Raw genomic sequence first — 115,343 nt, 5'->3', positions numbered from 1 at the left:
CTATTTCTGTTTTACACACTCTCATCTGAGTGAGAACGGCGCGCTGGAGCACGATGCTCGACACAAGCGCTGAATGGACTATCCGGGCGAGCCTCCGGATTTGCAAAGGTTGGGCCTTTCGATGGTACGTCTTTGTGCAGTGATGCTGGTTTGCTTGCTCGACAGCCTGATTGCGGTTCACGCTCAGGCTGATGACGTCTGGAGCGCGGGCTATCACGAGCTGAGTTTCCCCGACCCTCTGGATTCACAGCCGGTGCAGGCCATCGCTTTTTACCCGTCAACCGCCAGCGAGCAGTGGAGCACCCTGCACGGCTATCGCGTCGAGGCCGGCGAAGATGCGCCGATTGCAATGGGCCGGTTCCCGTTGCTGCTGCTGTCCCATGGCAATACCGGTACACCGCTGGCGTTGCATGACCTGGCCACATCATTGGCGCGCCAGGGGTTTGTGGTGGTTGCTGTGGTTCATCCTGGCGACAATGATCGTGATCACAGTCGGCTGGGCAGCCTGAGTAACCTGTATGGTCGCCCGCTGCAGATTTCCGAAGCGATCAGCACGGCCTTGCTCGACCCTATGCTGGCCCCTTATCTCAATGCTCGTCAGGTGGGCGTGATCGGCTATTCGGCCGGTGGCGAAACTGCGCTTATTCTTGCGGGCGCGCAGCCTGATCTACAGCGTCTGCGCCAGTATTGCCTCGAGCGTCCCACAGACCGTGACGCCTGCAAGACTCAAGGGGAGCTGGTCGCCGATCGCGATGACCTGCATGCCCAGGCTGACCCCAGGGTCGGTGCGCTGATGCTGATGGCCCCGTTGAGCCTGATGTTCGGCCGTCACACGCTTGGCGACGTGCATGTGCCGGTGCTGATGTATGCCGGGGATGACGACCAGTTGCTGGCCATCGACCGCAATGCCGAAGCGCTGGCGCGCAAACTGCCGCAGGCACCGGACTATAAGTTGTTGGCGGGGGCAGGGCACTTTGTCTTTATGGCACCGTGCAGTGACGAACAGCGTTCGAGCGCACCGTTACTGTGCAACGACCCTGACGGAGTGGACCGCGAAGACATTCACCGCAACCTGAGCGCAGAAGCTGTGCGCTTCTTCAGCACGGCGCTCAATTCTGCCGACCCTGACCATTCAGGTATGCAGACAGCGCATCACGAATAAGCGCTTTTCAGGCGTTCAGCGAACTCAGAAAGTCGCCAAACCCGCCTCTGGCTTTTGAGTCCAGGCGGGTACTGGTCGTGACCCGCGGGCGGCAGCTCCAGGCGATCCGCGCGCCGATAAGCTCCAGCTGGCGAACCAGATGCACGTCTTCGTGACAGGCCAGTGCCGGAAACCCGCCTGCACTGATATAGGCAATTGAGCTCACGCCCAGGTTGGCACCATGAATGTGCCGATGGCCGTCCCGGTGCTGGTAATGCTTGAGGTAAGCCGCCTGCGCAGCCGCGGAGATATCCTTGTTCCAATCGCCGGGCATGACGGTCCCGCATACCGCATCGGCATCCAGTGCCAGTTGCTCGGCAAGCCAGTCATTCGCCACGGTGCTGTCGCCATCGGTGCAGGCCAGCCAGCGCGCACCTCGGTCGAGAAGAAACGCTGCTCCTTCGGCGCGTGCCTGCCCGACGTTGCGGGCCGAGACCTCAAGGACCATCACCCCGTGCGCTCGCGCGATGTCTGCCGAGCTGTCGGTGCAACTGTCGAGAACCACCAGCACCTCTACTCGCTCACCCTTGAGATCCGGGTGTTCAGCCGCCTGCTTTATCGTTTCGAGGCACAAATCGAGTAGCTGCTCTTCATTGTGCACCGGGATCAGAATGCCGATCATCGGAGAATTCCTGTTCTGCTACGGAGGTTCCATCACGACTCCACAGGTCCAGCAGAAAATCCTGTTCGTGATGACTGAAAAGGCGGTGCATGGCCAAGCGTTCGGCAAGGATATCGTGTACAGCCTGCGCGTTCAGCGGGCAGCCCTCGATATCAGGACGCCAGTGACAGGCGAGCAACTGGCCGTCAGGTGAAAGCGAGGATAGAACGCAGTCGATCAGGCGGTGCAGGTCATCGACGTCGAGGTAGTAACCCAGTTCGCTGAAGACGATCAGATCAAATTGTCCCTGCGGCCATTGCTGTGGCAAACGGGCCTGCAACACGCGCACATGGGGCAGGCCTGCCAGACGCTTGCGTGCCAGATCCACCGCCAGGTTTGACGTGTCGCAGCACACCAGTGCGTCACAGCGCCCGGCAAGGTCGGCACTGAGTTCGCCATTGGCACAGCCAGGCTCGAATACCGAGCGATAGTGTTCACGGGGCAGCGCGGCCAGTGTCAGCGCACGCTTGCGCCGCTCATACCAGCGTTGCTTGAACGCCCACGGGTCATCGTTGTTGCGAAACAGTTCATCGAAATAGCCGTCTTCGACGCTCATACAAACACCAGTTCAAACGGTTGCAGCAGTCTTTCCAGAACAACGGCTGGCAGAACGGGCGCAAGACTGATGGCCGGGTCACCCTGCAATTGGCTGACGAACGCCTGAGCGGCATTGCGTTTACGAGCAAGGGTCGCCGGGTCCAGCAGCAACTTACGTGCGCGGTCCCATGGCAGACGCTCATCTTCAGGGTCAGCCCAGTGCCAGGCCCAGACTGGTATTTCGCAAAGCTGCGCCCCGGTAGACGCACAGGCTCTTGCACTGGCGCGGCCAACGGCTTCGTGGTCGCCATGACCATCTTCTGCCCATGTGGCGAACACCACGTCGGCAGGGCCCAGATGACGTTCAAGAAACTCTGTCAGCTGATCTTCGGATTCGGCCACAGCCCCATCCTGCAAGCCGCAGCGCAGCCACTCAAGACGCTCGAGGGGAATATCGAGACGATTCAAGGCTTCGGCGCTTTCCCGGGGCCGGGTTGCAGACAGTCGCTCGACAGGCCATAGCGTGGAGCCCGGATGGCTGGCGGTGCCGTCAGTGACCGAGATCAACAGCAGATTGCGTTCCAGTTGCGCTAACTGGCTCATCAAGCCGCCGCATGCCAGCACTTCATCGTCCGGGTGCGGGGCTATGATGACTGCCCTGCAATTGTTCGGCACCAGCAGGTCTGCGGTAATCGCCGGCACGCTGCGCAGCTTGCCGGAGGCGTTCCAGGCAGCCAGAGGCGTACCCTGGCCAGACTCGTCGTCGCTGACTACAAAGCCTTCGCTCATGATAGATACGCTCTCATAGTGACCACGTGCGTACAGCTGGCAGCCGTTTACCCGTCAATTGACCCAGAGCAGCAAGGTCTTGCTCGGCATGACTTTGACGCAGAAAAACCGGCAGGTCGGTGATCAGTCGAGCGAAGTGCGGGTCCTTGCAGTAAGGACCGGCACCTACCGCGCGGCCCACATGCTGAATGACCAGCTCCGCAGCTTGCTCGACGTAGGCACGGCAACGTCTGGCAAGCACCTCGGCATTTTCAGCCGGGGCCTGATCCAGATGCGCAGCGGCGGCACGCAGTACATCGATTGCTGCGTGCAGCGCGACATCCACAGCACCCAGGTGCGCAAGAGCGTGCGGCTCTTCGCGTTTGCCGACCTGTGCCAGCAAGCGCTGAGCAATGGCACGCGAAGCACCATACCAACAGGCCGCGATGCCGATGCCGCCCTGCCAGAAGCCGGGCCGTTCCAGGTAGCCGCCCGGCGCTCCGATCGCTTGCCCGGCAGCGTCCTCAAAGACCACTTCGACGCTCCCGGTAGCGCCCATGCCCACTGCGCGCCAGCCATCACTGGTCATATGCACGCCGGGCTGGTCGAGACGCACCGCCACCAGTTGCTGGCGATGCTCTTCATCCCATGTGGTGATCAATGCATGGCTCAAGGCCGTAGCCCCGGAACACCACGCTTTTCGGCCATTCAAACGAAGTGAATCGCCAGTACCGCTGATATTCACCCGTGCCTGCGGCGGCTCTGCCGCCCACATGCCCCAGGTGCTGAATTGTTCGGGGGGCGGGGCACCCAGTTCCGCCATGATCGCCAAGGCGTCGGTATGCCCCTCGTACAACTTGCACAACCCCAGGTCGTGGCCTGCAATGCAGGCCAGCGCCCGCCAGCGCTCAAGTGTCTGACCGCTGGCAGGCAGGGGGAGCTGATCCAGACCTTCGTTGACCAATGCCTGCAAGCACTCGCCCAGCGCACGCGTATCGGCATAACCGTGCTTGCGCCAGTCGAGAAACTCACTCAAGGCATCAATCATTGCTGGTCTTCGCGCTTCAGTTCGAACAGCAGCAGCGAGCGCGGTGTGACGGTATATTGCGAACCGAACGCAAAGTGCTCCTTGCTGCGTGCATCATCCTGATTGGTGTCGATCAGGCACTCGTAATGGGTGCCTTCAGGCACTTCCGGCAGGGTGAAGTTGACCCCGTCGTGGTGCGCGTTGACGACCAGCAGCAGCGTGGCGTCGGCACCTGGACGACGGATACCGGTTTCCTGTGCGCGACCATCCATCAACATGCCCAGGCAACGGCCATTGGCATCGTGCCATTGCTCGACACTCATCTCGTTGCCATCCGGCGCAAGCCAGGTCACGTCCTTGACGCCGATTTCTTCGTTGTAATCGCCCACCAGGAAGCGGCTGCGACGCAGGATCGGGTAGGTCTGACGGAGCTTGATCACGCGGGTCACGAACTTGAGCAGCGCTGCGCCGTCCTCGTCCAGATCCCAGTTGATCCAGCCAATTTCGCTGTCCTGACAGTAGGCATTGTTATTGCCGTGCTGTGTACGGGCGAACTCGTCACCGGCGACGATCATCGGCGTACCTTGTGCCAGCAGCAAAGTAGCGAAGAAGTTACGCATCTGACGCAGACGCAGGGTGTTGATTTCCGGGTCTTCGGTCGGGCCTTCAACGCCGTGGTTCCAGGACAGGTTGTTGTTGCTGCCGTCCTGGTTGTTCTCGTCGTTGGCTTCGTTGTGCTTGTCGTTGTACGACACCAGGTCGTGCAGCGTGAAGCCGTCGTGCGCGGTGATGAAGTTCACCGAGGCCTGTGGACGCCGACCGCGCTGGTTGAACATGTTGCCGGAAGCAGTCATGCGTGCCGCGAAGTCTGCCAGTTGGCCTTCGTCGCCTTTCCAGAAAGCACGTACGGTGTCACGGAACTTGTCGTTCCACTCCATCCAGCCCGGCGGGAAGCCGCCGACCTGATAGCCACCAGGGCCACAGTCCCAAGGCTCGGCGACCAGTTTGACCTGACGCAGCACCGGGTCCTGACGGCAAGCGACGAGGAAGCTGTGGCGTTCGTCGAAACCGTCGTGGTAGCGACCCAGAATGGTTGCCAGGTCGAAGCGGAACCCGTCGACGTGCATTTCCGAAGCCCAGTAACGCAGGGAGTCAGTAACCATCTGCAGTACACACGGGTGGCTCAGGTCGAGGGTGTTGCCGGTGCCCGAGTCGTTGATGTAATAGCGCTTGTCGTCCGGCATCAGTCTGTAATAGGAGGCGTTGTCGATGCCGCGCATGGACAGGGTAGGGCCTAGCTCGTTGCCTTCGGCCGTGTGGTTATAGACCACATCAAGAATGACCTCCAGCCCGGCATGATGCAGGTGCGCAACCATTTCCTTGAATTCGGCAATCTTGCCGCTCGCCAGATAACGCGGGTCTGGCGCAAAGAACGCAATACTGTTGTAACCCCAGTAGTTGGTCATTCCTTTTTGCAGCAGATGCTGGTCGTTGACGAAGGCGTGGATCGGCAGCAGCTCGACGGAGGTCACACCCAGCTTGCGGATGTGGTCGACAACGGGAGCTGATCCCAGACCGGCAAACGTGCCGCGCAGCTCTTCGGCAACTTCCGGGTGGCGCATGGTGATGCCGCGCACGTGGGTTTCATAAAAAATGGTCTTGTCCCAAGGCGTACCGACGCGCTGATCGCGGCCCCAGGTGTAAGCCTCGTCGATCACCTTGCTCTTCGGTACAAAGGGCGCGCTGTCACGTTCATCGAAGCTCAGGTCGCCGTCAGGATGACCAATGGTGTAACCGAACAATGCTTCAGACCACTTCAATTCGCCGACCAGTTGCTTGGCATACGGGTCGATCAACAGTTTGTTGTGGTTGAAGCGATGACCGTTTTTAGGGTCATAAGGGCCGTAGACGCGATAGCCATAGATCAGGCCCGGGTGTGCATCGGGCAGGTAGCCGTGATACGTCTCATCGGTGTATTCCGGAAGTTCGATGCGTTCCAGTTCGATTTCACCGGTCGAGTCAAACAGACACAACTCTACTTTGGTTGCGTTGGCCGAAAACAGGGCAAAGTTGACACCCAGGCCGTCCCAGCTAGCGCCGAGAGGAAAGGGAAGTCCTTCACGAATGCGAGACGGGGTGCTGCCTGGATTGTCTTGCGGGGCTGAATTATCTTCTGCCGTTGTAGTGGACTTCGTATTCATGATGACTTCCTGACGTCGAATGATTTTCTGAGCGGCCAAGGCCGCTATCGAAGCCACAAAGGCTTCAATATTGACGATAAAGTATGGGGGTGTAGCAGGCCTCATCTCCGATCAGAGTGCGACCTGCAACAATGGACTGGCGCCCGGCCAGAAGAGTTTCAAGAATTCGACGGTTTGCGTGGCTTCTTGGCAGCAGGCTTGGCTGGGGCATCAGTTGGCGCAGCGGCAGCCGGCTTTGCTTTGGGAGCAGGCTTGGGAGCCGCTTTGGCCGCTGGCTTGGGCTTGGTTTCAGCTGCGGGCTTGGCCGCTGGCTTTGCTGCGGGTGCTGACTTCGCCACAGGTTTGGCCGCGCCCTTGGCAGGCGCCTTGGCGCTGTCTACTTCAGGCAGCTTGGGCTTGCTCGACTTGCGCACGCTGGACTTGTTCGGTGCCAGGGCCTCGGCTTCTGCAAGCTTGCGCGCCATTTCCCAATGACGCTCGTCGTGTCCAGAGGGCTTACCCTCGGACTCCCAGATCTGGTAAGCAAAATCGCGAATTCTTTTTTCGTCGGCACTCATCTTGAGACTCCCAGCTATTACATAGTTTGAATAAGCAAATTGACGGAAAATCTTTCAAGCGCTGCACTGAGCGGTATCTCCCGAACGTGTGTTGTGACACCGTCGGAAAAGAGTCCTTTCCAGTCAGATCCAGAGTCGGCAAACGGAAGCATAATCCGTGTGTCGCCCCAATTGGCAGCATTAATCAATGGAGTTTGCGCAGTACCCAATAGTTCACTGCTTGTGCGTGGGACTACGATGATAGCGCGCACTCCTTGTGTCTCCCGGGCAAAAGCCATCACGTGCTCGGCGTGGCTACCCTTTATTTCCAGAGGCTGATAACGCCCCTCGCTGAACAGCGTTGGATGCTCGGCACGCAGGTTCAAAACCTTCGCAATCAGCGCCTGTTTGATGCGGCCATCCTGCCAGTTATCGAGCAGGTCGGCAGCGCTTGCATCTTCTGCCAGCGCTTTCTGTCGGGCTGCATAATCAACCGGTCGCCGGTTGTCCGGATCCACCAGGCTGAAATCCCAGAACTCGGTGCCCTGATACAAATCGGGAACACCGGGTACGCTCAAGCGTAGCAAGGTTTGCGCCAGACTGTTGAGTGCTCCGGCGGTCGCGATACGATTGGCCGTTGCGCTCAGGGACTGACGCAACGCCAGCGCTTCAGGGGCCAACAGCAAGCGTTCAAGAAATTCACGGCAAGCCGTTTCGTAAGGCTGATTCGGTGCGCTCCAGCTGCTTTGCAGCTTGGCTTCGCGCAGGGCTTTTTCCTGCCACTGCACCATGCGTTGCGCGTATGCCTTGTGAGCGTCTTCGCCCTCCAGGCTCAGCGGCCAACTGCCCAGCAGCGCTTGATAAAGCATCAGCTCGTCACCCGCACTGATGGCCGGCTCTTCGCCTTTCAGCGGCACCGCCAGTTGTCTCCAGCGTTCTACCTGTTCGGCGTACCACGGCGCACATTCACTCAAGACAGCAAGGCGTGTACGTGTGTCCTCGCCACGCTTGTGATCGTGCGTTGCAGTGGTCAGCAGGTTATCGGGGAATTTCTCCAGACGCTCCAGGCAGACCTTATGGAAGTCGTCCACCGGCGCACTGAAATGCTGCGGATGAAAGCCTACGTCGTTGCGCGACAGCAACACTGCTGAGCGATAGAACGAGGTGTCCTCAACCGACTTGGCGGCAACCGGGGAGGTCAGTTGCTGGAATCGTACACACGCGTTCTTGTACAGCTTGCGCAACGGTCCGCGTGGCAGTTTTCGCCACGCTTCGCCACCCAGCCAGCGTGCCAGATAATCCAGCACTGGCCAGTCGCCTTCGTTCAAAGTGGTGCGCGCGCCGTCCATTGCCTGCTGGAAATACTTGTCGTCCTGCGCCGAGCGGCCGCATACCGAGATATAGGTACGATAAATCGGAAAATTGACGATCAGCGCGAGCAGGGCACGGCGAATGGCACCCAGTGTGAGGTCACGACTCATCAGGTCGCTGCGTGCAACTTGCAGCAACGACTGCGCGACGTTCTCGAAATCGCCCGCCAGCGTGCCGTGCAGGACCAGATCCCGGGCAACCAGCACTTCCTGATCGAAGTCGGCGGTACGTTCTGTCAGTCGACTCCACAGCTCTCCAAGTGGCTCCTCACCCTTGGGGTCGTGTTGCAATAGCGAGACCTGATTCATGAACTCGTAGCCGGTCGTACCGTCCACGCTCCAGTCTTCACGCAACGGCTCATCCGGCCCCAGAATTTTCTCGACGAAAATAGGCAGGTGATCAATTTGCGCTTCGGCAGGACGCAGCTTGAGCAGACTTTTTACCCGGCGATGCAGCTTGCGGCCGTAACCACGCGGGTTGGCGAGCCCGTCAATATGGTCGATCCGCAACCCATCAACCAGGCCGTCGGCAATCAGCTGGAATATCTTGCCGTGGGTGGCCTCAAATACCTGCGGCCGTTCGACACGCAAACCGCCCAGTTCGTTGATGTCGAAGAAGCGCCGCCAATTGATGTCATCACCGGCAGTGCGCCAGCTGGCCAGACGATAGTGCTGACGTTCCAGCAGTTGATGCAGACGCTGAAAGCCTTCCGGCTTGCTGGAGTCGAAGTGCGCAAGGATCTGCTCGATGCCTTTGAGCACCTGCGGATCTTTCGCCAGCTCGGCCAGCTCGGTTCTGGCCTGACGTGCACGTTCGTAGGCTTGCGGGTATTGAGCAAGCGCAGTGAAGCGCTGGCCCATTTCCTTCAATTGCGGGTGTTCGACTGACTGAAGCAATGAATCATAGGTCAGCGGGCAGATCGGGAAATGATGCTGGTAGTGCTCGATGTAAAACGAGCCGTGCTCGGCGTCGAAGCGCAGCGGGATTTCCCCGGCCTGCAGGACAGTGCCGTAATCGCTGCTCAGAAAGGGCAGCAGCAACTGGCCTTCCAGCAACGGGTCTGGTGAATTCCACTGAATATCGAAGAACTCGGCGTACGGGCTGCGACGACCCCATTCCAGCAGGTCCAGCCACCAGGGGTTGTCTGCACCACCAACGGCCATGTGGTTGGAGACGATGTCGAGAATCAGCCCCATGCCATGTTCGCGCAAGGCCGACACCAGACGCAGCAGGGCAGGCTCGCCCCCCAGTTCCGGATTGATGACGGTCGGGTCGACGACGTCGTAACCATGCATCGAGCCAGCACGCGCTTTGAGCAGCGGCGAGGCATAGACATGGCTGATCCCCAGACTGGCGAAGTAGGGCACCAGTGGCACCGCGTCGTCGAGCGTGAAATCTTTATGAAATTGCAAACGCTGGGTAGCGCGCAAAGGCTGTAATGGACGGGTCATTGGTCACGCTCCGCAGCTTGCAGCCGGGATTGGGAGAGCAATTCCAGTCGTCGAGCAGCATTCGGGTTATCAAGCAAGGAGGCTGCATCGCCGGGTAGGCGCCTGCGCCAGTTCGGGTGGCTGTCAATGGTGCCGGGCAGGTTGGCCTGCTCCTCGACACCCAGCGCATCTTCCATCGGCAGCAGCACCAGCGGAGCGCGCGTATGACCCAGATAACGGATGCCCGCGTCGATGATCTGTTCCGGGTCTTCACTGTCTGACGGCAGGCTTTCGACGTTCTGGCTCAGGGCCCGGCGCAGGCTTGCATATTCGCGCCCACGTTCTTCACGCCACTGCGATTCATGTTGCTCGTCGATGTGACCCAGTCGTGCATTCCACTCGATGTCCAGCTCGCTGAGCCAGCCTGCCAGTGTCGGCAAATCGTGGGTGCTGGTGGTAGCCAGTGCCTGGTCCGACCAATCAAGAATGGGTTTGAACTGACCGTTATTCTGTTCGAACAGCAGCACGCGCATGCCCAGAATCGCCCGGGCGCTGAGTTTGTCGCTAAGGCCTTCAGGCACAGTGCCAAGGTCTTCACCGAGCACGATCGCCTTGTGCCGCCAGGATTCCAGACTCAGCAGGCGCAGCATGTCATCCAGAGGGAAATTCAGATAAGCGCCTTCGCTGGGCGGCGATCCATGCGGAATGACCCATAGCCGTTGCAGGCCCATGACATGATCGATACGCAAGCCGCCAGCATGGGCGAAATTGGCACGCAGCATTTCGATGAACGCGCGAAACCCGTTACGTTTGAGGCCGTCCGGTGAAAAGGCCGAAATCCCCCAGCTCTGTCCGGCGCGGTTGAGAATGTCGGGTGGTGCGCCAACGGTCAGGGCCGACAGCAACTCGTCCTGACGACTCCAGGCCTGACTTCCGGCACCATCGGCACCCACAGCCAGGTCAGCGATCAGGCCGATGCGCATGCCACTGCTGCGTGCTGCAGACTGCGCGCGCTCCAGGCCGCGGGCGATAAGCCATTGAGCGAATGCATGAAAACTGATCTGCTCGCTGTGCGCTTCGGCAAATGCTGCAACGGCTTCACTGCGAGGGTCTTTGAACTCGTTCGGCCATTCATGCCAGTTGTTGCCGATATTCAATGTTTCGGATTCGGCACACAGCGCTTCGAAGCGGCAGTGATTCTCCAGGGCCTCGCCACCGCTGTGGCGGAAGCTGTTGAAGTCTTCGTGCAAGGGGTGATCACCCACACTGAACCCTTCATACAGCTTGTGCAGCGCTTTCCACTTGGCTTGGGCAGCAGCAGGCCAGTCAATCAACTGCTGTGCTTCCAGTTGCTTCATTTCGTCGCCGACGCGCGCATCTTCTATCGCCTGACGCCATGCATGTTCACCCAGAATGGCACCGGGCGATGCGCACAGGCTGTTGAGAAACAGCCGGCTGGAAGGCGAATAAGGGCTGTAACGGTGTGGATCATTGGCGAACATTGCATGGATCGGGCTAATGCCCAGCGCATCGGCGCCGCGCTCTCCTGCAGCGCGAACAACCTTCTCCAGTGCTTCAGTATCGCCAAAACCGCCATCGCCCTCGCGGCGCAGGCTGTAGAGCTGAGCAGTCAAACCCCAGCCGTGTGGCTTCGGCGCATCGGTGGCCATTGCCATGCTGAAACAGGTTTTCGGGGCGACAGCAATGGTCAGATGTTGACCGGCAATTTCCAGCTGTTGATAGCCGGGCGGTGCCAGCGCTGGAAGTTCGCCGGACGCGGTGAGCCTGGCGTCCAGCGATGAACCGTCTTCGAGGTGCAGCGTGAATGGCGTTTGCGGCGCGAACCACTCGGACAGATCCAGATTACTGTCCGTGTCGACCGTCAGCAGCGGCGGGGCGCTTTTGCCGTGGCTGGCGTTTTGCAGGCTTAACAGGCTGGCATCGATGGCCTCGCCGTTTTCAGCAGGGTAGCCCAGCGCTTCCAGAACCTTGCGCAGTACATCAGGGCTGACAGTCTGCGGCCGAGCGTTGGCATCGACCCAATGCACCGATAGCCCTGCCTCGGTCGCAAGCCTCTCCAATTGCTCATTGTTCATCCTGTTCCTCCAGAACATCACTTGCTGTCAGGCTGACAATGGCCGTGTAAGGATTGAGGATGGCCTGCGGGGAAAGTTCGGACGATTTTGCCGCGCTGGAGAATATCTGCCGGGCATTTTTCTGCGCCGGGGCATCGACAGCCTGTTCGCTGAGGTTCAGGTCGATGCGCAGCTCGCTGCCATCGCCCAGCGCCCAGCGTGCACTGACGGCCTTGTCGCCGAGAATATCGGTTTTCAGGAAGCGCGCCCCGGGCAGGCGCGGCATGATTTCCTTATGCCGCAAAGCCAGCAACTGTGTATAGAAGTCGACCCAGCTGCGGTGATCCAGGCCTTTGTCGGTCTCCAGATCAATGGCGGAAAACGCCGGACGCGATGCCTCGAATGTCTTGAGGTCGTTCGGGTCGGGAATGTGCTCGCGCTTTTCCGGGTCGGCGAATGCGGCAAAGTCGGCAAACTCCTTGCGACGTCCTTCGCGCACTGCATCGGCCAGTTCGCCATGGTGGCTGGTGAAGAACAGAAACGGTTCGCTGGCCGCCCACTCATCACCCATGAACATCAGCGGAATCGTCGGCGAAAGCAGCAACAGGGCGGTTGCGGCCTTCAGCGCAGCAGGCGTGCACAGCTGCGGCAAACGTTCACCGAGTGCGCGGTTGCCGATCTGGTCATGGTTCTGCAGAAACAACACAAAGGCAGTTGGCGCAAGGTGGCCGCTGGGCTCGCCTCGCGTGTGTCCATGCCGCGTCTGTTCGCCCTGATAGACAAACCCTTCGCTGAGCAGGCGCGCAAGCTTTTGCGTAGGCTCCTGAGCGAAGTCGGAATAATAGGCGTCGGTTTCACCCGTCAGCAGTACATGCAGAGTGTTGTGCCCGTCGTCGTCCCATTGTGCATCGAAGCCTTTCTCCAGAAGACCGGCCTGGTTGAACTCGTTCTCAAGGTTCAGCCACACGTGCCTGCCGGGCTCGATCTGGCCGCGTACGCGAGTTGCGAATTCTGGCAGGAACGTTTCATCGCGAATGGCATGCACAGCGTCCATGCGCAAGCCGTCGATGCGGTATTCCAGCAGCCACATCAGCGCATTGTCGACGAAGAAGTCGCGCACCTGCGGGCGGCGAAAATCAATGGCATCGCCCCACGGGGTATGCAGATCGCTGCGGAAAAAATCCTTGGCGTAACTTCCCAGGTAGTTGCCGTCCGGGCCGAAGTGGTTGTACACCACGTCCAGTATCACCATCAGGCCAAGACCGTGAGCTGTATCGATCAGGTGCTTGAGCTCTTCCGGAGTGCCATAGGAAGATTGCGGGGCGTAGTGCAGAACGCCGTCGTAGCCCCAGTTGCGATCACCGGGAAACTGCGCAAGCGGCATCAGCTCGATCGCGGTAATACCCATTTGCGCAAGGCGCGGCAGGTGTTTTTCCACCGCAGCATAGCCGCCCATCGCACCTACGTGCAGCTCATAGATCACCGCCTCATGCCACGGCCGACCTTGCCATGAGGTGTTTTGCCATGAATAGGCCAGAGGGTCCACTACGAAGCTTTGAGAATGAACATCGTCGTCCTGCGCGCGAGAGGCGGGGTCAGGCACTTCCAGTTCATGGTCGATTTTGAAGCGGTATCGAGTGCCCGCTTCGCAGCGGGCCTCAAGGACGAACCAGCCGTCCGGCTGGGGCAGCATGGCCAGTGACTGAACACCCTGGCCATCCTGGAGTTCGACATTTACGTAGTTGGCATCCGGTGCCCAGAGGGCAAACCGGGTGTGTTCGGGGTCTAGCAAGACGGCGCCGTGGCGCCAGTTATCGTCTGTACGCAGTGGCATCCATTGATCCTTAAACTAGTAGTTGCTGGAAATGCTCACGTTTTTCTTCAACAGGTCGCGGTAGAGATCTGCGTAGGGCTCTACTGCCTGATGCCAGTTGAAGGGAGCAGCCATTGCACGGCAGCGCATGGCGTTGAGCAGCTCACGGTGGGCGAATACCTGAAACGTGCGGTTCAGGGCTTCGGTGTAGCTTTCGATGGTTGATTCTTTGAACAGGAAGCCGGTCACGCCGTCCTCGATTGTGTCCGCCAGGCCGCCGGTGTTGCGTGCGACAGGCAGGGAGCCGAAGCGTTGCGCGTACATCTGGCTCAGACCGCAGGGTTCATAGCGCGATGGCATCAACAGAAAATCGCTGCCGGCGAACATGCGTCGTGCGTCGGTTTCATTGAAGCCGATACGCACACCAATGCGCCCCGGGAAGCGTGCGGCCAGCTCGCGCATGGCATCTTCTTCCTCAGGCTCGCCGCGACCGATAATTGCGATTTGTCCGCCGTTGTTGACGATGTGCTCGGCAACCCCGATGGTCAGGTCCAGGCCTTTTTGATACACAAGGCGCGAAACCACTGCATACAGGGGCCCGGTCGAGGCATCCAGCTCAAACAGCTCACGCACATAGTCGGCGTTGATTTCCTTGCGCGTCCATTCGTTGGGCGCAAAGTGGCAGATCAGGTGTTCGTCGGTCGCTGCATCCCAGCTTTCGTCGATTCCGTTAGGAATGCCGCTGAGCTGACCCTTGTTAGCCTTGCTCTGCAGAAAACCTTCCAGGCCGCAACCAAACTCTGGCGTGGTGATTTCCCGAGCATAGGTGGCACTCACGGTCGTAATGTGGCTCGCGAAGGCCATGCCTGCCTTGATGAAGGACAGCTTGCCGTAGAACTCCATGCCTTCCGGGGTGATCGCTTCATCTGGAATGCCCAGTTCACGACTCGAAGCGGTACTCACGGTCCCCTGATAGGCCAGATTGTGAATAGTAAAGATGCTTGGCGTGGACTGCCCGCGCCAGCGCATGTAGGCAGGCGCCAGGCCGGCAGGCCAGTCATGGGCATGGACCAGCTCGGGGCACCATTGGCTTTTCACTTCGCCAGCCGCAAATTCGGCAGCCGCGAGCCCCAGACGGGCAAAACGAATATGGTTATCGGACCAGTCGCGGCCATCGCTGTCGGCGTAAGGCGTGCCTTCACGCTCGTAAAGCTCAGGGCAGATCAACACATAGATCACAAGGCCATCTTTCATGTCCATGCGACCCACCTTGCAAGGTGGCAGTGCAGCATGCCCGCCCAGCTGGCTGATGATATGGATCGGGTTTCCGCTGTTGATGACCTGCGGATAACCTGGAATAAGAACCCGCACGTCATGCAGGTGGCGCATTGCTCGTGGCAATGCGGCGGATACGTCGCCCAGCCCACCGGTTTTCACCAGGTCGGCCAATTCCGAGGTCACGAACAACACTTTGCGTCTGCTGACCTGAGACATGGTCGGCGTAGGCTGAATTGTCGAGGTTGGTAATTGCAGCAAAGGAACGCTCTTGGTAGAGAAGACTGGCAGATGAGTCAGCTCGCCGACAGGCTGGTTAAAACTCTCTCCCTTCTGGGTTTTGACAGCGGCGCTAATCATCGATTTTTCCCCTTAAAACAGTCTTGGTGCATCACTTGATTTTTATTGGCCATTTCCTATGGCCGGGTACACATACGTGCACTACGCAAGATCAATACCCGTTTGGACCATGCGTAGTGACAAAGCCGCGTGATGTCGCCATTACCGGATGTCAGCCAATAGCATAGATGCTCCATTCACCTGACCGGGGCGTTTTGGAGAAGTTTCGACTTTTTTCTGCGCGAATGTCTGGCAAGGGCTTTGAAGCCGCGCCTGTCGGGACGCTGCAAGGGCCAGCCCGGCAGTCGTTGCGCTTTTTTATGGGTTAAATTCGAGTCCCGAGCGCGCATGACCGGTCGTCGGATCGTTCGACAATCGAGGTCATGCGTTTCTTTTTTATCGAAAAAAACGGGTGAGTGGAGGTGCTCATGAGCCCCATCGGTGCGTCGCGCCTTTTCTGGGTGCGTCTGGCGGTCAATCTATGGGCGTGGCGAGAAAATTCCTACATCCGCGCTGGAACATTTTGCAGCGAGGCAGGATAGAATCGGGCTGGACGCTCTAGTCACAGAGCTGGCTTGAAATAACGCGCTGGCCTGAAAGAGTTACCCTTTGACTGATTTTACAGAATCACTTTTATTGAATTGACGAGGATGGAAATGGAAGCCCCCGAGGTATTGGTACTGCAAGCGAGTTACACGAATCCCGTGCACGCTGATGCAATTGGATTTGTGCTGAACGAATATTCGATGGATGTCATGGGCACAGGTCGGCCACTGTCGAGCGATGCGCGTCAGCAGTTGGCTATCGAGCTGGCCAAACGTCCCTACGCTTTCAGTGTGCTGGCGTTCATTTCCGGAGAGCCGGTAGGTCTGGTCAATTGCTTTGAGGGTTTTTCAACCTTTGCCTGTCGTCCGCTGGTCAATATTCACGACGTTGCGGTCGTCGCTCAATACCGCGGTATGGGCATCAGCCAGAAAATGTTGCTCAAGGTGGAAGAGATTGCACGCCAGCGAGGTTGCTGCAAACTGACACTTGAGGTTCTGGAGGGCAATGAGGTAGCTCAAGGTGCCTACAGGAAGCTCGGTTTCGACAATTACCAGTTGAGCCCTGAAATGGGGCGTGCCATGTTCTGGCAGAAGGCGCTATAAAGTACGCAGCAGGTTTGTGTGCAGCCGTGTCGGGTGCAAGGGAAAACTGTTCAGCAGAATCGGACAGGGAAGGGGCGTAGACTGTGAGAGCAGATCAAGTGGGCAAGCCAGAATATCGGGCTTGCCCTGAAGCGTTTTAAGGGGTGATGCAATGGCAGTCAGGCTTGAAGCATCTTGCCGGGTGCAGACAAGTGGGGTTGCTGCAGCATCGAGCTCAAATGAGCGACCTTTTTCTGCAACTGCTCGCGCTCTTCTTTCAATGCGCGCAATTCGTCGCGACGGATCGTGACATACAGGGTTTGTGGTGCAAGTGCTGGTAGTACAGTGCCCATTGCTCACCTCGCAAATGGCGGATTCAACCTCAGAAAGGTCCGTGGCAATGACTTTCAATCCATGAGCGCCGCTGCTTACCCTCTCTATCGGCACCGATTTTGATTTCTTTTGCATGATTTTGGAACTTTTTTATTTTTAATTGTCGCGAATGTTTATTAATCGCGACAAAATGCACCACAGGAGGGCGTAAACGCCTTCATCTTCTCGCAAGGGAACCGACGTTCCGCCTCGCTTGACTAACCAGCATGCTCGCAGCCTGTCGATGCGCTGGACAGCAAGTGCGGCACCTTTTTACGATTTAAGGAGCACCTTCATGCAACTTGGGATTATTGGACTGGGCCGCATGGGCGGCAACATCGCACGCCGCTTGATGTTGAACGGCCACACGACGGTCGTGTATGACCGCGATGAGGCATCACGCAACGCCCTGGCCAATGACGGTTCGGTTGCAGTCGCAGGCCTGAAGGAAATGGTCGATGCGCTCGACAAGCCCCGCGCCATCTGGGTAATGCTTCCGGCAGGTGCGCCGACCGAAGAGACCATTCAGACCCTCAGCCAGTTGCTTGACGCCGATGATGTGATCATCGACGGCGGTAATACCTTCTACAAGGATGACATTCGGCGCGCTCAGGAGCTCACCGAAAAAGGCTTGCACTACGTCGATGTCGGTACGTCGGGCGGGGTATGGGGGCTTGAGCGCGGCTATTGCATGATGATTGGAGGCGAGGCTGCTGTTGTCGAGCGCCTGGATCCGCTGTTCGCGACACTGGCTCCCGGCCTTGGCTCGATCGAGCGCACTCGTGACCGCAAATCGACCGACGACCGCGCCGAGCGCGGTTATATCCACTCCGGCCCTGCCGGTTCCGGCCATTTCGTGAAGATGATCCACAACGGTATCGAGTACGGAATGATGCAGGCCTTCGCCGAAGGCTTCGATCTTCTCAAACAGAAAAATTCTGAACACCTGCCACCTGAACAGCGTTTTGACCTCAACACGGCGGACATTGCCGAAGTCTGGCGTCGTGGCAGTGTGGTGTCGTCCTGGCTGCTGGACCTGACCGCCGATGCGCTGGCCACCGACCCGCACCTGGATGCTTTCTCCGGTTCGGTTGCCGACAGTGGCGAAGGGCGCTGGACGATTGAAGCTGCCATCGAGCAGGCGGTTCCGGTTCCTGTACTGTCCAGCGCCCTGTTTGCGCGTTTCCGTTCTCGCCAGACAAGTTCGTACGCGGACAAGATGCTGTCCGCCATGCGCTTCGGATTTGGTGGCCACAAGGAACCCAAGTAATGGGCCTGTCGCGTGGCAGCGCCGAGCAAAAAGCCGAAGTGGCTCCCCCCACGACCCTGTTTCTGTTTGGTGCCCATGGAGATCTGGTCAAGCGCCTGCTGATGCCGGCACTTTACAACCTGTCACGCGACGGTCTGGTGGATGAAGGGCTGCACATCGTCGGCGTTGATCACAATGCGATCAGCGATGCCGACTTTGCGAAAAAGCTCGAGAACTTCATTCGCGATGAAGCCGCCGGCAAGGTTGCCGGTGGCGGCAAGGACCCACTCGATCCTGCGCTGTGGAGCAAGCTGGCCGAGCGCATCAGTTATGTGCAGGGTGATTTCCTCGACGACTCCACCTATCAGGACATCGCCAGCAAGATCGAGAGCACCGGCACCGCGAACGCGGTGTTCTATCTGGCTACTGCGCCGCGATTTTTCAGTGAGGTCGCCCAGCGGCTGGGTTCGTCAGGTTTGTTGCAGGAAACCGAAGATGGCTTCCGTCGTGTCGTGATCGAAAAGCCCTTCGGCTCCGATCTGGCCAGTGCGGTCGAGCTCAATGGCTGTTTGCTCAAGGTCATGAGCGAGAAGCAGATCTACCGGATCGACCACTACCTGGGCAAGGAAACGGTGCAGAACATTCTGGTCAGCCGTTTCTCCAATGGCCTGTTCGAATCGTTCTGGAACAACCACTACATCGACCACGTACAGATCACGGCGGCGGAGACCGTAGGCGTCGAAACCCGTGGCAGCTTTTACGAACACACCGGTGCATTGCGCGACATGGTGCCCAATCACCTGTTCCAGTTGCTGGCTATGGTTGCCATGGAGCCGCCGGCCGCTTTCGGTGCCGATGCTGTTCGCGGCGAGAAAGCCAAGGTGGTTGGAGCGATCCGGCCCTGGAGTCAGGAGGAAGCTCTGGCCAACTCGGTACGTGGCCAATATGCGAAAGGCGCGATGGGGGACAAGGAGGTTGTCGGCTATCGTCAGGAAGATCGCGTGGCGCCCGACAGCACAACCGAAACCTATGTCGCGCTCAAGGTCATGGTCGACAACTGGCGTTGGGTCGGGGTGCCGTTCTACCTGCGCACCGGCAAGCGCATGAGTGCTCGCAGCACGGAAATCGCTATCTGCTTCAAGCCCGCGCCGTATGCGCAGTTTCGCGACACCGAAGTTGACCGCCTCAAGCCCAACTACCTGAGGATTCAGATCCAGCCCAACGAAGGCATGTGGTTCGATCTGTTTGCCAAGCGCCCTGGTCCGGAACTGAAAATGGAAGATATCGCGCTGGGCTTCGCCTACAAGGATTTCTTCGAGATGCAGCCCTCCACAGGTTACGAAACCCTTATCTATGACTGCCTGACCGGTGATCAGACGCTCTTCCAAAGGGCGGACAACATCGAGAACGGCTGGCGTGCCGTGCAGCCGTTCCTCGACGCCTGGGCTGCGCAACCGGAAGTGCAGCTTTACGAAGCTGGCAAGGATGGCCCGCAAGCGGGTGAAGATCTGCTGAGCCGTGATGGCCGCGAATGGAGAGAATTGAATGTCTGAACTGCCCGTACAGTTCCTGTTGTCCGACATCGACGGCACGTTACTGCGCCGTGATCACAGCCTTAGCCAAGCCAATATCGACGCCATCAAGCGCCTGCGTGATGCTGGCGTTCACTTCACGCTGGCCAGCAGTCGCCCGCCCAGGGCCATGCGCCAGGTGATCGAAGCGCTGGGTGTGGATTTGCCCACCGTGGCGTTCAATGGCGGCACCATCACTCATCCCGACGGTAGCCTGCTGGTGGCTCATCGCATTGACCCGCGCGCAGTAAAGATATGTCTGGATTTGTTTGTCGGCCAGAACGTTGCCACTTGGGTGTTTGCCGACGATCAGTGGCTGTTGCTCGATCCTGACGCCGATTACGTCGATCATGAGCTCGATGCGCTAGGTTACCGCTATGTTCAGGTCGAGAGTTTCGAGCCGTACCTGGATCGCGTCGACAAGATCGTCGCGGCCAGTGCTGATTTCGACTTGCTCAAAACCCTTGAAGCGCAGCTCAATCCGGAGATCGAAGGGCTCGCGCTGGCAGCACGTTCGCAAAAATACTACCTGGATGTGACCGCGCTGGAGGCCAACAAGGGTGCCGCTCTGGTCGCGTTGGCGGACTATCTGGGAGTCGACCTTTCTCGCACTGCGGCCATAGGCGACGGCGGCAACGACGTGGCGATGTTCCACAAGGCCGGCTTGTCGATTGCAATGGGGCAGGGCGAGCAGACAGTCAAGGGACAGGCTGATCATGTTACAGATAGCAATGAGCAGGACGGCGTTGCCGTCGCCATCGAGCGTTACATTCTTCCGGCTTGATCGAGCGGTTTGCGCACGCTGACGAATCATCATCACGACGGGCATTTCTGAATGGCGGCACTGATCGAAGACTACGCATTGCTGGGCAACTGTCAGACGGCGGCGCTCGTCGCCCGAGATGGTTCGCTGGACTGGTTGTGTTTCCCCCGCTTCGACTCGACGGCCTGTTTCGCCGCTCTATTGGGTAGCGATGAGCATGGCCGCTGGAAGATTGCGCCGACTGCCGAGGTTATCGCTGTCGAGCGCCGTTACCGCGACGGCACCCTGATTCTTGAAACTGTTTTCGAAACCCGTGACGGTCGCGCCATGCTGATCGATTTCATGCCCATGAAGACGACTGGTCATGTGGTGCGTATCGTGGTCGGGCTGTCCGGGCGCGTCGAGTTCGGTGTGGACCTCGCCATTCGCTTCGATTACGGCAGCAGTGTGCCCTGGGTCGAGCGCAAGGACGAACATACGCTGACTGCCGTGGCCGGGCCGGAAATGCTCGTACTGCGCAGTCCTGTGGCCTTGCACCCGCAGGATCATCACACCGCCAGCCATTTTCATGTCGGTGAGGGCGAGCGCAAGGTTTTCACGCTCGCTTATCAGGCGTCTTTCGAGCCGCTGGCTGCGCAGATTGATGCCGATCAGGCGCTGGAGGTTACGGCCGCCTATTGGCGGGAGTTTTCTGATCGCTGTCCTGACGTCGGGCCGTGGACGGCTCAGGTAAAGCGCTCGCTGATCACCCTCAAAGCCATGACCTATGCTCCTACCGGTGGCATTGTTGCCGCCGTGACCACTTCATTGCCCGAGCAGTTGGGTGGCGAGCGCAATTGGGACTACCGCTATTGCTGGCTGCGTGATGCCACCATGACCCTTCTGGCGTTCATGAATCTGGGTTATTTCGAGGAGGCGACCGCCTGGCGAGACTGGCTGTTACGCTCGGTTGCCGGTAACCCGGAACAGATACAGATCATGTACGGCGTGGGCGGTGAGCGACGTTTGCAAGAGTACGAACTGCCGTGGCTGAGTGGTTACGAGAACTCGCTGCCGGTGCGGGTCGGCAACGGCGCAGCGACTCAGGTGCAACTGGATGTTTATGGCGAGGTTGCCGATGCCATGATCCAGGCGCTGAGAGGCGGCATGCCGCAGCATCCGCGCAGTGTGGCGATCTCCAAGGTGGTCATGCCCTATCTGGAAAAGATCTGGCACCTGCCGGATGCTGGTATCTGGGAGATTCGTTCCGAACCGCGTCACTTCACCCATTCAAAAGTCATGGCGTGGGTGGCCTTTGACCGAAACGCCACTCAGATCGCCAAGGCTGCCGAAAACGATGAGGATCGTGCGTTAGCGAGTCACTACCGGCGTGTAGCTGACGAGATCCATGCTGATGTCTGTCGCAACGGTTTCGATGCTGATCTTGGCAGTTTCGTGCAGACGTATGGCTCGAAAGAAGTCGACGCCAGTCTGCTGCAAATTGTGTTGACCGGTTTTCTTGCGCCGGAAGATCCTCGTGTCACCGGTACTGTCGCGCAAATAGAGCGCACGCTGATGCAGGATGGCCTGTTGCTGCGTTACGACAACGAGCGCAGTGTTGATGGTGTCGCCGGCCGCGAAGGGACGTTTCTGGTGTGTTCGTTCTGGCTGGCTGACGCGTACGTGCTGCTGGGTCGGGCTGATGACGCTGCACGGCTGTTCGAGAGGCTGTGTGATCTGTGCAACGACGTCGGCCTGCTGGCGGAGCAATACGATCCGAAAGATGGCCGCATGCTGGGCAATTTCCCTCAGGCGTTTAGCCACATCGGCATCATCAACACCGCATTGAATCTGCACCGGGCCGTGTGCCCCGCACTGGCGCGTACGTCGGGCGAGCTGGAAGGCGCATGATCAGTCGTCGCGGCCAGCCTTGCGAAAGGTCAGGTTGATCCGCTGTTCGCCGAGCAGAGGGTGCTCGGCCTGTTTGACGGGCAGGATGCCGTGGAAGCGCAACCGGTCCTCGCCGCCCCAGACCACTACGTCGCCATGAAACAGTGAGATGCGTTGGGTCTTGTCGCTACGCCGCAGGCCCCCGAACTGGAAGATGGCCGGAATACCCAGCGATACCGATACCACTGGCCAGCGGTGGTCGTGTTCGTTTCTGTCCTGATGCAGAGACATCTTCGCCCCGGGGATGTAACGATTGATCAGGCAGGCGTCAGGCACGAACCCGGCATAACCTGCTGCGAGCGCGGCGTCCTGAGCCAGTTGCATGAAGGCATCCGGCATCGCCGGCCAGGCCTGTCCTGTTTGGGGGTCGGTTGCGGTGTATCGATAACCATGACGGTCGGTTATCCAGCCCAGTTGTCCGCAACTGCTCAGCGCTGCAGACATTCTCAAGCCACTGGGGGTCTGCATGTGCCTGAATGGAGAAAGGGCCAGTGTCGCCTCAAGAGAGTCCAGCAGTTGTGGCATGACAGGCAGCGCAAAGCCTCTGAGCAGCCATGACCCAGGCCCGATCAGCTCATTGCTTGCAGGCTGGGCCGTCTGGTCGGCAAACATATCCAGGTTGGCGGGCGTTTCACCTTTGCGTTGCATGGTCGGGTCGAGCTCCCGCGGGTATCAGAGCGCCTTGCTGACCTTCACGTCGGTGATCTGATCGTCGCTCTGGCCGTGCATTTTTTTCAAGGCAGCTTCGGCTTCTTTGGTTGATGCCGATTGCAGTTGGGCGAACTCGAAGCGGCGTTCGCCATTGAGCTTGTAGCTGACAGCAAATTTGGTGGTGCGCGGGGCTGGGTTGTTCACGGTGACTCCTTGCATCATCCCAGGCGTGAGGTTGAGCGCCGGACAATCTTGATCTTGTGAGTGAAGGGCGGTTTGCGGCCTGCATTGGTATCTATCTTGCGGCCTGCGGTATCGATGGTGATGTTCCAGAAACCGGTGCTCGGCGCGGCGATCTTGGCCGGAAACGTGTCAAATGCACCGCCATGATAGGTGTGTCGACCGCCATTTTTGAAGCTGCGAAAATTCGCATCGTTCATCAGACGAATATTGCAGGTCTGCGAGCACTCGATAACGACCAGGTCGTCCTCGTTGAGATGCTCACGCTGGTGTACGAATTTCATGACGCGCTCCGAATGGGGGTTTTTCTGAAAAATCAAAACGATAGCATGTGATGCCCGCAATTTGACGTCGGTGGACACTAATTTGCCGTGTTTCTCGCAAATATTGCCTCAGTCGGGATTTAATTGCGCGTCAGCTTGTCGTAGGACCTTTATTTGGAGGCTTTGTATGAAACTGGCTGTAGTAGTCCTGGCTCTGGCAATGACTGGCTGTGCCACAGTAAATGACATCGAACATACACCCCCCACCATGAACGTGATGTCGGGCAAGAACCCCAAGGAGTATGCCGATTGCTTCGTTGGCAAGATCGCCAGCAGTCGCAAGCCGCCGCTTATCGAGCCTCGCCATGATGGCTTGCGCGTAATTGTGGCGCAAAAGCTCAGCAAATCGCCTGCGGCAGTCGTCGATGTCGAGAGCCGCTCGGGCGGCAGTACGATCAAGGTCTATGAACGACTCGCCAACGTGCCGATCCGCTTCAGGGATGTTCAAAACGCTGCCGAAGCGTGCATTTCAGGTTGATCGCTCAGGCGGGCTCAGCAGGCCCTGTCCGCTTCGGGCAGGGCGGCAGGCTTGATTACTTGCAGACTACCAGCACGCTACGGCTCTTGTAGTTTCCTACGTCCACACCCAGTGTCTTGTCGCTTTCCGCAGGCTGCGGAGTGCCGTCCGTGCCGACAATTTCATAACCTGTGCCCGCGCAGGACGCGTCCGCTTTTTCGTAGCAGCTTGCCCAGGACATCGCCTCGCCGGAGCAGTCGATGCTCAAGCCCTGTTTGCCGTTTTTCAGGTAAGTGTTGGAGGCGGTTGCGCAGCCGGTCAGGCCCAGAGCAGCAATAATGGACAGTAGGGAGAGGATTCTGATCATGTTTTTCGCTTCAGGATAAGGTCAGAGAATTGACAAATGCGAACGTTGGACTGGTAATGGGTGCCATCGTTCCGCCATGTTTTTCATCATAAATAGCTCGTCGTTAGCTGGCCACTGTTGAAGTTCTTTTGGAGCAGAGCATAAATGCTTCGGTCGTCGAAAACGCGTGCACAGCACTGTTGCGGCGGGCTTTGGCGGCGGCTGGAGTGTGGTCCAGTCTGTAATTGGCTGCAGGCAATATCCAGGAAGTGCGGAACTATCTGCCTGAGGATTCCTCTATCATGGCATCAGACGGCCAAAGGCGGGGCATTGTAAGGTGACCGCCTCCTGATTAGACTGCGCCGTTAACACCAACAGCCCTTACCAAGGACTTTTATGATCAAGAAATGCTTGTTCCCAGCAGCCGGTTACGGCACTCGCTTCCTGCCAGCGACCAAGGCCATGCCCAAGGAAATGCTGCCGGTGGTCAACAAGCCACTGATCCAATACGGTGTTGAGGAAGCCCTCGCGGCTGGCCTGACCGAAATTTCCATCGTGACCGGTCGTGGCAAGCGTGCTCTTGAAGATCACTTTGATATCAGCTATGAGCTTGAGCATCAGATCAAGGGTACGGACAAGGAAAAGTACCTGGTTGGTATTCGCAAACTGATCGACGAGTGCAGCTTTTCCTACACTCGCCAGACTGAAATGAAAGGTCTGGGTCATGCCATTCTCAGCGGTCGTCCGCTGATTGGTAATGAGGCTTTTGCCGTGGTTCTGGCTGATGACCTGTGCGTCAACCCTGAGGGTGATGGCGTGCTGGCGCAGATGGTCAAACTGCACAAGCATTATGGCTGCTCGATCATTGCCATTCAGGAAGTCGATCCGCAGGAAACCAACAAGTACGGCGTGATCGCCGGTGAAGAAATCAAGCCGGGCCTGTTCCGCGTGACCAACATGGTTGAAAAGCCAAAGCCTGAAGATGCGCCGTCCAACCTGGCGATCATCGGCCGCTACATCCTGACTCCGGACATTTTCGAGAAGATCGAACAGACCGAGCCAGGCAAAGGGGGGGAGATCCAGATCACCGACGCCCTGATGAAGCAGGCTGCAGAAGGCAACGTACTGGCCTACAAGTTCAAGGGTGAGCGTTTTGACTGCGGTGGTGCCGAAGGGTACATCCAGGCCACCAACTTCTGCTTCGAGCATTTTTACAAAACCGGCAAAGCGCATTGATTTTCGATTGATGATGCTCGGGACAAGGCCACCTTCGGGTGGCTTTGTCATTTCTGACTGGCCGCCAAGCGGTTATGCTGTGCTTCTGCCAAGGAGATATCGATGGCCTTTGATTTTGATCTGTTTGTAATTGGCGCCGGTTCCGGTGGCGTCAGGGCGGCACGTTTTGCTGCTGGTTTCGGTGCGAAGGTTGCCGTGGCTGAAAGCCGTTATCTGGGGGGGACCTGCGTCAACGTGGGGTGCGTGCCCAAAAAACTGTTGGTTTACGGAGCGCATTTTTCCGAAGATTTCGATCATGCCAAGGGCTTTGGCTGGTCGCTGGGTGAAGCCGAATTCGATTGGGCAACGCTGATCGCCAACAAGGATCGTGAGATCAATCGCCTCAATGGCATCTATCGCAAGTTGCTTGTCGACAGCGGCGTGACGCTGCTTGAAGGGCACGCAAAATTGACCGGTCCGCAACAGGTCGAAATCAACGGCCAGACCTACAGTGCCGAGCGCATTCTGATTGCCACCGGTGGCTGGCCACAGGTTCCTGACGTACCAGGGCGCGAGCACGCGATCACCTCCAACGAGGCGTTCTACCTCAAAACGTTGCCCAAGCGGGTCGTCGTTGTGGGTGGCGGCTACATCGCGGTGGAGTTCGCCTCGATTTTCAACGGGCTCGGCGCCGACACCACGCTGGTCTACCGTCGCGAGCTGTTTTTGCGTGGCTTTGATGGCGGCGTTCGCACCCATCTTCATGAGGAGCTGCTCAAGCGTCATATGACGATTTGCTTCAATAGCGATATCGAGCGCATCGACAAACAGGCCGACGGCAGCCTTTTGCTGTCCATGAAAGGCGGCGGCACGCTCGAGACTGATTGTGTGTTCTACGCCACTGGCCGTCGGCCGATGCTCGACAACCTCGGGCTGGACAGTGTTGACGTCAAACTTGATGAGCATGGCTATATCAAGGTTGATGAGCTCTATCAGAGCAGCGAGCCTTCCATCCTGGCTATCGGCGATGTCATCGGTGGTGTGCAGCTGACTCCGGTTGCGCTGGCTGAAGGCATGGCCGTTGCGCGTCGTCTGTTCAAGCCGGAGCAGTATCGCCCGGTAGACTACAATCACATTCCAACGGCGGTTTTCAGTCTGCCGAACATCGGTACAGTCGGGCTGACCGAAGAGGATGCGATCGAGGCTGGTCATGATGTGCAGGTGTTCGAAAGCCGTTTTCGGCCGATGAAGCTGACCCTGACTGACGATCAGGAACGCACCTTGATGAAACTGGTTGTGGATGCGAAAACCGACCGCGTACTGGGCTGCCACATGGTTGGGCCGGATGCAGGCGAAATCGTCCAGAGCCTTGCAATTGCCATCAAGGCTGGCGCGACCAAACAGGTGTTCGATGACACCATCGGCGTGCACCCGACTGCTGCAGAAGAGTTTGTAACCATGCGCACGCCTGTCAAACGCTAACGTCAGGCAGCGCAATACCCGGAGGTCAGGAAGAGCTCCGGGACAAGGCTTGAAAAGGACGGATCCCGACGTGAACAGAGAAAAATCATCGGCCGGAATGCGCCTGCATCTGGCCGGGCAGGATCGTGAAGTCGCGCTGCACATTGATGCATTACGTGAAAGCGAGCATCAGTTCAGAACCCTGGCTGACAACATGAGTCAGCTGGCCTGGACTGCAAGTCCTCGCGGGCAGGCCCATTGGTATAACGAGCGCTGGTACGCATACACCGGGACGTCGCTCGAGGCGATGACGGCTCTGGGCTGGCGTTCGGTCCTGCATCCCGAGCATCGTGAGCGTGTGCTGGCGCATTTGCAGTACTGCTTTTCAACGGGCTCGATCTGGGAAGACACCTTTCCACTGCGCGGCAAGGACGGTGCCTTCAGCTGGTTTCTGTCGCGTGCACTGCCCATGCGCGATGTGCAGGGCCACATCACTCACTGGCTGGGCACTCACACCGATATTACGGCTCAGGTCAACGCTGAAGAGGCGTTGCGCGAACTCAATGAAAGTCTCGAGTTACGCGTTGCCGAGCGCACTCGCGAGCTGGCAACCGCCAATGAATTGTTGCAGGCCGAAATCGTCGAGCGAGCAATGGCTGAAGAGGTCTTGCGCCATGCGCAAAAAATGGACGCAATTGGCCAGTTGACGGGCGGCATCGCCCACGACTTCAACAATGTGCTTTCCGGCGTAATGGGTGCCCTGGACATGATCCGGATCCGCGTGGCGGCAGGCCGGGTGGAGGAAGTTGATCGTTATCTGGACGCTGCGACCAGTTCCGCAAATCGTGCGGCTGCGTTGACCCGGAGGCTGCTGACATTTGCTCGTCGTCAGTCGCTGAATGTCACGGCAGTGGATATCAATCATATGGTCCGGTCTATGGAAGAGCTGCTGCGAGGTACGGTCGGCGCTCGCGCGCAATTGCGCATCGAGCTGGAGGAGGGGTTGAATTGCGTGCGTACGGATGAGCATCAACTGGAAAATGCCTTGTTGAATCTGGTGATCAACGCGCGTGACGCTGTTGCGGTCGGAGGGGCGCTCCGGGTGCGCAGCCAGCGGTTAACACTTGCCGCTCAGAAAGACGGGCTGGCACCTGGTGATTATGTGCGGCTCAGCGTAGAAGATAATGGCTGTGGAATGGCTCAAGACGTCATCGACCGGGCGTTCGACCCGTTTTTCACCACCAAGCCCGTAGGGCAGGGAACGGGGCTGGGTTTGTCCATGGTCTACGGTTTCATCAAGCAGGCGGGCGGGCATGTGCAGATAAAAAGCCAGGAAGGTCAGGGCACTCAGGTTCATCTGCTCTTGTCTTGCGCAGTAATGGCTGCCTGAGCGTTGCTTCTCATGCCTTGCCTTTTGGCTTTTTTCCAGTGGTCGTGGGTTTATCAGGCTGGCTGAGGCCGTTCTGCAGGTTTTCCAGTGCTGCTTCCTTCTTGGTCAGCAGCAGTTCCAGCATCCGGTTCTGCTGCCGTAGCTCTGTCATGGTCCGCTGGAGCGTGGTGCTTTCTTCCATCAGGCTGCGTAACCGTTCTTCCAGCAGCGCGCATTGAGTGCGGGCGTGATGCTGTTGTTCTGCCAGAGCGGCAGCCTGGGTAGTGGCCTGGTTCAGCAGGTCTTTTCGTTCGTGCAGTTCACGCAGGGTGCTGCGGTTCTCGGCCAGTAATCTCTCGTTGTCACGATTCAGCTGTGTGATGTCTTCCTGGCGCATGGCGATGCTTTGCTGCGCCTGTCGAAGTTCCATTTGCAGTTGCTGAACCTGACCTTCGTGGCGTTGCTGTTCCTGCTCGCGCTGCTCTCTGATCGAGTTGCGATAGTGTTCCAGCGCTTCACGGGCGTGCTGATGTTTTTCTTCAAGCGAGTGGATCTGGCCGTCCTTGTCGTGCAGGCGCGACTCCAGGTCCTGGTTGGCCTGAAGCAGTCTGGCGTGCTCGGTCTGTTCGGTTTGCAGGGCATTTTGCGTGCGAAGCAGGGCGGCAGCCTGCTGTTCCAGAGCCTCGTGACGTTGCTGCGCATGTTCCTGCAGTTCGCTGATCTGTTGCTGAGCCGTCGCCAATTGTTGCTGCAGGGTGGCGCGATCGGCCTGATACGTGTTGCAGGCCTGATCAATGCGTTCCTGAGCCTGCTCCTGAAGACGCTGGGCAAGATGAGCTACCAGGCCGCTCAATTCCTCATTGATGTCCGGCGCTGGCGCATGCGTGGCGTCGAGTTCCTTGATATACCGGTGAATCGTGGTTTTCGATCCGGTATTACCCATTTCGATACGTACAGCATCAATACTGGGGTTTTCACCTCTGGACAGCAGGGAAGCCCTTGCCTTCTGCACCAACGCCTTGTTTACGCCGCCCCGAGCCATGTGTTCCCCTAAGATTTCGTACTGTGGTATGTATCCTGTAATTACATACTATATTATTCGAAATTATTTGCCATTTTTTGAATTAATTAACCCGTGATATTGGCGTATTATCCCGTGTCAGGCGTTGTCAGTTCATTTTTCGGCGCTTTCTCCGGTACACCGTGCAGGCTTGAACCATGAATGACGTTGATCGCTATATCGATGCCGCAACCCGTGACAACACGCGCCGCAGTTATCGGGCGGCCATCGAGCATTTCGAAGTGACGTGGGGCGGGTTTCTGCCGGCGACCAGCGAAAGCGTGGCGCGTTACCTGGCCAGTCATGCCGGAAATTTATCGGTCAACACCTTGAAACTGCGCCTGTCAGCGCTGGCGCAATGGCATGTCAGTCAGGGGTTTGCCGATCCCACCAAGGCGCCCATGGTGCGTAAGGTCATCAAGGGCATTCGTGCATTGCACCCGGCACAAGAGAAGCAGGCCGAGCCTTTGCAGTTGCAGGACCTGGAGAAAGTCATTGCCTGGCTGGAGAGCGAGATACGTGATGCAGAAACGCAACACGATCAGCCGCGCCTATTGCGTTGTCGTCGGGATTCGGCGCTGATTCTGCTGGGGTTCTGGCGCGGCTTTCGCAGCGACGAGCTGTGTCGCCTGCAAGTGCAGGACGTCAAGGCCATCGCCCACTCGGGCATCAGCCTTTATCTGCCGCGCAGCAAGGGTGATCGCGATAACCTGGGCAGAACGTATCAGACCCCCGCCTTGCAGCGGCTGTGCCCGGTGCAGGCTTATATAGAGTGGATCAATTGCGCTGCGCTGGTGCGCGGTCCGGTGTTTCGGGCGGTGGATCGATGGGGTAATCTTGGCGAGGAGGGGCTGCACGCCAACAGCGTTATCCCGTTGCTGCGTCAGGCTCTCCAGCGTGCAGGCATTGCCGCCGAGCACTACACCAGTCACTCGCTGCGCCGCGGCTTCGCCAGTTGGGCGCACAGCAATGGCTGGGACCTCAAGTCACTGATGTCTTATGTAGGCTGGAGGGACATCAAGTCGGCGATGCGCTACATTGACGCCGCGCCGTTCCCGGGCAACCTGGAGACAGGGAACGGGTCGAAGGTTTCTTCTATCGATAAGCTGCCTTCATAGTGAAAAGCAATCAGTGACATCAGGTTTGCCAATGAGCGATTGTCACTGATCATGCGTAAGCTTCACTCCATCGAATTAACAACCCATCCAACCCATCAGGAGATATACCGATGCCTATCATCAACAGCCAAGTAAAACCGTTCAAGGCTACCGCGTTCAAGAACGGCGCTTTCGTTGACGTTTCGGACGCCGACTTCAAAGGCAAGTGGTCTGTCGTATTCTTCTACCCGGCCGACTTCACCTTCGTTTGCCCGACCGAGCTGGAAGACCTGGCTGACAACTACGAAGAGTTCAAGAAGCTGGGCGTCGAGATCTACAGCGTTTCGACCGACACCCACTTCGCCCACGCTGCATGGCACAACACTTCGCCTGCAATCGGCAAGATCCAGTACACCATGATCGGTGACCCGACCCTGACTATCTCGCGCAACTTCGACGTGCTGATCGAAGAAGCCGGTCTGGCAGATCGCGGTACGTTCGTGATCAACCCTGAAGGTCAGATCAAAATCGTCGAGCTGAACGACGGCGGTGTTGGCCGTGACGCTTCCGAGCTGCTGCGCAAGATCAAGGCTGCTCAGTACGTTGCCGCTCACCCGGGCGAAGTCTGCCCAGCCAAGTGGAAAGAAGGCGAAGCTACTCTGGCTCCGTCCCTGGACCTGGTTGGCAAGATCTGAGTCGCATGAATCGGCTGGGGGCGTTGAGCTCTTGAGCAAGTAAACCGCATCGCCCCAAAAAACGCCCGGGCGGTAATCGCCTGGGCGTTGTTATTTCTACCCTTTGTAAACAGGAAGCCGCCACATGTTGGACGCCAATCTTAAAGCCCAGTTGAAATCCTATCTGGAGCGGGTTACTCGCCCCATCGAGATCGTCGCGTCCCTTGATGACGGCGCGAAGTCTCAGGAAATGCTCGCACTGCTCAATGATGTGATCAGTGTCTCCAAGGACGTCACCCTGAATGACAGCGGCACCGACGCGCGTACTCCGTCGTTCTCGCTGAGCAGCCCTGGCCACGATATCAGCCTGCGTTTCGCCGGTATCCCCATGGGCCACGAGTTCACCTCGCTGGTCCTGGCGCTGCTGCAAGTTGGCGGCTACCCACCCAAGGTCAGTGCGGAAACCATCGAACAGGTTCGCGCTCTTCAAGGCGAATTCCATTTCGAAACCTATTTCTCGCAGTCCTGCCAGAACTGCCCGGACGTTGTCCAGGCATTGAACCTGATGGCAGTATTGAACCCTGGCATCAAGCACGTCGCTATCGACGGTGCACTGTTCCAGGACGAAGTCACCGATCGCAAGATCATGTCGGTACCCAGCATCTATCTGAATGGCGAGCTGTTCGGTCAGGGCCGCATGGGCCTGGAAGAGATTCTGGCCAAGATCGACACCGGCGCCGGTGCGCGTCAGGCGGAAAAACTCAACGCCAAGCAGGCTTTCGATGTGCTGGTCGTCGGCGGTGGTCCTGCTGGCTCGGCGGCGGCAGTCTACGCTGCACGTAAAGGCATCCGCACAGGTGTTGCTGCCGAGCGTTTCGGCGGGCAGGTGCTCGATACCATGGCCATCGAGAACTTCATCTCGGTGCAACATACCGAGGGGCCGAAGCTGGCCGTGGCGCTTGAAGAGCACGTCAAGCAGTACGAAGTCGACATCATGAACCTGCAGCGTGCCGACAAGCTGATTCCTGGCGCAGCCGGCGAGTTGCACGAAGTGAAGTTTGCCAGCGGTGCCAGCCTCAAGGCCAAGACGCTGATCCTTGCCACTGGCGCACGCTGGAGGGAGATGAACGTGCCGGGTGAGCAGCAGTACCGTAACAAGGGTGTGGCTTATTGCCCGCACTGTGACGGTCCTTTGTTCAAAGGCAAGCGCGTCGCTGTCATCGGTGGCGGTAACTCGGGTGTCGAGGCTGCAATCGACCTCGCAGGTATCGTGTCTCACGTGACTCTACTGGAGTTCGACGTGCAATTGCGTGCCGACGCGGTGCTGCAGCGCAAATTGCACAGTCTGCCGAACGTGACCGTGATCACCAGTGCGCAAACCACTGAAGTGACAGGTGATGAGCAGAAGGTCAACGGCCTGCGCTACAAGAACCGCACCACAGGCGAAGAGATCAACGTACCGCTCGAAGGTATCTTCGTGCAGATCGGCCTGCTGCCCAACAGTGAGTGGCTCAAAGGTGCCATCGAGTTGTCGCCGCGCGGTGAGATCGTGGTCGATCCTCGCGGTGAAACCTCGGTGCCAGGCATCTTCGCTGCTGGTGACGTGACGGTTGCACCGTACAAGCAGATCATCATCGCCCTGGGCGAAGGTGCCAAGGCCTCCCTGAGCGCCTTTGACCACCTGATCCGTACTTCCGCCCCGGCCTGATCGGAGAGCGGTAAACGAAAAGCCCCGTGAGCGATCACGGGGCTTTTTGCTTTCTACGCGGATCGCCGCTCCTTGCCGAAGCGATCACCGGCAGTCTCAGAGCGGCGTTGGCTGGATGATCTCTACCCAGTAGCCGTCCGGGTCCTTGATAAAGGCCAGGCTGTTCATGCGGCCATCGGACAAGCGCTTCTGAAAGTCGACGCCCAGGCTTTCAAAACGCTCGCAGGCGACTTTCACATCCGGCACCGACACGCAGATATGGCCAAAGCCGCGCGGGTCGCTGTTACCGTTATGGTAAGAGGCTGTGGCATCGCTTTCAGTACCGTGGTTATGGGTCAGCTCCAGAATGCCGGGGATCGATTTCATCCACTCGTTGCGGGCTTTGTCGTCTTCCGGAATCTGCGCCTTGTCCACCAGCGCGAGGAAGTAGAGGCTGAATTCGGCTTCCGGGAAGTCACGCTTTTCAACCAGGCTGAAGCCGAGCACGCGGGTGTAGAAATCCAGCGATTTGGTGATGTCCTTGACGCGCAGCATGGTGTGATTGAACACAAACTGACGGGTAGCCGCTTCAGGGTCGGCGGTAACGCCCGGTAGTGTGTTGAGTTCGTGCAAGCTCATCAATGTGTCTCCAACAGAATATACAAATAATGCCAAATGATACGGGGCAGGGCGGGCAGTGCCAAACCCTCGCTCGGATAACGTCGCTTCGGTCTTGCTCGATGCCGACAACAGGCTCAGAATTTCCGGTCACCTGTTCTGGCGACCTGACCATGATCCTTTCGCAATACCGATGCTCCTTGCCAGGCCTGTGCCTGCTCCTGCTGCTGGGCACTGCACAGACTCATGCCGCCGATGCGATGATCATCTGGCCCGCAGGCTGGGAGGTCGAGTCGCTGCCGACCGAGTCGGGCAAGCCCGTGCAACCGTCCGTGCAAGTCAGACAGCGCGCGGTGAAAAACGATCAAAGTGGAAACCCGCTGATGGTCATGGAGCTGACCCAGACACGCCTGACGCCCGGACATGAGGTCAATGTCCAGGGCGTACTGCTGGAGATGCGCAAGTCGGTTCAGGTCAATTTTGCCCGCAGCGGCCTGCAGAGCGTCTGCACGCATGTGCGTGAGAGCCGGCTCAGCGTCGTGCCGGCACTGGAAACCACCTGCACCATCACCCAGAACGGCGTGCATGTGTTGACCCAGACGCTGGTAGCGGCTGCCAGTAAAGAAATGGCCTGGTCGTTGTCCTACGCGGGATCAGCAGATGGATACACGGCCAACAAGGACGAGGCGTTGCGTATCCGCGAGAGCCTGCGACTGGACGATGCGCAGTGATACCTGCTTTTTCACAGGCAAAAAGAAGCCCGCCGAGGCGGGCATGGGGCGCTATTCCTTTAGCGGTCTTCATCATCCGAGAATCCATGTGAAAAAAGTGTGAAGCTGCGCGGTGTCGGTCATCCGCCGATTTTCGATGCGGCGAAGCACGCAGTAACAAATTGTCTTATCGCTCATTACACCGAATAAACCGAATAATTACTCTACACATTTCAGCAAGTGTTCAGGTTTGTAACTGCGTGCTGAATCGAATAATCGATGAATTTTTATTGGCGTCATTATTTCAACGGTATTAATGCCTGACGCGCTGGAAGTACATGTACCGAGCAGTTCACTTAATCATGTGTATGAATGTCATGGGCGGGCAGGCAGTCAACTGTGTATGGGCGTTTGATCAGGCAGATGCAGTGTGCAGGTGCTCAGTTGACGTACGGGTAGATAAAAAAAGCCCCGCAAGTGCAGGGCTTCAATTGACAAAGTTTCAATCAGGCGCGAAGCCACGAATCAACAGTGTCTACACCGTACTGCTCTTTCCACGCCTTGAGACCGCGGTGGTTACCACCCTTGGTTTCAATCAGCTCGCCGGTATGCGGGTTCTGGTAAACCTTGACCACGCGTGCACGACGGCGCTTTGGCCCGGCTGGTGCGACCAGCGACGTAGCGCTTGAAGGATCAAGGATTGCGATGATGTCACGCAGGCTTTTGCCGTAGGTGCCCATCAGGTCCTGGAGCTTTTGCTCGAACTCGATTTCCTTCTTCAACCCGGCGTCATTCTTCAAGGATTCCAGCTGTGCCAGCTGTTCTTGAAGGGCTTTCTCTGCTGCTCGAAACTCGGCAAGTCTGGACAAGTAATACACTCCAACAATGTAATGGCTGTTGTCAGCCCTATAAAGCGATGAGACAAAACTGATTGACCGATTCGCTCACTCGATGCTGCCCTGTACCTGCGGTTTCTATGCTGAAACATGGCCTTTGCGGCTTGTCATTGCGCAGACAGAGGATAGTTATAACTCAGTAGCCCGCAAATGATGCACCTTTTTTTTCAGTTAGAAAATAGCCTTTTTCAAATTCGTTAAATAGTCGTGGTGGAGAATGTTGGATATAGGCAATGAAGCCTGCGTTATCAGGCGAGCTGTTGTGTAAGTTATTTCCGACATTAGTCGCTGATGGAAAACGTGCCATGCGACACTGGACGGCTTAAAAGGAGAAACATCTGACAGACATGGGGGCTGGCAGATGCGGAAAGAGTAGAAATGTCTGAAGGCAGCGGATGAAAGGGCGTGTAGCCGCATCAAAGATGGCCCTTGGCCTGCCTTTTTTTGCCTTTCTGACCCTACAGTCCCTGTTGCAGCACCGGGTCGTCGGGGTTCTGCTGCTCGAGCTCCGCCAGCAGAATCTGCACGTTTTGCAACTGACCGTTTTCTTTCCAGTATTGAATCAGCAGCACTCTGGCCTTGCGGTTCGCAGGCTGGCTCTGAACAATCTGCGTCAACTGCCTCTGCGCCGCCTCAAGCTCGTGCAACGAATGCAGGGCAACCGCCAGGTCATAGCGATAGTCGGTGTTATCAGGTGCCAGCTCTGTAGCCTTCGCCAGGCTGAGCACGGCAAATTCTGCCTGCCCGTGGTTAAGCAGCCACATGCCCAGTGCGTGCTGGAGCATGGACGAACCGGGGTTATGTTCCAGCAACTGGGCGAAAAGGCTGCGTGCCTGCTCAGCCTGGCCCTTGCGGTCCAGCAGCTCAATGTGCGCCAGCGCTGCTTCAATATTGCCCGTGTCCAGGGCTGTGGCCCTCTGTAGCGCGGCGACTGCCGGCTCCAGGTCGCCGGTCTGCAGGTACAGTCTGGCCAGTTGCAACTGGTTTTGTGCGCTTTGCGGCTGGCTCTTCAGCGACTCCTGAAACGCCTCGGCACTTTGCTGCAGCACGGCAAAGTACAGCCCCAGTTCATCTGGTGACAGGCCGAGCAGGGCACTGGTGGCGCGGAATCTGACGGATTGTTCGTCGTCGTCCAGCAATGGGCCCAGCAGCAGGCTGCGCTGGCTGTTGGAGACCAGTCTGACGCTGACATCGATAGCCGCTTCGCGCACCTGTGCGGATCGGTCACCCAGCGCGGCATCGAGCAATTTGAGGGCCTGAGGGCTGGGGTAGTCGCTCAATTCGGCGAGCAGGTTGATGCGCTGCTCGTCAGACAGGTCGGTTCGTGCCAGTTGTTGGTACAGCACGCGTGCAGCGCCGGGCTTGCCGTCGTGCGCCTGTTCCAGTGCCTGAGCGTAGGTGTGGCTCAACCTGGCGGGAACGGTCTGAACGGGCAGGCGCCACCACCAGAAGGCCAGTGATAGCGCCAGCATCGCCGCAGCCGCTGCGCCGATCAGCCAGCGATGTCGAGTAGTGGGTTGAGGCGATAACCCCTTGGTAGAAAGTCTGGGCATATCGATTTCCAATGCTTGACGGGTTGCAGCTTCGGGGAGTGGGTGGCAGCTGTCAAACGGCAATCATGATGCCGTCGGCTTACGGACAAAAAAAGCCCCGCGTCCTGAATGGGCGCGGGGCGGGTTTACGGCCTGTTCGGCGTATCAGGCCTGAGGTTGCCAGCCGCCACCCAGTGCCTTGTAAATGGCCACGATGCCACGGTACAGCTCGATTTCTGCCTGCGCCTGAGAGTCTTCAGCGGCCAGACGCTCGCGCTCGGCATCCAGCAGGACCAGGAAGTCCGCTGTGCCTTCGCGGTACTGCACTGAAGCCAGCCTGGCTGCGGAGCGACTCGCATCGCTTTGGCGCATCAGCGAGACCAGCCGTTGCTGGCGTTTGTCATAATCGCTGAAAGCGTTCTCCGACTCTTCCAGGGCCAGCAATACCTGCTGCTCATAGTTGGCCAGCGCGCCCTCGGCATCGGCATCGGCGCTGCGAATCTGCGCCCGGACGCTGCCCAGATCGAAAGCCGCCCAGGTGATGCTGGGGCCGAGTGACCAGGCTTTGGCCGCTGACGAACCGATCTGCGACCCACGGCCAGCGGTAAAGCCCAGAAAGCCGCTCAGACTGACCCGCGGAAACAGGTCGGCGGTCGCCACGCCGATGCGTGCGGTCGAGGCGGCCAGTTGGCGTTCGGCGGCGCGGATGTCGGGCCGATTGCGCAGCACCTGTGTCGGATCGCCAATCGGCAGAGCCTTGGCGATAGCAGGCAGTTTGCTCGGGCTCAGGTCGACGCTGAGGTTTTCCGGGCGCTCGCCCAGCAACGTGGCGATACGATTGCGTTGGCGAACCTGTTCGGCCTGCAACTGCGGCACGGTCGCTTCAACGGCTGCCAGTCGTGCCTCGGCACGCACCACGTCCAGTTCATTGCCCACGCCGGCATCACGCAACTGGGTGGTCACGTCCTGAGAGCTCTGCTGGTTTTTCAGGTTGTCGCGGGCAATGGCTTCACGCAGCTGTGCGCCGCGTAGCTGCCCGTAGGCGTCGACCACCTCGGCAATCAGAGTCACCTGAAGCTGATACAGGTTGGCCTCGGCGGCGTCCTGATCGGCATTGCTGGCTTCCAGTTGGCGCTGAATACGTCCGAACAGGTCGACCTCCCAGGCCATGTCCAGGCCAAGGTCATACCGCTCGCTATTGACGCGCCGCTCAGTAACACCAGGTTGCTGACCCTTGCCCAGGTCACTGCTGGCCCGGCTGGTGATCACCGGCATGGCGTCGTTGGCAACGTCATCGCGAATCGCCCGTGCAGCTTTCAGGCGGGCAAAGGCAACACGCAGATCGCGGTTGCCGTCCAGCGACCGGGCCACCAGTTTATTGAGGGTAGGGTCCTCAAACTGCTGCCACCAGACGGTGTCCACTTTGCTGCGGTCATAGTTGCCCTGGGCTGCGGACGCCAGTTGTGCTGGCGCCGTAACCGGTGCCTTGTAGTCCGGGCCGACGGCGCAGGCCGCCAGCGCCATGACCAGCAGGCTCGGGAGGAAAAGTTTGAACGCGCTCATCAATGCATCTCCGCAGGCAGGTTTTGCAGTCTTTGTGCCTTGGCGGCCTTGCGGGCCTCCTGGCGTTCGACGTAATTACGGATAAGCACGTAGAACACCGGCGTCAGCAGCAGGCCGAAGAACGTGACCCCCAGCATCCCGGAGAACACGGCGACCCCCATGGCATGGCGCATTTCTGCACCTGCACCGCTGGAAAGCACCAGTGGCACAACCCCCATGATGAACGCGAAGGACGTCATCAGAATCGGACGCAGGCGCAGTCGGCATGCTTCCAGGACAGCATCCAGCGGGCTCATGCCCTCGGCCTGTTTGTCCTTGGCGAACTCGACGATCAGAATCGCGTTCTTGCACGCCAGGCCCACCAGTACGATCAGCCCGATCTGGGTGAAGATGTTGTTATCGCTACCGGCAATCATCACCCCGGCAATCGCCGAAAGCAGGGTCATTGGTACGATCAGGATCACCGCCAGTGGCAGGCTCCAGCTTTCGTACTGAGCCGCCAGTACCAAAAATGCCAGCAGAACACACAGCGGGAAGACGAACAGCGCCGTGTTGCCCGAAAGAATCTGTTGGTACGTAAGGTCAGTCCACTCGTAAACCATGCCGTTGGGCAGCTCTTCACGCAGCAGTTTCTCGACCGCCGCTTGAGCCTGACCAGAGCTGAAGCCCGGACCGGCAGCACCGTTGATTTCTGCCGTTATGAAGCCGTTGTAGTGCATTACGCGGTCGGGACCTGCGGTGTCACTGACTTTTACGAAGGTTGCCAGCGGGATCATTTCCCCCAGATTGTTGCGCACCTTGAGCTGACCGATCTGGTCGGCATCCTGACGGAACTGCTGCTCTGCCTGGACATTGACCTGATACGTGCGGCCAAAACGGTTGAAGTCGTTGGCATACAGCGAGCCCAGATAAACCTGCAGGGTGTCAAAGATGTCGCTGACCGCAACGCCATGCGTCTTGGCCTTCTCGCGGTCGATGGCGGCATCCACCTGCGGCACGTTCACGGTATAGCTGGTGAACAACCCGGCCAGTTCCGGCACGCTACGGCTCTTGGCAATGATGTTCTGGGTTTCCTTGTACAACTCGTCGTAACCCAGGTTGCCACGGTCCTCTATCTGCAGGCGGAAACCGCCGATGGTGCCCAGCCCCTGTACCGGAGGTGGCGGGAAGATCGCCATGTACGCTTCCTGGATCGACGCGAACTGGCCGTTCAGGGCGCCGGCAATGGCGTTGGCTGACAGACTGGGGTCCTTGCGCTCCTCAAACGGTTTGAGGGCGACGAATACCACACCGTTGTTCGGGCTGTTGGTAAAGCCGTTGATCGACAGGCCGGGGAAGGCAATCGCGTTTTCCACGCCCGGCTGTTTAAGTGCCAGCTCGGACATGCGCTTGATGACGTCTTCGGTACGGTCGAGGCTGGCAGCGTCCGGCAGCTGGGCAAAGGCCACCAGGTATTGCTTGTCCTGGCTGGGTACAAAACCGGTCGGCGTGCTGGCGAAACCCAGCCAGGTCAGGACCATCAGGCCTGCATACACCAACAGTGCGATACCACTGCTGCGAATAACCCGGGCGACGGTGCCGACGTAGCCATGGCTGGCTTTTTCGAAGAAACGGTTGAACGGGCGGAACAGCCAGCCGCCAAGGATTCTGTCGAGGAAGCGCGAGAAACGATCCTTGGGCGCATCGTGGCCTTTGAGCAGTACCGCGGCCAGCGCAGGCGACAGGGTCAGCGAGTTGAAGGCCGAAATCACTGTCGAGATGGCGATGGTCAGTGCGAACTGCTTGTAGAACTGCCCGGTCAGGCCGGAAATGAACGCTGCCGGTACGAACACCGCACATAGCACCAGTGCAGTGGCGATGATCGGCCCGGTCACTTCGGCCATGGCCTTGTGCGTGGCCTGGACCGGTTCAAGCCCCAGCTCGATGTTTCGTTCGACGTTCTCCACCACCACGATGGCGTCGTCGACCACGATACCGATCGCCAGTACCAAACCGAACAAGGACAGCGCGTTCAGCGAGAAACCGAACATGTGCATGACCGCAAAGGTGCCGATCAGCGAGACCGGAACGGCCACCAGCGGAATGATCGAAGCGCGCCAGGTCTGCAGGAATAGTATCACCACCAGCACGACCAGGATCAGTGCTTCAAACAGGGTGTGAATCACCGCTTCGATGGAGCCGCGCACGAAGATCGTCGGGTCATAGACGATGCTGTAGTCCATGCCTTCCGGGAAGCTCTTTTTCAGCTCGGCCATTCTGGCCCGTACATCGTTGGAGATGTCGATGGCGTTGGAGCCGGGCCGCTGGAAAATAGGGATGGCCACGGCGGGCTGGTTGTTCAGCAGCGAGCGCAGCGCATACTGGCTGGAGCCCAGCTCGATGCGTGCAACGTCCTTCAGACGAGTGATTTCGCCATCAGCGCCTGCACGAACCACAACGTTTTCGAACTCCTCCTCGGTGACCAGACGGCCCTGGGTGTTGATCGACATCTGAAAACTGGTGGCATTCGGCGAGGGCGGGGAGCCCAGCTGACCTGCTGCAACCTGACGGTTCTGCTCGCGAATCGCATTGACCACATCGGTGGCGGTCAGGTTGCGTGAGGCCGTCTTGTTCGGGTCCAGCCAGACCCGCAGCGAATAGTCGCCCATACCGAACAGTTGCACGTCTCCGACACCACCCAGTCGCGCGAGCTCATCCTTGATGTTGAGCACGGCGTAGTTGGACAGGTACAGCATGTCGTAGCGCTGGTCCGGCGAGGTCAGGTGCACAACCATGGTCAGGTCGGGGGAGGCCTTGTCCACGGTGATGCCGATGCGTGTCACTTCTTCCGGCAGCTTGGGCTCGGTACGCGTCACACGGTTCTGCACCTGCACCTGCGCGTTGTCCAGTTCAGTGCCCAGCGCAAAGGTGATGGTCAGGGTCAGCTTGCCGTCGGCAGTGGCCTGGGACGACATATAGAGCATGCCTTCCACACCGGTGATGGCCTGTTCCAGTGGCGAGGCTACGGTTTCGCCGATCACCTTGGGGTTGGCGCCGGGAAAGTTGGCGCGCACGACTACCGTTGGCGGCACCACTTCCGGGTATTCACTGATCGGCAACTGGAACAGTGAGATAGCACCGGCGATCAGGATCAGCAGCGACAGCACTGCGGCAAAGATCGGCCGGGAAATAAAGAATTTGGAGAAGTTCATCGGACAAGTCCCTTAGCCGCGCGGCGCAGTGGCGCTGGCGATTTTGACGGCCGCTTTGGGCGCCACTTGTGGCAGGTTGCTGGCTTCGAGGGCCTGGCGTTGTTTGAGCAATGCTGCGAGGGTGTCGGCACTGGCCATCGGTGTCACTTCAGGGTCCACAGGCTGGCCGGGACGCACGCGCTGCAAGCCTTTGACGACGATGGTGTCGTCCTTGCCCAGACCGTTACGGACAATGCGCAGGCCTTCGATTTTCGGGCCCAGCTCGACAGCCCGATAGGCAGGCTTGTTGTCCTTGTCCATGACCAGCACAAACTTCTTGCCCAGGTCGGTGCCCACTGCTTCGTCATTGATCAGCACCGCTGAGTAAGTGCCGCTGCCCACCAGTTTCAGACGGGCATACAGGCCGGGGGTGAAATCCCCGTCGGCGTTATCGAACACCGCACGACCGCGAATGGTGCCGGTCTTGGGGTTGACCTGGTTGTCGACAAAGTTCATCTGGCCCAGGTGCGGGTTGCCGGTTTCATTGGACAGGCCCAGGTACACCGGAGTGGTCTGGCCGCGCTGGCCTTTGCGGGCCAGCTCGGTGTACTTGAGGAACACGCGTTCGTCAGCGTCGAAGTAGGCGTAGACCTTGTCGGTGGAGACCACGCTGGTCAGCGCGGTGACATCTGCAGTCACAATGTTGCCAGCAGTGATTTCTGCGCGACTGACACGACCTGTAATCGGTGCGGTAACACGGGTAAAACTGAGGTTCAGTCGAGCCAGATCCAGCTGCGCCTGAATGGCCGCGACACCGGCCTTGGCTTCCTGCGCCGAGGTGGTGCGCGAGTCGGCCAGCTCGGCGGAAATCGCGTTGTTGGTACGCAGACGCTCGCCGCGCTGGGCTTCATTGTCACTGCGCAGTGCGACGGCACGGGCCTGTTGCAGTTGTGCCTCAAGACGACGAACTTCGGACTGGAACGGACGCGGGTCAATCTGGAACAGCAGGTCGCCTTTCTTGACCAGCGAACCGTCGGTGAACGCTACCTGATCGATCTGACCAGACACCCTTGGGCGAACCTCGACGGTTTCCGGCGCTTCAAGACGACCCGTGAATTCATCCCATTCGTTGATCGGCTGCTCCAGCACCTTGGCCACGCTGACCTTGGCTGCGCCAGGCGCACTGGTGGCTTCCGGCGCGCGGCCGCAAGCACTGATAACGATAAGGGCGAGGGCGGTGAGGGGGTAGCGCAGATGGCTGAGTGTCTGGTGCATGGGAAGTTCCGCCGATAGTAAGGAATGGGCGGATTCTGTTGCGCACAGGGTGTTATTAACGAATCGAATAAACCGAAGGTTACTATCACTGGCAATGATGAGTACCCATAGGTCTTCGAAAACCTGCCTCCGGGTGACCCGCAAGGTGGATGGTGGCCAGGCATTCGGGGCTGAGAATGCTCCCCTTATGGCGAGCCAAAAAGCTCATGTCATATTGCTATCTCTTCGATCAATCTTTGCAATCGCCGCCGCTATCAAGTTGTCCAGCGAACAGTCGATCCTTGAGTATTACGATAAATCCCGAGGAAAAGTTTGATGAAGTCGACATGGCTGGACAATTTGAAGGTCAGCAAAAAGCTGAGTATAGGCTTCGGTCTGATACTACTGGGCGTGCTGACGGTCACCGCGATCGGCTACCTCAGCACCAACCTGCTGATCGAGCGGCTGGGCAAGGCAGCCAAAGTTTCTGAAGTAAAGGCCGATGCGCTAAGCCTCAGGATCGCTGCGCAGGCCTATACTGCCAAGCCTGACGCGAGCAATTCGCAGGGCTACACGGTCGCTTTGGACAACCTGGGCAAGACCATCGAGGACGGCCTGAAGCTTCTGACTGTTCCGGCCAATGCCGATATTCTCAGAGGTATTCGCGATCAGGTGGGTGGCTTGAAACAAACGTTCAGCCAGTTGGTCGATAATAATCGGCAAATTGATCAGGCCATGCAGCCGTTGATCACCATTTCCGAGCAGGTGAGCGGAAGCTTCGAGACACTCCTGCAAAAGACCTTCGACGACGTTTCCCGCTCGCTGGATCAAAGCGGTATCGACCAGGTAAAGATTGCCGGCGACCTGCGCAATGGCATGACCAGTTTTCGCCTGGTGTTTCGCCGTTATATCAGTATCCCGACCGCTGAAAACAGGCAGATCACCTTCGATGCTGCCGACTCACTGATCGCTAAGGTGAGCAGTGCGCGCAACCAATTGCCGAACAAGGCCGGCCCGGCAGTGGATGAGGCGCTCAGGGCACTGCAACAGTACAAATCGTTGATGGTCTCCATCTCGCAGCTGATGCAACAGAACGATCAGATTCGCGACAGCCTTCGCCAGCAGTCAATGGACATCGTCACAAGTACCGAAAAGCTGATGGCGGGCCAGGTGGTCAGTGCCAATAAAGAAAAAGACAGCGCGGTCACCCAGTTGCTCATGGTGGCGGTGATCGTATTGCTGCTGGGCATCTTCGCGGCGATCCTGATTACCCGTCAGATTACTCGTCCGCTCGATTCCACGGTGATCGCTGCGCGTCGAATTGCCGACGGCGATCTGACCAATGACCTCAGCACCACTCGCCAGGATGAGCTGGGCCTGCTGCAAAACACCATGCACCAGATGACCGTATCGTTGCGCACCCTGATTGGCGGTATCAGTAATGGTGTGACACAGATCGCCACGGCGGCCGAGGAGCTTTCAGCCGTCAGCGAGCAGACCAGCGCGGGCGTCACTCAGCAGAAACTGGAAGTCGATCAGGTAGCGACCGCCATGAATCAGATGGCGTCTACCGTTCAGGAAGTGGCGCAGAACACTGAAGATGCATCGCAGGCCGCCAGACAGGCCAGTGATCGTGCTGCTCATGGCAGCAGCGTGGTGCAACACGCCACGCGTGAAATCAGCCAGCTTGCCGGTGAAGTGGGGCAACTGGGCGAGGCCATGCAGCGCCTGATACAGGACAGTGACAAAATTGGCGGTGTAATCGATGTGATCAAGGCGGTCGCAGAACAAACCAACCTGCTGGCCCTCAACGCGGCGATCGAAGCCGCACGTGCGGGTGAGCAAGGGCGCGGCTTTGCCGTAGTGGCCGATGAGGTGCGCTCGCTGGCTCAGCGTACACAGTCATCCACGACTGAAATCGAGGCGCTGATAAAGTCCTTGCAGGATGGCACCGGCGCGGCATCGGAGCTGATGAATGCCAGCCGTCAACGTACCGAAGGCACAGTGGCGCTGGCGCGGCAGGCCGAAGAATCGCTGCTTGAAATCACTCATTCGATTGGGACCATCGAACAGATGAGCCAACAGATTTCTGCTGCCGCTGAAGAGCAGAGCGCCGTCACCGACGAAATCAATCGCAGTGTCATCAGCGTACGGGACATCGCCGATCAGTCGGCCACGGCCACTGAGCAGAGCGCGGCGTCTACCGTGGAACTGGCGCGCCTGGGCAGCAACCTGCAGGACATGGTTGCGCGCTTCCGGATCTGATTGCCGCCACTTTCAAAAAGTCGCGAGGCCCAAAAGTCTCATCCTGTAAAAAGAGCGGCGCTGGCAATCAGCGCTGCTCCACCCTCTGCAAAAACCTTCGGGTTCGCTCGTTTTGCGGATTCAGCAGAATTTCGCCCGGGGTGCCGTCTGCCACGATGCGGCCTCCCTCCATGAACAGCACCCGGTCAGCAATGTCCTGAGCGAATTTCATCTCGTGGGTCACCAGTAACATAGTCATCTGAAACTCCTGGGCAATCGAGCGAATCACCGCTAGTACCTCGCCGACCAGCTCAGGGTCGAGCGCCGAGGTGACTTCATCGAACAACATGACCTGCGGGCGCATAGCCAGCGCTCTGGCAATCGCTACACGTTGTTGCTGACCACCGGAAAGCTGGCTCGGGTAGGCATCGGCCTTGTGAGCGAGCCCGACCAGCCCAAGGTATTGATGCGCGCGCTCAAGGGCCTCTTCGCGAGGCAGTCTGAGTACCCGTAACGGCGCTTCGGTGACATTTTCCTGAACAGTGAGGTGTGGGAACAGGTTGAACTGCTGGAACACCATGCCTACACGATGTTCCACCGGAGCCTTGCGCGCGCCGGGCCAGTGCCATCGGGATTTGCGCGCGGGCACTGTTTCGCCTGCGACTTCTATGCTGCCTTGCTGATAGTTTTCCAGCCCCTTGATGAGGCGCAATACCGTTGATTTACCCGAGCCACTGGGGCCGATCAAGGCGACTTTCTGACCTTGAGGAATGCTCAGGTCCAGACGGTCGATGATCCGGTTGCGGCCGAAGTCCTTGACCACGTGTTTGAGCTGTATCTGCGCAGTGGTGACGGGTAGGATTGCGGTGTGTGCGAGATCAGACATGGCTGCGCCTTTCCAGGTATTTGAACAGCAACGAGGTCGGCACACTGATCGCCAGAAACATCAGCGCCATCACTGTGTACGGTTCGTTGTAACGATAGGTCATGCCGGCGATCTGCTTGGCAGCCTGAAACAGTTCAGGGATGGTAATCACCGCCAGAAGCGGCGTTTCCTTGAACATGCCGATCAGGTAATTGCCGAGCACCGGCAGCATGGGTTTCAACGCCTGCGGCAGGATAATGCGCCGCCAGGTGTCGCCACGGCTGAAGTCCAGCGCGCGTGCGGCTTCCCATTGCCCGGCAGGGATGTCATCGATGGCACCGCGATACGCTTCGGCAATGTAGGCCGCGTAATAGCAGCCAAGACCTATCACACCGGTGGTGATCGCCGGGAAGGTGATGCCCGCCAGCGGCAGCGCGAAGAACAGCACATACAACTGGACCATCAACGGCGTATTACGGAAAAAGCTCAGGTAGCCTTTGCTCAGGCGATGCACGATGGTTATCTGCGAGCGCAGTGTCAGGGCCAGGATCAGACCGAGCAAAACCGCGAGCAGGAACCCCAGCACCACGACCTGCACGGTCACCAGCAAGCCCTGAAACAGCTCCGGCAGAATCGACCAGGCGAATGCGATATCAAACTCCATCGTTCATCCCCTGGCCGTGCGCCACGCGGTGGCGTGCTGCTCATAACGCTTGACCAGCCAGCTCAACGGCCAGGCCATCACGAAGTAGCAGACCAGCACGATGCTCCAGATCAGCGTTTGCTGGCCCAGCGTGGTTATCAATTGACTGCCGGTAAAGGTCAGGTCGGTGAGGGTAATGAGGGAAACCAGTGAGGTGGTTTTCAGCAGCTCGACCAATTGGTTGCCCATCGGCGGGATCATGAACGGCAGGGCCTGCGGCAGAATGATTCGCCGAAACGCGCTTATCGGCCCGAAATCCAGCGCACGCACAGCGTCACGTTGACCCTGGCTGACGTTGATCAGTGCCGAGCGAATGATTTCCGCGCCATACGCCGAGAACGTCAGGCCCAGCCCCAGCACACCGGTGGTCATGGGGGACAGGCGGATGCCGAACAGCGGCAGAATGAAGAACAGATAAAACAGCAGCACCAATGCCGAGATGCCACGCAGTACCTCGACATACACCGTGGCGAACCAGCGTAACGCCCTGAATGGCGACAGGCGCATCAGGGCGATTACAAACGAGAGCACCAGCACCAGCAGTTCGGCAAGCACAGTGATCTGCAGGGTGATCCAGGCGCCGTGGGCCAGTTGTCTGGCAATGAAACCTGCGGTTTCCAGTGTTGCAGCATCAACAGGCATGGCCTTACTCGTGTGGGTCAGGGCCGTTTACTGCGCGCCCTTGCGGGACGGGGCAGATCATGGGTTGCAGCGTTGGGCTGCGGTGATGGCCGGGTCAGCCAGTTCGTTTTCGGTGTAGCCGTACTTCTGCAGGATTTTCAGCAGCTCGCCCGACGCCCGGAGTTTGGCCAGTTGTTCGTTGAAAGCCTGTTCGAAGGCCGGATCGTTTTTTGGCAGGCCGTAGGCGTGGTAATTCCAGCCCGGTTTGCCACTGGCGTCCGGAATCTGCTCGAAAGGCAAGGCGCGCTCGATGTCCGGACTGTTGGCTTTCTTGATCAGACTGATGACTTCGGCATCCGGGAAATACACCACGTCCACGCGACCCGCCTGCAAGGCGGCCAATGCCTCGGTGTCCTTGTCGAACAACACCACGTTGCCGTTGGCGATACCGCTGTCTTTGGCTTCCTGAACCTGATTGCTGCCAGGTTGAGTGGCCAGGCGCACCTTGGCGTTGCTGGCGACGTCCTTGAGGCTGTGCAGGTTCAGCGGGTTGCCGGTTTTGACAATGAACGCACCGCCGGATCGCGTCACCGGGTTGGAGAACGCGATGACCTTGCAGCGATTCGGATTGATGAACAGGCCTGCACCGATCAAGTCGAAACGACCTGCTGCCAGACCCGGCACCAGCGAACCGAAGTCAGTGATGGGCGTCTCGATCTGCTTGATGCCCAGCGGTTCAAGGATTGCACGCAGTATCTCGACGTTGGCCCCGGTCGCTTTGCCATCGGTGCCGATGTAGGCATAGGGCTGTTCGTTGGCGATGCCAGCGGTCAAGCCGTCAGTGCGGCCTTTTTCCAGCAGTCCGGCCAGGGCGGGAAACGAAATAACGGCATTCAGCAACAGCGCTGAACCCATCAGGGCTGGGAACGACAGGGGGTTGATGCCTTTCATTGCGAGTGCTCGAAGTAGGGGGGATAGGGGCTTCTTGCTGATGCGGCCTGAACATGCGAGTCAGGTGCGCAAGTTGGCCTGGTATTGCCTGCATCCTGCTTCGGCAACGTTTGGTGCATAAGATGAAACTCTATAGCTATTAAAAAGATAATTTAAATATCGATAAGGAATATGCATATACGCAGTCGCCGACGCCATGGACTCCAAACGTCGTGCGACCAATTGATGTAAACCCAGGTATTTGTCAGTGCATCCCTGTTTGTAACTCCAGACGCCGGCCAGGTATCGCAGCAATCAACTCCTGGGTGTAAGCCGCTTCAGGTCTGGCAAAAACATCCTCGGCCAGACCCTGCTCGACGGTCTTGCCATGCTTGAGCACCAGTACCTGGTGGGCAACGCTGGCGACGACTGCCAGGTCGTGGGAAACCAGCACGTAGGCGATGCCGGATTCGGATTGCAGTTCGACCAGCAAGTCGAGAATCTGCGCCTGCACCGACACGTCCAGTGCCGAAACCGGCTCATCGAGCAGCAGCAGATCGGGTTGCAGGGCCAGCGCTCTGGCAATTGCTACGCGCTGACGCTGGCCACCGGAAAGCTCGCGGGGCAGCCGGTCCAAGTACGCTACGGGCAAGTGCACTCGCTCGATCAACTGGCGTGCGGCCTGTTCCAGTTCGCGGCCTTTGAGCAGGCCGAACGAGACCAGTGGTTCGACGATGCTCTCAAATAGCGTGAAGCGTGGATCAAGGGCCGCGAACGGGTTTTGCTGGACCAGCTGGATGCGTCGCCGTAGCGGTCTGAACTCGCGCCAGCCCAGGTCGGTGACATCCTGGCCGTCCAGCAAAACTCGCCCGTGCGTGGGTTTTTCCAGGCCCAGCGCAATGCGCAGTGCAGTACTTTTGCCAGAGCCGGACTCGCCGACGATGGCCAGCGTCTGGCCCGGATACACCTTGAAGTTGACGTCCTGCAGCGCCTGGAAGTCGGCGTCCTCGTCTTTCACGCAGGGCAGACGATAGGTCTTGCCGATGTTGCTCAGGGTCAGCAGAGGTGTGTCGCTGCTCGCGACCGGGCGTACTGTTGCCGGGCTCTTGCGCTGGCCGAAAGCCGGTGCTGCCGCGATCAGTGCGCGCGTATAGGTATGGCGAGGCGTGATGAGTATCTGTTGCGGCGGGCCTTGTTCGACCAGCTCGCCCTTGTTCATCACCAGCACACGGTCAGCACGATCGGCAGCCACGCCGAGATCGTGGGTAATGATCAGCAGGGAAATGCCGCGCTCGGCCACCAGGCGTTGCAGGTGATCAAGGATTTTGCGCTGCACTGTCACGTCCAGAGCGCTGGTGGGCTCATCGGCGATGATCAGGCGAGGATTGCCCGCCAACGCGATGGCGATCAGCACGCGCTGGCGCATGCCACCGGATAGCTCGTGCGGGTACTGGCGGGCGCGCAATACCGGCTTGTCCAGACCGACCTGTTGCAGCAACTGCAGCACATCGGCATCCACCGCCGGGTAACGTCGGCCATTGGCCTGAATCAGTGCTTCGGCAATTTGCCGGCCGATGCGCAGGGTAGGGTTGAGGCCGACCATCGGGTCTTGCGGCACCAGACCGATCACGCTGCCGCGAACCCGACGTTTTTCTCGCTCGGAAGCTTGGCTCAGGTCGTGACCATCGACGTGCAGCTCGCCGCCTGTGATGGTCGCGTTGTCTGGCAACAGGCCGAGTATGGCGTTGGCCAGGGTCGACTTGCCGGACCCGGATTCACCGACAATTGCCACGGTTTCACCCCTGGCCACCTGAAACGAGACGCCGCGTACGGCCTGGTTGGTCTGGCCGTCGAAACGGTAGGCGACACCCAGATGACGAATGTCGATCAGTTGAGCGGTATCGGTCATCGTTGAGTCTCTTCCAGAGTGCGGGCGATGTGATTGAAGCTGAACACTACGCCAACCACGAACAGGCCCGGCAGCAGCGACACCCAGGGTGCGGTCATCAGGAAGTGACGACCGTTGGCGATCAGCGTGCCCCATTCGGCAGCCGGTGGTTCGGCACCGAAGCCGAGGAAGCTCAGCCCCGCGGTCGCCAGAATCGCTGCACCGAAATCCAGTGTGGCAAGCACTGCCACTGGGCCCCAGGCGTTAGGCAGAATGTGGCGCAGCAGGGTTCGGGTCCAGCTGGCACCGCCCAGACGCGCCGCTTCGACGTAAGGCAGGGTCTTGACGCGTAGCACTTCGGCGCGGGTTGTGCGGGCGAAGCCGGGAATGATCCCTACACCCACCGCGATGGCCACCGGAATGGTGCCGAAACCGATGGCGGTGACAATCGCCAGCGCCAGTAACAGGCCGGGCAGGGCCAGCAATACATCGATCAGGCGCATGATCACCGCATCTATGCGCCCGCCTGCAAAACCGGAAATCACCCCCAGGCTCAGGCCTCCGGCCATGGCGATGCCCACCGCCAGCAATGCGGCCTGTACCGACAGGCTCGATCCGTGTACCACGCGAGTGTAGAGATCACGGCCCAGTTCGTCGGTACCGAACCAGTGCGCTGCATTTGGCGCGGTGAGCTTGTCGCTGGGCGAGGTGGCGTAAGGTGCGTAGCTGCTCAGCAGGTTGGGTGCCAGCGCCGCCAGCAACGCAAAGGCGACCATTGCCACTGCAAGCAGAAACCCCGGGCGGCGCAGCAGGGGCTTGGCGGCCTCCACGGCGCGACTCAGGCTGCTGCGTCGCCGCCACTGCGCGGCAGGTGCGTTTTTGCCGGGAAGGTTTTGAGCGGAATCAACAAGGCGGGTCAGGCGCGCAAGGCGGTTGTCGAAGATAGTCATGGCGTCAGGAGACCTTTGGCGTGTGGGCGATGCGCGGATCCAGCGCGGGGTACAACAGATCAACGATCAGATTGACCACGACGAAAGCCGCTGCCGAGACTGCAACGATGGCCAGCACCACCGGAATGTCCTGGCGCAGCACGGCCTCCTGGGCAAGACGACCGACTCCGGAGCGGGCGAAAATGGTCTCCACCAGCACGGCACCGGACACTGTGTTGCCCACTTGCAGACCGATCAGCGTCAAAAGCGGTAAAGCAGCGTTCTTGAACGCATGGCGGGCCTGAACCTGGGCGCGCGTGAGGCCCTTGGCGTAGGCGGTAATGATGTAAGGCTCTTTCCAGACGCCCTGAAAGCCGCGTTGCAAAACCTGCGCGTACACCGCAGCGCTGGGGATCGCCAGTGTGACAGCGGGCAATATCAAGCTGGAGAAGCCCTGATTGCCGGTCGCTGGAAACCAGCCAAGGCTGAATGCGAACAGCTGAATGAACAACAGGCCCATCCAGAACACCGGTACTGAGAAGCCCAGCGACGGCAGCCGGGACAAGGCGACCTTCAACGGCTGCCAGCGCACGTAGGCGGTGAGATAAGCCAGCCCGACGCCACCGATCAGCGACAGAACAATGGCCAGCCCCGCCAGGCTCAGGGTTTGCGGCAAACGTTCGACCAGCAGTTCCGAAACCGGACGATTGAGTGTCAGCGAATTGCCGAAGTCACCCTGAACAGCGCCCCACAGCAGATCGACATATTGCTCGAAGACGCCTCGGTCCAGCCCGTAATAGAGCTTGGCTTGAGCAAGGTCCTGCGCGGACAGGGAGTCGATTTCGACACCTGAGGCGCTGAGCATGATCGACAGGGTATCGCCGGGCAGCAGATACAGAATGAAATAGGTGATGCTGTAGGCACCCCAGAGTACCAGCAGCGCCTGGGCGATCCGGCTGAGGATATAACGGCTCATGGCGTGACGATCTCGATGTCGTTGAACAGCGCAAAGCCTTCCGCCGTCCAGTGGAAGTTACGCACGTTTTTCGCCGTGGCGGCTTGCCAGACCCGCTCGTAGACCGGGAATGCCGAACCTTCATCGATCAGCAGGTCCTGCAGGTCGCCATAGGCTTTTGCGCGTTGTTCGCTGCGCGTGGCGGTCAGCCCGGCGTCAAACAGTTCCAGGGCTTTGGCCAGTGTTTGCGGTGCGTAAAGATTGGTCGCCAATGTCGAGCTGTTGGCGCTGCGCGGGTCGATGATGGTCTGCAGGATGATCGGGTCGGCGCGGGTCATGTAGGTGGACGTCAGGTCATAATTGCCTGCCGCATTGGCAGCTGCCCATTCGGCGGTGGTAACCACGTTGAGCTTGAGCTCGATACCCACTTTGCGCAGCTGATCCTGAATCAGCACATCACCAGCGGTTTCAGCGGGGGACAGGTTGTAGGCCAGCTTCAGTCGTTTGCCGTCCTTGTACCGATAGCCGTCGGCGTTCTTCTGCCAGCCAGCTTCGTCGAGCAAGCGCTCTGCACCCTGAGGATCATAGGCCAGTTTGTCGGATTGATTTTTGTAAAACGGCGTGGTGACGTCGTAGATACCCGACACCACCGGAAATTGCGGGTTGTAGACAGTGGCGGCGTAGGTCTTGCGGTCGATGGCCTTTTGCAGGGCCAGACGCACATTGCGGTCAGCGAGGATGCGATTGCCGCGCGTGTTGGGGTACATGTTCAGGGCCGGCCCTGGCAGCGAGCGGCTCTGGATGGTCGCGCCCCTGGATTTGAACAGGTTCAGGTCCACTTCGGAGAACGGGTTGCGTGGCCAGAGGATATCGACCTGGCCCTGAACGAACTGGCCATTGCGCACGCTCTCTTCCGGAACGTAACTGACCTCGACCGCATCCAGATGCGCCTCGCCCTTGTTCTGCGCATTGGCCGATGGCCAGGCATAGCCCTTGCGTTTGATCAGGCGCAAACCGCTTTCAGGTGTGTAGCGCTCCAGCACGAATGGCCCGGTGCCAATGATCGCGCCCAACGAACGCTCCTTGACGCTGAGTGCGTAGGACTCTGGAGCAAGAATGGCGAGATTGGTGGTGGAGGTGGCTTGCAGAAAGCCCGCATTTGGCGTGGCCAGCACCAGTTTTACAGTGAAATCGTCCACGACTTCGGCGTGGTCGTAACCCTTCAGGTAGGTCGCGCCAAAGGTTGCAGGTAATTGCGCGGCAAACGCTTTATTGCTGTCGTAGGCGGTTTTTACGGCCTGTGCGTCGAAGCGCGTGCCATTGCTGAACGTCACATCCTTGCGCAAGTGGAAGGTGTACTCCAGCGCGTTTTCACTGACGTCCCAGCGCTCTGCCAGCCAGGGAATGATAATGCCGGTCTGTGGGTCCTGATCGGTCAGCGACTCGGCGACATTACGCAGCACCACGCGGTGCTCCAGCCAGTACACCTGGAACGGATCAAGGCTGACCAGCGTGGTGTTGTCTCTGAAGAAAGCGACTTTAAGCGTCTTGCTTGCCAGGCCTTCCTGGCCAGAGGGCGAGCAGCCGAGCAGGGTGAGGGCAGTAATGGCGGCGAATAACAGGCGTGCAAGAAGAGGGCGCACGGTCATCGCGCTGTCCTCCGATATACGAATCCGTGGGTGAAAGTCGAGGGTTGAGTGCGATGCATGGAAAAGTCCTCTTCAAGTCGAGCGCAGCGATCCGGCTGGTTTTAAGACCGTATGCTTATGGAAAGAGGCTGTAAAAGTATTTTTTCTTCTAAGCTAATATAGGTTTTTATGATTTATTTGATAATTTATTATGCTTTATAGGTATTTTGTGGTGCTTGGCTAATGTCTGCGGTGTAGGTTCGCAGCGATTCCAGGGAGAAGCGGGGTGGAACCTGTTCTTTCCTGATCGCCACCCATTGCTGATTTTGCGGGTGAGTCAGCCCGCAGCCAGAAAACCGCGGAGGATCAGCATATGGTGGGTATCAATAGAGCGGGGCCATCGGGCGCTTATATTACCGGGCACACAGACCCCGAGCCTGCATCAGGGCGCGCACGCGAATCCAGCAGCGGTGCCAGCTCTTCGAACAGTCCGCAGGTGCCGCCGCCCCCTTCAGAGGCTTCCGCTTCGCAGGCGCGAGATCGGCGTGAGAGGCTTTTGCGGTCCAGACCGCTGTCGCGCGAAACCAGGGAGTGGCTGGAGCAGGGCATGCCGCCAACGGCGGAGGCTGAAGTGCGTAGCAGACCGCATGGGTCTGCCGATGCCGCAGCACCGCATGCACCTGCCGAGACAAGACCCAGGCCCCTGCACGCAGGTGTGATCGCACACGCCAATAGCATCGTTCAGCAATTGGTCAGCGCGGGCGCTGATCTTGCCCATACTCGTACCACGCTGCGCAATATCATGAGAGGTGAAGAGATGGCTCTTTCTAGAGCCGAACAGAGTATTTTGCGCGAGCATTTCCCTAACATGATTGCGACTGGAATCAACCCCCATTCACAGCTCGCTATCGAGCTCCGTCATGCGCTCCGTAGAGCGGATCGCCAACAGGCAGCGTCAACTCCAGCAAGGACAGCGACGCGGCCCCCGGCGGCCCGCCCCCCTACGCAATCATCATCGAGTAGCAGCCAGCGTTCATTATTTGGGCGGTTCGCCCGGCTGATGACGCCTGATCAGGGACGTTCGTCAAACGCATCGACCTCTCAGACACCGGTAGACAGAAGCCCGCCACGCGTCAATCAGGTACCCATACGCCCCGACAGGGCTGCGATGCGTAATCGTGGCAATAACCAGGCCGCCGCAGCCTTGCAGGGATTGGTTCAACAAGGGGTCAATCTGGAAGACCTTCGCACGGCGCTTGAAAGACATCTATTGCGGCACCAACCGATCCCCTTGGATATAGCGTACGCGTTGCAGAGCGTGGGCATTCCCCCAAGTGTTGACACGGCTGAGAGCCTTGTGGAAAGCCCGCTGATGGATTTGAGTGTTGCGCTGCACCGCGTGCTTGGGCCACGTCCCGTTAGTGCTCCGCCTCGCCCAGCCGTTCCGATGCATCCTCCAGCTGCCTCCAGGCGACCAGATGGCGCGCGTTCCAGCGCATTGCGGGTAATTCCGGAGCGGGAGGATTATGAAAATAATGTGGCTTACGGAATGCGCTTGCTTAACCTGAACCCGGGGGTTGGAGTAAGGAGGGTTGTTGCAGCCTTTATAACCGATCCGGCGGACCGGCCGGCAGTTGTGGACGATATCCGCGCAGCCCGGGACCCTATAACCTCACAATTCAATCAACTGCGTACGGTCTCCAAGGCCGTTGTTGAATCCCAAAATCCGCCCTTCAGGGACGCGGAACACCATCACCCGGACGATGCGACCCATTGCCTTTTTGGTGAACCATTGTCGCTGGAAAATTCTCGTCAGCAGGTGATCGGCCTGGCGGGGAATCCGACGGACACGTCGGAGCTTTACAGTCAGCAGGGAAATAAGGACCTGGTGTTCATTGATATGAAAAAACTTGCCCAATTCCTCGCAGGCAAGCCTGAGCATCCGATGAACAGACAACCGCTTGACGCCAGAACCATCGCTAACTACGCGTTTAGAATCGTGCCCTGATCACGCAGCCCCTGTAGGTCTGATTGCAGTGGATGGTTTGCGAACCGGCTTGATGCCGGTTCGTTCGTTTACAAGGTGGCTCCCGCCGCGCCTGCCTTGCTCTTGAGCGCTGCTTCAAGGCGGTCAATGAACAGGCGCACCCTGTGAGGAACGCGCTGGCGTGTTGGCAACACAGCCGTGACAGACAGCTGTTCGGGCATGGCATCTTCGAAGTCCACCTGCTGAAGGCTGCCTTCGTTGATTTCCTGTCGGACATCCCAATAGGTCAGCATGGCCAGTCCCATACCTTGTTTACATGCCGTGCGCACGGCCTCGACGCTGTTGGCAGAGAAGGGACCCTGCGCGCGAATGGTGACGGGCTCGCCGTTTTTTGTGAACGACCACCAGGGCATTGCGTGCAAGGCAATGCACGGGTGGTGTCTGAGTTCGTCCAGTAGCGCTGGTTTGCCGTGCCTCGCCAGGTAGTCTGGGCTTGCACACACCACCCGTGGGTTGGGCGCCAGCGACCTGGCCACCAGTGCCGAGTCGCGTATCGTGGCAATCCGGATGGCGACATCGATTCCCAGTCCGGCGATGTCGACAATGCTGTCCGACAGCGTCAGGTCGATACTCAGTGCCGGGTTTTCCAGCATCAATGCGGGCAGCAGCGGCATGATGACTGTCTGACCAAACACACTCGGTGCCGTGACCCGCAAAACGCCGTTGGCAGAGCCTGCATCAGCCTTCAGCGTGGTGCGAGCTGTCTCGCTTGCTTCCAGCATGGTTTTGGCATGAGGCAGAAAAACTTCGCCTTCCGCCGTCAGCGATACCGAGCGGGTTGTACGGTGAACCAGCCTCACGCTCAGGTCGTTTTCCAGCGCTGCCAAACGTCTGGAAACCGCCATGGGAGATAACCCGAGTCGACGGGCCGCTTCGGACAGGCTCCTGCTGGATGCAATGGCCGCAAATACCTCTATGTCAGAAATTTGCACAGGTTCTATCCATTTCCGTTAAAGCGCCTTATCTGAACGGCTGGGTTCCAATGGGCTGCAACAGCACTTACCGTCATGCAGGTTATGTCAGCTGCTGCGGGCAATTCGCAGGCGATCTGCACAGTGAGGGTTTGAAGTATGAGCGAGATAAACAAACACGTTACAGCCCCGTTCGACATGGGTCATCTGAAACTGAAGAACAGGTTTGCGGTAGCACCCATGACACGCGTGAGCGCGGACGAGCAGGGCAATGCAACGCAGAACATGACGTGCTATTACGAGCGGTTCGCCAAGGGTGGTTTTGGCCTGATCATCACCGAGGGCAGCTATACAGATCGCAGTTCTTCCCAAGGCTACCGCTTCCAGCCCGGGCTCACCGATGACGAGCAGGCTCAGGCATGGCGTGCCACGACCAATGCTGTGCACCGGCATGGCAGTGTCATGATTGCGCAGCTCATGCACGCAGGCGCACTCAGCCAGGCCAATCGCTTCGTCAGCGAGTCGGCGGGTCCTTCGGCCATTCGTCCCAAGGGCGAACAGATGGCGTTCTATTACGGCGCGGGCAGCTACCGGATTCCGCGAGCCATGAGCGACAAGGATATCGCCGAGGCCATCGACGGGTTCGCCCGTGCCACGCAGCTGGCTTTGGGCACTGCGGGCTTTGACGGTGTCGAGATTCACGGCGCAAATGGTTATTTGCTGGACCAGTTTCTGACCGACTACAGCAATCAGCGTACCGATCAATGGGGAGGTGATGTTCAGCAGCGCCTGCGCCTGACGCTCGATGTCATTGCCGAAGTGAAAAAAATGGCCGGGCAGGCACCGGTGGGTGTGCGCCTTTCACAGGGCAAGGTCAACGACTTCCAACATAAATGGGCGGGAGGAGAGCGCGATGCCGAGATTATTTTCGGTACGCTGGCAGATGCCGGAGTCGATTACATTCATGTGACGGAACACGAAGCATGGCAACCTGCTTTTGCACAGGGTGGCGCCAGTCTGGTCAAACTGGCCCGTCGCTACGCGCCCGATGTTGCGCTGATCGCTAATGGCGGCCTGCACGACCCGGAAAAAGCCGACAAGGTGCTTCATCAGGGGGCGGACATCATCGCGGTGGGCAAGGGCGCGCTGGCCAATCCGGACCTGCCACAGCTGTTGCGTCAGGGCGAGCCACTCCGCGACTTCGATCCAGCCATTCTCGGGCCGATTGCCAACATCAAGGACAGCGAGCTGGCATTCAACGGGATGAATTGAACAGGTTTTCATAGGTGGGCTCGCTTCCGGTTCCAATCCTGCATTACCTTTGACTCTATCCTCCCTGGGGGGATAGAGTGCCGGTCTGAATTGTCCAGGCCAGAGCTCAAGCCATGAGTGAACACGACCACCCCCACGGCCATACGCACCAGTCCCACATAGCTGTTATCAAGCGCCTGAAACGGGCCGACGGCCATTTGCGCAGCATCATCACCATGATCGAAGAAGGGCGCGAGTGTGTGGATATCGCCCAGCAGCTGCACGCGGTCGAGAAAGCGGTGTGCCAGGCCAAGCGAACGTTGATTCAGGATCATATCGATCACTGCCTTGAAGACACGCTCGGTTCACTCGCCAAGGGCGAGCGGGCACCGCTGGAAGCCTTCAAGCAAATCACCAAATACCTCTAGGTCTCACATGCCCAACTTCGTCGAGCTGTTGCAGCAAGGGGGTTCGCACGCCTAGCTGTATTTCCCCAGTGCCATTCTGCTGGGAGCATTGCACGGGTTGGAGCCCGGGCATTCAAAAACCATGATGGCGGCGTTCATTGTGGCCATTCGTGGCTCTGTGAAACAGGCCGTGATGCTCGGCGTCGGCGCTACCGTTTCGCACACCGCCGTCGTCTGGCTGGTGGCAATCGGCGGGATGTATCTGGGCCAGATCCTGATGTTCGGCTTGACCGGGGGGCTTATCCCTTGCCCGGCAGCCATCACCGTGTTGCTGCTGTGCCTGCAGGTGAAGCAGGTCACTCTGGGTGCGATGATGGTGATCTGTTTCTGCCTGGGTCTCGCCGTCACGCTGGTCACCGTTGGCGCTGCCGCCGCCATCGGTGCGCGAAAAGCCTCGAATCGTTTCCCCTGGCTCAGTGCAGCCGCTCGACGCGCACCTTACCTGTCCAGCGTCCTGATTATTTGTGTTGGGATGTATGCAGGGGGCAACGGCTGGATCAGCCTGCATTCGTGAGCTGGCCTAATGCTTGAGCATGGCAGCTATCACAAAAATAATTTGTGCATCTCTAAAATATATATTGATTTTTATTGGTATCGCCCGGCCTTAGCATGAGTGGAACTTGAATAAGTCGCCGGACAGCGAGCACGCTGTCAGGCTCACACGCCACCAAGAGCTGCAATCGGAGTCCTGATGAGTCTTTCTCCTTTCCACCTTGCAATTCCGGTTTATGACCTGGCCGCGACACGTGCCTTCTACGGTGAAGTGTTCGGTCTTTCCGAAGGGCGCTCCAGCGATCAGTGGGTCGACTTCGATTTCTACGGGCACCAGTTGGTGATTCATGAACACCCGAAAACCGCCTCTCAAGAGAGCGTGCACAGCAACCCGGTAGACGGTCACGACGTTCCGGTTCCGCACTTCGGCATCATTCTGGAATGGGCTCAGTGGGAAGCTCTGGCCGAGCGCTTGAAATCCTTCGGCACCGAGTTCGTCATCGAACCCTACATTCGATTCAAGGGGCAGGTGGGTGAGCAGGCCACCATGTTCCTGTTCGATCCCTGCGGTAATGCGCTTGAGTTCAAGGCGTTCAAGGACATGAGTCAGCTGTTCGCAAAATAGTAAAAAGCCTGGCGCACACTATGTTGCGCCAGGCCTGCTAGAGCGGGCGCAGCGCTAACGAGCCAGAGCGTGTTCGTTGATCAGTTGGACCAGCGCGGTTACCGGTTCGGTCAGGCTGCGGCGAGCGCGATGTACCAGCCCGATATCGCGATGGAACGTATGCTCTTTCAAGTCGATAGAGCGCACACCGGCGTGCCATCTCTGCAGGGTTGCCGTTTCCGGAACCAATGCGACGCCGACGCCGTTGGCGACCAGTTTCATAATCGCATCCAGTTCATCGAGCTCGCAGACTTCGCGCAGCGAGACATGGGTCTGGCGCAGGAACCTATCGACCTGTCGGCCACCAAATGACGATCGATCGTAACGAATGAATGGATGAGCCGAAATCAGTTCGGCCCAGTCATCCCCCTGCATGTCAGCTGGCACGATAAGGCGATAAGGTTCACGGACCAGCGTTGCCCAGCGCAAGTCGCTTTGCAGTGAGAACGGCGGGCGGATGATCGCTGCCATGTCGATCTCGCCAGCGTCCACCTGATTGACCAGGTCCATGGACAGGCCGGGAATGACGCGCGTCCTGCACGCGGAGAATTGCTGATGAAACCGAGCCAGCGCTTCCGGCAGAAAGGAGCGTTGTACAGAGGCAATTGCGCCGATGGTCACCAGCACGCTCGCGGGTAGCCCTACTGTCGTAGTGCCGAGGCTGCTGAACTGGCGCACCAGATCCTGACCTTGTAACAACACCTGCTGCCCCATGCGGTTGAGCTGGGCTGAACGTCCTTTTCGGTCGAACAGCTCGACGCCCAGTTCAGCTTCAAGGCGCTGCATCTGCGCACTGACAGCGGCCTGGGTGAGCCCGATCTTGCTGCCCGCCGCAGCGAACGTGCCTTCTCTCGCCACGGCGATAAACGTTTTCAGTTCTTTGATCATGGGCAAAGAATAATTGTATTTTTGCAAAAAATGCATTTGTTTATTTTGTTGTTGGCGGGTTGTCGCCGCTTCAGCGTCATAGGCGCCCGGGCGCTGCCTCAGACAAAAGGTACTCTTTCATGGAACCAGGCAACGGCCTGGTTTTTGAATGCTTCGGCGGGCGGCGTTAACGGGTAGCGCTGATCGTAGGCCAGTACGATGCGCTGGGTGGGCAGCGTTTCGCGTATAGGGCGACACACCAAGGGCTGACCGTCGTAGCTGCGATCGCCGAAGGGCCTGGTATAGGTCAGAGAAACACCGAATCCGTTGGCGACGAGGCTGCGCTGAAACTCGAAGCTGTGGGTGCGCTGGAAGCTTTGAGGCGACAGTCCATGCATGTTGAACAGGTCCAGCACGTGCTGCCAGCTGTGGACCTGATCAGTAACTACCAGATTGCCTTCACTGAGTGCGTGCAGACTGACATCGGGCTCGTTTGCCAATGGGTGATCAGCCGCCAGCAGGGCATGGGCAGTCAATTGACGCAACTCGATACACGCCATGTTTGCCGGCAGCCCCAGGTCGTAGGTCAGCGCCAGCTCCAGAGTACCTTCGGCGAGGCGCTTGCCCAGATAGTCAAAGCCGCCTTCGCGCATGTCGACCCTCACTCGCGGATGTTCCTGTTGCAGGCGCCTGAGGATCTGCGGCAGGCAATAGGGTGCCAGGTCCTCGTAACAACCCAGTACCAGCTCTCCGGAAAAGTCGTTGTTGTCGCTGCCGATGTCTGAAAACGTCCGGGCTTCGGCCAGAACCCGCCTGGCCTGGGCCATCACTGTGCGCCCGAAAGGCGTAAGCGATACGCCCAGTCCGCGTTGACGAACAAACAGCGGCTGACCAAAAAGCTGCTCGAGGTCGGTAATCGCCGTTGAAATTGACGGTTGGGAAACATGTAGCTCTTCGGCCGCCAACGTGAGATTGCCGTGTTTGGCGGCAGCGAGCGCATAACGGAGTTGTCGCAGACTGAACTTCATAAGAATTTCTTGGGTGATAAATCAATACATATTATTTTATCTTCGCTGAGTGTCATGAAATATTTGCCCTTGCCCACATTTATTCTTCTCCGAGGGAGTTTCAGGTCATGACACAACATTCGTTTGCCCTCACGACAGAAGACATTGAGGCCTTTCAGCGCGATGGCGCAATTTGCCTGCGCGGCGTTTTCCGCGACTGGATCGGCACCATTGCCGACGGAATCGAGCGCAACCTCGCCGAGCCGGGTGCTTACGCCAGCCGTTACGTCGAGAAGGATGACAAACCGGGCGGCTTTTTCGACGACTATTGCAACTGGCAGCGGATTCCAGAGTTTCGCGCCATGGTCGAGGATTCACCGGCAGCGTCTGTCGCGGCTGCCGTGATGCGCTCCAGATCGGCACAGTTTTTTCATGATCATGTTCTGGTCAAGGAACCCGGCGCGCAGAAGGCCACGCCATGGCACCAGGACATCCCTTACTATTTTGTCGAAGGTAGCCAGAACGTGAGCTTCTGGATCCCCGTGGACCCGGTGCGCGAGTCGACGCTGCGGCTGCTTGCCGGCTCACACCGTTGGGAGAAGGGCATAAAACCGGTGCACTGGGCCGATCAAAGCGATTTCTACAAAGATGCTGGCGAGTACCGCGACGCGCCGGATCCAGATACTGATACCGAGCAAGGCCTGCAGGTACTGGAGTGGGAGATGCAGCCGGGCGACGCGGTGCTGTTCGATTTCCGTACCGTGCATGGTGCTAGAGGCAATGCGTCGGCTCAGCGCCGTCGTGTCTTGTCGCTGCGCTGGCTTGGCGACGATATACGTTACTTCGAGCGTCCAGGACGGACCTCTCCACCGTATCCAGGGCATGCGATGCAGACCGGTCAGAGACTGCGCGAAGATTGGTTCCCGACGATACATCAAGGAGCTTGAGTTTCATGTAGATGAAACAGGTTCGCCACTGATGTGACGAGCATTTGCACTGCCATAGCCCTGTTCACTGTGTTGGAGCGTGCGATTGTGAAGATCAGAAAAAACCTTACCGCCACACTGATTGCTCTCGGGCTGTTTGCCGGCAGTGCTGCAAGCCAGGCCGCCGGTTGGTGCGAGTCGGGTAAACCGGTCAAATTTGCCGGGCTCAATTGGGAAAGCGGCATGTTGCTCACCGACATACTGCAGATATTGCTCAAGGACGGCTATGGCTGTGCGATCGATACATTGCCAGGCAACTCCATCACCATGGAAAGCGCCTTGAGCAATAACGACATTCAGGTACTGGCGGAGGAGTGGATTGGGCGAAGCGAGGTCTGGAACAAGGCGGCCGCCAGTGGGAAGGTAGTTGGTGTGGGGGCACCGATTATCGGGGCCACCGAAGGTTGGTATGTGCCACGTTATCTGGTCGAAGGCGATGCCAAACGCAACCTCAAGCCCAAGGCTCCCGATCTGAAGAAGATCGCCGACCTGACCCAGTACGTGGCGCTCTTCAAGGACCCGGAAGAACCGGACAAAGGCCGTTTCTACAATTGCCCGGCGGGTTGGACCTGCGAGTTGGAAAACAGCGAGATGCTTAAAAGCTATGGCCTGGAAGCCAGTTATACCAACTTCCGCCCGGGTACAGGCCCGGCGTTGGATGCTGCCGTTTTGTCGAGCTACAAGCGGGGCGAGCCCATTCTTTTCTACTACTGGTCGCCGACGCCGTTAATGGGACAAGTCGATCTGTTGAAGCTGGAAGAAAAGCCGGGCGTCGATAAGAAAATCAGCATTCAGGTAGGGCTTTCCAATGTCTTTCACGAGCAGGCACCGGAATTGGTAGCCGTTCTGGAAAAGGTCAATCTGCCGATCGACCTGTTAAACCAGAACCTGGCCCGCATGAGCAAGGAGCGTATCGATTCACCCAAGCTGGCGAAGATATTCTTCAAGGAGCACCCGGAAATCTGGCACACCTGGGTCAGTGACGCTGCTGCCAAAAAGATCGAAGCAACGCTTTAAGGCAAGAAAGGGCATGGATGCCCTTTCTCTTATCGCCGCTGGAGTGCTTGCGTACGCCACCAGCGACCTGGCCGGGCTATTGGTCAGTCTGCCTAATCGATGATATCGGCCACACCCTGATCCTCCCCGAGAAACCCGCCGCTCTGGTGATGCCACAGCCGCGCATAGGTGCCGTTCTTGCCGAGCAGTTCGGCATGGGTGCCTTGTTCGATGATGCGACCGTCGTCCATGACAATGAGCCGGTCCATCGCTGCGATGGTAGACAGGCGATGGGCGATGGCGATCACGGTCTTGCCTTTCATCATTTCATCGAGGCTTTCCTGGATAGCCACTTCGACTTCCGAGTCCAGCGCGCTGGTGGCCTCGTCCAGTAGCAGGATCGGCGCGTTCTTGAGCATCACCCGGGCAATCGCGACACGTTGACGCTGACCACCCGACAGTTTGATGCCACGCTCACCCACCAGGGTGTCGTAGCCGCTATTGCCCTGCTTGTCGCTCAGTTGGCTGATGAACCCATCGGCCTGGGCGCTGGCCGCGGCGCTGTGGATTTGCGCGTCAGTCGCGTCGGGACGGCCATAGGCGATGTTGTCGCGGATGGAACGGTGCAGCAGGGATGTGTCCTGAGTGACCATGCCGATGGCGCTACGCAGGCTGTCCTGGGTGACGTGCGCAATATTTTGCCCGTCGATGCTGATTGCTCCTTCATCTACGTCATAGAAGCGCAACAGCAGGTTGATGAGTGTGGACTTACCGGCACCGGAGCGACCCACCAGGCCGATTTTTTCACCCGGCCGAATGGTCAGGTTCAGGGCATCGAGCACCTGGCGTTCGCCGTTGTAATTGAAACTCACATTGTCAAAGGTTACCGCACCACCCGTGGTGACCAGGGCGGCTGCATCCGGCGCATCCTGAACCTTGGGGCCGCGGGTCAAGGTTTCCATACCGTCCTGTACAGTGCCAATGTTCTCGAACAGCGAGGTCATTTGCCACATGATCCAGTGCGACATGCCATTGACGCGCAACGCCATGGCGGTAATCGCCGCTACGGCACCGGTGCCGACCTGACCCTGGTGCCACAGCCACAGTGCATAACCACCTGCACCTATGATCAACGCGACCACCAACACCTGATTGACGATCTCGAACTGGCTGACCAGACGCATCTGGCGAAAGCCGGTCAGCTTGAAGTCTTCCATCGCAGCGCGTGCGAAGTGCGCTTCACGTTTGGAGTGGGAGAACAGCTTTACCGTGGTGATGTTGGTGTAGGCGTCCGAGATACGCCCGGTCATCGATGAGCGCGCGTTAGCCTGCTCCTGTCCGACTTTGCCCAGGCGGGGCACGAAATACAGCATGGCCAGACCGAACAGGGCGATCCAGGCAATGAAAGGCAGCATCAGCTTCAGGTCGAAGCCGCCGGCCAATGCAATGATCGCGATAAAGTACACCCCGATTCCGGGCGCGATTTCGATGAGTGTGAACAGCACCTCACGCACCGACAGTGCCGTCTGCATCACCTTGGTGGTGACACGGCCAGAGAACTCATCGGAGAAAAAAGAAAGGCTTTGGCGCAACATCAACCGATGGAAATCCCAGCGCAGCCGCAATGGCAGGTTGATCGCCAATACCTGGTGCTGGACCATCGTACGCAACGCGACCAGCCCGATGCTGGCCAGCAATACCAGGCCGATGCCCCACAGCACGCTGCTTTCCTGCATGGCCGTATCGTCGCCGGCCTTCCAGGCCGACAGCAGGTCCACGACCTGCCCGAGAAAAGAAAACAGCCAGGCTTCGTAAATCGATACGCCGGCACTCAGTAGCGCAAGCGCCAGGATGTAGCCACGTGCTCCCCGTGTGCAGGCCCAGAGAAACCGCACCAGGCCGTCAGGAGGCGGCGGCACTTCGTCGGGCGGGAAGGGGTCGAGCCATTTTTCAAACGCGCGAAGCATGGTGGTCTCCGAAAGGATTTGGTGAAGATTCTGGCATTGGACGCCTATGCGCAATGCATCAAGGCGTTGCAGGGAATGCAGATGAGTCTGGACCTGCGGGTCATTGGTCGTCGGTAACACTACGCAGACTATCCCACAGGCCCATCATTTGAGTGACTGCGGCATCCAGTGTGGCATGTGGAACATCGTCGCGAGCCAGTGTAGACAAGCCCAGAAGAAAACTGTCGAACGCAGCAGCGAGAGCCTCCGGTATCACCGTCGCGGGCAATTCCCCTGTAGCAACGGCGCGGTGGATGCAGGCAACGATACCCGCACGATTCAGGTTCCTGGCTTTTGCGAGCGGTGCGGAAATCGCCTTGCTCTCTTCCGAGCACGTGCTCATAAGGCCTAACGCCACCAGGCAACCCTTGGGATGATCGGGCTCGCACTGCATTTTTGCGGACCGGCGAAGGGTGAGTTCAATCGCTTCCCTGGGCGGCAGAGTGTTGTCAAACAGGCTGTCGGTAACCCGACCGTGGGTGGCGAGATAGCGCTCCATCACCTCATTGAACAGTGCCTGTTTCGAGCCAAAAGCGGCGTAAAAGCTTGGTGCGGTAATGCCTCCGCCTATGTTCGCCTTCAATTGGCTCAGGGATGTCGCATCGTATCCATGCTCCCAGAACAAATGCAGCGCCTGAGTGATTGCCACGTCACGGTCAAACGTGCGCGGACGTCCCATCTGTGCCATGCCGGGTCTCCTCCAGAATTATTTAAATACTAGTCGATACATAAGTCGTTGACCACCTGGGGTGTTCTGTCTATATTTGTATCGATCAGTATATTAGTGGGGAGATTCGAATGACGACAGGCGAGAAACAGAGCGAAAAACTTCCGCTCGGGGCATTGCTGGCTTTGGCGATGACAGGGTTCATTTGCATCGTGACCGAGACGTTGCCTGCGGGTTTGCTGCCCGAAATCGGCAGTGGCCTGGGAGTCTCGGCATCGTTTGCAGGGCAAATGGTGACTGTTTACGCGTTGGGCTCACTGCTGGCAGCCATTCCGCTGACCATCGCTACGCAAAGCTGGCGCCGCCGAACAGTCTTGTTGCTGACGATTGTCGGCTTCCTGGTGTTCAATTCCGTCACTGCGCTGTCTTCCAGCTACTGGCTGACCCTGATCGCGAGGTTTTTCGCTGGCGTCTCTGCGGGGCTGGCCTGGAGCCTTATCGCGGGTTACGCACGACGTATGGTCGTTCCCCAATTGCAGGGCCGCGCGCTGGCGATCGCAATGGTGGGAACGCCCATCGCGTTGTCATTGGGCGTGCCTCTGGGAACCTGGCTGGGCGGATTGATGGGCTGGCGCATGGCATTCGGATTGATGTCCGCAATGACCCTGCTGTTGATCGTCTGGGTGCTGATCAAAGTGCCGGACTATCCTGGCCAGTCCGCGTCAAGGCGCATGGCATTGCGTCAGGTCTTTTTCACCCCGGGCGTGCGCTCGGTACTGGGAGTGGTCTTCACCTGGATGCTGGCTCACAACATTCTTTATACCTACGTCGCGCCGTTTGTTTCCGAGGCCGGGTTGGCGAGGGACGTCGATTTGGTATTGCTGGCATTCGGTGTCGCCGCGCTGGCGGGCATCTGGGTAACGGGACGGCTGGTTGATCGTCATTTACGCAAGACGGTGTTGGCCAGCCTCGCGAGCTTCGCGGCGGTTTCGGTGTTCCTGGGTGTGTTTTCTGGCTCGGCCCTGGCCATCTATGCAGGCGTATTTATCTGGGGTCTGACCTTTGGCGGTGCCGCTACGCTTCTGCAAACCGCGCTCGCCGACTCGGCAGGCGAGGGCGCTGACGTGGCGCTTTCGATGAATGTCGTCGTCTGGAACAGCGCTATTGCGGGCGGTGGGTTACTGGGCGGTGTGTTGCTTGGACATTGGGGCGTGGGTGTATTTCCCTGGGTCTTGTTTGTGTTGTCAGTGCTGAGCCTGATTATTGCGCTACGGGCGCGGGTTCATGGTTTTGCGCGAGGCGATCGGCTTCTGGAGTAAATCGGTGCCAGTGGCTGGAGGCAACCACTGGACTTGCTTTTCGCTCAACAGACGGCGGTCGGCCAGGCGACCGCGATGGCGTGATCGGGTCACCGGCCGATCATTCATCAGGCGATGCTGTAAGCGTTGAATGCCTTGCCCTGTTGCAGCGCGGTGACGATGTTTTTACGGGTCACCGGCAGCTCGCTGCCTTCATTGTCGACGAAGGTTGTTTCCTGCAGTTCGGCGGTATCGCCTTCACCGACAAAGGTGAAGCCAAGAAACTCGAGGGCTTCGCGGTCGACATTAAGGTTGGAACGCGGGGTGCGCAACGGCAGGCTGACGCTCTGGCCATCCTTGCTGATGGTGTAGACCTCGGCTTCCTTGCGGGCACGCGTTGTCTTGCTCTTGGCGGTAGTGGGGTTGCTGATCGCCTGATGCGTCTGGTTCAGCACCTTGAGCGCCAAGCCGTAGACCAGTTCCTGAAATGCCGGGTCATTCTTGTAGCTGGACAGAATACGGCTGATCGGGAACTGCGTGCCAAGATCGGCCAGTGCTGCGCTGTCTGCCGCTTCGGCATCCTTGAGGCGTTTCAGTTGGCCCATCAGTTCGTAGGCTTTGTCGTCATCGTGCTCATCCTGCGCCAGACGAATGGCGGCACGCAGCTCACGGATTTCTTCGCTTTCCTTGGCGGTCTGGAACGCATCAAGCACCATCTCGCTGATGGTCTTGGCCTGCGGCACGTGCTGGGAAAGACCAATTGCGCTTTCGTATTCCAGCTTGGAGGAGGTCAGGGCTTCGTTGGTCTGGGAATCAGGCATTGAATTTCACTATTTCAGGTTTGAGGCATTTCAGGTTTGAGGCGCGAAAGGCTCAGGGCGTTTCGGGGGGCGTAATTTAGTGGAGCAACGCGAGGATGTCACGGACCATTAGCCAGGAGGTCCAGTCAGCACCTCGGCTTTAACCGAAGACAAGCAAGAAGTGAAGGCACTGGCCAGACCCGCTATCAGGGTACGAAAGATGCATAGAGCGTTCAAAAGTCAATTTGATGACGCACCCATGAAGCATGTTTACCGTTCCTCGGTCAGGCTCGCGCCTTCCATGCTCACCAAAGCACTGATTGGCTTTATTGCCCTGGTGTGTGTATCGCTGGTTTTGGCTACAGCCTGGCAGATGAACCAGTCCAGGCGTGAGCGTGTCGCTACCGCCACAATTACGGTTTCAAACATCGTTCTTGCTGCCGAGCAGCAAGCTCAGGATACGGTACGACAGGCTGATAATACGTTGCGTGATCTGGTGGAACGCGTGGAGCACGATGGGGTAGAAGGGCCTCAGCAAGCTCGACTGGCGAAGCGAATGGCTCAGGACGTGTTGAACGTCAACGGCATTCAGGGGCTTTTTATCTACGATGCCCAAGGCAACTGGGTCGCCAACTCTTTTTCTCAAGGTATACAGGTAAAAAACAACAGCGACCGCGCGTACTTCGTCTATCACCGCGACAACGCCGACGAGTCCATCCACATCGGTTCCATCATTGAGAGCCGCAGCACGGGAGACCGGGTCATCCCGATCAGCCGACGTATCAATACTGCGGATGGCACATTTGCAGGTGTGGCTCTGGCGACTGTGCCCGTTGCCTATTTTCAATCATTCTTCAAACGCATGGATGTGGACGACAAGGGCGTTATTTTCCTCGCGCTGAACAATGGCGACCTGCTGGCTCGACGACCGACGCTGGCAGCATTGATGACCACCAATATCGCCAAAGGTGATCTGTTCACTCGCTATTTGCCATACAGCGACAGCGGCACCGCTGTGTTCAAGTCTGTAGTGGATGGCGTGGAAAGAATTTATGCCTATCGGCGGGTGTCCGGATTGCCCATCGTCGCCGCCGCTGGTGTGTCCTACGAGCATGTATTCGCCCCTTGGTGGGCTTATGCATATCGATCCATGGCGCTGGTCGGCATGATCAGTTTGACCCTGGTTTTACTCGGCATCTTGTTATACAGGCAAATCCGGCACCTGATCACTGCGGAAAATGAGTTGAGTATCGCCAGAGCCGACCTCGAGATCATCGCCAGGACCGACAGTTTGACGCATCTGGCCAATCGGCGTTGTTTCGACGCTACCTTTCAACTGGAGTGGGAACGAGCTTCCCGAGATAACTCATCCATCGCCCTTATTTTGTTGGATATTGACTGGTTCAAACAATACAACGACTGCTACGGCCATCTGCGGGGCGACGACTGCCTAAGCCAGGTAGCGGGGCTTATCGGAAGCGGTATCAAGCGGCCTGGCGACCTGGCCGCACGATATGGCGGAGAAGAGTTTGTGATTCTGTTGCCTGGCACAGATTTAACGGGTGCTTTAAGCGTTGCCGAAGAGGTCAGGTTATCCATTGAAAACGCACTGATAGAGCACTCCGCCAGCCCGCTGGGGAACGTAACAATCAGCTCGGGCGTGGTGGCGATCAACGCACTCGAGAAGGAGGGTTACACAGCGGCCCTGAGGGAAGCAGATCGACTTCTTTACTGCGCCAAAACCAGAGGTCGCAACTGCGTCGAGGGGCGGTCGATGGCCCATTCCACACGAAAGCAGTTCATAGGCCAGCCCGTTCTGGATTCAGGCCACTGCTGAGTTGAGGTCTTGTAAAGTCGTGACCGCTTTCTACCATCCAAAGGGCCTTTCGACGACGAGCTTAAAGTTTCCAGATTTGGGTCGATAGCCTTTTTAATATGTCAGCCATCATTGAAAAGCAGGAATCTCGCATGCGCCTCCGAAACCTCAATTTAGCTCCACGAGCTACCTTGTTTTTCGCGTCAATCATCGTATTGGTATTCGTGCTGGGGGTATTTGCAGTCCTGCAAATGGGCAAGCTCAGAGACGCCGAGAAAGACGTCGAACTCAATTGGATGGCCAGCATCCGCCAAACGTCGTTGATGAACACCACGACCCTTCGCCTGAGGCTCGAAACGCAGCGAGGCCTTGCTGACCCTCAATCCATTCAAAAGAATATTGAAAGCTTCGCTGGCTACCGTAAGGCATTCACCGAAGCGGTGGCGAACTATGAGCCCCTCATCGCCGATGAAAAGGAGCGCTCGCTTTATATTCCGGTAAAAAACAGTGCCGATGCCTATTCCAAGCAACTGGATATTCTTGAGCCATTGATGAGACAGGGTGATATCGCGGCTGCGGTCAGCCTGGTGAGTACCAGCATCCGTCCAATGACGAACACGATGGAGGTGCAGATCAAAGACCTCACCAACTTTAACAACGAAGGCGCTGCACGGGCCGGGCAAACTGCGACGGATCTCTATGAAAACGGCCTGTGGCTTGTTGTAGGCCTTATAGCGGGTGTCGTTATCTTGACGGTCGGTTTGGCATTACTGCTGACGAAAAGTATTACCTCCCCGATTAACGACGCGCTGTCTGTCGCTGAGCGCATCGCGGCCAGTGACCTCTCCAAGGAGGTCTTGGTAAGCGGGACTGATGAAGCGGGGAGACTGTTGAAAGCGCTCGCGCAGATGCAGGCAAACCTGCGAAACACCATCATGCAGATATCCGATTCCTCTAATCAGTTGGCGTCTGCGTCTGAAGAGATGACGGCGGTTACCGAGGAGTCGAGTCGCGGCCTTGTTTCCCAGAACGATGAAGTCAATCAGGCAGCAACAGCGGTCACAGAAATGAGCGCTGCTGTTGATGAGGTCGCTCGTAATGCCGAGTCAGCTTCCGAAGAGTCAAAACGTACCCAAGGCTATACCGAGGTAGGTTTGGCGCGGGTGGCTCAGACGTTAAAGTCAATTGAAAAGCTGAACGGTAACGTTGAAAACACGAGCGAGCAGATTCAAGGGTTGTCAGACCGTGCTCAGAGCATCACCAAGGTTGTCGAGGTAATCAGGGCCATTGCAGAGCAAACCAACCTGTTGGCGTTGAACGCCGCCATCGAAGCCGCACGGGCGGGCGAGCAAGGCCGTGGATTTGCGGTGGTGGCTGACGAAGTAAGGGCTTTAGCCCATCGCACCCAGGTGTCTACTCAAGAAATCGAGCAGATGATTGCTGCCATCCAGAGCGATTCTGACCTGGCCGTGAAGGCGATGAATACGAGCAGAGACCTTGCGACCGAATCACTTGGCGTTGCCCAGGAGGCCAGTACCTCGCTGGATCAAATATCAACGGCCATCATTCAAATCAATGAACGCAACCTCATGATCGCGACCGCTTCTGAAGAACAGTCTCACGTCGCTCGAGAGGTGGACCGAAATCTGGTCAGCATTCGTGAGCTTGCGACACAGAGTGCTGCGGGAGCCGCGCAAACCGCGAGTGCGTGCGGTGAAATGTCGAAGCTGGCGGTTAATCTGAATCAGTTGGTTAATCGGTTTGTTGTGTGAGAACGGTTTTGGGGGCTGTATCCAGTTCCGGCATGAACGTCTTGAGGCGTGGGTCTTCCACCGCAGGGCTTGATTGCTTGATCAAGTTACAGCCGCCCGTGTGTGCAGTGAGGTAAAGCATGCCCTCAGATGTGCCCCCAATGTAGAAATCCACTGGAGGTGGATGGAGCTCTATGGTTTGTGGAAACGCAGAAATGATCAGCTGAACGGCCTGCCTGCCGACCCCTACAGAATATCGGGATCGCCGAAGAACATTTTGACTGGGTCCTAGCGCAGTATTTTCAGGTCGGAAAAACTAAACTATGCCCCCAGTTGTGCCCCACGTAGCGCGGGATATACGGGCGATCGAGATTTACGATCTCTAAGGCAAGCAATGCGCCCAGCCAAGAAACACCTGCTTGCGCACCACCGCGAACTCAAAAAACGCATCAGCGAGAACACCCCCAACGCAGCTTTGAAGCGAATGGATTACGAGAGTCTTATAACTGGCTACGGCATCCGCGGAACCATTTCGATAGAACTGAAAGAGATCGGCTACCCCAAGATCTGGGTAGATGCGCAGTTGTTCCCATGCTGATCCGAATAAGGTGGGTTCGGCCTATAACCATGCCAAATATCTTGAGGACGAAGAAGGCCAAGTCAATCTAGTCGTCAAGCTCTGTCCGGGGGTGATGTCGCCGAGGTCGCGATACAGTGAGCATGAGGAAAACCATAGTCATGCGTGGTCGTCCCTGGTTTTAACGGGTTGTGCGAAAACGTCGGCAAGCGCACACCGAGGACGGCGCACTAAAGCCTATCAAATGGTGTGACAGAGGAAGCGGCATGGACACACGTATCCAGCCCTCTACATAAATTGATTGCTCGACATCAAATCACCGTACTGGAAGTGCCTCCCAGTGGATTAATATGGATGCTATCTGGAACAGGCGCACGCAGTTTCGATGTTGGAAGGAGATTTCTGGTCGCAACTTGGCTCCTGGCCTTATCGGCAGCCAACGTATGTCCGCCCGAGATGCGAAAATAGACTGATCGCCCAATGAAGGGCTCGTTCGGCGGAAATTGTCCGCCAGGGACATGACGATGGACAGTAAGACAGAAGCAGCAACGCCCGACTCGACCATGGATGCATCGATTTTCCAGAGCACGCTCCCCAACGCCGAGAAGCTTGAGCAGGCGCGTACACAGTTGCTTGACCTCTCAGCGCGAAATCGACTCCTTAATATGCCGCGATCGAGCCGTACCTCGGCGATAGCGATCGTTGATGAGAAGACATCCGAGGTCTATCGCCTCCTCGTTCGGGAGGGAAAGGCGTTTACCTTCCTGGCCGGCAAGGCGGCGACTGATGAGTCCGATGACGATTCGGCAGCCGACGACACAAAGCCGGCCATTGAGTCCGATGAAATCGACCAGCTTGCCCAACCCGACGACAGCGTCGACGAGAGGGGCGTACTCACCCGTCACAGCGACACAAGGCTCCAGACTCGGCTCACGGGCACGGGTCTGCAAAAACACCTGCTCGAGCTGTACCTGAATTCAAAGACGCTCGAAGAAGAACAGGGCGTGAACGTCCTCTTTGCCTCCCTTGGCGCTCTCAAGTGGATCGATCCGAACAATGCAGCGAACGTCCGCCATGCTCCCCTGATCCTGATTCCCGTCGAGTTGAACCGCGGAACGGCGGGCGAGAAATTCCGACTCAAGGCTCGCGCTGAAGATGTCGCATCTAACCTGTCGTTGGAAGCATACCTCGACCGCATTCACAAGCTTCGTATGCCCGCCTTCGAAGCCAGCGATAGCTTCGATATCGATTCCTATTTTACGGATGTTGCGGCTGCGGTGGCGGACAAGCCCCAGTGGGAAGTGCTGCGGGATGAGATGACCGTCGGGTTCTTCTCCTTTGCCAAATTCCTGATGTATAGAGACCTCGACCCCGCCGTGTGGCCTAAGGGCAACACACTCGTTGATCGCCCACTCATCAAAGGCCTGCTCTCCGACGGCTTCCCTGGTGGAGAGGGTATGCTCGACGAGAGCGCCAACATCGATCCGGTCATCCCGCCGGCGGAGATGCTCCACATCCTCGATTGCGATAGTTCGCAAGCTATTGCCATCCATGAGGTGCGTCGCGGTCGCGACATGGTGATTCAGGGCCCTCCTGGCACCGGTAAGAGCCAGACGATTGCCAATATCGTTGCGTCGGCCATTAAGGACGGCAAAACTGTTCTGTTTGTGGCGGAGAAGATGGCTGCTCTCGAGGTGGTAAAACGTCGCCTTGATGAAAAGGGCGTGGGCGATGCTTGTCTGGAACTCCACAGCAACAAGGCTAACAAGCGCGCGGTACTGGATGAGCTCCGACGCACTTGGGATCTCGGAGCTCCGAAGTCAGCTCCCACCGGAAGTCTAATTGCTCGCCTGACCGAAGCGCGGGACGAGTTGAACGGCCATGTAGCGCGGCTCCATGCTGTCGACCCAGCATCCAGTCTGTCCCCATTCCAGGTCATGGGTCATCTCGCGCGCCTGCGGCAAGCGGGGGTGATGCCCAACGATGTCGTTCTGGAGGGAATCGACGCTTGGGGGGCGGATGGTTTCGAACGGCGCCATACACTTCTGAGCGACCTTGTCACACGGATTGAGATCATCGGCACACCCGACGACCACGCTTTTACCGGGGTGGGCATCGAAGCGATGCTACCAACCGATCGTGAGCGTCTCGTCGCTCGTATCGAAACCCTGCGCGGCCAGCTCCAGAACGCCCGCCAGTACATGAATGCTACTGCCAGTTTGCTTGAAGCCGAGTTTCCGCGCACGCTCAAAGAGCTGGTCCCTGTCAGCGCACTCGCCCGGCGCATCAGTGTGGCGCCTGTGCTTGATGCCGCTGCCATGGCAGATGACGGTTGGTCAAACGTTTCGATGGTCGATACATTGCTAGCGTTGGGTCACCGCTTTGCCGCCTTGCGCCAATCGCTGTCGACCGAAGTCAATGTTGAGGCATGGGACGAGGACACCCACGAGGCGCAGCAGGCGCTCACCGAATGCCCTGGTGACTTCAATGCGGATGCCGTTCGCCGCCTCTGCGCCGTTCGCGACGCCATCCCGGCGTTATTGCAGGCTGCCCGCGGTCTGTCTCACGCACTGGGCCGCGAATGCGCGCCGACCGCTGGCGAATTTGCCCGCCTCGCCAAGATCGGCGAGCGGGTTGCAAATGCGCCACCGGCGAGCCCCGAAACGTTCGCTTCCGAGCTATGGGAGGGAGGCGTAGAGCGGGCCGGGCAGATCGCCCATACCGTCGCTGAGCTCGAAGGGGTTCGTACGTCACTGGCAGGTCAGCTCCAGGAGCTCGCTTGGGATATCGACGTAGGTCCCGCCCGCGCCGCGCTCGCTGCGAAGGGCACAAGCCTATTCCGCTTCCTCAGTGGCGACTGGCGTGCAGCCAACAAGCTCATGCGCTCGGTCCTGGTTCAGCCCGCCCAACCTCTCCCGGTGACCCTGGCTTCTCTCGATACCCTGATCCGCGGTCAGGAAGCGCGGCGCGTCCTGCGCAATGAAGACAGTTTTGGCAAGGCAGCCTTCGGTGATGACTGGCAAGGCGATAGCTCGGTCTCCGCGCCGCTCGTGGCTTTGGTTGAATGGATGCGGTCCCTGCGCGGGCTCGGGGCCGAACCCCGTCTCATCGCTTCCCGCGGTCCTGAGAAGAATGATGTCGCCCAGCGTTCGAAGTACGTAAGCCTTTTGCTCTCGCAGGTCGCTCCCGACCTGTCCGGCGTCCATGTCGATTTTCTTACACAGGCAACGCAGGCGTTCGGCGACGCCACCGCGCCTGAACAACTCGACCTCGAGTCGTTGTTGCAGCTCGCCGTCCGCCACACGAATGCCTGGTCGACGGTAAGCGGCTTCCTGATCCAGGCCCCCACTAGCGCAGAATCAGTCTGTGCCGTTTTTGAAAGGCTCGATGCGGGACGCGAGGCGCGTCAGGGAGTACGAGATGGGGATAGCCTCGGCCGCGCACTATTCGGCTCCGCGTGGCGAGGGCTCGACAGTGATTGGGACGCCCTCTCGACAGCCGCTGGCTGGCTCAAAGTCAATGGAGACATCCGCGCGCTGGCCGGTCGAGTCCATGAGCGTGAGGCTCTCATTCCTCGCGCCAAGGCTCTCGACGAACAGGCCGTGCATCTCGCTACCGCCTTCCACGCCATCGCAGATGAGCTTGCACTCGATCTATCAGCAAGTGTTGGTGCGCCGCTCATCCATGAGGCGCATCTGGATTCCCTGACAGGGCGGCTATCACGCTGGGTTACCGAGCAGGAAGAACTCCACCGGTGGCTGGCCTATCGCGATCGTGCTGCACGGGCCGTTCGCGACGGTTGCGCGGATTTCGTCGCCCGACTTGCTGATGGACGGCTATCGACAACGAGCGCGGTCGCTGCGTTCGAGTTCGCTTATTTTGAAGGGCAATACCGTCGGGTGCTGAAGGCTGAACCGGCTCTGGGCCGCTTCGATGGCGTCGCCCACGGCCATATTGTCCGCGAGTTCGCCGAGCTTGACCGCCTGCGTATCGCAGCGGCGGCAGGCGAAGTCGTTCAGGCTCACCACCAGAATGTTCCTCGAAGAGACAGTGGTTCGATTGGCCCACTCGGGGTGCTTCGGGGGGAAATTCAGAAGAAGAAGGGTCACATGGCCCTGCGAAAGCTGGTCGAACGCGCGGCACCTGCGCTCACCGCCCTGAAGCCAGTCTTCATGATGAGCCCGTTGTCGGTCGCGCAGTTCCTGCCGCCCGGTGCACTTGAGTTCGACCTGCTCGTGATGGACGAAGCGAGCCAGATTCAGCCGGTCGACGCCCTCGGTGCGGTGGCTCGTGCGAAGCAGGTGGTTGTGGTCGGTGACCCTCGTCAGCTACCGCCAACCAGTTTCTTTGCCAAGCTCACCAGTGGCGATGAAGACATTGACGAGGATGAGCCAACGAAGGTCAGCGACGTTGAAAGCATCCTTGGGCTGTTTACCGCACGCGGCCTGCCTATGCGCATGCTCCGCTGGCATTACCGTAGTCGCCACCAGTCGCTCATTGCAGTCAGCAACCGCCAGTTCTATGAAAACAAGCTATTCATCGTGCCTAGCCCCTGGACTCAGGAGGGTGGGCGTGGCCTGCGCTTCCACCATGTTCGGGATGGCGTCTTCGGTTCACCGGTAAAGAGCGTCAACGGGCCAGAGGCCAAGGTAGTCGCTGAGGCTATCGTCCAGCACGCCCGTATGCATCCGAATCTGTCGTTGGGTGTAGCAGCGTTCTCCGCGTCGCAAAGCCGTGCCATCTTCGACGAGCTTGAAGTACTCCGCCGTGGTTTGCCAGCGGAGGTGGAGGCGTTCTTCAACCGCCGCAACAGTGAGCCTTTCTTCATCAAGAACCTTGAAAACGTTCAGGGTGACGAGCGGGATGTCATCTTCATCTCGGTTGGCTATGGACCGACCGTACCAGGCGGCAAAGTACCCATGCGTTTCGGGCCTCTCAATAACGAGGGCGGCGAGCGTCGCCTCAACGTGCTGATCAGCCGCGCCAAGCAGCGATGCGAGGTGTTCTCCTCAACGACCGATGAGCACATCGATCCTGCATTTTCCGCCAGCCGCAAAGGTATCGAGGCATTCCGTATCTTTCTCCGCTATGCCCGCACGGGAAAGCTCGACACGGCTGCCGTCACGGGACGGGACTTTGATTCCATATTTGAAGAGCAGGTTGCCTCGGCTCTCGAATCTCGCGGATACAGTGTCCAGCGTCAGGTGGGCTTGGCTGGGTTCTTTATCGACCTTGCGGTGACTGATCCGGAGCGCCCGGGTCGCTTCCTCCTGGGCATCGAGTGCGATGGCGCGTCGTATCATAGCGCCCAGTCCGCCCGGGACCGTGACCGTCTTCGCCAGCAGGTTTTGCTCGATCATGGCTGGAACCTCCACCGTATCTGGAGCACCGATTGGTTCCAGCGTCCACAAGAGCAACTCGACCTTGTCTGCCGGCAGATCGATGCGGCTCGTGCTGCGTTCGACGAGCGCGTAGTCGAGGAGGTCCTTTCAAAAGAGCAGGCTGTCGATGCAGCTGCCATCGAACGGGAGCTGAGGACGGAAGACGGTGATTTCACCTTCGAACCGTATGTCGAAGCGAACCCACAGCGGCCAACACATCGTTCGGAAGAAATCCACGATACCCCGACCGGCGTTCTTACCGAGATTGCGGTTAATGTTGTGCGTATAGAGGGACCCGTGCATACCGATGAGGTCGTGTCCCGTATCCGTGACGCCTGGGGCGCCAAGCGAGCTGGTAGCCGGATTCAGGACGCCGTCGAAAGGGCCATCGATGTGGCTGTCCGCCAGAACTCTGTGGTGCGTGACGGCGTTTGGCTCGCCATGGCCAGCGCGCCTGTCGTTCCACGCGATCGTTCGCAGGTATCTTCACTGGCGCTCCGCCGGGCGGAGTATCTACCGGAGGCAGAACTTGCAGAGGCCATCGTCATCGTCGTAGCGCGTAACTTTGGCGCGAACCGCGATCAGGTCATCGAACGCGTTGCGCGCGCCATCGGCATCCGAGCTATCTCGGCTTCGGTACGAGAACGTGTGGCGGCGATGGTCGAGCACGTCGTCGCCTGTGGTCGTTTGGTTGATGAAGAAGGCCTCCTGAAAGTTCCGGAGTAGCTATTTTCTTGGGGGCGTCCTGACCGGTCCTAGAGTGTCATAAGACATTTGCGGTCGGTGAGGCGTCTGGCGACACGATGAGGACTGCTGGGCAGACCGTTATTTAGCGTGGAAATCTGAGCATCAGCCTTTCGTATGCGTAACCTCTTACAGGCACAACTTAAGGTAGGGATAATGACAGTAGTGGAATATTGCGTTTTCTAGGGATGGTCTGAAGCACGCGACTATTCAGGCGTGAATACCCAAGTCAAGGTGAAATTTACTTGAGTGGGGACAGCAAATCAAAAACGGCCCGAAAAAACGCTTTTCAAACCCGTTTTTTGCCTTGCAGAAGGGCCATCGGGCCCATTTGTCTCATGGCGGACGCACCTGTCCTGCCATGTCCAATAAACGTCGCCGCGACATCCATAGGTTCGACAAGGCAAACAAAGTGGTTCTATGTGCATGGTTCTTGGCCAGCCCGCGAAATCTCACCTTGACAGTATGGGCTCAACAGTTGATTGAGTGAGCACAACGTGCTAGCTCACTGCTTTGGGATTCTTAAGCTTCGGTATTCCCCGAATTTTGACCCAGTCTGACTACCTTTTTGGATGCTGTGGCGTTTTTATACGCCCTCATCTGACCTGTCATCAAATTTTTGGATCGCTTGCTGTTCAGCTTATAAATTATTGGTACGGCACCTTGGTTGGGATGCGAATACAGGTCGAACAAGAACTGATCTTTTTTGATATGAAATTCGAGATGGTTATAGTTGAAGAAAATTGTGCCGTCTTTCAGGCGCGTGGGGAAAGTTGTTGTCCAAATATCAGTCGGTGGTGAAACACTAACCTCCAAATAGTAGCCTGCTGGGAAGTTAGGTGCGCCGTCCGACAGTAAATAGTCCTTGATGGCAAGAGAGTCTTCTTCTGGCAAGGATATAGAATTGTAGTTTGGCCAGCCCTCTTGCGATGCTCTCCAGATGATGCTGAGCGCAAGGTAGTATATTTTCTTCGATTCTAGGCCTGGAACATCTTTAGCATAGAGGCTTGAGTCTTTAAGTCCCTTGAGATGATCATATATGATGGGCATTTCATTTGGTCTGGGCGCGATCAGCTTTGCGCAGTAGTCCTCTCCGTATGTGGAGAAACGGCGTTCGCAGTTTTTACCAAGCAGATACTGCGTCACCTGACGTCCGAGATTGTTAAGGCGATTGTCGTCCGTCTTGAACTGAGTTTTTGTCCCCTTTTTCTTCATTCGATCTATGTATTTATAAAAGTGCTTTGGCAAGAGATGGCTGTCTTGTAAATCATGCTCATCGTTGCAAAGCGCACATAATTTCTCGTTTTCAGCCATCTTGAATCCTCAATCATGCTCGTATGGTGGTGATGTCGGAGAGTCAATCGGCTGCATGTTCAACGTTCAGCTGAAAGCCTCAGGCCAGTCTATCGACTCACAGAGAGTCCGGTCGGAGCTATCCTCATCAATAGTCTGCTCGGCCTTAGGCTGGGGGCATCCTTTTGAAACCATCCAAAGCATGCCCTCAAATATGCCCCCGAATGTAGCAATCCACTGGAATTGAATGGATCTCCATGGTCTATGAAAAGGTAGAAATGATCAGCTGAACGGCCTGCCTGCCGACCCCTACAGACTATCCGGATCCCCAAAAAACATCTGAATCCGCGACCTCAACCAACGCTCTCCCGGGTCATTATCCTGCGCGCCCCTCCAGGCCATGTGCAGTTCGAACGTGCGGGTTTCAATCGGCAGGTCTTCAGACCGAACGCCCCCAGCGGCTGTTAGTACCTGCGCGGCATAGTCAGGCACGGTGGCGATGATGTCGGTGCCGGTCAGCAGTGTCGCCAGGCCATTGAACTGTGGTACGGCGAGGACGACGTGGCGTTTGCGGTCGATTTTTTCCAGGTGCTCGTCAATGAACCCGCTCAGGTCGCCGGCGAAGGAGACCAGTGCGTGGGGGCGGGCGCAGAAGTCGTCGAGGCTCAAGGGGCCGGGTATCGAGTCGGCGCGCAACAATTGCGGCTTGCTCCTGCGCAGAACCTTGCGCTTGGCGTTTGCAGGCAGGTCCTGGGTGTAGCTGACGCCGACCGAGATTTCACCCGAGGCCAGCAATGGCGGCATGAGGATGTAATTGACGCGTCTGACCACCAGCACAATCCCCGGAGCTTCAGAGCGCAGGCGTTTGAGCAGGGTGGGCAGCAAGGCAAACTCGACGTCGTCCGACAAACCGATACGGAACACCGAAGTGCTGGTGGCCGGGTCGAACTCTGAAGCACGGCTGACCGCTGTCGAGATGGAGTCGAGTGCCGGGGAAAGCAGGCCGAATATTTCTGTGGCGCGGGCGGTGGGCTCCATGCTCCGTCCGGTACGCACGAACAGTGGGTCGTCGAACAGGCCACGCAGACGAGAAAGTGCTGCGCTGATGGCTGGCTGGCCCAGAAACAGCTTTTCCGCCGCACGCGTAACGCTGCGCTCATGCATCAGGGTTTCGAAAACGATGAGCAGATTGAGGTCGACGCGACGCAGGTCGTTACGATTCATGCGGAATATCTCGGGCCATTTGTCGGTTGGGACGTGAGCAGGGTGCGATAGTACGAGCAAATGCGGGTCTGGCGCAGGGAAAATTAATGGCAAGGCCACGGAATGTCCACATGGCTTGCAATGTCTCGTCGACATGCGAACAATGGCGGCCATTACGCATCGTGGCTTCCAGACGCTTTCTGGCTGCGACATGCAGCTCACAGGACACAATCGATGACAGGCATGTCGACTATCAATAGCCACCGATAGTGTTCCCGGCAATGCCCGGATAAAGTTTGTGGCATCAAGGTTTACCAGGCGAGGTTCTAAATGTCCCGCACGATCCGTTTTCACCAGTTTGGCCCGGCCGAGGTGCTCAAGCTCGAAGAGCATCCTGTCGCGTCGCCTGTTACCGGCGAGGTGCAGGTGCGCGTCCAGGCCATCGGTGTCAGCTGGTACGACGTTCTCTGGCGACAAAATCTCGCGTCTACCCAGGCCCGGCTGCCTGCTGGCCTGGGTTATGAGATGGCTGGCGTGGTGACTGCGCTGGGCGATGGGGTCGACGATTTGCAAGTTGGCGACAAGGTCGCCAGCTTTCCGGCAGCCGATGCCAACCAGCACCCGGTCTATGGCGAAACCATCGTATTGCCGCGTCGGGCATTGACTCGCTACCCGGATGTGCTTTCGCCGGTCGAGGCCAGCGTGCATTACACACCGTATCTGGTGGCGTACTTTGCCTATGTTGACCTGGCGCGTATCAAGTCCGGGCAAACCGTGCTGGTCACCGACGCCAGCCACTGTTCCGGTCCTGCTTTCGTGCAGTTGGGCAAGGCGCTGGGCGTTCGGGTGATCGCCGCGACCAAGACCGAAGATGCCCGTGAGTATTTACAGTCTCTGGGTGCCGACAAGGTGGTGGTCACCGAAGAGCAGGACTTGCTGATGGCGATCAGCAAGTACACCGAAAACCGTGGTGTCGATGCTGTTTTCGATGGCCTCGGTGGCCCGCAGATGTCGATCATGGGTGATGTGCTCGCGCCACGCGGCAGCCTTGTGTTGTATGGCCTGCAAGGCGGTAATCAGACGCCGTTCCCGGCCTGCGCTGCGTTCCAGAAAAACATTCAGTTCTACGTGCACTGCCTGGGCAATTTCACCGGCAAGCCTGAACTGGGTATTACTCAGGATGAGGCTGCACTGCAACGCGCCTTGCAGCAGATCAATCAAATGACCGCCGACAAGGTACTTGCGCCGTTGCAGACACGCAGCTTCCCGTTCGAGCAGGTGGTGCAGGCGCACCGTTACATGGACGTCTGCCCGATTGGTGGGCGTGCGGTGCTGGAAGTCGAGTCGGTCTAATATTTTTTTGCCCTGTAATAAAAAAGCCCTCCGTTCTGGAGGGCTTTTGCATTCAGGAGTTTGGCGTTTCCTGCTCCTTCAATAATTGCTTGATGGATGACGCGAACTGACTGCCACCCTCTGCGGCGGTGTAGACGATGTGCAGTTGAATGTCGGTAACTGCAGCTTTGTTGTCTTTTCCTATGAATTGCTTCACAACTTCTGCATCTGGAAATTCCAGCGTCCAGTTCGATATCGCGCCTGTCCCTTCAAAAGGCAAATAGCGCCCATCGTCGAACATCAGCTCGCACAGCCAAGCTTCGCTGCCTATGCCCCGGCCGTCGTCCGACAGGCTGGAAGACAGCGCGATTTGCTGTTGCGCGCGCAGATTGGTCTTGAGGTACGGGTTGGACTTGCGTGTTCCGTACAAAAGCCTGGCGGCTTCGATATCCGGTCTGACCAGCGTGGTGCTGCCGGTCTGGTTAAGCACAGCGCAGAGGTTCTGCAAGCCGTCCGGATCACTGGATTGCAACTTGAAGGACACCGACACATGCTTGAGTTGGCGCAGATAGTGCCCGGGGTAATTACGATCAAAGTCAGCTGCTTTCAAGGAGAACATGAGCGGCTTGATGCTCAGTTCCTGCAAAGCTTTAAGCCACTTGCTGTCTTCAATGATCTCCATTTGGGATTTGAGCGAAATGGTTTTGCGAATGTTCATCCGCCGTTCGGAACCCTGCAGGTAGGCAGCCTCCATTTCCAGCACATCCAGTTGCAACGACTCTCCGGCCAGCATGCCACGGAAGTTGTCATTCCAGCCGCTGGTACGAATGAACTGCGGACGTTCGTAGTCACCCATTTCGTAGCGCCAGGCACCCTCGAGGGCAAGGCACATTGAAAGTACCGCATCGTAGGCCGGAGCGTAGATGGCAGCCATCCGTGCGACCAGCCAGTTGTAGGTAGGAAGGATGGTAAAACCGTTAGTCATGGAAACATAGGCCTCCTGCAATGCGACACGCTGAGCCTTGGCTTCTTCAACGCTGATTTTTGCTGCCTTGATAAGGATGTCCTGCTCGACAATCTGATGCTCAATAGTCTCTTGTTCATATTGAGCCAGATCGATTTCAAGGTTCCATTCCCGCGATCTGCGCTCGTATTCGGCTTCTGTGCTCAACCTGGCTGATAGATCGGCAAGTGACTGGCCCGTGATATGAGCGATAGCAATACCGGCACGTACTGGGGCAGAGTAAGAGTGCCCACCACTTGCAAGACCGAAGATGGTAGGCAACGCGCCAAGTGTTCCTGCGACGACTTCGGGTACTGAGACAGCGGATTGCATAGCTGACGAGAGGGTCTTGTACGTCATGGCAGCAGATTCAAGTGGGGTCCGCTCTTCGTTGAACTGACTCAAATAAAAGGAATGTCTTCGTTGTGCCGATTGGGTACTGGTGATCAGTGTCTGCCTGGCTGCCAGTGCAGCGTTCAGTGCTTCGGTCTGGAGCGTGACAGTGAAATCGGCGAGCTTGATCTGTTGCTCTTGCAATTGTACCGCCAGCGTCAGGTTTCCTTGTCTTTCCATAAGCAGTATGGCGTGACGACCCATTTCAATCAGCCTGTTGATAGCCTGCTGTACTTGAAACAGCTGTGCACGAAAGCGATAAGGCGGTATCAGGGCGGTGTCGCTGTTAAAGGTGGTGCGCAACCCGCTGCTTTTGCCTGACGTCTGTGCGAATGAATCCTCAGTTGCATAGAGAGGCAGGGTGGGAATGATTTTGCCGTCAAGTGTCAAGCCGTGTCGGAGGTTGAACAGGCGCTGATCGACCGTCTTGCGCAGATCGGTTAGGTGAGCGTTGAGCGGTTTACGGAACGCACCTTCGGTTACGTCTTTGAGTGGCTGTGCCGTCCAGTTGTCCACTCCCGACGTTTGGGTAATCGGTCCGATCAATTTGAGTGCTTGTTGATAGCTGAGCCAGGCCTGGGTGAGGCTGTCTCGCGTCAGTTGTCGATAATAGTGATCGCCCTCGCGCTGCCAATGCTCTACCAAAAAAAGGAACACGGCCTGCCGATAATGACGGGACGAGGTGAAGGCCCGTGTCGCCGGGTCAACAGAGTCGTCAAGTTGCGACGTGCCTGTGCTGATGTCGGCAAGCGGACGAGTGCTCCATAGTGCTGGTTGGCCTTGTTCGCCCTGTCCGATACGGTACGGGTCAAAGAGGTGCTCAGTACACCAGCTCAACGCCTCCTGAAACTGTTTTTCCTCGCTGAGGCGCGAGGCAACCAGAAACGGCAGATGCATGAACAATTCGCGGAAGTAGCGCCCGTTAGCGCCATGAAAATCCACCGGTACCGTATTTTCTGTTTTGATGGCAGGCTCCAAAAGCATCTGGGTATCCCATGCCAGCACGCGATCGACCGACTGCGTGGCCCGGCTGACCAGTTGCTTGCCGAACAGAGTGTTAAGCCGGATGGTGCTGAAAGGGAGGTCTTGCATACCAGTGAGTTGCAGGTAAAGGGCCTGTTCCGGGGTGCGGGTGATTTTGCAGTCCCATTGAGTGGACGTTCGAGACGAGACTATTGTGACTTCGTGGAGTTGATTGACCGCCCAGTGGTTCACCCCCACCAACCCCACTTGATAAGTACCAGGTGAGATCTCATCAAGATCTGCTTCGATAAACGCATCCCCATTGGCGACTACCTCTTTTCTGGCACGCTCTACGAACGTTTCGTCAGCGGCAGTTTTGGTAAGGATTTTCAGCTGTATGGAGGCAAAGGCGGCATCACCCTGAAGGGCAGACGATGCGCCGTTGGGCAGCGGTATTTGCTGCAAAAAGTTGAATGAAATACGTAAGGTTTTGTTCAGTGGTCTTTTTACATAAGTCGATAGCGTGCTTGGCGACGCCTTGACTGGAACGAAGGTGACAGGATGGTTGCGGGTGGCGTATCCGAATGCTCCTGGGGTTCCCACTTCAGACGTGAAAATTAATGTGGCAGTTAGATTTCCGTTTGTTGATGTGGTTTTGAGATCCAAGGTTTTTATGTGTTCAATCAAATATTCGGGTGTTTTTATTGTGTTGTTTTTTCTGAAAAAACCAGAGAAAATTTTTGTGATTAAATTGCCTGCTGCGTTGCCTGTACGGCCATTTAGTGAGTCGAGCATTGTTTTTAAGACGGCCTTGATTTGTTTTGTAGTGGGTGATGATATGCCCATGATGTTGAGTATTTTGGTAAGGTAGAGTTCAAGTCCGGTATCATGCTGAAAGTCTTGCATGGCGAGTGCTTCAATAGAGTTTACCTGTGACGTGTTTTTCATAAGAAACACTGAGATAGGGTCTTCAGTGTTATTCAGGTTTGTTGTAGGTTTCACAGGGAAACCGCTTTCAGGAAGTTGAAACTCAAGCTTGGAGGATTGGCTGGATAAGACGTCACCTGCGTACACGTGCTGAATCCTTCGAGCGTCTTTGTACTCAGCATAAAATGCAGGAAAAAGTTTGCTTTCGTTGCCGTCTTCGTTTACGTGCTCTTCGCCTATCACTTTTTCATCAATCAACAACAAATCACGCACCTGAACAAAAAAATCATAATCTTTTGTTCCTAGCGCATCCTTCTTTTTGCCTGGTAATTTTGGCTGACCTTTTACAGGGTTCTCTCTTTCAGGCTTGTCTTCTGTCGTTGCATCATAAAGCAGCGCGATCAACCAAGGGTCGTTCTCTCGCTTACCATGTTTATCTACAACGGTAATCAGCCCAGGCTTGTAAGTGTCGTCCTTGAGGTAATTGTTGTTTTCATCCGGTAGTCGCATGCCATCCTTTGTCCCGTCGAGAGCCAACAACTCATTCGCCGGGCTCCATAACCCGTCTATCTGCTTGTAGCAGTAGTACACGGTAATCTTTCTGAACTTTGTAGGTGTCTGCTTCGTTTCGTCTGCGCTGGGGATCGGAGAGGTCGAGCGTTCGACCCAGATCACATAGGGGCGTCCGGCTATGATAATCGGACGAATTACGTCCAGTGTTTGCCCATCTTCGGTTGATGTCTGAACTATCTGCCCACTGATGGGCAAGCCGATTTTTTCCCATTCGCTCCAGGCGAGGGGGCTGAGTTGACCTTTGTCATCACGCTGGCTGATATCCAGCGAGCGCCAATAGTATTCAGTCGGCTCAACGTTGGTTTTGCCGATGAAATGGTAGGTGTCACGTACCGGGTCAAAGCCATCCATATAGCCACTGACCACTTGCAGGTTGCTGACCTGCTCGAACTTGCCGATATAGTTGGCCACCGCCAGTTGAACCATATCACTGGTCAGTTTGCCCTGATTCAGTTCGTTTTCCAGCTCAACAAATGGCTGGCTTTTACCGGGCCGCAGGCTTGGTTGAATAAGGTTTTCCGGATGGTTGAGCTGCTGATGCCAGCTCCGCCAGCGCGCGTATTGATTGCAGTATCGACGCCATTCGTCGTCCGCTTCGGCGATGATGTTCCTCGCGGCGGCTTCATAGCCCGGTTCCAGATGCGAAAAAAACCGGCTCAGGTAATGCTGCACACTGGCCGTTGCATGCGCCACCCGGCTGGTCATGACCTCGTCGGAAACCTGTACGTCAGTCAGCAGCAGGTTGGACAGATCGTCGGCGTCGGCAGCAGTGGAAAACCTGTAGTCAGGCGTGTTGGGCAAGTTGATCAGCAGGTAGCCAACCAGTGCATCTCGCCACGCTTCGTTGAGCGGAATATTGATAGCGTGCTGCTCGGCCTCATCACAACTTGCGAACAACAGCGTGGCAAGTGACTGAACCTGTCCATAGGATGATTTTGCATCCAGTGCAGTCAATGCGATAAGCGACTGGCATGACAGCCCTGTCTTCTGGCAAAGCAACTGTAAGCGCAGGACCTGATCGACATCGGCGACATTGAAAGCTCTCTTCTGAATCGGTTTGGCTTCAGCTACTTCTTTGGGTGCCGTGTTCAGCAGCCCATTTAAAGGGTCCCCGGTTCGCGTGCGGTCAGTAAAGCCGAGAATCTGACCTTTAAATTTTAAGAGTTTGCCACTTTTCTTCAGGTACTCAGCTCTTTCCTTATTTTGCGAATAGACTTCAGTGAACTCATCCGGACTAACGATCAGCGGTCCAGGGTTATCGCTTAAAAATTTTTGAAACGACATGAATATCGGCTTTATCCCTGAATACACATTGTTGATGTCCAGGGTCCAATAATAGTTTTGTGCAATATATGAGACTCCTCCATTCCCGTTGACGGTGTCTCTGGAGCTCTTGTCCAGGCTGGCGAGGTAATCGGCAAATGTCTTACGATCTGGTTTGACGATAACTTTGGTGGCCTCTGGCGCAGGCTTTGGCTCCGGCAGATACGTAGTCCCCACGGCACATAGCGTTTCTTCAGCGTTCCAGCCAATCAACTTCGCCAGTCGCTCTGCCGCTTCAAGTCCTGTTGACTCGTCCCCATCGCTGTTGATGGCCTGCAGATAATCCAGAACATCGGACTCCTGATAGCCAGTCTCCTGAGCGCGTTTGACCCAATTGCCAAGGCATGAAAGCTGGTAGCACAGGTCAAGGCTTGATCCCGACTCGTCCAAGGCCATTTGCTCAGGGTATTCCAGTAGCAACTCAAGCCCGGCGGGGCTGAGGTTGAAGCGCATGATCAGTTCGGCATGGCGTTTTAGCTCTGACCACATGACGAATGCGCTTTTGCTGAACGTGTTCTGGCTGCCCGCCTGAATTGCGTTGTTTTTTATTTCATTGAGCAAGGTGGCGGTACTGATGTCGAGCCAGCGCAACAGGAGCAATACGTGCTGTTCACTCAATATCGATCGACCAGGCTGATTGCTATTGCCTGACAGCGCCGCCCCCAACGACTTGATAACATCTTCCTGAGCGATCAGCGCCCCATTGATCTGCGCGGCGAAGGCCTCACCGGTTTTGAGGTAGGCATCTACATCCAGTGCATCACTCTGTGCTAACGCGCCCGCCAGACAGATTGAAATCTGAGCATTGATCGCCGCCAAGCGGTCCTGGCCCTGGAATACGGGAATTGCCTTGACCCAGCCATCTGTGTCAATCAGAGGGTTGAAAAGCTGCAGCCAGGTATTCTTGTCGTCCTTGAGTGCAACCTGCTGCACAGCGGCCAATGATGCAAGTCTGGCTTCTGTCAGCGATGATTTGCCCAGCCGATCTGCAGATTCCGTGATCAATTCCAGCCAGTCGGCCGGAGCGGGGAGCGTTTTCGCCTCGATATCCGGCGTGGGCGTCAGCAGCAACGCCAGTAGATCCAGACCGATGTTTTGCAGCCTCGCCCACTGAGTGAGGTTCACCGCAGCCATTATCACGTCGAGGATGTCCGGCTGATCGTCTTTATCAAGAAGCGTCGGTGCGCCAGCCAGTTGCTTGAGCAGGTCGTCGTTGCCGATGAACAGCAGCGACATCAGACCGGCCCCGGCCTGCGGCGATAGCCTCAACAGGCGCGGCAGGTAAACCTGACGATATAATGCAGAAAACAAGGTCAGTGATCGTTTGGGCAGTTTTGCCGGGGCGCCTTTTGCGGCGGGTTGCTGGAATCGCTGTGTAGTTGCAACGAAATCTCTGGCGGTCTGTTCGTCGATCTTCAATGCGTAGCACATCTGCGCCAGCGTAGCCTGGCCCGCGTCGGTATCCAGATCGAACTCAGCGTCATCGAATATCACTCGGGTCTGATTGCTGTCGTTACCGTTGGCGGCCTGCGCACCCAATACGGTATCCAGAGCGGGCAATGCCTGACCCACCGAATATACCGGCAACGCGCCAAGCATGGTCGCAAACTGCCATGCGCTGACCTTGAAATCACGATGCAGGTAACGGAACACGCTGATTGCTCGCAACGTGTTGGCGGTAAAGTGGAAATCTTTGGTTTGACCTTCTGCACGCAAGGCGGACATTACCAGCGTATCGACGTCAGCGAACGGCATGCCGAGGAAGTGCTGCAAGTGAATGAGCTTGTGCAGGCGGGCGAAATGGCTGGCGCTGACGTTGGTCAGTTGCTGGCCTGACGAGCTGTCAGCGGGCACTGTAATGGCGATTGCCGGGCTGCTGGCATTGTTGATAAACGAGGCACCGTAAACCTGACTGGCTGCAACCTCTGTTTGCGATGCGACAGGGAGGTGTTCGGAACGTTTTACCGTGGTGCTGAAGCCGGTCTGCTTTCCATCGTCCGTACTTTTGAGGGCAAGCAGGTCGTAAAGGTCCTGTTCGCTCAGTCCGGTCTGGTGGCGAAACAGGGCTACATCGCTGATCGCCAGCAGAGCCTCGGTTGCGCTACCGGCTACGCCGTAGGCAGTTTTGAAAAAATCGGCTTTTGCCGCAGTCTCATTGTCCAGCAGCAGTGTGTGCAGGGACGGGTCAAGGCCGCTGCCCGAGAGTATGGCCGCGCGCAGGTCTTTCTGGCGGAAATTCTGGTAGCAGAAGTTGGGATAATCATAAGACGCAAGCTTGTGCACATCGAACAGCGTGATGCCCTTCTGCTCAAGCACCGCCCGCATTTGCTGGAAAGCCAGATGGAATGGCAGCGTTGCATGACTGCCCGATGCGGCGATGGCATTCGGCAATGGTGTAATGCCGGCCAGCATCTGCGCGGGATGAGCGAGTATATCGATCACCAGTTTTAGCGCGGATACGGTCTGGTGGGCGCTGGTTTCGTCAAGCAGCAGATCGCCCAGCGCAGGGCGTCGGACACCGAGTTTGATGGCCTTGTTGTCGGCCATTATTTCCAGCTTGATGGCTCGTTGATACAGATCGCTCAGGTAGGCGAGAGGCCCGTCGCTGGAATCCAGTGCGCCCGCGGAGGTGGTGTGCGCTAGGTTTTCCGGAAACAGACTGGCGTAGGTAGGGGATGAGCTGTTGTCGAATAAGGCGAATGGCATGGCCATGGTTGTACGTCCTTGTTGGGTTTGAAAACTCCTTGTGCGTCTTTAATGCAGAGCGCATTGATCAAGCTTAGGACAGAGTGGGTCGATGTCGGTGAGTGCCGCTTAGAACCTTTGGCGATGATCGAGACAATTGAATGCCGGCTGTGTGATATTTCACCTCGACAATGCCGCGTCGGGCACGATGCTCTTTATGGCTTCATTGAAAGTACCGGTTCAGTTTCGCTGAACGAAGGTAAATATGGAGCTGTGGGCGACATGAGTATTAAAGTTTAATCAATCTGTCAGAATGCGCACAATGCCACTGGTGTTTCCTACAGGGCAGGGTAAAAGCATCATTGCATGTCGATACGCTCTTGCTCGCCGGGAGCTTCCTATAGAGGGATCTGGCGTGGAGTATAATTGGCAAAATAATAAGTCCTTGGCTGCTGAATGAGTGAGGCGTTTAAACGCGTTGTCTAATACGGCCGCCTTATGTAAACATTCTGCGTTGTTTTCAAAAGAAAACTGTCTATTGTAATTGTTTTGAAGATATTGATAATGCGTCGGTAATTACCACTCAGGGAATGAGTCATGCTCGACTATAAACTTGGTTGTCAGCTTGATGTTCAATGTTCTGCCTGCACCGTGTCGCGTCTTGAGCGACAGGCAGGTGACACACAATGAGTTCTATCCACGAACAGGCAATGAATTACGTCTATCAGCAAGTTCTGCAACGTTTGCTGGGGTATTTCACCCGTGCGGAACGCACTGCGTTGCAGTTGTTGATTCAGCGATTGATTGTCGCGGCTGGCGGGATCGAGCGAATTTCCGGTTTCAAGGTGCTGGTGGCGTTCGGCGGAGGCAAGGACAGTGCCTACACGCTGGCCTTTTTGCGCGCCGCCCAGTTGAGCATTGCCTGTCGATCGCCCGGTACGTTCAATTTGCGGGTTGCCAACCGACGTCACGCGGGCATGACACCCGCAGTGATGGATAACATCAACCGCACCTATTCAGCATTGTTTCTGTATGACGACCCGCGCGTCGAAACGCTGGTGATCGACAACCAGTACACCCAGGCCTTCGAGCCGGATCTGCCTTTCTCCAGCGCAGGGCGCGAGCAGAATCGCCTGGACATGCTGCTGGGTGGACACCTGTCCGCAGGTGACGCCCGCACCACGTTTTGTAATACCTGCTACCTGGGGCTGGCAGAATTTCTGGGGCGTGCGTTGAGCTGGGGTAACGGTGTCGATGCTGTGGTCAGCGGCGATTCACGCAGAGAGCAGCGGCAGTATGCGACGTGGATCATGCGCCTGGCCCAGCGTACCGGGCAGTACACGGGTAGTTGGGGCAGCCAGACGCTGACCGGCGTACTCAAGGTCATCGACACGATCGGCCAGGCGTATTACCACGAACTGTACGGGGACGGCGAAGACAGCCCGCGGACAAACCGATCCATATCGGTCCCTGAAAAAGCCAACGCGCCAGCCTTTATCACCATCGCCGATCTGGTCAGCTGCAAGGCGGATGAGCACTGGAACCTGCTGACCGAATTTCTTGATTTCCGCTTCGATGATCTGTCGTTCGGCTTCAGTGAGTCCGATTGCGCCAATCCTTTGCTGATGGCTCATATGCGGGGCCTGACTGCGCAGTACCTGCAAGAGCGCAATTATGCCGACGGGATAGCCGAATACCTTGAATTGGCAACATCGCTGATGCGCAGAAAGCAGATGCCGCCGCGATTGATCGATCAGGCGCTCAGCGCTTATGCCGGGCGGGCGCAAATCGAAACGCGTCGAGAGCTGGCTTCAGGCTTCGCTCAGGAGGGGTTTGGTCTGAACGAGACTCAACTGGTCTGCATGCTGTTCTCGCCATTCGTCAATCAGGGCGATGGCCTGGAATCATTTCTGCGCCGTTGCCATCCCGGCATGCTGGTGGCACTGCCGGATCTGCACAAGGCGCTGTCAGGCTCGACGGCCCCGGATCAAGTGATGCAGTGGTTGGTGGATATCAGCGGACTGAACCTCAAATCGCTGCAAAACCTCTACGGCAAACAACGGGTGAACTTCGATGACCCGCATTCGATCATCGCCAGAATTCGCGCTGCCGATCCTGACAAACGCCGAATCATGACCGTTGACCCGGCGACCGGTCAGGCAGTGGTCGAGATGCTTTCCGGGCGCTGAACCGGTTTCGGATCATGGCTGCTGTCGGCAACCGGCACCAGTCATGTCGCGACTTTCTAAAGCCTGGTCTGGCTGAGCGGCGGATACCTGGATGAAAAACAACACGGATTTCGCCTATCAGGCGGTTTACCGCTACCTTGTGCGGCTGGTCGACCAGCAGCAAGGCGAGCTGGCGCTGAAGATGCCGTCACTGCGACAGCTGGCGCAGCGACTGAACGTATCGATATCCACGGTACAAAGCGCCTATTCGCTGCTGGAGAAGGAAGGGCGCGTCTATTCGCTTCCCAAGTCCGGCTATTACTCGGCACCGTGCAGCGGGAACAGGGAAGGGCGAGCATGCCCTGACAGCGATGGCGATCTGTTGCACGTACTGTGCGATAACGCCCGTCGCCCGGGCATGTCGCTGCTGGGGTGCGATGAACCGACCCTTCTGCATGCACAGGAAAGTCCGCTGCCGGCAATGGAGCAAGAACTGGTTCGCCGTTACCCGCGCCTGCGGGAGCCAGGTTTTCAGCCGTTCGGCGAGCCAGAGCTGCGCACCGCGCTGGCAGCCCGCTATACCCGCGACGCGGAACACTGCTGGCACGCTGACAATGTCTATGTCGCCCCGGACCTGCATGGGGCGTTCAAGGCCGTTATCGAAACGTTGGGGTTGCGCGGCGCTGTGGTACTGGTGGAGTCGCCTTGCGCCTGGGCGTTGCTGCGCTTGCTGCAATCGGTCGACATCCGCGTTATCGAGCTGCCACTGGACGAGACCGGCAGCCTTGATCCTGCTCGACTCGATAGCCTGTTGCGCGACAATGATATCGGGCTTGCCGTGTTGCCTTCTTTACTGAACCCGGTGCGAGGCAGCATGCGCCCGCCGGGTAACAGCGAGGCCGTTGCGCAAGCGTTAAACCGCCACCAGGTCTGGGTGCTGGAAAATGACAGCCATGCGGGTGTGCAATTTGCTCACGAGCAGGTCCCTTTGCGCCACTGGGTTGACCCACAACGGCTGGTGATTATCGGCGCATTTGACAAGAGCCTTGGGCCTGAAGCTCCTTACGGCTACCTGCTGTGCAAAACCCTTGAGGTGCGCTGGCAGCAGTATTTCTGGCTGCGAGCATTCGAACTGCCGCCGATTCGTCAGCGAGCCATTGCCAGATTGTGCAGCAGTGGGCGTCTGGACAGGCAACTGGTGGCGTTGCGAGAAACGCTGGTCAGACGCATGCAGTCGATGACACAACAACTGGATGAACAGACGGGTGGAACGTTGCGTTATCAGGTACCCGAGGGCGGCTGTGGCGTCTGGGCCGAGAGCGTACACCCCGTGGACATGCGCCAGGTCTTCGACAGGCTACTGGCCCAGCGCATCGTCATTACTCCCGGCGAACTGTTCAGCCTGCAAAACCGCTATGGGCAGCATTTGTGGATCAGCTACGCCATCGACTGGAGCCAGGATCCGGCCGCGCGCCTGGGCGCGTTGGGAGAAGCGTTAGCACAGGCGCGTCTGCCCTAGACACTTACATCTCAGGCCGTCGATCCATTTATGTTTGCCAGACGTGATTCAAGGCTGTTAACTGGACGCCTGTCCAGTATTCACAACCTACGGCTTCCCAGCGCAGTGACCCCGACCGCCCCTGTAAAACCCGACTCCGAGCCAGCCCTCATCAGTGACTCGCCTGCACGTTATGTCGTGGCCGTGCGCGCACTGTGCGAGTTCACCGCCAAGGTCGGCGATCTTGACCTGCGCTTCACACCCTCGCCAACGGCTCAGGAAGGGATTGCCGGACACCGTACGGTCGCGTCGCGTCGTGGTGCTGACTACCAGGCCGAGCTCTCATTGAGTGGTGACTATCGCGAGCTGACGGTAAGGGGCAGGGCGGACGGGTACGACGCCGGTCGCAATCAATTGGAAGAAGTGAAGACCTATCGCGGCGAGCTGGATGCGATGCCTGCCAACCACCGTCAATTGCACTGGGCACAGGTGAAGGTCTACGGCTGGCTGCTTTGCCAGCGTCTGCAACTGGAGCAAGTGACGCTGGCACTGGTGTATTTCAACATTGTCAGCGAGCAGGAAACCCTGATTCGCGAGTCATTCAGTGCAACGACGCTGCAACAGTTCTTCGAGCAACAGTGCACGATATTCCTCGGCTGGGCGCAGCAGCAAATGGCGCATACGCAGGCGCTGCACAAGATGCTGGGCAGCCTGAAGTTCCCTCATGCGTCCTTTCGTACCGGGCAACGGGTGCTGGCCGAGTCGGTGTACAAGGCGGTGAGCACCGGCTGTTGTCTGATGGCTCAGGCACCCACGGGCATCGGCAAGACGGTGGGCACGCTGTTTCCATTGCTCAAGGCGGCGCCCGGTCAGCAGCTCGACAAGATTTTCTTTCTCACCGCCAAGACTCCCGGGCGTCGGTTGGCGCTGGATGCGCTTGAGGTCATCAATCATGGTGCGCCGGAGCTAAAGCTGCGGGTGCTGGAACTGGTGGCGCGGGACAAGGCCTGCGAGCATCTGGACAAGGCTTGTAACGGAGATTCCTGTCCACTGGCCAATGGCTTTTACGATCGTCTGCCAGAGGCGCGCGCCGCTGCACTTGAGTCGCCCTGGCTGAATCAGGCCAGCGTGCGCGAGGCCGCACTGCGGCATCAGGTCTGTCCGTATTACCTAAGTCAGGAACTGGCACGCTGGGCCGATGTGGTAATCGCTGACTACAATTATTACTTCGACCTCAGTGCGCTGCTGTTCGGCCTCGGCCAGCTCAATCAGTGGCGCGTGGCGGTGCTGGTCGACGAAGCGCACAACATGGTAGAGCGGGCCCGGCAGATGTACAGCGCCAGTCTTGATCAGAGCCAGTTGAAAGCCCTGATCCAGACGTCGCCCGAACCCGTTAAAAAAGCCTTGCAGCGTCTCGACCGGCAATGGAATGCGCTGCACAAAGTGCAGCCCGCTGCCTATCAGGCGTACTCGGCGGCACCGGAAAAACTCATCGGCAGCCTGAACCAGTGCATCTCGACCATTGGTGATCATTTCAACGAGCACCCGCAGACAGTGGATGGCACGTTGCAGGGTTTCTATCTGGAAGCCATCGGCTTTGCGCGCATCGCCGAGCTGTTCGACGAGCATTTTATATTCGACATCACCCGGCGCGAGGCGGGCGGCAAGCGCATTCTGTCGCGCCTCAGCCTGCGTAACGTGGTTCCAGCACGCTTCATCCGTCCGCGCCTGACCGCTGCGCGCAGCACCGTGCTGTTTTCCGCAACGCTCAACCCGCGGCATTACTATGCGGACCTGCTCGGGCTGCCGGTCAACACCGCGTGGATCGATGTGGAATCACCGTTTAATCACGACCAACTCGACGTGCGGATTGTCAGCCGTATTTCCACGCGTTTCACTCATCGTCAGGCTTCGCTGGCACCCATTGTCGAGCTGATGGCCGAGCAGTTCGAAGCGCGGCCGGGTAACTATCTGGCGTTTTTCAGCAGTTTTGAGTACCTGCAACAAGTGGCTGAACTGATGGCGCAGACTCATCCGCACATCACCCTCTGGCAGCAGGCGCGGGGCATGGGCGAGAGTGAGCGCCATGCTTTTCTCGACCGCTTTACCCTGAGCAGTCAGGGCATCGGTTTTGCCGTACTGGGTGGTGCCTTTGGTGAGGGCATCGACTTGCCGGGCGCGCGTTTGATCGGCGCATTCATCGCCACGCTGGGGCTGCCGCAGCTCAACCCGGTCAACGAACAGTTCAAGCTGCGCATGGCCGCATTGTTCGGTGCTGGCTACGACTACACCTATCTTTACCCCGGCGTGCAGAAGGTGGTGCAGGCAGCGGGGCGGGTGATCCGCAGCCAGAGTGATCGTGGCGTGGTGATGCTGATCGACGATCGTTTTGCCGAGCACAAGGTCAAGCAGCTGTTTCCGGCGTGGTGGCGGCCTGAAACGTCAACGGCCTAGGGATCGATACTCAAGCAGCGCTGTCGAACTGCCAGTAAACTGCCGCATCGATTATGTTTTTAGCTGCAGCAAGTCTTTATTTTTTCTCCGTATTTCATTTCTTCGTGGAGGTTGTATGAGTCTCAGTCCTTTCGCCGGCAAGCTGGCACCTGCGCAGTTACTGGTCGATATTCCGAGACTGGTCACGGCTTACTACACCGGTCAGCCTGATGCATCGGTGCCCACTCAACGCGTTGCGTTCGGCACTTCCGGGCACCGTGGCACGTCGTTCGATCTGGGCTTCAACGAGTGGCACGTGTTGGCTATCAGCCAGGCGATCTGCCTGTACCGTAAGGCAAATGGCATCGACGGCCCTTTGTTCCTTGGGGCTGATACCCATGCGCTGTCCACGCCAGCCGCCGCCACTGCTCTTGAAGTGCTGGCCGCCAACGGCGTTGAGGTGATGATCTCGCAAGGCGATGAATACACGCCAACCCCTGCCGTGTCTCACGCCATTATCTGTTACAACCGTGGCCGTACTTCGGGGCTGGCTGATGGCATCGTCATTACGCCGTCGCACAACCCGCCGCAAAGCGGTGGCTTCAAGTACAACCCGCCCAATGGCGGCCCGGCTGACAGTGATATCACCAAGTGGATCGAGAACAAGGCCAACGAACTGCTGGCCGGGAAAGTCACTGGCGTTTCACGCATCAGCCATGAAAAAGCGCTGTGTGCCGACACCACTCACCGCCATGATTACGTCAACACTTACGTAGCCGACCTGAAGAACGTCATCGATCTGGACGCTATTCGCGATTCGGGCCTGCGTCTCGGTGTCGACCCGCTGGGTGGGGCCGGGGTGAACTACTGGTCGGCGATTGGCGAGCATTACGGCCTGAATCTGGATGTGGTCAATAAATTTGTCGACCCTACGTTCCGTTTCATGACCGTTGACTGGGACGGCCAGATTCGTATGGACCCGTCTTCCAGCCATGCCATGCAGAGCCTGATCGGTCTCAAGGACCGTTATCAGGTGGCATTTGCCTGTGATCCGGACCACGACCGCCACGGCATCGTGACTCCGAGCGGTGGCCTGATGACGCCCAACAGCTACCTGGCGGTGTCCATCGACTACCTGTTCCAGAACCGTCCCGAGTGGCGCGCCGATGCAGCGGTCGGCAAGACCGTGGTCAGCAGCGGCATGATTGATCGTGTGGCTGCGCGCCTGGGCCGACGCCTGTACGAAGTGCCGGTCGGCTTCAAGTATTTCGCGGAGGGCCTGTTCGAGGGTTCGCTGGGCTTTGGCGGTGAAGAAAGCGCTGGTGCCTCGTTCCTGCGCCGCGACGGTACGGTCTGGACCACTGACAAGGACGGTCTGATTCCGGCCTTGCTGGCTGCGGAAATGACTGCCCGTACCGGTCGTGACCCGAGCGAAACGTACAAGACCATGACCGACGAGCTGGGCGAGCCGTTCTCGACCCGCGTCGACGCCAAGGCCAACCCGCAGCAGAAGGCGCTGCTGAGCAAGCTGTCGCCAGAGCAGGTGACTTCCACCGAGCTGGCGGGTGAGCCGATTCAGAAGGTGCTTAGCAACGCACCGGGTAATGATCAGGCGTTCGGTGGCGTGAAAGTCATGACCGAAAACGGCTGGTTTGCGGCACGCCCTTCAGGCACCGAGGACATCTACAAGATCTACGCCGAGAGTTTTGTCAGCGAAGATCACCTCAAGCGCCTGGTAGCAGAAGCTCAAGTGCTGGTGGACGGGGCGATTTCGCCGAAGTAATCACCGCTCTGGTCAACGCCCGAAAAACCTCGAACCTGACCCGGTTCGGGGTTTTTCAGCTTTTGACCTGTGGTTCAGTCGCGATAGAAGACCTGCACCAGGTGATAACCGAATTTGCTTTTGATCGGGCCGTGCACCACGCGTAGCGGCTTCTTGAAGATCACCTGATCGATGGCACCGACCATTTGCCCTGGCCGGACTTCGCCCAGATCGCCGCCACGTTTGCCGGACGGGCAGCTAGAATGCTTTTTAGCCAGCACGTCAAACGCCTCACCCTTGGCAATGCGCAGCTTGAGCTGTTCGGCCTCTTCGGCGGTCTTCACCAGAATATGGCGGGCTTGGGCTTTCATGTCGCAATATCACCTGCTGCAAAAGGCTGCCATTATGCCTGCACTTGCTGATCGACGCCCGCGCGTCACGCGTGCCGTCATGACGGTCGTCGTCTTTTTACTTCATTTTGTACGGTATTGATTATGGATTTTCCGGCGCTGTTGAAGATTCTGGCCAGTCAGGACGGATCGGACCTGTATCTTTCCACCGGAGCGCCGCCGTGCGCCAAGTTCAACGGCGTGCTCAAGCCGCTGGGCAGTGAAACCCTCAAGCCTGGCGAGGTGGCGTTGATTGCCCAGGGGCTGATGGACGAGGAGCAGAAGCTCGAATTCCTGCGCGAACTGGAGATGAACCTTGCCGTTTCGCTGGCGGGCATCGGCCGGTTCCGGATCAACATCTTCATGCAGCGTAACGAGGTGTCCATCGTCGCGCGGAATATCAAGCTGGATATTCCGCGTTTCGAGGACCTGTTCCTGCCACCCGTACTGCTCGACGTGATCATGGAAAAGCACGGTCTGGTGTTGTTCGTCGGTGCCACCGGTTCGGGCAAATCGACCTCGCTGGCGGCGCTGATCGATTACCGCAATCGCAACGCCAGCGGCCATATCATCACCATTGAAGACCCGGTCGAATTTATCCATCGGCACAAGAAGTCCATCGTCAACCAGCGCGAAGTGGGGGTCGATACCCGAAGCTTCCGCGCGGCGCTGAAGAACACGTTACGTCAGGCTCCGGATGTGATTCTGATCGGCGAAATTCGTGATCGCGAGACCATGGAGCATGCGCTGGCGTTTGCCGACACCGGCCACTTGGCGATCTCCACCCTGCATGCCAACAACGCCAACCAGGCGCTGGACCGGATCATCAACTTCTTCCCGGAAGAGCGTCGTGCGCAGTTGCTGCATGACCTGGGCAACAACCTCAAGGCGTTCGTCTCCCAGCGACTGGTCAGAACCCCGGACGGCAAACGCCGTGCAGCGGTGGAAGTGATGATGGGCACGCCGACCATTCGCGACCTGATTCAGCGCAACGAACTGACCGAGCTCAAGGGCATCATGGAGAAATCCGGCAGCCTCGGTATGCAGACCTTCGACACGGCGTTGTTCAATCTGGCCGTCGAGGGGGCGATCAGCGAGGAGGAGGCGCTGAAGAATGCCGACTCGCAGAACAACGTGCGTCTGCGCCTCAAACTGCACAGTGAAGGCGGAGTCGCCAGCCTGACGACGCCGCCCCCGGCCCCGACCGGCAGCAGCACGGCAAGTACCGCCGAGTGGGGGCTGGTCGATGACGACGCGCCGGGGCCGCAGGCGTAAATCGGTGAAGCTCCTGCGCTCCGGGCAGAAGCTTCGTTGTGGACCAGATTATTCAGGGCGCGCCGCCGCCAGCAATTCCTGTGTGTAGGAGTGCTGCGGTGAGTCGAACACATCATGGCTGGCGCCGCGTTCGACAACCTTGCCGTCCTTTACCACGATGACATCATGGGCGAGGGCCTTGACCACCGCCAGGTCATGACTGATGAACAGGTACGTCAGGCCGTGCTTTTCCTGAAGCTCGCGCAGCAGTGCGACGATTTGTTTCTGCACGGTGCGGTCCAGCGCCGAGGTAGGCTCGTCGAGCAGAATCAGCGCTGGTTTCAGCACCAGCGCCCGCGCAATGGCGATACGCTGACGTTGACCGCCGGAAAACTCATGGGGGTAGCGATGCCGGCTCTGCGGGTCGATGCCGACTTCTTCCAGTGCCCGAATGACCTCTGCATCGCATTTCGCCGGGTTGTACTGGCTGTGTACCTCCAGGCCCTCACTGATGATCTGCGCCACTGACATGCGCGGGCTGAGGCTGCCGTAAGGGTCTTGAAAGACCACTTGCATCTCTTTGCGCCACGGGCGCATCTGTTTCTGGCTCAAGCCGTCCAGCGCCTGCCCGCGGAAGCGGATACCGCCGCGTGATTCCAGCAGGCGCAGGATCGCCTGGCCCAGTGTCGACTTGCCGGAACCCGACTCACCAACGATACCGAGGGTCTTGCCGCGCTCGATACTCAGGCTGATGTCATCCACCGCCTTGAGGTACTCCTTGTGCCGCCGCAGAATGCCGCCGGTCAGGGAGAACCAGACTTTCAGGTTGTCGACCTGCAGGACCGTTTCCCGCGTGTCGCGTGGCAGCGGCTCGCCCGCAGGTTCGGCGTCGAGCAGCAGACGGCTGTAAGGGTGCTGTGGCGATTTGAACAGCGACTTGCAATCGGACTGCTCGACGATCTCGCCGGCACGCATCACGCAGACGCGCTGCGCCACACTATGAACCAGATTGAGATCATGACTGATCAACAGCAGCGACATGTCCAGGCGCTGCTGCAGCTCCTTGAGCAGCAAGAGGATCTTGCGTTGCACGGTGACGTCCAACGCAGTGGTCGGTTCGTCGGCAATCAGCAGTTCCGGTTCGCACGCCAGCGCCATGGCAATCATCACCCGCTGGCGTTGGCCTCCGGAGAGTTCGTGCGGGTAGGCTTTCAGGCGTTTTTCCGGTTGCTGAATGCCGACCAGTTCCAGCAGTTCGACAATGCGTTTCTGCGCTTCACGGCCACTGATGCCGCGATGCAGCAGCAGCGTCTCGCCTATCTGGCGGGCCACGCTGTGCAGCGGGTTCAGCGAGGTCATCGGTTCCTGGAAAATCATCGCAATGCGGTTGCCACGCAGCTCGCGCAGGGTGCGCTGGTCGGCACCCACCAGTTGTTGACCCCGGTAGGTGATGCTGCCGGTGGTCAGCGTGCCGTTGCACGGCAGCAGTTGCAGGATCGAATGGGCAGTAACGGACTTGCCGGAGCCAGATTCACCCACCAATGCCAGGCATTCACCGCGGCGCACGTCCAGGCTCAGGTTGCTGACGACCTTTTGCCCGCTGAACGCAACGCTCAGGTCGCGGATTTCGATCAGGTTTTCCGACATGTCAGGACCTCGGGTCGAAGGCATCACGCAGCGCCTCGCCTATGAATACCAGCAGCGTCAGGATCAACGCGAGGGAGAAGAACGCTGTCAGGCCCAGCCAGGGTGCCTGCAGGTTCTGCTTGCCCTGGGCGATCAGCTCGCCCAGTGACGCGCTGCCTGCTGGCATGCCGAAACCCAGGAAATCCAGCGCGGTCAGGGTCGAAATGGCACCGGTCAGGATGAACGGCAGATAGCTCAGCGTCGCAGTCATCGCATTGGGCAGGATGTGACGCATGATTATCGTCCGGTCCCCCAGGCCCAGTGCACGCGCTGCCTTGACGTACTCCAGGTTGCGGCCACGGAGGAACTCGGCGCGCACGACGTCGACCAGCGTCAACCAGGAAAACAGCGCCATGATGCCCAGCAGCCACCAGAAATCGGGTTCGACGAAGCCTGACAGGATGATCAGCAGGTACAGCACAGGCAAGCCGGACCAGACCTCCAGCAGACGTTGGCCGAGCAAGTCTACCCAGCCGCCGTAATAGCCTTGCAACGCGCCAGCGGTGATGCCAATCAGCGCGCTGATGAAGGTCAGGACCAGCGCAAACAGGATCGACACCCGAGCGCCGAAAATGACCCGCGCCAGTACATCGCGCGCCTGATCATCGGTGCCGAGCCAGTTGTTCGCTGAGGGCGGGCTGGGGGCCGGGGTAGTCAATTCATAGTTGGGCGTGTCGTCACTGAACGGGACTGGCGGAAACAGCATCCAGCCGTCGCCCTTGGTAATCAGCTGACGTACGTAGTCGCTGCGGTAATCCGGCTGGAAGGGCAGTTCGCCGCCAAATTGTTGCTCGGTGTAGCGCTTGAACACCGGAAAGTAGAGCGAGTGCTGGTAACTGACCATCAGTGGTTTGTCATTGGCGATCAGCTCACCGCCCAGAGTCAGGGCAAACAGCGCGCAGAACAGCCACAGCGACCACCAGCCCCGGCGATTGCTGCGAAAGCGCTCTAGGCGGCGACGGGCCAGCGGCGAGAGGCTACGCATCATGCATTCCTCGCGCTGAAGTCGATTCGGGGGTCAACCAGCGTGTAGCAGACATCGCCAATCAGTTTTATCAGCAGGCCGAAAACGGTAAAGATGAACAGCGAGCCGAACACCACCGGATAATCCCGCGAAACGGCCGCTTCATAGCTCATGCGGCCCAGGCCATCCAGCGAGAAGATCACTTCGATCAGCAGCGAACCGGCAAAGAACACGCTGATGAACGCCTGCGGAATACCCGACACGACCAGCAACATGGCATTGCGGAACACATGGCCATAGAGCACGCGCCGCTCGCTCATGCCCTTGGCGCGGGCGGTAGTCACATACTGACGGGTTATTTCGTTGAGAAAGGAATGTTTGGTCAGCAGGGTCAGTGTGGCAAAACCGCCAATCACCAGCGCTGAAACAGGCAACACCAGATGCCAGAAATAGTCAGCGATCTTGCCGACGGTGCTCAGTTGCTCGAAGTTGTCCGAGACCAGCCCGCGCACCGGAAACCAGTTCAGCGACGTGCCACCGCAGAACACCACCACCAGCAGCATGGCGAACAGGAAGGCTGGCGTGGCGTAACCGATGATGATCGCGGTGCTGCTCCAGATATCGAACTGACTGCCATGTTTGACCGCTTTGCGAATCCCCAGCGGGATGGATACCAGGTACGTCAGCAGCGTCGCCCAGAGGCCCAATGATATGGAGACCGGCATTTTTTGCAGAATAAGGTCGGTTACCGTAGCGCCGCGAAAGAAGCTGTTGCCGAAATCCAGTCGGGCGTAACTCTTCAGCATCAGCCAGAGCCGCTCATGCAAGGGTTTGTCGAAACCATATTGACGTTCGATCTGCTTGATCAGTACTGGGTCCAGTCCTCGGGACGCTCGAGAGTGTCCGGCACCGGCCGACTCGCTCGCACCCGCGCCCACGGTCGCACCGCCAATTCCCTGCAAGCGTGCAATGGCCTGTTCGACAGGGCCGCCCGGCGCGGCCTGCACGATGAAAAAGTTGACCAGCAAAATACACAGCAGGGTAGGGATGATCAGCAGCAGGCGACGCAAAATATAGCCGAGCATTCAGTGCATCTCCGAAACGATGGCTGAAGCACCGCGTTTTTCAGCGAACTGCTCGTTGGTCAATGGCGTCGGGCTGATTTCCCACCATGTTTCGATGGCTTCATTGTTGCTGGCCTGGATTTTCGGAATGCCGAAACGGTTCCACCAGACGGTGGAAGAGCCGGGCGGGTAATAATTGGGAATCCAGTAGTAATTCCATTGCAGTACCCGGTCCAGGCAATGTGCATAGTCGGTCATGGTCTGCTTGTTGTCGGCCTTGAGCAGCCCTGCAATCAGGGTGTCGACGGCGGGGTCCTGAAGTGCCATGTAATTGCTGGAGCCTGGGTCCATCGCTACTTTCGAGCCAAAGCTGTTGTACAACTCGGCCCCCGGCGAGGTAGAAACCGGGTAGCCGGTGACAATCATGTCGTAATCGCGGGCCATTACCCGGTTGAGGTATTGCGCGGAATCGATGCGGCGAATGTCGAAGTGGATACCGATCTGCGCCAGGGTGCGTTTGTAGGGCAGCAGCATTCGCTCGAAACCTGTTTGTGCATTGAGAAAGGTAAAGCTGAACGGTTCGCCCTGGGCATTCACCAATTCATCGCCCTTGGGCGTCCAGCCAGCTTCTTTCATCAGCGCGAGTGCTTGCAGTTGCTTGTCGCGAATGAAGCCTGTGCCATCGGTTTTTGGCGCCTTGAACACGCTGTCGAACACCTGGTCAGGGACCCTGCCACGCAGCGGCTCAAGGATTTTCAGTTCGGCGGGAGTCGGCAGCTCGCTGGCAGCCAGCTCCGAGTTGGAGAAGAAGCTGTCCTGGCGAATGTACATGTTGCGCATCATCTGCCGGTTGGTCCATTCAAAGTCCCAGAGCAACGACAGCGCCTGGCGCACGCGGCGGTCCTGGAACATCGGTCGGCTCAGGTTGAATACGAAGCCCTGCGAGCTTTGCACCGCACCCTTGGCCAGTTGGGCCTTCTGCAAGCGACCGTCATTGATTGCCGGGCCGTCATAGCGGATTGCATAGCCAGTCGCGGAAAACTCGCGATTGTAATCGTAGGCCCCGCCCTTGAGTACGGTGCGTGCTACATCGATGTCGCCGAAATACTCGATGCTGAAGGTGTCGAAGTTGTACAGGCCTTTGCTGACCGGCAGGTCTTTGCCCCACCAGCCTGGGTCGCGTTTAAAGGTGATGGTGCGCCCCGGGTCGACATGGATGATGGTGTAAGGCCCGCTGCCCGGAGGAACTTCAAACCCCGCGCCACTGGCGAAGTCTCGGGATTTCCACCAGTGCTCGGGGAATACCGGCAGCGAAGCCAGATCAAGGGGCAGGGTGCGGTTATCGCTGTTCTTGAAGTCGAAGCGGATTTGCGAAGGCGATTCGACCTCCAGGCCCTGGACCGCTTCAAACTGGGTTCGGTATTGCAGGTTGCCCTGCGTCATCAGCAGCTCGTAGGTGTACTTCACGTCGTTGGCGGTAATCGGTGTGCCGTCCGCGAAACGTGCCTTGGGGTTCAGGTAAAAGCGCAGGGAGAGGGCATCCGCGCCACGCTCCATTTTCTCGGCGACAAGTCCGTAGACCGTATAAGGCTCATCCATAGAGCGTATGGCCAGAGGGGCATAGAGCAGGCCATTGATCTGCGAGACCCCCATGCCCTTGTCGGTAAACGGCATCAAGTGATCGAACTGACCTATTTCAATGGCAGAGCGGCGCATGCTGCCGCCTTTCGGGGCGTCCGGGTTCACGTAGTCGAAGTGTTTGAAGTCGGCAGGGTAGCGCGGGGCCTCGCCGTAAACGGTCAGTGCGTGTTGTGGTGCTGCAGACAGCGATTGAACAACGCCAACGAAGGTCAGCGTCAAGGCGAGCAACGATGAAAAAACAAAACGCATGACTCGAATCCTGACTGACGTTCGCAAGCGAATGTCAGGGTTAAAGGCGACTAACTGTAAAGGTATGGCGAAAATCCCGGCAGCGCTCATGCCTCTGCATCGCGCTATCTTCTACAGACAAATGGCCGCTTCGCCAAGCCACTGCGCGCAGGCTGGGCCACTGCGCTGTTGAAAACGACCACATACAAAAACGGCCCATCCGAAGATGAGCCGTCTGGCATGCGGCGCAGCAGGATCAGTCCTGGCGGCTGGTCACTTCCAGCAGGTGGTAACCGAACTGAGTCTTTACCGGCCCCTGAACGGTGTTCACTGGTGCACTGAACACGACGGTGTCGAATTCCTTGACCATCTGGCCTGGACCGAACGAACCCAGATCACCACCCTGACGGCTGGATGGGCAGCTGGAGTTGGCCTTGGCGATTTCAGCGAAATCAGCGCCGCCTTCGATCTGAGTCTTGAGTTCGTTGCATTTTTCTTCGCTCGAAACAAGGATGTGGCGGGCAGTGGCTTTAGCCATGGGGAATAATCTCCTGTGAAAAAAAAGAAACAGCCTACCGGATTCAGTGCGGTATTTCCCGACAAAGTTCCTTCGCTCTGTTTATCTGTAACGCAGACGGTCAACCGCGCGACGCAATAGCTGTTCTGTGCCTTCCCAGCCAAGGCAGCCATCGGTGACCGAAACGCCGTACTGCAGCGTCCCGCCCAATGCCTGGCAGCCGTCGAACAGGTGGCTCTCGATCATCATGCCGATCAGTGAGGTATTGCCGGCCAGGCGCTGTTCAAGAACATCGTTAAAGACGTGGGGCTGGCGTGACGGGTCCTTGCCACTGTTGGCGTGGCTGCAATCGACCATGATTCGCGATGCGATATTGTTTTTGGTCAGGCTGGCCTGCACCCGAGCGACACTCTGGCCATCGTAGTTGGGGCCGCTGTGGCCGCCGCGCAGCACAATGTGAGTGTCCGGATTGCCCTGCGTCTGGATGATTGCCGGATGACCGTGACCGTCCATGCCGAAGTGGCGATGCGGATGCGCCGCTGAACGCATTGCATCGCTGGCCACCGCGACGCCACCGTCAGTGCCATTCTTGAAGCCGACTGCCATGGGCAGCCCGCTGGCCATTTCCCGATGGATTTGCGACTCGGTGGTACGTGCGCCGATCGCGACCCAACTGAGCAGGTCATCGAAATAGCCCGCGGCCATGGGTTGCAGTATCTCGGTGGCAATCGGCAGGCCCATTTCCAGCATGTCACGCATCAATTGTCGCGACAGCGCCAGGCCTTCAGCCATATCGTCACTGCCGTCCAGATGGGGATCGTACGCCAGGCCTTTCCAGCCCACTGTCGTGCGCGGTTTTTCGACGTAGGCGCGCATCACCAGCAGCATCTGATCACTGACTTGTGCCGCAAGGCCGGCCAGTCGCTCGGCGTATTCACGAGCAGATTGCGGGTCATGGATCGAGCAGGGACCCACGATAACGAGCAGTCGCGAGTCTTCACCTTCAAGGATGGCGCGTACGGCGCGGCGATGGGCAGCAACCTGCTCGGTCAGCGCTGCATTCAGTGGCAGGCGCATTTTCAGTTCAAGCGTGCCGGGCAGGCGTTTCGAGGCGGGGCTGTTGTCTGCCAGCGTAACGGCATGGCTGGACAGGTCGGACGGTTTTACGGCAACGGACGAATTCATATTCTGGCTTCCTGGGCTGGCGGTGCAGTACCGCGCAGACCTACTGGGGTGTTCGACAAAGGGCCGTATTGGCCGGGCGTTTGTGGTTGCCACCTGGCAGTGACCGAACGGAGGCGGCAGGCTGTCCCGAACGGAGATGGCTAAATCGCCAGGCGAAGTCGATGTCGTTGCGGTAATAAGTGGCGTAGTTCATGTCGTAGTCCTCAATGTGCAGCGTGATATTTAGGAAGGGTTGAAAATACCTGACCCTGAAAAAACAAAACCCCCGGTCGGGAAGCCGACCGGGGGTAGAGAATTCTCTGGTTGGCGTCCCCTTGAAGTGGGCGCCGGATGGGTATCAGGCGCGCCAGTGGCTAAACCAATACCCATAATAAGAGTTGAGCTGAACAGGAGCATTCACCGAGGCAACCCGCACAGCCACAGCGCATGCACGGCAGGAAATGCCGGTGGCCGCTTTAAGCAGTGATGAAGTGGATTGCAGCATGGTGGGTCTCCGTTGATTGCTCCGAAGCTTACTTCAGGAGCGGCGGCGCATTCAATTGGAAAATTCAATCACCAGGATTATCAATGGCTACGAGCATTGACGTGGTGGTCCAGAGGGCGAGGGGTAAACCGCTCAACGGCTGATGACAGTTACCTGGCGGCAGGCTATGGTGCGGCCAGGCTTCTACATATTGATATTGCGCCTGCAGTCTCCGGCAGGATCAGCTACTCTTCACCCATTACTTCTTCCTGCGGGGTTTGCATGTTCGGGATCGTCCCGATCTTCATGCCCAGCAATACGGCTACCTTATGCGCTTCACCGCGCCTGCCTTTCTTGCGGCCTGCCAGCACCTGGTAAGTGGTCGCCGGATCAATGCTGTTTTCCCGAGCGAATTCCTGAACAGATTTTCCCTGTTGTTCGAGCCAGGCCTTGGCTTGTGCGGCGGTGCGTATTCCGGGCATAGTTCAAAACCGTTCAAATCTATTCAATTCCGCGGGATTCTAACATTCGTTAGGATGGCTTTAACAGGATCATAGATTCAAATGAGTGGAATCGGTTGTCGGCTGAGAAAAGAACGAGAGCGTCTGAGCATGTCTCAGCGTACCTTCGGTGAAATAGGGGGAGTTGAGGCTAACGCCCAGGGAAAGTATGAAAATGGTGATCGCGCGCCCAAGGCCGATTACCTGGCTGCGGTGGCGGCCAAAGGTGTGGATGTGCTCTATGTGCTGACGGGAGCGCGCACGCCGGTGCCGATTGACAACCTCAGTGTGATCGAAGAAAAGATTCTGGGTAATTACCGGGTGTTGGCCAAGGATGATCAGGATGCGATCAGGCGTTTGACGACGACCATTGCCGAGCTTTCCGCTCCTGAAAAGCTTCCTTAGGGTAAGCATTGCGAGGCGGACATGCAGCCTGCTTTCCTGCGGCCTGCGGGTTTTTTTTGTCGTTCTCGAAGCACCCACCGTCAAGTTGTCGAGAGTCTGAGTTAGCAGTGCTAGGTCTGACTCATTGTTTTTGTTATGGTGATTGGCATTCGTTATGACCGTTGCGCGAGGTGTCTGCTTGATTAAGGTGCTAGTTGTCGATGACCATGATCTTGTCCGGACAGGCATCACACGCATGCTGGCCGACATAGACGGTCTGCAGGTTGTCGGGCAGGCTGATTCCGGCGAGGAATCACTGAAGAAGGCGCGCGAGCTCAAGCCTGATGTTGTACTCATGGACGTCAAGATGCCGGGCATCGGTGGGCTGGAGGCGACGCGCAAGATGCTGCGCAGCCACCCTGATATCAAGGTCGTCGCAGTCACTGTCTGTGAAGAAGACCCGTTTCCGACCCGTTTGCTGCAGGCAGGTGCTGCCGGCTACATGACCAAGGGTGCGGGGCTTGCCGAAATGGTCCAGGCCATTCGCTTGGTGTTTGCCGGTCAGCGTTACATCAGCCCGCAGATTGCCCAGCAGCTGGCCTTGAAGTCGTTTCAGCCGCAGGTCAACAATTCGCCGTTCGATCTGCTTTCCGAGCGTGAAATCCAGATTGCCCTGATGATTGTCGGCTGCCAGAAAGTCCAGACCATCTCGGACAAGCTGTGCCTGTCACCGAAAACCGTTAATACCTACCGATACCGTATCTTTGAAAAGCTCTCGATCAGCAGTGATGTTGAACTGGCTTTGCTCGCTGTACGTCACGGCATGGTTGATGCCAGCGCCTGAACATGACCCAGACTTTCGATCCAAGTGCATTTCTCGCGACCTGTAGCGGTCGTCCCGGCGTCTACCGTATGTTCGACGCCGAAGCCACACTGCTTTACGTCGGCAAGGCCAAGAACCTCAAGAAGCGTCTTGCCAGCTATTTTCGCAAGACCGGACACGCGCCAAAGACCGGAGCGCTGGTGTCGCGCATCGCCCAGATTGAAACGACCATCACGGGCAACGAAACTGAAGCGCTGTTGCTGGAGCAGACCCTCATCAAGGAGTGGCGGCCGCCCTACAACATTCTGCTGCGTGACGATAAGTCCTATCCCTATGTGTTTCTGTCCGATGGTAACTACCCGCGACTGAGTATTCATCGGGGAGCCAAAAAGGCCAAGGGCCGTTATTTCGGGCCTTACCCGAGTGCCGGCGCGATTCGCGAGAGCCTTAGCCTGCTGCAGAAGACCTTTCAGGTGCGGCAGTGCGAGGACAGCTACTTCAAGAACCGCACACGTCCTTGCCTGCAATACCAGATCAAACGTTGCAAAGGGCCGTGTGTCGGGCTGGTCGAGCCTGAGGTGTATGCCGAGGACGTACGTCACTCGGTGATGTTTCTCGAGGGACGCAGCAATGCCCTGAGTGACGAACTGAACGCCTCCATGGAAAAAGCCGCGATGGCGCTCGACTTCGAACGCGCAGCCGAGTTGCGCGATCAGGTCGCCTTGTTGCGCCGCGTCCAAGATCAGCAAAGCATGGACGGCGGTACCGGCGATGTCGATGTGGTCGCCGCGTTCGTCAACCCTGGCGGTGCCTGCGTGCACCTGATCAGCGTGCGGGGCGGGCGGGTGCTGGGCAGCAAGAACTTCTTCCCGCAGGTCGGCATAGAAGAGGAGGTCGGCGAAGTGATGTCGGCATTCCTGGCTCAGTATTTCCTCGGCGGCATCGACCGTGAGCTGCCCGGCGAAGTCATCGTCAATGTCATCAACGACGATTTCCCTGCGTTCGTCGACGCCGTCGAAGAACTGCGCGGCGTCGAGATGGTTATCAGTCATCGCGTGCGCGGCACCCGGGCGCGCTGGCAGCAAATGGCGGTCACCAATGCCGAGCAGGCACTGACTGCGCGGCTGGCCAACCGTCAGCATGTTGCGTCGCGGTTCGAAGCGCTGGCCAAGGTGCTGGGGCTTGAAGATCCGCCAATGCGCCTCGAATGCTACGACATCAGCCACTCCAGTGGTGAGGCGACCGTAGCGTCCTGTGTGGTGTTCGGTCCGGAAGGCCCGATCAAGTCCGATTACCGGCGTTTCAATATCGAAGGCGTGACGGCGGGCGACGACTATGCCGCCATGCACCAGGCCTTGACCCGACGTTACAGCCGCATCAAGGCCGGGGAGGGCAAGTTGCCGGATGTGCTGCTGGTGGACGGCGGCAAGGGCCAGATGTCCATGGCCCGTGATGTGCTCAATGAATTGCAGGTGCCTGATCTGATTCTGCTCGGTGTCGCCAAGGGCACCACGCGCAAGGCGGGCTTTGAAACCCTTTACTTGAACGACGCAGCACATGAATTCACGCTGCCCGGCGATTCTCCGGCGTTGCACCTTATTCAGCAGATTCGCGACGAGGCTCACCGCTTCGCAATCACCGGTCACCGCGCGCGGCGCGGCAAGACCCGGCGCACCTCGACCCTTGAAGGCGTTGCAGGCGTCGGGCCGACCCGGCGTCGTGACCTGCTCAAACATTTCGGCGGATTACAGGAATTGTCCCGTGCCAGCATCGATGAAATCGCAAAAGCACCCGGAATCAGTAAAAAGCTGGCAGAGTCGATTTATGCAAACCTGCACAGCGAGTAGAATGCCCGCTCACCTCGTAGCCAGTTGTGCCGATGAATATCCCTAATCTGATCACCGTACTACGCGTTTTATTGATTCCGATCTTCATTTTGCTGTTCTACATGCCTTATCACTGGAGCTACATGGCCGCCAGTGCAGTCTTTGCGTTCGCTGCGGCGACCGACTGGCTCGACGGGTATCTGGCCCGCCGTCTTGAACAAAGTACGCCTTTTGGCGCCTTTCTCGACCCGGTAGCAGACAAACTGATGGTGGCCGTGGCATTGGTGCTGCTGGTTCAGGCGCATGCCAATCTGTGGCTGACGCTGCCCGCAGCGGTGATCATCGGTCGCGAAATCGTGATTTCTGCACTCCGCGAGTGGATGGCGGAAATCGGCGCGCGTGCGCAGGTTGCCGTTTCCAATATGGGCAAATGGAAAACCGCGGCGCAAATGCTCGCGCTGGTTATTCTGCTGGGTAACCCGCCTGCGATCACGATCTGGGTGATTCTCGGCTACGCATTGCTGCTCGTTGCAGCGGGGCTGACCCTGTGGTCGATGGTGCAATACCTCAGAGCCGCATGGCCGCACCTCAAGACTACGGCAGAAAAAAAATAAGTTTTTGAATCAAGGGGTTGACGCAGCTTTCTGAAACGCTAGAATAGCGCCCGTCATCAAGACAATGCGGGAATAGCTCAGTTGGTAGAGCACGACCTTGCCAAGGTCGGGGTCGCGAGTTCGAGTCTCGTTTCCCGCTCCAAATCTAAATCCATGTATGCACAAGAGGCATATGGGATTAACAAAAAAGACGCTTAGGCGTCTTTTTTCGTTTTTGCGTTAAATATCCCGGGTTTACTTTCTTGTGATGTACTTCTGATTGTCTGAAGCAGTTCTGGCGTCCGAAGCCATATAGCCGTCGCCACCTCAAGCAGTCGAAGGAACAGTAGACCGGCTGGAGGCCATTATCGGGCACCCGCTGCGCACCTACGAAGACTTCGGCAAGGAAGCCACTGTCGGTTGAATCGCCGGCAGGGCAGCCATCCTGCCGGGTAAGAAACCCGGCAGTCAGTGCTTTAGTAGTTCACCCAGGCGGCATCGTTATTGGCAGACTGTACCCAGCGCACACCTTCTACGCCAGTGTCGATACCCGGCTTGGCAGCCCATGCCATGCGTTGCCTCTGAACTTCGAAACTCATCTGGTCAGGGCGTCCATCCCACCATTCGATACTCGCCTTCCCGACTACTATTTATAATGTTGCTCGAACACCGCTACCTGCTCCGGTGTAATGAGTTGAAAGGGCACCCAGACTTCAGCGTCGACCGGCTCGCCTTTGATCATTTTTATGGCCGATTGCAGAGCTGTGGTCGCCTGGGCCTTCGGGTCTTGAAACACCGAGGCTGCCAGCATTCCACGTTTGATTGCCGCCAGGCCATCAGGCAAGCCGTCAATGCCTACAATTGCAACTTCCCCCTTCGCCTTGCCCGCCTGCTGCAGCGCCATGGCAGAGCCGATGGCCATCTCGTCGTTATTGGCCACGATGGCATCAAAGGTTCTGCCCGCCAGTAGCCAGTTACTGGTCAAGTCCATGCCTTTGTTACGTTGCCATTCTGCTGTTTGCTGCTCGACGATCTTTATGCCCGGATAGTCCTTGAGTACCTGTTTGACACCTTCGCTACGGTCGTGTGTCGAGTTCTGCGCCAGGTCACCCATGATGAGCGCGATAGTACCTTTGCCTCCCATCTTTTCTGCCAGATAGCGCATCTGCAATTGTCCTGCCTCAATATCGTTGGACGCCACGGTGGTAACGCCCTTGGGCAAGACGCGCTCATCCGGGTGACGGTTGACGTAGACAAGCGGCATCTTTGCCTCGACCGCTGCGCGGGTCATATTTGCCGTGGCGGCGGTGTCCACCGGCAAGACGATAACCGCATCCACTTTCTGGCTGAGAAAGCCCTGAACCTGATTGATCTGGCGAACGACATCGCCTTGAGCGTCCTCGAACTGGAGCTGGACATTCTCTTTTCTGGCAGCTTCTTCCAGGCCGCTGCGCACATAGGTCATGAAGTTGTCGTCGACTCTGGCGATCGTGACGCCAATTCGATAGCTCGCGGCAGCCCATTGGTTGGAAACCAGTAACAGCAGGGCGATAAACAGTTTGCAGAAGGGCATGAGAAGTTTCCTTTTGTTGTTATGTGTGACGTTCACCAAAATCTGCCATGAACGTTTACAGCGCTTTTCACGAGAACTTGCTCAGGTGTTCCTCAATCCAGGGTGAAGGCTTTTTTGAAGCGTTCCAGTGCTGCTTCGCTGTTGCCGCTGGCCCAGCCTTCAAGCCCGACGACACCCGTATAGCCCATATCGAACAACGCTCTGGCAATGGCGGGATAATGAATTTCACCCGTACCGGGCTCCTGGCGACCGGGGACGTCGGCGACCTGGATTTCTCCTATGGCGCTGCCTGAGCGATGGATGAGTTCGATCAGGTTTCCTTCGCCGATTTGCGCGTGATAAAGGTCCAGGTTCATTTTCAGGTGCGGGCTGTCCACGGCCTCTATAAGAGCCAATGTGTCTTCAGCGCGAGCGAACGGGGTGCCGGGGTGGTCGACCTCGGTATTCAGGTTTTCCAGCAAGAATACCCGGCCGGCCTCTTCGCCAAGGCGAGCGAGTTTTTCCAGCGTTTTGCAAGCGCTCAGCCACATGCGTCCATTGACATGAGCCACCGGATTGACGGGCAGACCTTTGTCGTCAAGGCCCGTGCCATGCAGGTTCAGGCTCGGGCAATTGAGCCGGGCTGCAACCGCGAGGGATTCGCGTGCGCTGTCCAGCAGGTGCCGGATTGCGTCGGCGTCGGTCAGATTGCCGTGGGTGTAGCCAGTCATGGAGGTGAAATTCGCCCCTGTGGCAGCCAGCGCTGCGATGTCCTTATTGGCCCAGCTCCATATTTCGGCGCTGAAGCCCAGCTCGTGAATACGCCTGACACGCTCGGTGAAGGGTAAATCCAGGAACACCATCTCGGCGCTGACCGCTAATGTGAATGGTATGGAGCTCATGCGCAGACTCCTCGTGACACCGCCACCGGCCGGCCTTGCTGGAACGACTCGATGCAGGCGCGGGCAATGGCCAGCGCCGCTCGGGCATCTTCGCCACTGGCCAGGGGTTTGGCCCCGGTACGCAGGCAGTCGGCAAAATGATTGAGTTCGGCGATGTAGGCGTCACGCAGCAGGTCGGTGTCCAGTCGTTGGGAGTCGGCCTGTATGCCATTGGCCAGATAACGGGTCAGATCAGATTCACTGACGTTGCCCATAGTCAACATGCCGGCACTGCCGAAGACCTCGCCCCGGACGTCGTAACCGTAGACCGCCTGAAAGCTGGCTTCAGCGGTGGCAATGGCACCGTTGTCGAAACGGATCATCACCACCGCTGTGTCCAGAAACCCATTGTTCTTGTAATCCGGTGCAATCAGCGCATCAGCCATGACGAACACGCTGACTGCCTCGGCACCGGGGTTCAGGTAGCGCAGGGTATCGAAGTCATGAATCAGCGTTTCAAGAAAGATCACCCATTGCGGCGAGGCTGCCGGATTGTTCAGCGCAGGATCTCGGGTTAACGAGCGCAACAGTTGCGGTGTACCTATACGCCCCTCAACCACGTTCAGATGAGCCGTACGAAAGCTTTTGGCGAAGCGACGGTTGAAACCGACTTGCAAGGGCACGCCGGCATCGGCGGCCGCAGCGATAGCGCGGTCGGCTTCCTCGAGAGTGATCGCCATGGGTTTCTCGCAAAAAACGCCCTTGCCGGCCCGCGCCGCGCTGATGACCAATTCTGCGTGGCTGCGCGCGGGGGCAGCGATCAGCACGCCATCCAGGTCTGGGTCGTCCAGCAATTGCTGCGGGTCGGTGTAGACCCGATCTACCCCTAACTCTGCGGCCAGACGCGACGCTTGGCCGGGAGTGGGGTCGGCGATGGCTGCAAGGCAGGCACCGGGAATGTGGTAGGCAGCGGTCTGGCCGTGGAAGCTGCCCATGCGACCGGCACCGATCAGACCAAGGCGGAGAATTTTTTTGCTCATGAAATAACCCTTTTTAATTGTTGTTCGATTATTTCCCGGCTGTAAGCGCGCCGGGTAAAAGGGGGAAGAGCAAAGGCTATGCCACAAATTAAGCTATTGGTTTTAAAGTGTTATTAATAATTTTTAGCCAAACAATGTTCATTTTAATGACATGTCTATACTGACATGTCGACTATATGAACATGGATACATCAATGCCCTCACAGTTTGCGACCTTTAGCGTGCAAGACCTCGGTTACCTCACAGCATTGGGTACGGTTGCACTCAACAGCGGTCCCATACCTGAACTGGAACAGGCCTGGCGGGCGCGCCTGAGTGGCGTTGACGAGCGCCCGGCGACGGTCAGGAAGGTTATTTGGGATTCCTGGGGACGCAGCATCGCAGGCGGCGTGAACCCGGAAGACAGCGACTACCGGTTTGTCGACCCTCAACACCTTGCGGCTACTCTGACGGCCAATCGGGTTTTGATTGCCGCAGCAGCTCAAGTGATGCGCGGCTTGCTTGCCTATAACCCGAGAGGCCATATCAACCTCACCGATGCTGATGGCACCACACTGTATTTTTGCGGGCTGGATCTGACGCCGGTAGGTACGCGCTTGCTGGAGTCGGTGCAGGGCACCAACTGCACCGGGCTGGCCCTGGCTGAAGATTCCCTGGTGTATGTACTGGCAGAGGAAAACTTCGGTACAGGCCTTCGTCAGCGGCGGATGCATTGCGCTGCGGCGCCCATTCGCAATG

Annotated in this window: 88 protein-coding genes, 1 tRNA gene and 3 pseudogenes (1 of these 92 running past the window's edge); 40 read left to right on the top strand and 52 right to left on the bottom strand. The window is 57.9% G+C overall.

The genetic code is table 11. The features are described from left to right. The first annotated feature begins 121 nt into the window (after positions 1–121). Positions 122–1,162: an alpha/beta hydrolase family protein gene (locus KP808_RS14155; RefSeq protein ID WP_230016337.1), complete on the top strand. Its 1,041-nt coding sequence runs from the start codon at positions 122–124 to the stop codon at positions 1,160–1,162. 7 nt (positions 1,163–1,169) lie between these two features. Here KP808_RS14155 and KP808_RS14150 read toward each other — a convergent pair whose 3' ends face one another. The 10 genes from KP808_RS14150 to glgA form a co-directional block, all read right to left on the bottom strand. Further along, positions 1,170–1,823 (bottom strand): glycosyltransferase, encoded by a 654-nt coding sequence (locus KP808_RS14150; protein WP_002553273.1) that lies wholly within the window; start codon positions 1,821–1,823, stop codon positions 1,170–1,172. Then, positions 1,792–2,418 (bottom strand): SAM-dependent methyltransferase, encoded by a 627-nt coding sequence (locus tag KP808_RS14145; RefSeq protein ID WP_005731795.1) that lies wholly within the window; start codon positions 2,416–2,418, stop codon positions 1,792–1,794. The genes KP808_RS14150 and KP808_RS14145 overlap by 32 nt, the downstream gene beginning before the upstream one ends. Further along, positions 2,415–3,188, bottom strand: a complete 774-nt coding sequence (locus tag KP808_RS14140) for a PIG-L deacetylase family protein (protein ID WP_230016336.1) — start codon at positions 3,186–3,188, stop codon at positions 2,415–2,417. The genes KP808_RS14145 and KP808_RS14140 overlap by 4 nt, the downstream gene beginning before the upstream one ends. Positions 3,189–3,201: 13 nt before the next feature. Beyond that, a complete protein-coding gene (locus KP808_RS14135; RefSeq protein ID WP_122280818.1) occupies positions 3,202–4,215 on the bottom strand; it encodes an acyl-CoA dehydrogenase family protein in 1,014 nt (337 codons plus the stop codon). Beyond that, positions 4,212–6,395 (bottom strand): glycogen debranching protein GlgX, encoded by a 2,184-nt coding sequence (gene glgX, locus KP808_RS14130; RefSeq protein WP_058402272.1) that lies wholly within the window; start codon positions 6,393–6,395, stop codon positions 4,212–4,214. The genes KP808_RS14135 and glgX overlap by 4 nt, the downstream gene beginning before the upstream one ends. 158 nt (positions 6,396–6,553) lie before the next feature. Next, positions 6,554–6,952, bottom strand: a complete 399-nt coding sequence (locus tag KP808_RS14125; RefSeq protein WP_230016335.1) for a DUF2934 domain-containing protein — start codon at positions 6,950–6,952, stop codon at positions 6,554–6,556. A gap of 17 nt (positions 6,953–6,969) precedes the next feature. Then, positions 6,970–9,753, bottom strand: coding sequence for a malto-oligosyltrehalose synthase (locus tag KP808_RS14120; protein WP_122280817.1), 2,784 nt, complete (start codon positions 9,751–9,753; stop codon positions 6,970–6,972). After that, positions 9,750–11,828 carry a 4-alpha-glucanotransferase gene (malQ, locus tag KP808_RS14115; RefSeq protein WP_230016334.1) on the bottom strand — a complete coding sequence of 693 codons (2,079 nt, stop codon included), beginning with the start codon at positions 11,826–11,828 and terminating at the stop codon, positions 9,750–9,752. Before malQ ends, KP808_RS14120 begins: the two co-directional genes overlap by 4 nt. After that, entirely contained in the window at positions 11,818–13,641 is a 1,824-nt protein-coding gene (gene treZ / locus KP808_RS14110; RefSeq protein ID WP_230016333.1) for a malto-oligosyltrehalose trehalohydrolase, read from the bottom strand. The genes malQ and treZ overlap by 11 nt, the downstream gene beginning before the upstream one ends. A 15-nt stretch (positions 13,642–13,656) precedes the next feature. Further along, positions 13,657–15,255, bottom strand: coding sequence for a glycogen synthase GlgA (glgA, locus tag KP808_RS14105; protein WP_004658556.1), 1,599 nt, complete (start codon positions 15,253–15,255; stop codon positions 13,657–13,659). 635 nt (positions 15,256–15,890) lie between these two features. Between glgA and KP808_RS14100 the strand changes: the two genes are divergently transcribed. Continuing rightward, on the top strand, positions 15,891–16,382 hold the full coding sequence (locus KP808_RS14100) for a GNAT family N-acetyltransferase (protein ID WP_004658555.1): 492 nt from the start codon (positions 15,891–15,893) through the stop codon (positions 16,380–16,382). Positions 16,383–16,540: 158 nt separating this feature from the next. On the opposite strand, the gene KP808_RS14095 is transcribed toward KP808_RS14100, so the two are convergent. Continuing rightward, a complete protein-coding gene (locus KP808_RS14095) occupies positions 16,541–16,714 on the bottom strand; it encodes a DUF6026 family protein (protein WP_002553283.1) in 174 nt (57 codons plus the stop codon). A 314-nt stretch (positions 16,715–17,028) separates the two neighbouring features. On the opposite strand from KP808_RS14095, the gene gnd reads away from it, so the two are divergent. From gnd to KP808_RS14075, 4 genes are read left to right on the top strand one after another with little or no spacing between them, the layout of a single operon-like run. Then, positions 17,029–18,003, top strand: coding sequence for a phosphogluconate dehydrogenase (NAD(+)-dependent, decarboxylating) (gene gnd / locus KP808_RS14090; RefSeq protein WP_058408149.1), 975 nt, complete (start codon positions 17,029–17,031; stop codon positions 18,001–18,003). Next, complete coding sequence (zwf, locus tag KP808_RS14085; protein WP_058408148.1) at positions 18,003–19,535, top strand: glucose-6-phosphate dehydrogenase; 1,533 nt, start codon at positions 18,003–18,005, stop codon at positions 19,533–19,535. Before gnd ends, zwf begins: the two co-directional genes overlap by 1 nt. Beyond that, on the top strand, positions 19,528–20,337 hold the full coding sequence (locus KP808_RS14080; RefSeq protein ID WP_230016332.1) for an HAD family hydrolase: 810 nt from the start codon (positions 19,528–19,530) through the stop codon (positions 20,335–20,337). The genes zwf and KP808_RS14080 overlap by 8 nt, the downstream gene beginning before the upstream one ends. A 51-nt stretch (positions 20,338–20,388) precedes the next feature. Next, the gene (locus tag KP808_RS14075; RefSeq protein WP_230016331.1) at positions 20,389–22,206 is read left to right on the top strand and encodes a glycoside hydrolase family 15 protein; all 1,818 of its coding nucleotides are present in this window, start codon (positions 20,389–20,391) and stop codon (positions 22,204–22,206) included. Here the strand turns inward: KP808_RS14075 and alkB are convergent, their stop codons facing one another. From alkB to KP808_RS14060, 3 genes are read right to left on the bottom strand one after another with little or no spacing between them, the layout of a single operon-like run. Further along, entirely contained in the window at positions 22,207–22,893 is a 687-nt protein-coding gene (alkB, locus tag KP808_RS14070; protein WP_230016330.1) for a DNA oxidative demethylase AlkB, read from the bottom strand. Between the two features lie 24 nt (positions 22,894–22,917). Continuing rightward, positions 22,918–23,100, bottom strand: coding sequence for a hypothetical protein (locus KP808_RS14065; protein ID WP_080394922.1), 183 nt, complete (start codon positions 23,098–23,100; stop codon positions 22,918–22,920). 14 nt (positions 23,101–23,114) lie between these two features. Beyond that, positions 23,115–23,420 (bottom strand): DUF1883 domain-containing protein, encoded by a 306-nt coding sequence (locus KP808_RS14060; RefSeq protein ID WP_002553290.1) that lies wholly within the window; start codon positions 23,418–23,420, stop codon positions 23,115–23,117. A gap of 166 nt (positions 23,421–23,586) precedes the next feature. Between KP808_RS14060 and KP808_RS14055 the strand changes: the two genes are divergently transcribed. Then, entirely contained in the window at positions 23,587–23,937 is a 351-nt protein-coding gene (locus KP808_RS14055; RefSeq protein WP_058402283.1) for a hypothetical protein, read from the top strand. Positions 23,938–23,992: 55 nt separating this feature from the next. On the opposite strand, the gene KP808_RS14050 is transcribed toward KP808_RS14055, so the two are convergent. Then, positions 23,993–24,274 (bottom strand): hypothetical protein, encoded by a 282-nt coding sequence (locus tag KP808_RS14050; protein WP_230018886.1) that lies wholly within the window; start codon positions 24,272–24,274, stop codon positions 23,993–23,995. 384 nt (positions 24,275–24,658) lie between these two features. Between KP808_RS14050 and galU the strand changes: the two genes are divergently transcribed. From galU to KP808_RS14035, 3 genes are all read left to right on the top strand, one after another. Next, positions 24,659–25,498: a UTP--glucose-1-phosphate uridylyltransferase GalU gene (gene galU / locus KP808_RS14045; RefSeq protein WP_003364457.1), complete on the top strand. Its 840-nt coding sequence runs from the start codon at positions 24,659–24,661 to the stop codon at positions 25,496–25,498. Positions 25,499–25,600: 102 nt separating this feature from the next. After that, positions 25,601–26,959, top strand: coding sequence for a glutathione-disulfide reductase (gorA, locus tag KP808_RS14040; protein WP_230016329.1), 1,359 nt, complete (start codon positions 25,601–25,603; stop codon positions 26,957–26,959). Positions 26,960–27,056: 97 nt separating this feature from the next. Continuing rightward, positions 27,057–28,328, top strand: a complete 1,272-nt coding sequence (locus KP808_RS14035; RefSeq protein ID WP_230018884.1) for a hybrid sensor histidine kinase/response regulator — start codon at positions 27,057–27,059, stop codon at positions 28,326–28,328. Between the two features lie 10 nt (positions 28,329–28,338). Here the strand turns inward: KP808_RS14035 and KP808_RS14030 are convergent, their stop codons facing one another. Next, positions 28,339–29,349, bottom strand: coding sequence for a DNA-binding protein (locus tag KP808_RS14030; RefSeq protein ID WP_230016328.1), 1,011 nt, complete (start codon positions 29,347–29,349; stop codon positions 28,339–28,341). A gap of 176 nt (positions 29,350–29,525) precedes the next feature. Here KP808_RS14030 and KP808_RS14025 point away from each other — a divergent pair, with 176 nt between their 5' ends. From KP808_RS14025 to ahpF, 3 genes are all read left to right on the top strand, one after another. Then, complete coding sequence (locus tag KP808_RS14025) at positions 29,526–30,485, top strand: site-specific integrase (RefSeq protein ID WP_230016327.1); 960 nt, start codon at positions 29,526–29,528, stop codon at positions 30,483–30,485. 110 nt (positions 30,486–30,595) lie between these two features. Continuing rightward, positions 30,596–31,159 (top strand): alkyl hydroperoxide reductase subunit C, encoded by a 564-nt coding sequence (ahpC, locus tag KP808_RS14020; RefSeq protein ID WP_002553298.1) that lies wholly within the window; start codon positions 30,596–30,598, stop codon positions 31,157–31,159. Positions 31,160–31,283: 124 nt separating this feature from the next. Beyond that, positions 31,284–32,846 (top strand): alkyl hydroperoxide reductase subunit F, encoded by a 1,563-nt coding sequence (ahpF, locus tag KP808_RS14015; RefSeq protein WP_058402288.1) that lies wholly within the window; start codon positions 31,284–31,286, stop codon positions 32,844–32,846. A 96-nt stretch (positions 32,847–32,942) separates the two neighbouring features. Here the strand turns inward: ahpF and gloA are convergent, their stop codons facing one another. Further along, entirely contained in the window at positions 32,943–33,464 is a 522-nt protein-coding gene (gene gloA, locus KP808_RS14010) for a lactoylglutathione lyase (RefSeq protein WP_230016326.1), read from the bottom strand. A gap of 101 nt (positions 33,465–33,565) precedes the next feature. On the opposite strand from gloA, the gene KP808_RS14005 reads away from it, so the two are divergent. After that, on the top strand, positions 33,566–34,174 hold the full coding sequence (locus KP808_RS14005) for a DUF4946 domain-containing protein (protein ID WP_230016325.1): 609 nt from the start codon (positions 33,566–33,568) through the stop codon (positions 34,172–34,174). 485 nt (positions 34,175–34,659) lie between these two features. Here KP808_RS14005 and KP808_RS14000 read toward each other — a convergent pair whose 3' ends face one another. From KP808_RS14000 to mexE, 5 genes are all read right to left on the bottom strand, one after another. Then, positions 34,660–35,022 (bottom strand): histone-like nucleoid-structuring protein, MvaT/MvaU family, encoded by a 363-nt coding sequence (locus KP808_RS14000; protein ID WP_002553302.1) that lies wholly within the window; start codon positions 35,020–35,022, stop codon positions 34,660–34,662. A 485-nt stretch (positions 35,023–35,507) separates the two neighbouring features. Next, positions 35,508–36,602 (bottom strand): tetratricopeptide repeat protein, encoded by a 1,095-nt coding sequence (locus tag KP808_RS13995; protein WP_230016324.1) that lies wholly within the window; start codon positions 36,600–36,602, stop codon positions 35,508–35,510. A 144-nt stretch (positions 36,603–36,746) separates the two neighbouring features. Beyond that, on the bottom strand, positions 36,747–38,144 hold the full coding sequence (locus KP808_RS13990) for an efflux transporter outer membrane subunit (RefSeq protein ID WP_122351138.1): 1,398 nt from the start codon (positions 38,142–38,144) through the stop codon (positions 36,747–36,749). After that, positions 38,144–41,335, bottom strand: coding sequence for an efflux RND transporter permease subunit (locus KP808_RS13985; protein WP_054996239.1), 3,192 nt, complete (start codon positions 41,333–41,335; stop codon positions 38,144–38,146). Before KP808_RS13985 ends, KP808_RS13990 begins: the two co-directional genes overlap by 1 nt. A gap of 12 nt (positions 41,336–41,347) precedes the next feature. Next, positions 41,348–42,589: a multidrug efflux RND transporter periplasmic adaptor subunit MexE gene (mexE, locus tag KP808_RS13980; protein WP_230016323.1), complete on the bottom strand. Its 1,242-nt coding sequence runs from the start codon at positions 42,587–42,589 to the stop codon at positions 41,348–41,350. Between the two features lie 315 nt (positions 42,590–42,904). Between mexE and KP808_RS26170 the strand changes: the two are divergent. Together KP808_RS26170 and KP808_RS26165 are read left to right on the top strand one after the other, a co-directional pair. Then, positions 42,905–43,927 (top strand): annotated as a pseudogene (locus KP808_RS26170) (methyl-accepting chemotaxis protein); the annotation flags it as partial. A gap of 33 nt (positions 43,928–43,960) precedes the next feature. Then, positions 43,961–44,833, top strand: a complete 873-nt coding sequence (locus KP808_RS26165; RefSeq protein ID WP_371875240.1) for a methyl-accepting chemotaxis protein — start codon at positions 43,961–43,963, stop codon at positions 44,831–44,833. 67 nt (positions 44,834–44,900) lie between these two features. Here the strand turns inward: KP808_RS26165 and KP808_RS13970 are convergent, their stop codons facing one another. The 8 genes from KP808_RS13970 to KP808_RS13935 form a co-directional block, all read right to left on the bottom strand. Next, positions 44,901–45,698, bottom strand: a complete 798-nt coding sequence (locus KP808_RS13970; RefSeq protein ID WP_058402294.1) for an amino acid ABC transporter ATP-binding protein — start codon at positions 45,696–45,698, stop codon at positions 44,901–44,903. Continuing rightward, on the bottom strand, positions 45,691–46,341 hold the full coding sequence (ehuD, locus tag KP808_RS13965) for an ectoine/hydroxyectoine ABC transporter permease subunit EhuD (RefSeq protein ID WP_004664960.1): 651 nt from the start codon (positions 46,339–46,341) through the stop codon (positions 45,691–45,693). The genes KP808_RS13970 and ehuD overlap by 8 nt, the downstream gene beginning before the upstream one ends. Positions 46,342–46,344: 3 nt before the next feature. Continuing rightward, positions 46,345–47,022: an ectoine/hydroxyectoine ABC transporter permease subunit EhuC gene (gene ehuC / locus KP808_RS13960; protein ID WP_003383635.1), complete on the bottom strand. Its 678-nt coding sequence runs from the start codon at positions 47,020–47,022 to the stop codon at positions 46,345–46,347. 57 nt (positions 47,023–47,079) lie between these two features. Further along, the gene (ehuB, locus tag KP808_RS13955) at positions 47,080–47,952 is read right to left on the bottom strand and encodes an ectoine/hydroxyectoine ABC transporter substrate-binding protein EhuB (RefSeq protein ID WP_002553311.1); all 873 of its coding nucleotides are present in this window, start codon (positions 47,950–47,952) and stop codon (positions 47,080–47,082) included. Positions 47,953–48,196: 244 nt separating this feature from the next. Continuing rightward, positions 48,197–49,840: a dipeptide ABC transporter ATP-binding protein gene (locus KP808_RS13950; protein WP_230016322.1), complete on the bottom strand. Its 1,644-nt coding sequence runs from the start codon at positions 49,838–49,840 to the stop codon at positions 48,197–48,199. Further along, entirely contained in the window at positions 49,837–50,769 is a 933-nt protein-coding gene (locus tag KP808_RS13945) for an ABC transporter permease (protein WP_230016321.1), read from the bottom strand. The genes KP808_RS13950 and KP808_RS13945 overlap by 4 nt, the downstream gene beginning before the upstream one ends. Before the next feature lie 4 nt (positions 50,770–50,773). Further along, on the bottom strand, positions 50,774–51,724 hold the full coding sequence (locus tag KP808_RS13940) for an ABC transporter permease (RefSeq protein ID WP_044317386.1): 951 nt from the start codon (positions 51,722–51,724) through the stop codon (positions 50,774–50,776). Next, positions 51,721–53,352: an ABC transporter substrate-binding protein gene (locus tag KP808_RS13935; RefSeq protein WP_230016320.1), complete on the bottom strand. Its 1,632-nt coding sequence runs from the start codon at positions 53,350–53,352 to the stop codon at positions 51,721–51,723. The genes KP808_RS13940 and KP808_RS13935 overlap by 4 nt, the downstream gene beginning before the upstream one ends. Before the next feature lie 1,147 nt (positions 53,353–54,499). Here KP808_RS13935 and KP808_RS25960 point away from each other — a divergent pair. Further along, positions 54,500–55,339: a type III effector gene (locus KP808_RS25960; protein ID WP_326839546.1), complete on the top strand. Its 840-nt coding sequence runs from the start codon at positions 54,500–54,502 to the stop codon at positions 55,337–55,339. A gap of 68 nt (positions 55,340–55,407) precedes the next feature. Here KP808_RS25960 and KP808_RS13925 read toward each other — a convergent pair whose 3' ends face one another. Continuing rightward, positions 55,408–56,310 (bottom strand): LysR family transcriptional regulator, encoded by a 903-nt coding sequence (locus KP808_RS13925; protein ID WP_230016318.1) that lies wholly within the window; start codon positions 56,308–56,310, stop codon positions 55,408–55,410. Between the two features lie 138 nt (positions 56,311–56,448). On the opposite strand from KP808_RS13925, the gene KP808_RS13920 reads away from it, so the two are divergent. From KP808_RS13920 to KP808_RS13905, 4 genes are all read left to right on the top strand, one after another. Next, positions 56,449–57,561, top strand: a complete 1,113-nt coding sequence (locus KP808_RS13920; RefSeq protein WP_230016317.1) for an NADH:flavin oxidoreductase — start codon at positions 56,449–56,451, stop codon at positions 57,559–57,561. Positions 57,562–57,674: 113 nt separating this feature from the next. Beyond that, on the top strand, positions 57,675–57,968 hold the full coding sequence (locus KP808_RS13915) for a metal-sensing transcriptional repressor (protein ID WP_060707888.1): 294 nt from the start codon (positions 57,675–57,677) through the stop codon (positions 57,966–57,968). A gap of 55 nt (positions 57,969–58,023) precedes the next feature. Then, on the top strand, positions 58,024–58,521 hold the full coding sequence (locus tag KP808_RS13910) for a HoxN/HupN/NixA family nickel/cobalt transporter (RefSeq protein WP_230018882.1): 498 nt from the start codon (positions 58,024–58,026) through the stop codon (positions 58,519–58,521). 177 nt (positions 58,522–58,698) lie between these two features. Continuing rightward, positions 58,699–59,124, top strand: a complete 426-nt coding sequence (locus KP808_RS13905) for a VOC family protein (RefSeq protein ID WP_003364399.1) — start codon at positions 58,699–58,701, stop codon at positions 59,122–59,124. Between the two features lie 54 nt (positions 59,125–59,178). On the opposite strand, the gene KP808_RS13900 is transcribed toward KP808_RS13905, so the two are convergent. Both KP808_RS13900 and KP808_RS13895 read right to left on the bottom strand, forming a co-directional pair. Further along, on the bottom strand, positions 59,179–60,051 hold the full coding sequence (locus KP808_RS13900; RefSeq protein WP_230016316.1) for a LysR family transcriptional regulator: 873 nt from the start codon (positions 60,049–60,051) through the stop codon (positions 59,179–59,181). A gap of 98 nt (positions 60,052–60,149) precedes the next feature. Further along, positions 60,150–61,058 (bottom strand): LysR family transcriptional regulator, encoded by a 909-nt coding sequence (locus tag KP808_RS13895; RefSeq protein WP_230016315.1) that lies wholly within the window; start codon positions 61,056–61,058, stop codon positions 60,150–60,152. A gap of 107 nt (positions 61,059–61,165) precedes the next feature. Here KP808_RS13895 and KP808_RS13890 point away from each other — a divergent pair, with 107 nt between their 5' ends. Then, the gene (locus KP808_RS13890) at positions 61,166–61,984 is read left to right on the top strand and encodes a phytanoyl-CoA dioxygenase family protein (protein WP_230016314.1); all 819 of its coding nucleotides are present in this window, start codon (positions 61,166–61,168) and stop codon (positions 61,982–61,984) included. 87 nt (positions 61,985–62,071) lie between these two features. Next, a complete protein-coding gene (locus tag KP808_RS13885) occupies positions 62,072–63,040 on the top strand; it encodes an ABC transporter substrate-binding protein (protein ID WP_005745113.1) in 969 nt (322 codons plus the stop codon). A 92-nt stretch (positions 63,041–63,132) separates the two neighbouring features. Here KP808_RS13885 and KP808_RS13880 read toward each other — a convergent pair whose 3' ends face one another. Both KP808_RS13880 and KP808_RS13875 read right to left on the bottom strand, forming a co-directional pair. Continuing rightward, entirely contained in the window at positions 63,133–64,986 is a 1,854-nt protein-coding gene (locus KP808_RS13880) for an ABC transporter ATP-binding protein (protein WP_230016313.1), read from the bottom strand. A gap of 100 nt (positions 64,987–65,086) precedes the next feature. Continuing rightward, positions 65,087–65,713: a TetR/AcrR family transcriptional regulator gene (locus KP808_RS13875; RefSeq protein WP_219169189.1), complete on the bottom strand. Its 627-nt coding sequence runs from the start codon at positions 65,711–65,713 to the stop codon at positions 65,087–65,089. Positions 65,714–65,823: 110 nt separating this feature from the next. Here KP808_RS13875 and KP808_RS13870 point away from each other — a divergent pair, with 110 nt between their 5' ends. After that, complete coding sequence (locus tag KP808_RS13870) at positions 65,824–67,011, top strand: MFS transporter (RefSeq protein ID WP_230016312.1); 1,188 nt, start codon at positions 65,824–65,826, stop codon at positions 67,009–67,011. Positions 67,012–67,118: 107 nt separating this feature from the next. Here the strand turns inward: KP808_RS13870 and KP808_RS13865 are convergent, their stop codons facing one another. Continuing rightward, on the bottom strand, positions 67,119–67,811 hold the full coding sequence (locus tag KP808_RS13865; RefSeq protein WP_044317378.1) for a hypothetical protein: 693 nt from the start codon (positions 67,809–67,811) through the stop codon (positions 67,119–67,121). Between the two features lie 238 nt (positions 67,812–68,049). On the opposite strand from KP808_RS13865, the gene KP808_RS13860 reads away from it, so the two are divergent. From KP808_RS13860 to KP808_RS13845, 4 genes and pseudogenes are all read left to right on the top strand, one after another. Then, a complete protein-coding gene (locus KP808_RS13860; protein WP_230016311.1) occupies positions 68,050–69,627 on the top strand; it encodes a diguanylate cyclase in 1,578 nt (525 codons plus the stop codon). A 194-nt stretch (positions 69,628–69,821) separates the two neighbouring features. After that, a complete protein-coding gene (locus KP808_RS13855) occupies positions 69,822–71,378 on the top strand; it encodes a methyl-accepting chemotaxis protein (RefSeq protein WP_407692681.1) in 1,557 nt (518 codons plus the stop codon). A gap of 379 nt (positions 71,379–71,757) precedes the next feature. Then, a pseudogene (locus KP808_RS13850) lies at positions 71,758–72,001 on the top strand (hypothetical protein); the annotation flags it as partial. A 457-nt stretch (positions 72,002–72,458) separates the two neighbouring features. Continuing rightward, positions 72,459–78,041: a DUF3320 domain-containing protein gene (locus KP808_RS13845; RefSeq protein WP_230016309.1), complete on the top strand. Its 5,583-nt coding sequence runs from the start codon at positions 72,459–72,461 to the stop codon at positions 78,039–78,041. Between the two features lie 354 nt (positions 78,042–78,395). Here KP808_RS13845 and KP808_RS13840 read toward each other — a convergent pair. The 3 genes and pseudogenes from KP808_RS13840 to KP808_RS13830 all read right to left on the bottom strand — a co-directional run. After that, positions 78,396–78,521: pseudogene (locus tag KP808_RS13840) on the bottom strand (IS5/IS1182 family transposase); the annotation flags it as partial. Between the two features lie 60 nt (positions 78,522–78,581). Further along, a complete protein-coding gene (locus KP808_RS13835) occupies positions 78,582–79,373 on the bottom strand; it encodes a hypothetical protein (RefSeq protein WP_058408125.1) in 792 nt (263 codons plus the stop codon). Between the two features lie 288 nt (positions 79,374–79,661). Further along, entirely contained in the window at positions 79,662–80,576 is a 915-nt protein-coding gene (locus KP808_RS13830; protein WP_002553328.1) for a LysR family transcriptional regulator, read from the bottom strand. Between the two features lie 309 nt (positions 80,577–80,885). Between KP808_RS13830 and KP808_RS13825 the strand changes: the two genes are divergently transcribed. Next, positions 80,886–81,908 (top strand): zinc-dependent alcohol dehydrogenase family protein, encoded by a 1,023-nt coding sequence (locus tag KP808_RS13825; RefSeq protein WP_058408124.1) that lies wholly within the window; start codon positions 80,886–80,888, stop codon positions 81,906–81,908. 52 nt (positions 81,909–81,960) lie between these two features. Here KP808_RS13825 and KP808_RS13820 read toward each other — a convergent pair whose 3' ends face one another. Then, positions 81,961–89,781 carry a Tc toxin subunit A-related protein gene (locus KP808_RS13820; protein WP_230016308.1) on the bottom strand — a complete coding sequence of 2,607 codons (7,821 nt, stop codon included), beginning with the start codon at positions 89,779–89,781 and terminating at the stop codon, positions 81,961–81,963. 659 nt (positions 89,782–90,440) lie between these two features. Between KP808_RS13820 and KP808_RS13815 the strand changes: the two genes are divergently transcribed. The 4 genes from KP808_RS13815 (at position 90,441) to pgm (ending at position 97,636) form a co-directional block, all read left to right on the top strand. Further along, complete coding sequence (locus tag KP808_RS13815; RefSeq protein WP_230016307.1) at positions 90,441–91,943, top strand: hypothetical protein; 1,503 nt, start codon at positions 90,441–90,443, stop codon at positions 91,941–91,943. Between the two features lie 91 nt (positions 91,944–92,034). Further along, entirely contained in the window at positions 92,035–93,441 is a 1,407-nt protein-coding gene (locus KP808_RS13810; RefSeq protein WP_230016306.1) for an aminotransferase-like domain-containing protein, read from the top strand. 105 nt (positions 93,442–93,546) lie between these two features. Beyond that, positions 93,547–95,874, top strand: coding sequence for an ATP-dependent DNA helicase (locus KP808_RS13805; protein WP_230016305.1), 2,328 nt, complete (start codon positions 93,547–93,549; stop codon positions 95,872–95,874). 115 nt (positions 95,875–95,989) lie between these two features. Beyond that, on the top strand, positions 95,990–97,636 hold the full coding sequence (gene pgm, locus KP808_RS13800; RefSeq protein WP_230016304.1) for a phosphoglucomutase (alpha-D-glucose-1,6-bisphosphate-dependent): 1,647 nt from the start codon (positions 95,990–95,992) through the stop codon (positions 97,634–97,636). Positions 97,637–97,710: 74 nt separating this feature from the next. On the opposite strand, the gene KP808_RS13795 is transcribed toward pgm, so the two are convergent. After that, positions 97,711–97,986 (bottom strand): peptidylprolyl isomerase, encoded by a 276-nt coding sequence (locus tag KP808_RS13795; protein WP_002553334.1) that lies wholly within the window; start codon positions 97,984–97,986, stop codon positions 97,711–97,713. A gap of 123 nt (positions 97,987–98,109) precedes the next feature. Between KP808_RS13795 and KP808_RS13790 the strand changes: the two genes are divergently transcribed. Then, complete coding sequence (locus tag KP808_RS13790) at positions 98,110–99,279, top strand: PilT/PilU family type 4a pilus ATPase (RefSeq protein WP_230016303.1); 1,170 nt, start codon at positions 98,110–98,112, stop codon at positions 99,277–99,279. Positions 99,280–99,327: 48 nt separating this feature from the next. Here the strand turns inward: KP808_RS13790 and KP808_RS13785 are convergent, their stop codons facing one another. The 7 genes from KP808_RS13785 to KP808_RS13755 all read right to left on the bottom strand — a co-directional run bounded on the left by KP808_RS13785 (position 99,328) and on the right by KP808_RS13755 (position 107,488). Further along, a complete protein-coding gene (locus KP808_RS13785) occupies positions 99,328–100,905 on the bottom strand; it encodes an ABC transporter ATP-binding protein (protein WP_230018879.1) in 1,578 nt (525 codons plus the stop codon). A gap of 1 nt (position 100,906) precedes the next feature. After that, the gene (locus KP808_RS13780) at positions 100,907–101,929 is read right to left on the bottom strand and encodes an ABC transporter permease (protein ID WP_058408117.1); all 1,023 of its coding nucleotides are present in this window, start codon (positions 101,927–101,929) and stop codon (positions 100,907–100,909) included. Continuing rightward, the gene (locus KP808_RS13775) at positions 101,929–102,993 is read right to left on the bottom strand and encodes a microcin C ABC transporter permease YejB (protein WP_058408116.1); all 1,065 of its coding nucleotides are present in this window, start codon (positions 102,991–102,993) and stop codon (positions 101,929–101,931) included. The genes KP808_RS13780 and KP808_RS13775 overlap by 1 nt, the downstream gene beginning before the upstream one ends. After that, positions 102,994–104,862, bottom strand: coding sequence for an extracellular solute-binding protein (locus KP808_RS13770; RefSeq protein WP_230016302.1), 1,869 nt, complete (start codon positions 104,860–104,862; stop codon positions 102,994–102,996). It abuts the gene before it with no gap. Between the two features lie 235 nt (positions 104,863–105,097). Next, positions 105,098–105,379 (bottom strand): peptidylprolyl isomerase, encoded by a 282-nt coding sequence (locus tag KP808_RS13765; RefSeq protein ID WP_230016301.1) that lies wholly within the window; start codon positions 105,377–105,379, stop codon positions 105,098–105,100. Positions 105,380–105,460: 81 nt separating this feature from the next. Beyond that, the gene (locus KP808_RS13760; RefSeq protein ID WP_230016300.1) at positions 105,461–106,543 is read right to left on the bottom strand and encodes a 3-deoxy-7-phosphoheptulonate synthase; all 1,083 of its coding nucleotides are present in this window, start codon (positions 106,541–106,543) and stop codon (positions 105,461–105,463) included. 708 nt (positions 106,544–107,251) lie between these two features. Further along, complete coding sequence (locus KP808_RS13755; RefSeq protein ID WP_002553342.1) at positions 107,252–107,488, bottom strand: DNA-binding protein; 237 nt, start codon at positions 107,486–107,488, stop codon at positions 107,252–107,254. A gap of 129 nt (positions 107,489–107,617) precedes the next feature. Between KP808_RS13755 and KP808_RS13750 the strand changes: the two genes are divergently transcribed. The 5 genes from KP808_RS13750 to KP808_RS13730 all read left to right on the top strand — a co-directional run bounded on the left by KP808_RS13750 (position 107,618) and on the right by KP808_RS13730 (position 111,295). Continuing rightward, the gene (locus KP808_RS13750) at positions 107,618–107,911 is read left to right on the top strand and encodes a helix-turn-helix domain-containing protein (RefSeq protein ID WP_005746418.1); all 294 of its coding nucleotides are present in this window, start codon (positions 107,618–107,620) and stop codon (positions 107,909–107,911) included. 178 nt (positions 107,912–108,089) lie between these two features. Next, positions 108,090–108,734 (top strand): response regulator transcription factor GacA, encoded by a 645-nt coding sequence (gene gacA / locus KP808_RS13745; protein WP_002553344.1) that lies wholly within the window; start codon positions 108,090–108,092, stop codon positions 108,732–108,734. Between the two features lie 2 nt (positions 108,735–108,736). Then, positions 108,737–110,560, top strand: a complete 1,824-nt coding sequence (gene uvrC, locus KP808_RS13740; protein WP_005732030.1) for an excinuclease ABC subunit UvrC — start codon at positions 108,737–108,739, stop codon at positions 110,558–110,560. A gap of 32 nt (positions 110,561–110,592) precedes the next feature. Next, positions 110,593–111,153, top strand: a complete 561-nt coding sequence (gene pgsA, locus KP808_RS13735) for a CDP-diacylglycerol--glycerol-3-phosphate 3-phosphatidyltransferase (protein WP_002553346.1) — start codon at positions 110,593–110,595, stop codon at positions 111,151–111,153. 66 nt (positions 111,154–111,219) lie between these two features. Continuing rightward, a tRNA-Gly gene (locus KP808_RS13730) sits at positions 111,220–111,295 on the top strand. A gap of 313 nt (positions 111,296–111,608) precedes the next feature. On the opposite strand, the gene KP808_RS25920 is transcribed toward KP808_RS13730, so the two are convergent. The 4 genes from KP808_RS25920 to KP808_RS13715 all read right to left on the bottom strand — a co-directional run bounded on the left by KP808_RS25920 (position 111,609) and on the right by KP808_RS13715 (position 114,605). After that, entirely contained in the window at positions 111,609–111,731 is a 123-nt protein-coding gene (locus KP808_RS25920; protein ID WP_268257615.1) for a hypothetical protein, read from the bottom strand. A 47-nt stretch (positions 111,732–111,778) separates the two neighbouring features. Continuing rightward, on the bottom strand, positions 111,779–112,705 hold the full coding sequence (locus KP808_RS13725; RefSeq protein WP_230016299.1) for a sugar ABC transporter substrate-binding protein: 927 nt from the start codon (positions 112,703–112,705) through the stop codon (positions 111,779–111,781). Positions 112,706–112,797: 92 nt separating this feature from the next. After that, the gene (locus KP808_RS13720) at positions 112,798–113,586 is read right to left on the bottom strand and encodes a TIM barrel protein (RefSeq protein WP_230016298.1); all 789 of its coding nucleotides are present in this window, start codon (positions 113,584–113,586) and stop codon (positions 112,798–112,800) included. Continuing rightward, on the bottom strand, positions 113,583–114,605 hold the full coding sequence (locus KP808_RS13715; RefSeq protein WP_230016297.1) for a Gfo/Idh/MocA family oxidoreductase: 1,023 nt from the start codon (positions 114,603–114,605) through the stop codon (positions 113,583–113,585). Before KP808_RS13715 ends, KP808_RS13720 begins: the two co-directional genes overlap by 4 nt. A gap of 194 nt (positions 114,606–114,799) precedes the next feature. On the opposite strand from KP808_RS13715, the gene KP808_RS13710 reads away from it, so the two are divergent. Next, positions 114,800–115,343 carry the 5' end (the start) of a sigma-54 interaction domain-containing protein gene (locus KP808_RS13710; protein ID WP_230016296.1) on the top strand. 1,451 nt of this gene lie beyond the right edge of the window, so the window shows 544 of its 1,995 coding nt (coding positions 1–544); the start codon lies at positions 114,800–114,802; its stop codon lies beyond the right edge, outside the window.

Source organism: Pseudomonas savastanoi (genome assembly GCF_020917325.1).
GTDB classification, from domain to species: domain Bacteria; phylum Pseudomonadota; class Gammaproteobacteria; order Pseudomonadales; family Pseudomonadaceae; genus Aquipseudomonas; species Aquipseudomonas amygdali.
The sequence above is the reverse complement of the archived record's forward strand: the minus strand, read 5'-3'. Positions and strand labels throughout refer to the sequence as shown.

What these genes read in the sequence shown, in the direction of transcription:
- KP808_RS14155 (WP_230016337.1), top strand. Translation starts at nt 122, where the DNA reads ATGGTACGTCTTTGTGCAGTGATGCTGGTTTGCTTGCTCGACAGCCTG.
- KP808_RS14150 (WP_002553273.1), bottom strand. Translation starts at nt 1,823, where the DNA reads ATGATCGGCATTCTGATCCCGGTGCACAATGAAGAGCAGCTACTCGAT.
- KP808_RS14145 (WP_005731795.1), bottom strand. Translation starts at nt 2,418, where the DNA reads ATGAGCGTCGAAGACGGCTATTTCGATGAACTGTTTCGCAACAACGAT.
- KP808_RS14140 (WP_230016336.1), bottom strand. Translation starts at nt 3,188, where the DNA reads ATGAGCGAAGGCTTTGTAGTCAGCGACGACGAGTCTGGCCAGGGTACG.
- KP808_RS14135 (WP_122280818.1), bottom strand. Translation starts at nt 4,215, where the DNA reads ATGATTGATGCCTTGAGTGAGTTTCTCGACTGGCGCAAGCACGGTTAT.
- glgX (WP_058402272.1), bottom strand. Translation starts at nt 6,395, where the DNA reads ATGAATACGAAGTCCACTACAACGGCAGAAGATAATTCAGCCCCGCAA.
- KP808_RS14125 (WP_230016335.1), bottom strand. Translation starts at nt 6,952, where the DNA reads ATGAGTGCCGACGAAAAAAGAATTCGCGATTTTGCTTACCAGATCTGG.
- KP808_RS14120 (WP_122280817.1), bottom strand. Translation starts at nt 9,753, where the DNA reads ATGACCCGTCCATTACAGCCTTTGCGCGCTACCCAGCGTTTGCAATTT.
- malQ (WP_230016334.1), bottom strand. Translation starts at nt 11,828, where the DNA reads ATGAACAATGAGCAATTGGAGAGGCTTGCGACCGAGGCAGGGCTATCG.
- treZ (WP_230016333.1), bottom strand. Translation starts at nt 13,641, where the DNA reads ATGCCACTGCGTACAGACGATAACTGGCGCCACGGCGCCGTCTTGCTA.
- glgA (WP_004658556.1), bottom strand. Translation starts at nt 15,255, where the DNA reads ATGATTAGCGCCGCTGTCAAAACCCAGAAGGGAGAGAGTTTTAACCAG.
- KP808_RS14100 (WP_004658555.1), top strand. Translation starts at nt 15,891, where the DNA reads ATGGAAGCCCCCGAGGTATTGGTACTGCAAGCGAGTTACACGAATCCC.
- KP808_RS14095 (WP_002553283.1), bottom strand. Translation starts at nt 16,714, where the DNA reads ATGGGCACTGTACTACCAGCACTTGCACCACAAACCCTGTATGTCACG.
- gnd (WP_058408149.1), top strand. Translation starts at nt 17,029, where the DNA reads ATGCAACTTGGGATTATTGGACTGGGCCGCATGGGCGGCAACATCGCA.
- zwf (WP_058408148.1), top strand. Translation starts at nt 18,003, where the DNA reads ATGGGCCTGTCGCGTGGCAGCGCCGAGCAAAAAGCCGAAGTGGCTCCC.
- KP808_RS14080 (WP_230016332.1), top strand. Translation starts at nt 19,528, where the DNA reads ATGTCTGAACTGCCCGTACAGTTCCTGTTGTCCGACATCGACGGCACG.
- KP808_RS14075 (WP_230016331.1), top strand. Translation starts at nt 20,389, where the DNA reads ATGGCGGCACTGATCGAAGACTACGCATTGCTGGGCAACTGTCAGACG.
- alkB (WP_230016330.1), bottom strand. Translation starts at nt 22,893, where the DNA reads ATGCAACGCAAAGGTGAAACGCCCGCCAACCTGGATATGTTTGCCGAC.
- KP808_RS14060 (WP_002553290.1), bottom strand. Translation starts at nt 23,420, where the DNA reads ATGAAATTCGTACACCAGCGTGAGCATCTCAACGAGGACGACCTGGTC.
- KP808_RS14055 (WP_058402283.1), top strand. Translation starts at nt 23,587, where the DNA reads ATGAAACTGGCTGTAGTAGTCCTGGCTCTGGCAATGACTGGCTGTGCC.
- galU (WP_003364457.1), top strand. Translation starts at nt 24,659, where the DNA reads ATGATCAAGAAATGCTTGTTCCCAGCAGCCGGTTACGGCACTCGCTTC.
- gorA (WP_230016329.1), top strand. Translation starts at nt 25,601, where the DNA reads ATGGCCTTTGATTTTGATCTGTTTGTAATTGGCGCCGGTTCCGGTGGC.
- KP808_RS14035 (WP_230018884.1), top strand. Translation starts at nt 27,057, where the DNA reads ATGCGCCTGCATCTGGCCGGGCAGGATCGTGAAGTCGCGCTGCACATT.
- KP808_RS14030 (WP_230016328.1), bottom strand. Translation starts at nt 29,349, where the DNA reads ATGGCTCGGGGCGGCGTAAACAAGGCGTTGGTGCAGAAGGCAAGGGCT.
- KP808_RS14025 (WP_230016327.1), top strand. Translation starts at nt 29,526, where the DNA reads ATGAATGACGTTGATCGCTATATCGATGCCGCAACCCGTGACAACACG.
- ahpC (WP_002553298.1), top strand. Translation starts at nt 30,596, where the DNA reads ATGCCTATCATCAACAGCCAAGTAAAACCGTTCAAGGCTACCGCGTTC.
- ahpF (WP_058402288.1), top strand. Translation starts at nt 31,284, where the DNA reads ATGTTGGACGCCAATCTTAAAGCCCAGTTGAAATCCTATCTGGAGCGG.
- gloA (WP_230016326.1), bottom strand. Translation starts at nt 33,464, where the DNA reads ATGAGCTTGCACGAACTCAACACACTACCGGGCGTTACCGCCGACCCT.
- KP808_RS14005 (WP_230016325.1), top strand. Translation starts at nt 33,566, where the DNA reads ATGCCGACAACAGGCTCAGAATTTCCGGTCACCTGTTCTGGCGACCTG.
- KP808_RS13995 (WP_230016324.1), bottom strand. Translation starts at nt 36,602, where the DNA reads ATGCCCAGACTTTCTACCAAGGGGTTATCGCCTCAACCCACTACTCGA.
- KP808_RS13990 (WP_122351138.1), bottom strand. Translation starts at nt 38,144, where the DNA reads ATGAGCGCGTTCAAACTTTTCCTCCCGAGCCTGCTGGTCATGGCGCTG.
- KP808_RS13985 (WP_054996239.1), bottom strand. Translation starts at nt 41,335, where the DNA reads ATGAACTTCTCCAAATTCTTTATTTCCCGGCCGATCTTTGCCGCAGTG.
- mexE (WP_230016323.1), bottom strand. Translation starts at nt 42,589, where the DNA reads ATGCACCAGACACTCAGCCATCTGCGCTACCCCCTCACCGCCCTCGCC.
- KP808_RS26165 (WP_371875240.1), top strand. Translation starts at nt 43,961, where the DNA reads ATGCACCAGATGACCGTATCGTTGCGCACCCTGATTGGCGGTATCAGT.
- KP808_RS13970 (WP_058402294.1), bottom strand. Translation starts at nt 45,698, where the DNA reads ATGTCTGATCTCGCACACACCGCAATCCTACCCGTCACCACTGCGCAG.
- ehuD (WP_004664960.1), bottom strand. Translation starts at nt 46,341, where the DNA reads ATGGAGTTTGATATCGCATTCGCCTGGTCGATTCTGCCGGAGCTGTTT.
- ehuC (WP_003383635.1), bottom strand. Translation starts at nt 47,022, where the DNA reads ATGCCTGTTGATGCTGCAACACTGGAAACCGCAGGTTTCATTGCCAGA.
- ehuB (WP_002553311.1), bottom strand. Translation starts at nt 47,952, where the DNA reads ATGAAAGGCATCAACCCCCTGTCGTTCCCAGCCCTGATGGGTTCAGCG.
- KP808_RS13950 (WP_230016322.1), bottom strand. Translation starts at nt 49,840, where the DNA reads ATGACCGATACCGCTCAACTGATCGACATTCGTCATCTGGGTGTCGCC.
- KP808_RS13945 (WP_230016321.1), bottom strand. Translation starts at nt 50,769, where the DNA reads ATGACTATCTTCGACAACCGCCTTGCGCGCCTGACCCGCCTTGTTGAT.
- KP808_RS13940 (WP_044317386.1), bottom strand. Translation starts at nt 51,724, where the DNA reads ATGAGCCGTTATATCCTCAGCCGGATCGCCCAGGCGCTGCTGGTACTC.
- KP808_RS13935 (WP_230016320.1), bottom strand. Translation starts at nt 53,352, where the DNA reads ATGACCGTGCGCCCTCTTCTTGCACGCCTGTTATTCGCCGCCATTACT.
- KP808_RS25960 (WP_326839546.1), top strand. Translation starts at nt 54,500, where the DNA reads ATGCGTAATCGTGGCAATAACCAGGCCGCCGCAGCCTTGCAGGGATTG.
- KP808_RS13920 (WP_230016317.1), top strand. Translation starts at nt 56,449, where the DNA reads ATGAGCGAGATAAACAAACACGTTACAGCCCCGTTCGACATGGGTCAT.
- KP808_RS13915 (WP_060707888.1), top strand. Translation starts at nt 57,675, where the DNA reads ATGAGTGAACACGACCACCCCCACGGCCATACGCACCAGTCCCACATA.
- KP808_RS13905 (WP_003364399.1), top strand. Translation starts at nt 58,699, where the DNA reads ATGAGTCTTTCTCCTTTCCACCTTGCAATTCCGGTTTATGACCTGGCC.
- KP808_RS13900 (WP_230016316.1), bottom strand. Translation starts at nt 60,051, where the DNA reads ATGATCAAAGAACTGAAAACGTTTATCGCCGTGGCGAGAGAAGGCACG.
- KP808_RS13895 (WP_230016315.1), bottom strand. Translation starts at nt 61,058, where the DNA reads ATGAAGTTCAGTCTGCGACAACTCCGTTATGCGCTCGCTGCCGCCAAA.
- KP808_RS13890 (WP_230016314.1), top strand. Translation starts at nt 61,166, where the DNA reads ATGACACAACATTCGTTTGCCCTCACGACAGAAGACATTGAGGCCTTT.
- KP808_RS13880 (WP_230016313.1), bottom strand. Translation starts at nt 64,986, where the DNA reads ATGCTTCGCGCGTTTGAAAAATGGCTCGACCCCTTCCCGCCCGACGAA.
- KP808_RS13875 (WP_219169189.1), bottom strand. Translation starts at nt 65,713, where the DNA reads ATGGCACAGATGGGACGTCCGCGCACGTTTGACCGTGACGTGGCAATC.
- KP808_RS13870 (WP_230016312.1), top strand. Translation starts at nt 65,824, where the DNA reads ATGACGACAGGCGAGAAACAGAGCGAAAAACTTCCGCTCGGGGCATTG.
- KP808_RS13865 (WP_044317378.1), bottom strand. Translation starts at nt 67,811, where the DNA reads ATGCCTGATTCCCAGACCAACGAAGCCCTGACCTCCTCCAAGCTGGAA.
- KP808_RS13860 (WP_230016311.1), top strand. Translation starts at nt 68,050, where the DNA reads ATGAAGCATGTTTACCGTTCCTCGGTCAGGCTCGCGCCTTCCATGCTC.
- KP808_RS13845 (WP_230016309.1), top strand. Translation starts at nt 72,459, where the DNA reads ATGGACAGTAAGACAGAAGCAGCAACGCCCGACTCGACCATGGATGCA.
- KP808_RS13835 (WP_058408125.1), bottom strand. Translation starts at nt 79,373, where the DNA reads ATGGCTGAAAACGAGAAATTATGTGCGCTTTGCAACGATGAGCATGAT.
- KP808_RS13830 (WP_002553328.1), bottom strand. Translation starts at nt 80,576, where the DNA reads ATGAATCGTAACGACCTGCGTCGCGTCGACCTCAATCTGCTCATCGTT.
- KP808_RS13825 (WP_058408124.1), top strand. Translation starts at nt 80,886, where the DNA reads ATGTCCCGCACGATCCGTTTTCACCAGTTTGGCCCGGCCGAGGTGCTC.
- KP808_RS13820 (WP_230016308.1), bottom strand. Translation starts at nt 89,781, where the DNA reads ATGGCCATGCCATTCGCCTTATTCGACAACAGCTCATCCCCTACCTAC.
- KP808_RS13815 (WP_230016307.1), top strand. Translation starts at nt 90,441, where the DNA reads ATGAGTTCTATCCACGAACAGGCAATGAATTACGTCTATCAGCAAGTT.
- KP808_RS13810 (WP_230016306.1), top strand. Translation starts at nt 92,035, where the DNA reads ATGAAAAACAACACGGATTTCGCCTATCAGGCGGTTTACCGCTACCTT.
- pgm (WP_230016304.1), top strand. Translation starts at nt 95,990, where the DNA reads ATGAGTCTCAGTCCTTTCGCCGGCAAGCTGGCACCTGCGCAGTTACTG.
- KP808_RS13795 (WP_002553334.1), bottom strand. Translation starts at nt 97,986, where the DNA reads ATGAAAGCCCAAGCCCGCCATATTCTGGTGAAGACCGCCGAAGAGGCC.
- KP808_RS13790 (WP_230016303.1), top strand. Translation starts at nt 98,110, where the DNA reads ATGGATTTTCCGGCGCTGTTGAAGATTCTGGCCAGTCAGGACGGATCG.
- KP808_RS13785 (WP_230018879.1), bottom strand. Translation starts at nt 100,905, where the DNA reads ATGTCGGAAAACCTGATCGAAATCCGCGACCTGAGCGTTGCGTTCAGC.
- KP808_RS13780 (WP_058408117.1), bottom strand. Translation starts at nt 101,929, where the DNA reads ATGCGTAGCCTCTCGCCGCTGGCCCGTCGCCGCCTAGAGCGCTTTCGC.
- KP808_RS13775 (WP_058408116.1), bottom strand. Translation starts at nt 102,993, where the DNA reads ATGCTCGGCTATATTTTGCGTCGCCTGCTGCTGATCATCCCTACCCTG.
- KP808_RS13770 (WP_230016302.1), bottom strand. Translation starts at nt 104,862, where the DNA reads ATGCGTTTTGTTTTTTCATCGTTGCTCGCCTTGACGCTGACCTTCGTT.
- KP808_RS13765 (WP_230016301.1), bottom strand. Translation starts at nt 105,379, where the DNA reads ATGGCTAAAGCCACTGCCCGCCACATCCTTGTTTCGAGCGAAGAAAAA.
- KP808_RS13760 (WP_230016300.1), bottom strand. Translation starts at nt 106,543, where the DNA reads ATGAATTCGTCCGTTGCCGTAAAACCGTCCGACCTGTCCAGCCATGCC.
- KP808_RS13755 (WP_002553342.1), bottom strand. Translation starts at nt 107,488, where the DNA reads ATGCCCGGAATACGCACCGCCGCACAAGCCAAGGCCTGGCTCGAACAA.
- KP808_RS13750 (WP_005746418.1), top strand. Translation starts at nt 107,618, where the DNA reads ATGTCTCAGCGTACCTTCGGTGAAATAGGGGGAGTTGAGGCTAACGCC.
- uvrC (WP_005732030.1), top strand. Translation starts at nt 108,737, where the DNA reads ATGACCCAGACTTTCGATCCAAGTGCATTTCTCGCGACCTGTAGCGGT.
- pgsA (WP_002553346.1), top strand. Translation starts at nt 110,593, where the DNA reads ATGAATATCCCTAATCTGATCACCGTACTACGCGTTTTATTGATTCCG.
- KP808_RS25920 (WP_268257615.1), bottom strand. Translation starts at nt 111,731, where the DNA reads ATGAGTTTCGAAGTTCAGAGGCAACGCATGGCATGGGCTGCCAAGCCG.
- KP808_RS13725 (WP_230016299.1), bottom strand. Translation starts at nt 112,705, where the DNA reads ATGCCCTTCTGCAAACTGTTTATCGCCCTGCTGTTACTGGTTTCCAAC.
- KP808_RS13720 (WP_230016298.1), bottom strand. Translation starts at nt 113,586, where the DNA reads ATGAGCTCCATACCATTCACATTAGCGGTCAGCGCCGAGATGGTGTTC.
- KP808_RS13715 (WP_230016297.1), bottom strand. Translation starts at nt 114,605, where the DNA reads ATGAGCAAAAAAATTCTCCGCCTTGGTCTGATCGGTGCCGGTCGCATG.